Consider the following 115,343-nt stretch of genomic DNA (forward strand, 5'->3'; position numbering starts at 1 on the left):
ACGTCTTCAGCAGCAATTGTTTGCTTGCGCACACGTGATTCAGCAAAAGCCACATCAGCTGGAATATTAGGATCCAAGCTATGACAAACCATTGTCATATCAAATAATTCGCTAATCTCATTCTTTGTATATGGATTTGTTGGAGTTGTAGATGATGGTAAAACATTCTTTTGTCCACAAACAACCATGATATCTGGAGCGTGGCCCCCACCTGCACCTTCTGTATGATACGAGTGAATTGTGCGTCCTTTGATAGCATTCAATGTATTATCAACAAATCCACCTTCATTTAATGAATCTGTATGAACAGCTAATTGAACATCATATTTATCCGCAGCAGATAACGCATGATCAATTGTTGATGCTGTAGCTCCCCAATCCTCATGAACTTTAATTCCACAAGCACCAGCCTCAATCTGTTCTCCAGTTGTTTCAAGAGTTACACCACTGCCTTTGGCATATACCCCAACATTTACTGGCAAACCCTCAAATGCTTCAAGTGATTGCTCAATATTATATTTACCAGGTGAACATGTAGCTGAACGTGTACCATTAGCTGGGCCCGTACCACCACCAAATAACGTTGTAATGCCATTATCCAATGCCATATCTGCAATTTCTGGTGTAATATAGTGACAGTGCGTATCGATGCCACCAGCAGTAGCAATCAAGCCTTGACCATTGTATGCTTCAGTACTTGCACCAATTATAAAATCAATATCATCCATGGTGTCAGGATTACCACCTTTACCAATGCCAATGATCTTACCATCACGAATACCAATATCTGCTTTATAAATTCCTGTATAGTCAATAATAATAACGCCACCAATAACCATATCAGCAACTTTAGGATCTGTTTTACGTAGTGCAGTACCACTCACTCCCATGCCATCCCGTAAAACTTTACCGCCACCAAATAAACTTTCTTGGCCATAAACTGTATAATCTTTTTCAATCTTAGCATATAAATCTGTATCGCCTAAACGGACGCTATCGCCAGTTGTTGGGCCGAACATTTGCGAATAAGTTTTTCGATCCATTTCAAAACTCATGTGTCCAATCCCTCTTTCTATTTCTTTTCATTTTCTTTTGCTAGTTCAAGATTTTCTTTACGCCGTGTATACAATGAGTCGGCATCTTCTTTAGGAGCTTTATCACCATCTAAGAAACCATCAACTTTATCATTAAAGCCAAAGATTCGCCGTTTGCCCCCAAAATCAACTAAATTAACTTCTTTAACATCGCCAGCTTCAAAACGTATAGCTGTACCTGCAGGAATATCTAAACGTTTTCCCCAAGCCTTATTGCGATCAAATTCTAATGCTTCATTCGCTTCATAAAAGTGGAAATGCGAACCAACTTGAACGGCCCGATCCCCAGTATTTTTTACTTTTAATGTAATTGCGGGGTAATTTGCATTGCATTTAATTTTACCTTCACCTAAAACAAATTCTCCTGGAACCATTTATCTCACCTCTATTGAATTGGGTTATGAAGAGTAATCAACTTAGTACCATCTGTAAAAGTAGCTTCCACTTGAATCATTGGAATCATTTCAGGTACACCTTCCATCACGTCTTCACGAGTTAAAACTTGACCACCTAAATTGACAACTTCTTTCATTGACTTGCCATCACGTGCAGCTTCGACAACTGCATTAGTAATCAAAGCAACACTTTCTGGATGATTTAACTTTAAACCACGATCTTTACGTTGCTGCGCAACCATTGCTGCAACTGTGATCGTCATTTTTTCAAGTTCACGCGTTGTTAAATGCATTGTAGCACCTTCTTTTGAGAATTTTTTATCGCATCCTTGCGACGGTTATATTTTTATCACAGTTGTCATTCAAAATGGGAAAAATTCGGCTAAATGCAAAATAATTGAGCGTTTTCGCAAAAACCATTGCTTTTAAATGACAATTCCGTAATAATACAAACGTGTATTTGCGAATTGTTAACAATTTAATATATTATTTAGCTAAATTTTTGTAGATACACTTAAAGTACTTATAAAAGGGATGATTTATGTGTTAACCCATATTTTGAATATTGGAAGTAGCATGGGAAATGTAACATATATGTTTCTGTCTACGATTCTTGTTTTTGTAATGACTCCTGGTTTAGCCTTTTTTTATGGCGGACTAGTTCAAGAGAAAAATTCATTAACAATGATGCTTCAAGTGTTCATTGCAATTGGCGTTGTTGGGTTACTATGGATTTTTGGAGGCTTTAGTTTAGTTTTTGGAAAAGATTTAGGTGGATTCATTGGAAATCCTGCACAATTTTTTGCTTTTCATAACTTACTTTTTGATATTAACCATCATTATGGAGCCTATATTCCATTCATTTTATTCTTTATGTACCAACTAATGTTTGCTATTATTACTCTTCCATTAATGACTGGAGCTGCTGCTGATCGCTTAACAATTGGCGGTTGGATCAAATTTTTGATTTGTTGGATGATTTTAGTTTACTTCCCAGTTGCTCATTGGATTTGGGGCGATGGTTTCCTAGAAAAAATGGGTTTTGTTGATTTTGCTGGTGGGACTGTCATTCACGTTGCAGCTGCCTTTAGTGGATTAGCTGCCATTTTATATCTTGGAAAGCGAGTCGAACATAATAAAGCCAAACAAAAACCTTTCAATATGGGACTAGTTGGTATTGGTGCTGCGTTACTTTTATTTGGTTGGTTTGGTTTTAACGCTGGCGGAACTTTAAATGCAAGTGATAAAGCCGCCATTATCATTACTAATACAGCAGTAGCATCAATTGCTGCAATGATTTTATGGACAATTATTGCTTATTTCCATGACGGTCATAAGTTTTCGTTTACAGAACCCCTAGTTGGTGCTGTTGCCGGCTTAGCAACAATTACTCCTGCATCTGGATACGTTAATCCAACCAGTGCCTTGATTATTGGATTTTTAGCCGCAATTGTTTGTTTCTTCTGCGTTCAATTTGCTGATAAGATGGGCTGGGATGATGCATTAGATGTTTGGGGAGTTCATGGAATGGGTGGACTACTTGGAACCATTTCAATTGGAGTTTTTGCAGATCCACTCATCAATGGCATTCACGCTGGTTGGCATCAATTTTGGATTCAATTATTCGGTGTAGTACTCGTTGCGATTTATGTCATGGTATTAACATTTATTATTCTATTTATCCTTGATCGCATCACCTCAATTCGAACAACTAAAGAACAACAAATTAAAGGTTTAGATAAAACATTACTTAATCAAACTTACGATGGTTCTAATCAGGAGGAATAGATATGCTTGGAGTAATTTTGTTATATGTTGGAATGGTTTTGATGAGCAATGGCTTTTATCGAATTGAAGGAATTAAAGATAAGTCAATTGCTGTAATGAATATTTTCACTGGTGGATTAGGATTAATTTTAAATATTATTGCAATTGGATATGGTGCGTGTGTTAATAAAGGTCCTGAATGGTTCTATGCAAGTGCAATGGGCTTACTTTTTGCCTTCACATATCTTTATGTTGCAATTAATACCATTTTTGATTTGGATCAACGTTTATACGGTTGGTATAGTTTATTTGTAGCCATTAATACAATTCCTGCTGGAATTTTATGCTTCTTTAACTATGGTGGTAACTGGCTTTACGGAATCATCTGGTGGGCATGGGGAATCTTGTGGTTGACTGGATTTATTGAAAATAACTTACATAAAAACTTAGGAAAATTTGTTGGTTATTTAGGAATTGTTGAAGGAATTTTAACTGCTTGGATTCCTGGATTTTTGATGCTTGTTGGAAAGTGGTAAAAATCATCTAAAAAGTACCAGAACAATCACAAGTGTTCTGGTACTTTATTTTGTTATTTTATTCAGCTTTTATTAAAGGAACCGACTCAATTTAGTCAATTATAATGCATGATCCAATAAACAGTCGACTGAAATATGATATAAATCGCTTAAAGAAACTAAGCTTTCCAAATCTGGGTAACTGACGTCGCGTTCCCAATTAGAAACTGTTTGCCGAGATACATGTAAGATATCAGCAACTTCTTTTTGTGTAAAACAAAGATTTTCCCGCTTTTCTTCTAAGTTTTTACCTAATTCCATAAGATATTCCTCCTCCAATCAATTAAACATAAATAATTCACATTTTCATTTGATAACAAATCTAGTAGTTTATTCTTTTCAGCGACTAAATTTATTGTCCTTCAATAAAAACCTTCCCCTTATATTTATGTATTTTAGCACATTTGAACGTTTTTATAAATAAATACTAATAAAGATTGTAAGATAAATCGTATACATATTGCACAACTTTCTTACTAATCTACAAAATATTATATATTTTTTTAATAAGCATTTAATTAAAAAGCCGATTTAATCACTTTTTACAAAGAAGAAAGTTATTTAAATAAATTGATGACTAAAAACTTGGTATTTATTTATATTTATTAAAATGATCTAATATTTAATTTCTTTTTAAGTACATAGCGAATTCCAAAGCCAGCTGCAGCAAAAATAAAGTCAACAATTGGAGTAAATGGACGGTTTAATTCTTTTGGAATTTTCACAATTAATGAAAATGCAAGCAACCACAAGACCATTAGTCCTACAAAAGCAAGAATGCCGCGCCAAATTCGGTGCTTAGCCTTTGGATCACCCATAAACTTATAAAATCCGGCCAATCCTAAACCTGCAACAATTGCAGTTGAGAAAAGCGTAATCCATCCTGCATCTGCACTCGTTGTTTTGGAAAATAATCCCATGAAACCATACATGACACAGAAAAGAGCAAACATTAACAATCCATTATCTAATGCCATTTCCCAGAATTTTGGTGGTTGTTGTTCTTTCAATCTCTTTGGTCCATTTATAATATCATCTGCTTTTTTATTCACTGGACCATAGAGTTTACTTGCAGTAAAACCTTGTTTTTGTTTAACTTTCAGTTCTTCATAAACATCTTCTAATGCAGTTGCTTTTTTTTCAGGATCTAATCCTAAATCATCCAATGCTTTGTTTAACTTAATCATATATTCAGCGTTACGTTTAGTTAAATCTGAAAAATGATTACTAATTTCTACAATGCGTGCTTGCTTTTCTTTTTCACGCACTTGTGCTTGTTTCTTTGCTGCTTGTTGATTTTTTTGACGAATATCTTCTGCCACTTTTTCATTTCCTCCCATTAATTATTGGATTTAAACATTGAATCTAAATTCAATAATGTCACCATCTTGAACCACATAATCTTTACCTTCAAGTCGCATTCTACCAGCTTCTTTAACTGCTTGCATGCTGCCATACTTGTTTAAATCATCAAACGAAACTGTTTCTGCCCGAATGAACCCTCGTTCAAAGTCAGAGTGGATTACTCCAGCAACTTGTGGAGCTTTCATCCCATGTTTAAAAGTCCATGCACGGGTTTCTTTACCACCAGCTGTAAAGAAGGTTTCTAATCCCAATAATTTGTATGATGCTCGAATCAAGCGATTTAAGCCTGGTTCTTTAACTCCTTCCATTTCAAGGAACTCAGCTTTTTCATCATCATCCATTTCGGCAATTTCTTCCTCTGTATTTGCAGCTACCCCAATTACTTCTGCAGAAGGATCATTTTCTTTCAAATAATCTTTAATTAGTTGCATATACTTATTAGCTTCTGGATCTGCCATGTCTTCTTCAGCAATATTAGCCACATATAATACTGGTTTAGAAGTCAATAAGAATAATCCCTTAACAATTTTTTGTTCTTCATCATTAAATTCAATTGAACGTACTGGTTTGCCCTCTTCTAAAACAGGCTTAATTTTTTGCAAAACTGCAAATTCAGCTTGTGCATCTTTATCCCGTCCAGTTTTAGCAACCTTTTCAACACGAGTATACCGCTTGTTAATTGAATCTAAATCAGCGAGAATTAATTCTAAATTAATTGTATTAATATCATCAATTGGATCAACTTTACCAGAAACATGGGTAATGTTGTCATCATCAAATGCACGTACAACATGCACAATTGCATCCACTTGGCGAATATTTTCTAAAAATTTGTTTCCTAATCCTTCACCTTTACTAGCGCCTTTTACAATTCCGGCAATATCTGTAAATTCAAAAGTTGTGTGGACAATTTTTTTAGCAGGAATAATTTCATCAATTCGTGCTAACCGCTCATCAGGAACTTCAACCATCCCTACATTAGGATCAATTGTCGCAAATGGATAGTTTGCCATTTCTGCGCCTGCTTTTGTAATTGCATTAAATAAAGTTGATTTACCCACGTTAGGTAATCCAACAATTCCAGCTGTTAATGCCATCTTTTCAACTCACTCTTTCTAGTTTGCTTTTTCAATTATTTTCTTTGCTTTGCGTTCAAATTCACGGCGTGGCAACATTACTAAATGCCCACAACCAGTACATTCAATTTTTATATCCATGCCCATACGAATGATTTTCCACCGATTAGTTCCACATGGATGAGGCTTTTTCATCTCAACAATGTCATTTAAGTCATAGTCTTTCATTTTTTCACCTCAATTAATTGATTAATCAATGTTAATGTTTAAAACTTCTAAAATACGATTGAAATCATCATTTGATAAATAATTAATTTCAATTTTTCCCTTACCCGTTTTTTCATTCGTTTTAATTGCTACTTTTGTACCAAATTTTTCTTGTAAACGATCTTGACTTTGGCGTAAATATGGTGAAAGTTTCTTCTTTTTATCTTTTTTAGTCTTTTTCTTGCCATTCATCTCATTTACAATTTGTTCTAGTTGTCTTACAGTATAGTTTTCTTTAACCGTTTGCTTAGCAAGTTCAACTACCTTAGTTTTATCCTTTAATGCTAGTAATGTCCGGGCTTGTCCCATTGATAGCTTACCATTTTGAAGCATTTGCTTAACTTCATGAGGAAGATCAAGTAATCGTAAATAATTAGCAATATATGGCCGTGACTTACCTAATCGTTCTGAAAGTTCAGATTGAGTAATCTTTAAATTATCCATTAAAGTGCCATATGCTTGAGCTTCTTCTAAGGGACTTAAATCTTCTCGTTGTAAGTTTTCAAGCACTGCAATTTCCATCATTTGTTCATCATCAATTGGACGAATAATTGCTGGAATCTTGTCTTTACCAGCTAACTTAGATGCCCGAAAACGCCGTTCACCAGCAATAATTTCAAATCCCATCACACTTGATTTTCGAACAATAATGGGTTGAAAGACACCATTTTTTTTGATTGACTCTGATAAATCATGTAAATTTTCTTCATCAAAGGTTTTACGCGGTTGATATGGATTAGGACGAATCTCACTTAATTGAAGTTCTTCAACTTTTTCATCAATTTCTTTTTCTTCAGTAAAATCGGCGAATAATGCATTGATTCCCCGACCAAGTCCTTTTTTATTTTTACTCATGAGCCGCTAAAACCTCCTTGGCAAGTGCCATATATTCTTTTGCTCCCCGTGATGATGGATCATAATCAATAATTGACATTCCATGACTTGGGGCTTCTGATAAACGTACATTTCGCGGAATAATTGTTTGGTAAACTTTGTCCTTGAAGAAGCGCTTAACTTCTTCAACAACTTCATTTCCTAAATTAGTACGTGCATCCAACATTGTAAGTAATACCCCTTCAATCTTCAAATTAGGATTAAAGTGTTTTTGTACAAGTTGAATTGTATTTAATAACTGACTAAGTCCTTCCAAAGCATAGTATTCACTTTGAACTGGAATTAAAATCGCATCACATGTAGTAAAAGCATTAATTGTCAACATTCCTAATGATGGTGGACAATCAATTAAAATGTAGTCATATGTATCTTTAATTAGTTTTACTGCATCTGCTAACCGTTTTTCACGTGCCATTTGTGAAGTTAATTCGATTTCCGCCCCAGATAATTGGATCGTTGCAGGCACAATATCTAAATTTTTTCGACTAGTGTGAATGATTACATCTGTGATTGGAGTTTCATTAACTAAAACATCATAGACATCCGCTTTAATATCTGCTTTACGAATTCCTAAACCACTAGTTGCATTTCCTTGGGCATCAGCATCAATTAAAAGAACTTTTTGTCCTAATTCTGATAAACATGCTCCTAAGTTAATACTTGTTGTTGTCTTTCCGACTCCACCCTTTTGATTGGCAAGCGCGATTACGCGACCCATCTAAAACACTTCTTTCTTTTAGTTTTCCTTATTTAATGGTATTTCAATGATAATTTTACGTGTTTGCTCTGTTGTTTCTTCTTCAACATTAATTTCCATTCCAGTTTGTTTGACCATTTTAATTGATTCATTAATAGTATTAATTGCAAGTCTTGCATCTTTGGCAATTCCTTTAATTTGAGGTTTATTTTTTGGTTTCATCCGAGGAACTACTAAGCGTGCCACCTGCTTTTCAGTTTCTTTAACTGATAAATGGTTATTAATGACTTTTTTGAGCATTTTGGCTTGAAGTTGCTTATCTTCAATGCGCACTAAAGCCCGTCCATGACGTTCCGTAATTTGCCGATTTAAAATCGCTTGTTGAACTGGGCGCGAAAGCTTTAATAATCTAATTTTATTAGCAATGAATGATTGACTCTTTCCCAATTGCTCTGCAAGTTGAGCTTGCGTCATTCGATTAAGATCAATTAGGCGTTGATAGGCTTCAGCTTCTTCAATTGAAGTTAATTCTTCACGTTGTAAATTTTCAATCACTGCCATTGAGGCTGTTTCTTGATCACTCATTTCTTTTACAATCGCTGGAATTTCTTCCCATCCTAAATACTTAACTGCACGAAAACGACGTTCACCTGCAATGATTTCATATTTGTCATCTTTATACTTACGCACAATAATCGGCTGGAGCAAGCCATGTTCTTTGATCGTTTCAGCTAACTCTGTAATTTTTTGTGAACTGAAAATTTGACGTGGCTGAAAAGTATTGGGAATGATTTTGCTGACCTTAATTTTTTCTACTTGATTTTCAAATTGTTCTTGTTTTTCCTGAGTTTGATCTTTTTTCTTATTATTGTTGTTCCAAAATAAAAATGCCATCAATTTCCCTCCCTTTCACGTCTACTGAATTGGTTTGCGATTAGGTGTACCCGCTTTACGTGGATATTGTTTAGGGGTATTTTTAACCTTCTTTATAATGATAAGATGACGTTGATCATTAGTTTGAGGTAAGGTAGTTTCAATATTTGCCTCAAATTTACCACCTAAAACTGTAATTGCCTTTTGTGAATCAGCTAATTCTGCAGCTGATTTTTGTGCTTTTAACGCAACAAATTTACCGCCTACTTTAACTAATGGTAAGCATAATTCTGACAAAACACTCATACGTGCAACTGCACGCGCAGTCACATAGTCAAAACTTTCGCGAAAAGCACTTTTCTTTCCCGCAAATTCTTCAGCACGCGCATGATATAATGAAACATCTTGCAAGTCTAATTGCTCAACTAAATTTTCTAAAAATTTAATTCGTTTATTCAATGAATCTACAATTGTAATTTTCAATTGTGGAAAAACGATTTTCAGTGGAATTGAAGGAAAACCAGCTCCCGCTCCCACATCGCATAACGTAAGCGGTTGAGTTTGCAATTCTTTAATTTTTAATGCTGGTAACAATGAATCATAAAAGTGTTTTAAGTACACTTCATTTTTCTTTGTAATTGCAGTTAAATTAATGTGCTCATTAGTTTTAACTAAAAGATCATAATACATTTCAAACTGATGCATTTGATCATCAGTTAAATTAATTCCATTTGTTTTTAATTGCTCTTTAAACTCTTCTGGCGTCATGATAATTCCTTTCATCGTTTTTCGTGAAACACTACTTTTTTTATGTTTCACACTACTGATAAGTGTAATTTATTTACTCATTAAAAGCAAGATGATTTGACAGATGTTAAATGCTTTTAATAAACTTTTTGGCGAATTATTTTCTACTTCGATATAATAATAAAAAATAATAGAAAAGGAACTTTAGTATGATTGAATATTTCGATGAACCTAGTCAAAACCAATATCCTCAAATTAAGCTTAATTTGGAATATTCTCAAAATAAAAATTTACATATAATTATTCCCACTCAAGCAAAATCAAAATTTAACCCTTTACTATTTTTTATAGGACAAAACAATCATTTGGCTGCGCTTAGTTCATTATCCACATTTGGATTTACAATTGCGATTTTACCTGAAAATCAACTTAGTGGAACTATTCAACAACAAGTTAAAGAGGTGAAATCTGCTTTCCGCTTTGTATTATTACATGCTAATCAACTTAAAATTGATACTAACCGCTATTTTATTTGGGGTGAAAAACAAGGGGCATTGTTAGCATCATTAAGTGTTTTAACTGCTAACTTAGCTGAGTGGAATAATGAAGATCCACGAGTACTTCCTTTGCGTTTTAAAGCTGGGATTGCATATGGATTAACAGAAACTGAAGTACTTATAAAAAACGTTTCTCACTATAAATGTGCTCCCTTATTAATTTTTAATGGCACTGATGATCCTGCAACTTCTCTTTCTCAATTACAAGATTTTGCTGACCAATTAATGCAATTAAATCATCAAGTTCAAATTGCATTACTCAAAAACACCATTAATGGTACAGACGCATTTTATACTCCATATATGCTAACTTCACTAGTAAAAAAACTTAAAAATTTATTGTAAAAGGAGCTTTAAAAAATTTTTTGCAACTTTTTTTGAACTTTTTTGTTTTTTTTCAGTTGACGAATAAAAAAATAAAGCATATAATATAATCATTGATGAAGGAACTTATGTGAGCTTCCATCTCCCCCTAGATTCGGCTCACATACCTATACAAGTTCTATTCATCATCACTTACTCCTTTTTTCTCTGCACATTACCTTGTAATGCGCAGAGTTTTTTTATGTTTAAAATTTATTTTTCAATTCTAAAATCATGTTCAATTCAACTATTTAAATCATTACTCTCAAAAAAATTCCATTTTTTTAAATCGTAATTGAATCAATATCTACACTTGTAATTCAAGTTTTCATTTTAAATTCTAAATCGTAATTAAAGAAACGAGTATAAAACCTACTTGACATGCGATTTTAGGCCCTTTATCATCTAAAAAGTAATCATTACGAATTTCAATAAAGGAGCAGTACCGTGAAAAAATTTTTACATAAATTTGGCCTGCTTTTAGGAGTCGTCCTAATCGCATTTGGCCTTGGGGCTTGTAGCAAAAAAAATTCTTCAAGCAGCCAAAAGAAACTAACGAAAATCAATGTCGTTACTACTACTAATTTTTATGGTCAAATTGCTAAAGAAGTTCTCGGTGATCATGGAAAAGTCACTTCAATCATTAACAGTCCAAACGTTGATCCGCATGATTTTACACCAACAACCGCCACTGCTAAAACTGTTTCTAAAGCTAATTTAGTTATTTATAATGGTGTTGGCTATGATAGTTGGGTTAAAAAATTAAATGCCAAAAAATATCTTTCTGTAGGCAAAGTTGTAAAAGCCAAAGATGGTGATAATGAACACATTTGGTATAATCCTAAAAACATGGAGCTGCTTGTTGATGCCTTAGTTAAACAATATAGTTCCATGTTGCCTCAATATAAAGAAGATTTTAAAAAGAATGCATCAGCTTATAAAAAGAAACTTAATACTTTAACTACTAAGATTAATGAAATTAAAAAATTAAAACACAATAATAATGTTGCCGTCAGTGAGCCCGTATTCAACTATGCTTTGCAAGCAATGGGATTCAACATTACTGATGAACATTTTGCCATGGCAATTGAGGAAGGTTCTGATCCTTCATACACGGATATTCGTGATTTACAAAATAGCATTAAAAATCACAAAATTTCCTTTTTTGTATTCAACAAACAAAGTGATAGCAAAGTTGTTGATAATTTAGTTGATCTTTGTAAAAAAGAAAATGTACCTGTAGTCGAAGTAACTGAAACAATGCCAGCTAATGATTCATATATTAAATGGTTTAGTCAAGAATTAAACCAAGTTTTAAAAATTGTTAAACAGGAGGCCTAACTTTATATGAAATCAATTTTAGATGTTGATGGATTAACGATTAAAATTCCTGATAAAACTTTATTTAAAGACTTAAATTTTTCAATTCCACAAAATCAATTAACCTGTATTACTGGTGAAAATGGAGTTGGAAAATCAACTTTAGTCAAGCATTTACTGCAAGATCTTGATCACAATTACACCGAACATACTCATTTTAAAATCACCCGTGATCAAGTTCAGTATGTTCCTCAATTAAGAAATATTGATGATGAATATCCTCTTCAAATTCGCGATTTTGTTTCTTTAGGTTTTAAGCATCGAATTCTACCATGGAATTCCAAGTCAATGAATGTTAAACTTGATGGGATTTTAAATGATACCAAATTAATGGATATTCAAAAGCGCCCTTTAGGTAGAGCTTCTGGAGGCGAAAAGCAACGCGCTTACCTCGCACAAGCATTATGTTCAGATCCAGAATTATTAATCCTAGATGAAGCAACTGCAAGTTTAGATCGAAATGCTAAGCACTTTTTACTAAAACTACTTAAAGACATCATAAAAAAAAGAGAGTTAACAGTGCTCTTTATTACTCATGATCCTGAATTAATCGATACTTATGCGGATTATGAACTTAATTTAGCTAACCAAACTTGTCATATGATCAAGAAAGGAGCAGCTTAATTTGTTTCAATATGCTTTTATGCGGTACGCTTTTACCGCTGGAATTTTTATTGCGTTAATTTGTAGTGTAATTGGAGTTTTCGTAATTGCACGCCAAACTTCTTTTTTCACTCATACTCTATCTGAAATTGGTTTTTCTGGTGCTAGTTTTGGAGTTTTTGCTGGAATCTCACCATTTGCTGGAATGCTTCTATTCACTTGTTGTAGTGCCTTATTCATCGGATTATCAGGAGAAAAAGTTTCCCGGCGTGAATCATCAATTAGTGTCTTTTCAGGACTTTTCTTAGGTCTTGGAATTTTATTTCTTTCGCTTTCTGATAAACAAGCCAATTATGCTACAAGTATTCTTTTTGGAAGTATTGTTGGAATTGATGCTAACGAATTAAAAGATTTAGTTTGCTTAAGTATCTTCTTACTAATCTTAATTTTCTTTACTTTTAGAAAATTAGCTTACAGTTCATTTGATGCTCAAGGAGCTGAATATAACCAACGTTTTAATAAGTTAATTTCAATTTTATTTCTATTAATGCTTGCTTTAACTGTTAGCATTACCGCTCAAATCATTGGTGCGTTATTAATTTTTGTTTTATTGACAATTCCTGCTTCAGCATCTAAATATTATGTTCATTCATTATGGAAAATGATTGGTTTAACCTTCATTTTTGCTTTAACAGGTGTATGGCTTGGATTATATTTGAGTTATTTAACTGATTGGCCAGTAAGTTTCTTTATTACTGCAATCGAAGCTTTGATTTATGGCAGTGCGATTCTAAAACAGCGCATCGCTGAAAGACATAAATAGTTTGCTTAACCTCAGTAACAATATTCGTTTATTGAGGTTATTTTTTAATAATTTTGCCTCTTTACGTCTCATTAAATGATGTTATAATGAATTTTAACAGGGGTAGGATAATATACGTTAAGGGCCATTGGAACGGAATGTGAACTTTGGCAGAAGCCTTTAGGTGCGAATATTATCCGCATTCACCAAAATACTCAATCGGTGTATGTCTCTCCTTGTGTATTATGGGAGGCTATTTTTATGTCAAAATTTTCTTGGAAAAGTCCAAAATTAACAGTACGGACAATTGCTTTAGCGGCCTTATTAGCTGCGATTCAACTGATTTTATCGAAAATGTCAGTTGGAGATTCTCATGTTGTAAAGATTAGTTTTGGATTTATCGGAACTGCTTTGATCGGATATTTTATGGGGCCATGGCTTGGTGGAGTTATCATGGTCATAAATGATATTATTGGCAATACCATCTTTAATTCTGGAACTGTCTTTTTTCCTGGATTTACTTTTTCTGCATTTATTAGTGGAATAATTGCAGGAATGTTCTTACATCAACAAAAAGTTACATGGAAACGAATTTTCACCTATTCCTTTTTCCAAATTTTAATCTCAAATGTATTTTTCAATACTTTGTGGGTCTATTGCATTAATATGGTATCTAGCCATCCAATGTCAGTAGGTCCTTACTTAATAACACGAATGTCAAAAGAGATCATTTCATTTCCGATTGAAGCAACAATTTTATTAATCATCTTAACTGCTATTAGTCGAAACAAAATATTGAAAACATATGTTAATTGAAAAATAAGGGTTGGCAATCGCCGATCCTTATTTTTCAATGGACTTTGTACTATGATGTACCCATCCAATATTAACTGCAACTAATGCAGCTGTTGACAAAAATACTCCACCATAACCAAAGAATCCTGAAACTGTAGATCCAATTAGTGGTCCAAAGATGTTCCCCATAAATTGAGCAGATTGATTATAACTAAAAATTCTTCCAGAATATTCATTTGACGAATACTTCGCTAATAGTGTTTGAACTTGAGGTAACAATGCTGCATCAGAAATCCCTACTAAAAAGCGTAATGCTGCTAGTTGCCAAATATTAGTTACAAAAGCTTGTGGAATATATACAAACATTGCAAAAATCAAACCGCCCATTAAAATCTTTTGTGTACCAATTTTATCGCCCCACGTTCCAAATAATGGAGCAGCAAATAAAGTCGCTATTCCTGGTAATGCAGCAACAATTCCACTCATCATATCAACATTATTAGCTCCATGTAAAAGTTGTTGTACATATAAACTAATTACCGGTGAAATTGAATTATTTCCTGCTTGAATGATTAAAGTAGTTACAAACATTCCAATTACAACATGCGGATACTGTAACTTACCTAACAACTGTCGTAATGGCAATGTTTTTTCTTTAGATACAGGAGTAAAGTTATCTTCATGAACAAATAACAAAGTTAAAACAAAAACAATTGCATAAGCCGTTCCTGTTAGAAAGAAGGTTACGCGGTATCCAAACGCACCAGCAATTGCACCACCAAATAATGGTCCTAAAAGCATCCCAGCAGTTGTTCCCGTTGAAAGAGTGCTTAAAGCTTTCCCACTATGTTTACTTGGAACTTGCGATGCAATTAACGCTGCTGTATTTGCAACAAAGCCGGCAAAAAATCCTTGAAGTAAACGTAAAACGGCTAATTGCCAAACAGCTTGAACGGTTCCCATTGAAGTCATCATTACTCCCATTCCAGCAGCTGAAATTAACATTACTTTCTTTCTGCCATACTGATCAGCAAATTTCCCCCAAATTGGAGCCATCCATGAAGAAACTAAGAAAGTTGCAGAAAAAACAATTCCACTCCATAAATTTAATTCCATTCGATTAAAATGGCCAAGTGTTTTAATATACAATGACATGAATGGCATAATTAATTGAAATCCCATGCCAACAATAAAATTACCAAACCATAGTACTCGTAAATTTCGTTTCCACTCTGGAGTTGAGCTCATTTAATTCACCTCCTAACAAATTGTAAGTAAAATTCAATAACTAACAATTATACTCTCTTTTTATAAAAATGCTAGTATCATGATTTACTTCAAAACTTGATTAACACGTTGCTTTAGATGCGGTAGAACATCGGTTTCAAACCATGGATTATTTTTCATCCATAATTTATTGCGGGGAGAAGGATGTACAAGCGGAAAATATTGTGGTAAGTAATCTTGGTAATCTTTAACAATGTCAGTTAGTCGCATTGAACTGGGAACATTTAGATAATGTTTAATAGAGTAAGATCCTACCAAAATCGTTAATTTGATTTGTGGCATCTTTGCAATTAATTGTGGATGCCATTTATCCGCAAAACCTTTTCGTGGAGGTAAATCACCGCCCTTACCTTTTCCTGGAAAGTAAAAATCCATTGGTAAAACTGCAATTTTGCCAGAATTATAAAACTGTTGTCGATCAATTCCCATCCATTCACGTAAATGATCTCCACTAACATCATCCCAAACTCGTTGACGCTGTTCTGCTACTTTTCCAGGAGCTTGGCCGACAATTAAAATTTCAGCAGAAGATGCCGCATAGTATAATGGATCAATTCCATTTTGAGTATATGTTTGATTCATTGGATCATCTTTAATTTCTTGTGTAATTTTTTTAAATTTTGCTTCCATTTTCATTTTTTCAACTCCATTTAATCAGTTTACTACAATTAAATTATAAGAAATTAGCCACACTTACTTAGCGAAATTTCATCTAAATTCCAAAGATGTAACATAATTGTAAATTGTGAATTCTCTGTGAAGATTAATTAACCCTATAATATCGCACTTCATAGACTCTTAATAAGTTCTTAAATATTCAATCATAAATTTGACGTAATATGTAAAGATCTTTAAAATAAAAGTTGGATGTATTTTGTTACATACTAAACTATTTTTGTAATTTACATAGCACTTTTTTGTAATATTAATCATTTATAATTCATTACAGGAAAAGTTTAGTTGTATTGGTTTAAAATATATAGGAGTGAATTTATTTGAAAAATACAGCGAAAAAAATCGTTGCCGGTACAGTTGGTGCAGCAGGTTTATTCATAGCCTCTGCAGCTTCTGTAAATGCAGATTCAGTTCATCATGTTGTTAAAGACGATACAGTATGGGCTTTATCAGAAAAATATGGTGTATCAATCAAGTCAATTCAAGAATTGAATAATCTTGATAAGAACACTAGCATGATCTATGTTGGCCAAGATTTAAAAATTCCTGGCAAAGAATCTCAATCAACTAACAATGGTACATATGTTGTTAAAGAAGGAGATTCATTGTGGTCAATTGCACAACAATATGGTACTACTGTAGATCACTTACGTAGCGTAAATGGTTTAACTTCAGATACAATTTACGTTGGTCAAACATTAAAATTAGACGGTACAGCTACACCAGTTAAAGGTAGTGCTTCAACTACTAAGACTAAGAAGGCTCAAGCTACTTCTTCAGTAAAAACAAACCAAGCTTCAGCTGCTTCCTCAGCACAAAAAGCAGCTCCTGCTTCAACAAGCACTGCTACTCAAAGCTCAAGTGCTCAAGCACAAAGCTCAAGCACTCAAGCTCCAGTTGCTTCAAAAGCTTCAAGTGCAAGTACTGCTTCAACTAGCGCAGTATCATCAAGTACACCAGCTACTTCAAGTTCAGCTGTAAGTACTTCACAAATTGCTTCAAGTTCATCACAAACTTCAACTAGTGTAGTATCATCAAGTACTTCTTCTGTATCATCAAGCACACCAGTTGCTTCAAGCTCAAATAGTACTTCATCAAGCGTTGCTTCATCTGCATCAAGTTCAAGCACTCAAGCATCATCAAGTTCAAAGCAAGCAGTTATTGCTGCTAACCATATCACATATACAGTACAATCTGGTGATAGCTTATATTCAATTGCTCAAACTTATGGTGTTACGGTAGAATCATTACGTGAAGCTAACCCTAATGTTACTACACCAATGGCTGGTCAAAGTTTGATTATCAACAATCCAACTAAAGATCCTGCTGCTGAAACTTCATCAAAGGCTGCTGAATCAAGCCGTCAAGCTTCAATTGCAAGTAGCCAAGCAGCTGCTTCATCACAAGCTGCTGCTCAAAGTTCAAGCATTGCTGCAGCTCAACAAAGTTCAAGTACTGCTTCAACAAATAATAATTACAGTACAACAAATACTAATACTACAAACAACACAAGTAACAATACACAAAATACACAAAATGCAACAGCATCATCAGCAAGTTCAGCAGCTGCTTCATCAACAACTGCTTCTGCTTCAAATGTTAATGGTAGTGCAATCGTAGCTTATGCTGAATCATTTATCGGCGTACCTTATGTATATGGTGGAACTACACCAAGTGGTTTTGACTGCTCTGGTTTCGTTCAATACGTATACAACCACTTTGGAATTAGCTTACCACGGACAACAACACAACAAGAAAACTGTGGTACACAAATTCCTGTTAGCCAAGCACAACCTGGTGACTTATACTTCTGGGGTAGCAAAGGTTCAACATACCACGTTGCAATCGCAATTGGTAATGGTCAATACATTGCTGCACCTGAACCAGGTCAAACTGTTTCAATTGGAAGCACACAATACTTCCAACCATCATTTGCTGTTCGTTTATAATTTAAAAGATAAAATAAACAAAATAAGACTAGATTAAATTCTAGTCTTATTTTTTGTATAAAAAAAGCTCCTAAAAGGAGCTTTTACTTTTATATAATTACATTTTCAAAATCATAAATCCATTTTGAGCAATTTTATTATCATCACGCATTAAATTTTGACTCAATATGATTTGAGCACTCTTAGGAATAACCACCTTAATACTACCATATCCAAAATTAAATAAACTGTATAACTTTTGATCATCATACTCTCGGGTTAAAGTAAAGTAACGATATTTATTACTACTTTGTCCCCAATCAATTGATCCTTGATTTAAAATATCTGCAAAATCACGGCGCATTGCAATTGCATCTTTCATAAATTCAAACATTTTTGAAGATTGCTGTTCTTTTTTCCACTTCATTGGATTTAAGTTTTGTGGGAATTGATCCCCACTTAAACCAACTTCTGTACCATACATGAATGCAGGTACCCCAATTTGAAGAAATGTGAATGCAATAATTGCACGGGCTAAATCTTCTTCTCCCATACATTTACTTAATAAGCGCGGAGAATCAAAATTTTCTAATTCATTGATTAACGCTTGATTTGTATGGGTAGTATTTTTCATTAACATGTTATTCAACCGTGAAATCATATCAGTTACATTAATTGAATGTTCAACAAAAAAGTCATTAATAACTGCCTGGTATAATGTATTATTTGCACTGTCAATTAAATCATTTGCTAAATCTTGATGTGGCAAATGTTGATATTTTCCTAAAACTAGAAATTCTGCTTTAATACTGTGCATTTGCTTTGTGAATAAATTTAAAAATGTACGGTCAATCTCATCGCCATTTAAGATCTCCCATCCATCAATATCAAAGGTTTCTACCCAATACCGAGCTGTTTCAGAAAGATATTGTTGAACTGTTGGATTTTGTAAGTTCAATTTTGGCATATGGATATTATTATCAATGTTTAAATATCCCGCTTGAGAATCTTCATCTTCTAATGGAACTTTTACTGGAAATTGTCGTACTTTAAACCAGCTTGCAAATCGTGATTGTGCTCCAAATTGTTGAACATCTTGCCATTGTAGGGACATGTCACTCATTCGATCAAGCGGTAATTGAACCATAACTTTAATTCCATGGTGGTGAGCTTTTCTCACCATTTCACGAAATTCTTCTTTTGATCCAAAAATGTAGCTAATATCATATAAATCAATTGGATCATATTTTGTATTGGAATAAGAAGCAAATATAGGTGAAATTTTAATTCCATTAACTCCAAGTTCTTCTAAATAATCTAAATGATCAATAATTCCGCGTAAATCGCCACCATAAAAATTAGTAGTAGTTGATTGATCTAGGTCCCATCTTGCAGAATTTAATGGATCATTTTTTTCATTTCCATTTGCAAAACGATCAACCATGATTTGATACCATACTGTTTTTTGTGCCCATTGCGGATTTGAGTGCAATAAAAACATGTTTTGATAATATGGTGTGTAAAAAGGAGTCGCTGTTTCTAAAAAATCAGCCATATATAATCGTACATTAACTGCGTCATACAACAACTCACCATCATGATCACCAATTAAATGAAATAAATATTGCATTCTTTCGCGTACTTTTACAGGAATGATTGCTTCCCAATAATCATATAACTCTGTTTTTAAAATTAATTTCATTGCATCTACATTCGGCCGTGCAATGTCAATTGTATCAATATCAGCATTTTTTTGTGCCCTAATTTTTTCAATGTTACCATAAATAATTTCAACTTGATTAACATCAGCATGTTTAGTGCGTAAACGTACCTTAAATTGGTTTTTACCAGCTAAATATGCCATTTCGCTTTCTGGACGATGGTAAATTGCTGACTTTTCCATCATACTTTCCTCGCTTTACTTGATAATTTTTAAATTTGTTGGTTGAACGGCTTTAAGTTCTGGATGTTTTTGTAAGTGAGCAATGATTAAACGAGGCATTTCGGTTTCATCTTGTTTAACAATTTTATCTGCATTAAACATCTCATAGTTGCCACCACCAACACCACGATATTGATTCATTGCAATTCTTAATCGATCATTATCCTGAACAGCTTTATTATGATACTGCAATTGAGTTAACCGATGTCCTTTAGGTTGACGCAAATCAAACTCATAGTCAATTCCAGAGTAAAAATCATAATTATATAGCTGCATCTTAGGATATGAGAAGTCCTTTGAAACACCTAAACTACCATCTTTATGAAGTTCAAAGAATGATGCACAACGTTCAAGTGCTTCTTTTAATTCTTTTCCACTAATTTCTTCAACTACTAATGTATTGGGATAAACATAACTATTCATGACATTTCGAATTGTGACTTCATGCCCTAATCCTGTAACCTCATCATTGAACAAAGCTGTGCTTGCAATATCCACTCCCATTGCATCCATCTCAACTTCATTCACTAATTGTAAGTATGGATGTCCATTTAAACGTGCTTGCATTGGATCATGAATGATCATGTCACCATCAATAGTAGTAATAGTTTGATCAAGCCACGTTTCAACATCTTCATGCCAATCAGAAGTCAAGGCATTCATCCAAAGTTCCTCATCAGCATCCTTTACTTCAATTAATTCTGCTTGCGCATCTTTAACATGATTGTCAGCATCTAATTCAAGAGTAATGCAACCAATTTGTTCTGCTCTAAATCCTGGTTGAGTTGTTGGAATTCCATTAACAACTTCTGCAATTTTACGGTGTTGGTGGCCAGTAACCAAAGCATCAATACCTGGTACTGCAGTTAATAGTTGATAACCTTCGTTTTCACCAGTTAATTTTTCAGTTGGCTCGCCTGTTTGTAAATCGCGTTCAAAACCGCCATGATAAGCAACTATTACTACATCAGCTTTTTCCTTTAATTCAGGTACATACTTTTGCGCAGTTTCAAAGGCTGATTCAAACTTCCATCCTTCAATATGTTTAGGTTGTTCCCAATGAGGAATATATTGAGTAGTTAATCCCAATATCGCAATTTTAACGCCATTTTTCTCAAAAATTTTATAAGGTGCATCAATAATATGACTTGCTGGCCCTTCTTGCATATTAGCATTCAAAATTGGATAATTGCGATCAGCTAAAGTTGGATTTAAATAATCAGGACCATAGTTAAATTCATGATTACCTAAAATACCTACATCAGCTTGTAAGTGATTAATCATTTTTACGAGGTCTAAATTGTAATGTTTTTGATCGCGAGTTTGATATGCATAATCAGTCATTGGAGATCCTTCAACAAAATCGCCATCATCAATATAAAAGAAAATATCACCATTTTCTTCAGTTTCTTTTCTCATTTGGTTGATGATTGATCCTGCTTTTAAATATCCAAGTGGATGATAATCTTCGCGTGAACTAAAATTGGTTGGATAAATATATCCATGAACATCACTTGTTGAAACGATCTTGATTTTCATAAATAATAACACCTCTGTTATAAATTTCTCACCATGAATTATTGTACCTTTTTCACATCGTAAAAATAAAGCATATATACTAAAAAATTGTATAAAAAAGCTAACTGAATCAACAGTTAGCCCAAAATAAACTACATTCACCGTAATTTTATTTAAACCGCCATACGTTAGCAATAATCTCGTTTCACTGCACATTTTTATTCAGACCGCTGCGTACTAGCAGTACTCTCATTTATTTTTAGGTAATTATACCCTACTTACTAATATAAAGAATGTTAATGTACATTTACATATCTCTTAATTAACTTCACAAACTTAACTTGATTAGCATTCAAAACCACTTTTACTTGATGATTTTTTTGATAACGAATAATATTTCCAAATTGATCAAAATCTAAGTTTGTCCGCTCATATTTTTTATCTTTCATAACCAATAATTTAGTAATATATTTAAGTTGTTCATTGGTGAATAAAGTTTCTAAATTACCCTTTTGATCAATTTTAATTCCACTAAGATCTAAAGTTATTCCTTGAAGTTTTAAATTAATGGTATTACTATAATGTTCTGCATCAATTAACATACATAATGCATCAATTTCATCTTTAGAAAATGGAATTAAACCATCTTGTAATTTCATGCTGTTATCCCCTCTAATTTTATTAAACTATCTCATTAATTTTTTATTACTCTGTTACATTATACGTTATTTCAAATACTCATACATAACTGAATTACTGACTTAATTAAAATTCCACAAAAATAGATCATGAGTTAATCATGATCTATTTAAGCGTTTCGAATGCTATTTAAATGTTTTGATGATGTTCTTATTTTTCTTCTTCAATTTGATTCCAACGTTTTTGCAATACATATGCAATGGCTTTAGGTTCACGATCACGTGTGAAGACTCCTTTACGATTACCGTTAACCCGAATTAAGCCAGCGGGAGTTGCAAAATCAGCAAAATTCCAGAGAAGTTCACCCATAACATAATCAAATTCATCAAACACTTCAAAGTTTGCTTTATAATAATCAACTTGATATCCTTCAGAGTAAGGTTCCCGGTACATTGAGTTCATGCCACTCATTGTATCGGCACCAAATTCAGTAAAGACAAGTGGCTTGTCTGGATATAATTTATGCCATTCTTTAATTTCATTTCTTAAGTCATCTTTAGCTTTATTCAAATCGTTAAAGTCAACATACCAGCCATAGTAACGATTCAAACCAATTACATCAAAAAGATCAGTAACTTTGTCTACATCTGGAGTTGAAACTAAAATCTTTGGTGCAATTAATGGCAACTTTTGCCAATCATGTTCACGCGTAAAATCAGTAATTTCTTTAAAGTATTCATGAGCTCCATCTTGTTGAGTAGCCGCTTCATTAGCTACTGACCACATAATTACAGAAGGATGATTTTGATCACGTGTAATGGTTTCTTGGATTACTTGCTTATGTGCTGGCATAGTTTTCATATTTTTCCAAGTATTGATTTGAGTTTCGCCACCCGCCATTGCATTTTGGAAATCTGAATAAATTCCAACTGCTGGGACCTCATCAATGACCATAATTCCATCTTTATCAGCCATTTGCATTTCTTCTTCAGAATATGGATAATGTGATGAACGAAAGGCATTTGCACCGATCCATTTCAATACTTGATGATCATGGTTAATGACTGCGCGATTCATTCCTTTACCAATAATTTGGAAATCTTCATGTCGTCCAAATCCTTTCAAATAAACTGGTTCGCTATTAACTAAAATTTTGCAATCTTTAATTTCAACTGTACGCACTCCAAAATCTTGAGTGTATGTATCGATTAATTGGTTATTTTCATCCCAAAGGCTAACTTTAAGTTGATACATGTATGCATTGCCAACATTCCACAAATGTGTGTCTGAAATAACTAAAGGTTCTGCATCTGCAAGCTTTTCACTGCGTGTATTTTCAACCATTTTGCCATCTTGATTAATAATTTCCAAGGAAATATTGTCATAATTACCACTAATTTCAATTTCTGGTTTAACAGTTGTTTCTTTTAAATCAGTATCATATTTAACCACAATTTCATCAATATGAGCTTGAAGAGAAGTTGTATAAATTTTTACTGGACGATGAATACCGGCATAATTATAAAAATCAAAATATCCAGTAGTTTCATATTCACCATTAGCTTTCTTGGTTGTTTCACCACCTGGAAGGGTCTTGTTACTTAAAAGATTACATAAGCGCACTTTTAAGTTGTTTTCTCCTACTCTAATATAATCATCAATTTCAAATTCAAATGGAGTAAAGCCACCTGTATGTTGAGCAACCTCTTTTCCGTTAATGTATACTTGCGCTTCATGCGTAGCTGAACCAAAACGCATCACATTACGTTGCGTTTTTTGAAGTGCAGAAATATTAAAGGTTGTCTCATACCAAAAATAACCATCATGATTGCGAATTTCATCATCAATCACTTGATCATTAAATGAAGCTGGTACGGCCATTGTGATTGGATTTGATAATGGTTTATCAACATCAATTTCTTCGCCATTTTTTTCAATTTTAAAATTCCAAAAACCGCTTAAGTCTGAGACAGTTCTAGTTGCATTCATTTTAGGATATAACATCATCAAAGCCTTCTTTCCCGTGTTGGCTTCATTCTACATCAACCTGCTTTTATTGTTAAATGAAATGTCCAATAAATTTGTATGAAAAAAGATTAAAAATATAATGTAATTTTCCCTTACAATGTTGAATTTACCCTTTCAAATTAGTATGATAAAGGATGGATAGGGAGTTAATGAGGACGGCCAAAATTATTCAACTAGATTAGATACTAATATGAGTAAAGGATGATTTTTTGAAAACCGAAATGATCGATCTTGTCATTCCATGGGTCAATGGTGAGGATCCAAAATGGCAAGCCAAGGCTAAAAAATATATGCCAAATAAAGATTTTACAGGTGAGCGTTTCCGCGATTGGGGAACTCTTAAATACTTATTTAGGACTGTAGATGCTTACTTACCTTGGATTCATAAAATTTATTTAATTACAGATGATCAAGTTCCAAGTTGGCTGGATACAAATAACGAAAAAGTTAAAGTAGTGGATCATCGCGATTTTATTCCAGCAGAATACTTACCAACTTTTAATTCTAATGCGATTTTGATGAATGCATATCGGATTCCTGGATTAGCAGAGCAATTCATGATCATTGAAGATGATATGTTATTCACAAAATCCGTTAATCCAGATGATTTCTTTAAAGATGGCAAAGTGCGTGACTTTTTGATTGAATCACCAATTTCTCCACATGAAGAGTTTTCATATATCTTAATGAATACAATGGTGTTGATTAATCAAAAATTTGATAAGCGTGAAACTTTAAAAAAACTTGCTGGTAAATATTTTAATCCTATTTATGGGATGCCATTAGTACGCACAATGGGAAGTTTCTTTTATCGTAATTTTACGGGATTTTATAACCGTCACTGCGTACAGCCTTATTTAAAAAGCGTTTATCGCCATGTAGTTGAAGATGTTTATCCTGTTGAGTGCAAAGAAACCATGTCTCATCATGTTCGCAATCGTAATGACATTACTGAGTGGATCGTTCGTTACTATAACTTATTAGAGGGGAACTTTATTCCAACCTCACCTAATCGTTATGCTTATTTTGAAATTAATGATCTTGAAGGAATTCGCCATGCAGTTAATTCTGAAAAGAAAGTTTCAATTTGCATGAATGATACTGATGTTGAAGATTTCAGTTCAACAATGAATGCACTTACTGGAATTTTAAATAATAAGTTTGACTTTAAGAGTCAATTTGAAAAATAAAGGTTACGGCAAATGCCGTAACCTTTATTTTGTAATTTCTTCAAGTTGCTTAACTGCGTTTTTAACAAAATAGCCTTCACGTAATTTTTGAGCTAATTTTACTGTGTTAGCTTTCATTTCTTGATATTGTTGCGTTGAAAGTTGATCTAGTACTGTATCAATATCATTTAAACTATCAACCGTAATTCCTACATTATACTTTTCAACAAATTGTGCTAAAGCTGCTTTTTTCCAAATAATCACTGGTAATCCTGAACTTAAATACAATGATGTTTTATGGGGATTATTATATTTTAAATATTCACCAAACATTCCATTGCATTCATCCACTGCATCGCCATCCCAAATTAAACCAAAACTTTGATCTAAATATTGAGGAAGTTCTTCTGGAGTGTGTTGTCCTTGATAATCAATACTTGATGGATAATTCTCGGCTGGATTAGGACCAAAAAGTTTTAATTGATGTTTTAAATTCATTTTTTGTAAAAAGTCTGCTTTGCCTGCCCGCAAATTTCCAGCAAATGCCAAAGTATAATCTCCATCTTTAATCTCTGTGTTAATCGAACATGGGTTATCATAATCAAAAATTTCCAAATCAACGATCGGAGTAGCAATTTGATGAGTCTTCATCCACTTTGTCATTGATGGGTTATGTGAAATAATTCCATCAGCTACATTTAACATATAACGTTCATTCGCTAAAAACTTCTCATCATGTTGAAAGAAACGCACAGATTCTAAATCATGAATTAACAAATATAGCTTAGCATCTGTAAGTTCCTTAATTTTAGTAATCAATTTCTTCATAATGTAAGGCGAATATGTAGGATATTGAAGAACAATTTCTCCTTCTGGATATTGCTTTATAATTTTAGCAATATCCAAATTAGCAAATTTCATTTTTTTGAATTTAGACAAAATCGATTGATCTTCGGTTGTAATTCCTAAATTCAAATCAACTTTTTCAAATTGTTCTTCCATTAAATAATGCTCAACATCTTTTTTAGCCTTTGGACCAGCATCATTATTATTTAATGGCTGATATTTTACTTGGAAAATATACTTTTTCACGTTTTCTAAGTTCTCCTTTAACTTAATTGCTTTAATAAGTATAGAACACCTTAATCGTTTTTGACAATCTCTTTTGTAAAAAGGTACAGCAAAAACATTTAAAATATGCATGGATGCAAATTAAAAAAAAGAAGTTGCAACCTTTGTTACAACTTCTTTGGTGTAAGGAAATTATTTAGAATTTAATATATTACTTTTCAACGTGATTTTTAAATGTAAACGACTAACTACTTAGATCTCAAAATATGCCTAAGCATATTTGACTTTTTCTTCCATGATGGTTCCTCCGTTCTATGGGGGACAATTGTTACAAATCCATTTGATAAACTCTTATATTTATCAACAATTATAGTATAACATGTTAGTTTTATTCAGTATATTTTTTATATTTCAGAAATATCATTCTTAATTGTTCCTTAATTAACTCTGGTTTTTTATAAAATTTCTTTTAAATCTCCATAAAAACACCTACACCATATGGCTTTAATTTAATTTCAAATTCCTCATTTTCATCCGTTAAAATATTTTTAACCCGCTGTTTTACATGCACAATTTGAGAATGAGAACTAAAGTTAATTGCAAAATAGTACTTTACTCCATCTAATACTCGAATTTGGATAGAAGTTTCTTTATTAACTTTACGTAAAGCACTGTAATGTGTAAGCATTAAATCTTTAGTAACATAATCATAAAATTTTTCTAGAAAATCAGCTCCTGTTCTTGCTCCGATATAGTAAGCAACTCCATTTTCTAAATGATTTTCAGTAACTGCAGGAGTGTTTTTATAAAAATCAGCTTTATATTGAGCTAGTGAAGTTGCCCCTCCTAATTCAAATAAATCACAGTAATCTTTAACATCATACAAGTAATCATTAAATTGAATTTGATTGCGTTGTTTTGGATAAAGGGTATCGGTTTCCCTAAAGTCAATTCCATAAGTTTCTTGCAGCGCTTCTGGCCATCCGTTCATATGAGATAAGAAGTTTTCATCAACCATTCCAGTAATGTATGTTCCTACTAAATAACCACCACTTTTAACATAAGAACGTAATTTATTACCAAACTCTTCACTCATCATAAAGTGCATTGGATCAATCACAAGTGTATATTTTTCTAAATCATCATCAACACTTACAAGTTCAACTGGGATATCATGTTCCCAGAAATAACGATAGTGATTTTGAATTGTTTCCCAGTACTTCTTACTTTCCTTAGCATATGTCCGGGCATCATCTAGTGCCCACATATTATCATAATCAAATACAATTCCTACTCTAGCATTTTCATATGTACTATTCAAAAGTGGCTTGACTTTTTCTAGATCTTTTCCGACTTGTTGTACATCCCGATAAACCCGAGTGTTAGCTCCTTGTTGGTTAGAAATAACTGCTCCATGGAACATTTCAGAAGCTCCGCGAGATTCATGCAATTGGAAATAATTGATTGAATTAGCTCCATGTGCAATTTCTTGCATACTACTCATTTCATGCATTCCAGGACGTTTTGCGCGGTTAACAGGATGCCAATTAACTTTAGAAGGTGTATTTTCCATAATTAAGTAGTTTTGATGTTTCAAACTACGCATCATATCATTCATTAAGGCAGTTTTCATTCCAAGTTCACGGGTTGATTCATAGTCATTTGCCCAATTTGGATATGAGTCCCAACTAACAACATCAACATGTTTAGCGAATTTCCAGTAATCCAATTCATAAAATACATGAGAATCATTTGGATTACCACCCATGAAATTGGTTGTTAGTGGAATATTTGGCGTAATTTCGCGTAATGGCTGTGCTTCATTTTCAAAGAAATCAATTGTTTGTTCGGTTACAAACCGTTTCCAATCTAAATTCAAGCTGGTAACATTTTCGTCTCCTAAAACACTTGGCGAATGCACTTGGTCCCAACTTGTGTATTCATGACTCCAAAAAGCACTCCAATATGCTTGATTTAAATTATCTAAAGTTTTATATTTCTTTTTCATCCATTCGCGAAATGCTTGTTGACATAGATCACAATAACATTCGCCACCATATTCATTTGAAACATGCCAAAGGACTAAACTTTTTCTTTTGCCATAACGCTCCGCTAATTTGCGATTAATAATTTGCGTTTTTTCACGATAAATTGGTGAAGTATAACAATGATTGTGTCTTTCACCAAACAAATGGCGTTGCCCCTTTTGATTAACACGTAAAACCTCAGGATATTTTTCTGCCATCCAGCGTGGTCTAGCACCACTTGGAGTTGCTAAAATTACATGTCCATTTTGAGCTTCAATTTTGTCAAAAATGCGATCTAACCATTCAAACTCAAAATGCCCTTCTTCGGGTTCTAACTTATCCCAGGCAAAAACTCCTAAAGTCAGTGAATTAATCTTAGCGTTTTGAAATAATCTGAAATCTTCTTCGATTACTAATGGATAATCAAGCCATTGGTCTGGGTTATAGTCCCCACCATGCAAAAATTCATTAACGTTTAATTCCACCATCTTAAAGCCTCCCTATAAAAGTTGATTACAAGACTATTATAATTCAGCTGACATTTATTGAAAACGCTTTACAAGACATTTTGACCAATTTCATAAAAAATAATAATTAGCGAACAATCCGTTATTATATTCGATCTTATTTCATCTCCCGCAACTTATGGTTATAATTAAATCAGAAATCCTTATTAATAATTATTGTTGATATATCAGCATTCGATAATGTTTAATCACTAAAACTATATCTTAATAATCATAAAAAAGTTCTTTAAAAAAACACGAAAACCAGGCATCAAAACCTGGTTTAATCATATTGACTATTTTTTGTCAAAAGTATACCCTATCAAGTATAGGGTATTATCTCTAACGTATCCTATAACTAACTTACTTACGCTTAGCCTGTGAACACGTTACTCCCACTCATGTGTTTGCAGGCTTTGTTATTTGATACCGTAAAAAATTATATCATAATTTTAGCTAAATATGTGGAACTTTCATTATCCTTAAAATTACATCGCTTTTTATTGATATAATTTAATTTTTATCACTTATTTATAATAAAAAATGAACATCATCTCATTGGACTTAATCATTAATTTCAACCGGTTTTAATCCTAGTGATTTCCTAATTAAATCAGAGATTGCTTGGCATTCTTGCGTTGAAACAACTTGAAAATCAAGACCATCAATCGTTTCGCTTGCTCCTTGAACATAAGTGCTCTTTATATTTTTAGTAGCACCACGATAGTTTAATGCAAGAATTCGCATGTCATTAAAAGTTAAATCGGTTTTAACTTGACTTGAAATTGAATCAAGAAAACTTTTATTTAAAATGGTAAGTGGTGAAATTGATTTCTTTAACAAAGCTGTAATCACAAGCCGTTGCCGTTCTTGTCGTCCATAATCGCCTAAAGGATCTTGATGACGCATCCGTGCAAAGTTCAATGCGGTTTTACCATTCATATGTTCTGCTTGTCCTTTAACAAAATTCGAACCACCATAACTAAAAGTCAATGGTGAAGTTACGGTTACTCCACCAACATCATTAATCGCTTTCTCTAGTCCTCCCATATTGATCAACACATAAAAATCAATTGGAATATTAAATTGATCTTCAACAGTATTAACTGCTTCACGCACTCCACCATATGTATATGCTGAATTGATTTTAGCCGGTGAATATTGCGGATAGTCAGGAAAATTAACTTCCATATCACGCGGAATACTTACAATGGTAGTTTTATGAGTTTGAGGATTTAAAGTCATAACCATCATTGTATCAGTTCTTCCTTTATAATTTCGTCCTAAAGCACCAGTATCAGTTCCCAGTAATAGAATTGAAACTGGTTTATGTGCCTCTAAAATTGCTGATGGATTACGCGTATCGTTAGCATTTGATTGGACATACATTTTACTCGTTGCATTTTTCAAATTACCAAATGCCATAATTCCTAAACCACATATTAAAAGTAATAGGATAACTAAAATTATTAGAAGTATTTTCCTAACCGGATGTTTCTTTTTAAATTCTAAATGCTCAGTTCTTTTTAAATTTTCATCAGCCATGCTAAGACTTCTTTCATCACTTTTTCTTCATTATAAAACTAAATTAATTTTAATCGATTAATTAACACTTGCAAATGATCAACGCCCAGATTCTTTGTATTTTCTAGCTATCAATTGAAACTTATTTTAGATACTTTTACGCTATGTATTGTTAAGAAACTTTTTTGGAGGAAGCGTTTCTCATGATAATGAATGATTTTAAGGCTAAATATGGTAAATATGCTGTTTTATTTGGTGGAAGCGATGGTTTAGGAAAACAAACTGCTAAAAAATTAGCTGATAGGGGACTAAGTGTCGTTTGCATTGGCCGAAATAAAGATAAGATGGCACGGTTTGAAAAAGAATTTAAATCAACTTACTCAACTGATTTTATTCCTGTAATTGCAGATCTTTCTGAGGAAAATGCTGCAATTAATATTTTTGATACTACTGATCGTTTAGATGTTGGTTTTGTTAGTTACATTGCTTGTTTACACAAATTTGGTAAGGTACAAGATATTGCTTGGGAAGATTATAAACGGATGTTAAATGTTAATATTAATAACTTTACTCAAGCAATGAAACATTATATGAGAATTTTTGTAGAACAAGGCCATGGTGGAATTTTAAACTATTCTAGTTTAACTGCTGTTACAAGTTCACCTTATAACGTTGAATATGGTGCCGGTAAAGCATATATGAAATCATTTACTCAAGCAATGGCATATGAAGGAGAAAAAGAAAATGTTGATGTAATGGTAGCTACATTAGGTGCCACCACAACACCAACCGAATTAAGAAATCAACCAGGTGGCGAAATGGGTTCTCAAATTCAAGCAATGGCGATGACGCCTGAAGAAACTGTTGATGAAATTTTCGAACATTTTGGTAAAACTCATTCTTACTATGTTGGTAAACATCCCCAAGAACAAGTTAGAAAGTGGAAAACTGAAATGACTGAAGATGAGGTTGCTGAATATATGGGTAAATTTTATGAATAAAAACTAAAAAAAAGCCAGTCGTTTGACTGGCTTTTTAATATTTTTGCTAAAAAATAAATAAGTCTGTTATCCCTGTGCAACAATTGTTTCATTGTTTTACTTTGACAGTATATCAAATCACTTGATAGCAGACAACATTTTCGACAAAAATGTTGCTTAAAAAAGTAAATTTATCAGTTTAAATTTAACAAAATTAATTAAATATTTTATAGAATTTAACATACATTAAAATTTAGTTTCATCTTAATTATTTGGTTTACTGCGATTTTAGTTGCTGTTAAACTTAATTTAACCACAAAAAAGTTAAGCTTTTTCGCCTTATTTCAACACGGCACTTTAACTCTAACTTACTTATTACAATACATATTCCCTAGAAGTTGCATCCCCAAGCGCAACTTCTTTTTATTTTGTATCCGAAAGACTTCAAGAATTTGATATAATTAAGCTATAAAAGGAAAATCAACACTTTTGAATGGAGCTGATCGTAATGACAAAAGAAAAAATCATTTTAGATTGTGATCCTGGCCATGATGATGCTCTTGCTTTGGCAATGGCAGTTGCGAGTGAACAAATTGACTTACTAGCAGTAACTACATCAGCCGGCAATCAAACTCCGGATAAAACTTTAAATAATGCAATGAGGATGTTAACTCTTTTAAAGGCTTCCAATATCCCAGTTGCAAGTGGTAATAAACGCCCATTGATGCGTCAACTCAAAATCGCAGACTATGTTCATGGGGAAACAGGACTGGATGGCGCTGATTTGCCTGAACCAAATTTTGCGCCTCAAAAAATTCCTGCAATTGAACTAATTGCAAAAACATTGCAAGCTCAAAAAGAACCAATTACTTTAGTCGTAACTGGTCCAATGACAAATATTGCTTTATTTTTACGTGTTTATCCTGAATTAAAATCAAAAATTAAGCAAATCGTTTTTATGGGTGGCGCTGCTGGAACAGGAAATGTAATGCCTACAACTGAATTTAACATGGCAGTTGATCCTGAAGCCGCTAAAATTGTCATTAATGAAAATATCCCAATGGTAATGGCAGGATTAAATGTTACTTTAAAAGCTCAACTCCTCAATCAAGATGTTGAAGATATTGGTAAAATCAATAATCCTGTAGCCCAAGCCATTTATGGTCAAATGAAATTTTATGGTATTTTTTATGGCCAAGATAAATTTGGATTAGAAGGCACGCCAGTACATGATCCATGTACAATTGCATGGTTACTTCACCCCGAGTACTTTGAAACGCACGAATGTTATATTGATGTAGAAACTCATGGACAATTAACTGCCGGTGAAACCATTGTAGATGAAGTAGGGTTAACTGGTAAGGAAAAGAATGCCCAAGTTCTTATGGATATTGAACGCGAAAATTTCGCAGCATTAGTCAAGAAGTTATTACATAATTTTGATTAACTTCACAAATAACCCCATAGTTGGATGTAATTCCACTATGGGGTTATTATTTTATAAAGCTTTTTTACGATGATGTTTCATCAAAAAGTATACTGGAATTCCTAAAATTCCAAAACCACCTAATACTAAAATCGCTTCCCAATCATAAACAATTTCACTATAAAGAACAAAAATTGCTCCAATAATTGCAATTAATGGAATCACTGGGAAAAGAGGCACTTCATATGGTGTTTCGACTTTGCGGTGTCGAATAATAAAAACTCCAATAAAACTCATTAAATAAAATAGATAAATACTAAAAATACAAATCCGCGATAATTTACCTGGATCAAAAAATATAATCATAGTAATTGCAATCATTGAAATTAAAGCAATTGCCAAAATTGGCGATTGCGATTTTGTACTATACTGCATTAAATGTTTTGAAAATGGCAACTGATTGTCATTCGCCATTGATAAAACTACCCGTGAAAAGGTAATCATTTTCCCATTTAAGCATGCCAAAATTGTCAAAATAATTCCAATATTAAAAATTTTACCGCCAATCTTGCCAAAAATATAATGACCAAAAAACGGAGCCGTTTCTTTCCCTAAATCTAAGATTAATTCAGGTGGTAAAACTTGCAGGAAAACTACCGTAATCAATACATAAGAGACTAAAACAGTTAATGCTCCTTTAATCAAAGTTTGGGGAATAACCTCACTTGGATTTTGAACTTCACGTCCCATATTAGCAATTGCTGACCACCCATCATATGCGAACAAACATGAAATTACTGCCACCCCAAAACGGTGATCAAATAAGTTTTGTCCGCTAGATGATGTTACTACAATTTGCGATTTCCCATGTAAAAGTCCGCCAACTACAATCGCAATTATCAAAATAATCTTGATAATAGTTAGTTCCATTTGAACCCGCACACCATAGCGTAATGAAATACTGTTAGCTGCAAAAGTAAGCACTACAATTCCAATTGCTAAGTACGAAAAATATTTTAATGGCAGTCCCATAAAATCCACTAACATGATTGCCAAATACATTCCTAACGTTGCAATGGTTGCTGGGCCATAAATAATTACTTGAACCCATCCTGACATGAAGGCTGCAAACTTACCATAAATTTGTTTTAAATATGTATAAATACCGCCAGTTGTATACTTTGAACCTAGTTCAGAAATAGTTAAACTTGCTGTTAAAGTAATCAAGCCACCCAAAATCCAGGCCATCAATGCCCAAAATGGCGATCCCGCAAATTTTAAAACATCGGCTTGTTTAAAAAAAATTCCCGATCCCATCACTGATCCGGTTAATAATAAAAACGAAGCCTTTTGATTAAAAGTACGAGTCGGTTCTATTACGTATTGCTTATTTTGTTCTTCCAAATTTAAATTCCTCTCCACGAAAAATCTTTCGAATAAAAAAGCCGACCATCTTAGGTCAGCTTAATATTAACGATTATTTGTGTATTTTCATTATATCAACCTGCAATTTGTTATTCAACTAACATGAAGAATAGCTTTTAAACCACCTGTTTCATAGGTCGCTTTTTTTAGCCAAAACTCCTAATTTTCCTTCAAATGGAAGTCCCCATACTTTCACAAAGGCAACCGATTTACCAAGTACCTAATGAATCATAAACAAACTTTTACGTTGGTTGGTCTTTTAATTCTTTGATTAAATTTTTGACCGCGCATTCTCCCATTGCAATTGCCAGTTGAGCCGTTGTAGGGCAAAGACGCCTCTCATTATCAAAGCTACATCTCCAATAATATAAACTGTTGGATCATTAACATGAACTCGTCCACGTTAACCAGAGTTTTTAATTACATCACTTTCCCTCACTCCTGTAGTCCAAATAATTGTATTTGCAACCAATGATTTTTCATTTCTATCATTATCTACATATCTAACTTCGTTTGGTAAAACTTCATTGATACTACATTGGAGAAAAAGATGAATATCCTTTCATCAATAAACTTCCTACCATAATTAGATAATTTTGAAGAAAACATTGGCAAGAATACAGATAAGTAGTCGATACAATAAATTTGAATTTTATCTGGAGAAGTATGGGCTATCTTATCACACTTCTTTTGCATATCATGCAATGAAGCTAATCAGCTCCTAAAATCACAATTTCTTTCATTATAATCATTTCTTTCTTAAAAAGTTGTAATATTAGTTCGCTTGCACTAATACGAATGTACATCCCATTTAACTGGTGTTATGAAACAAAATAAAGGTAAAACAAATTAAACTTATTCGTATTATCGTTATATATCGCTAGTCATTAAAATTCAAATAATTGATTCAAAATTTTTATTCCGTAGAATCACTCGTTACTCCATGACTTGTTTTGATCCATTGATTATTTCCAGTTAATTTTCTATAGAAAGCAATTATAATTGCAGGGAAAAGAATCAAATTATAGATTACCATTCCTGCACATAAAAGTAACAATTTTAAATTAACTCTTTTAGAATCAACTGTATACTTCACTCCCATGTAGTATGCCAAAAATAAGTTAATTGCAATTAAAAATAATAATAATCCCCAAAACTTTTTAATATGAATGACTGCATAGACTAAAGCAATCATGTTAGCAGTTCCTACAACTACTGTTAAAAATGGTAAAAACATAAAAAACATCATCTCAAATTTTGCCCAAAATTTGAGTGTTTTACTTTTAACAATATTCCTTAAATATTTACCAGTACAATCAATTCCCCCTTGGCACCACCGTGAACGTTGTCTTATAAAAGGTTTAATTTTATCGACTGCTTCTTGGTATACTACAATATCGCCTCCATACTTTGTTTTCTTATCTTGAAGTAAAAATTTAGTACTAAATTCAAAATCTTCTAACAATGCATTTCCCCATGGTGCCACTTCATTTTCAACTGAAGATAAGCGAATAAACTGTCCATTACCTGAAGCAGCAGCGTTATCCAATCTGTTGCGCACGCCTTGAATCCAATCATTAATAGTTGTAAATTCAATGTCTTGCATGCGTTGTAACCAATTGGTAACATTATGCATTTTAACTTTTACTTGCAGTAAAGCTAGATCAGGATCTTCATCAAATTCAATTAAAACCTTTTTTAAGTCCTCTTCATGCATAATTGCATCGGCATCTAAAACACCAATAACAACATTTTTTGTTGAGGATGTAATGCCATTACGAATATAATTTAATCCATAATTTAATGCATCACCTTTTCCAGTTTGTGCATCGGGTAACACTCTTTGAAAAAGTTTGATTTTATCTTCACAATTATTTTTTGTAATAAAATCCTTAATTAACTGTGCGGTTCCATCAACTGAACCATCATCAATCACTCCTAATTTAACTTGCGGTAAATTTTGAGTATTTTGAATAAAATTCGATAATGTTCGTTGAACCGTCGGCGCTTCATCTAGCATTGGCATTAATATATACAACTCTAAATCTTTAGAGAGAGCTACATCTATTTTTGCCCCTTTTATCCCTCTAATTGAGCTTAATACCAAAATAATTACCCAAACAGAGTAGTAAACTATCCCAACAAATGACGTTAATAATATGATATTAACCAGATCTTCCACAATATTTCCTCCCACAACAAAACAAGCACAATTATTCAATTATGCAGTCCTGTTAAATATATTTAGTGTTTTAACACCCATATTCCCACTGTTTTGAATATCCCATTACAATATTGATAAAATAACAACTAATTTTTGCCCAAATGTAATTAGTTATTATCTCCCTACTTATCTTTATTGTTTTTATTAGGGTTCTTCAAAAACTTTTTGCACATAAATATGCACACTATCAGCACTTACAATCTTAATAAAAAATTAATTTCTTTAATATTCAGTTAAACTTTATCAAAAATGTCATTTTTTGTAAATGATATATCTAGATTACAAGTAATTTATCAAAACAAAAAAGCTTGATTTCTATTTACATAAAAATCAAGCTTTCCTCACTTAAATATTTATTTTTTATATATTATGCATCCGACTTAAAAATGCCTGTGTACGCTCATTTTGCGGATTTTCAAAAATTTCTTGAGGAGTTCCTTCCTCAACAATATAACCATCAGCCATAAAAACAACTTTGTCAGCTACTTCTTTAGCAAAGCCCATCTCATGAGTCACAATTACCATTGTCATCCCATCATCAGCTAATTTTTTCATAACATTTAATACATCATCAACCATTTCTGGATCAAGTGCTGAAGTTGGTTCATCAAAAAGCATTACATTTGGATTCATTGCTAATGCTCGTGCAATTGCAATCCGCTGCTTTTGTCCACCAGACAATAACTGTGGATATGCATCAAATTTATCTTCTAAGTTAACCATTTCTAATAATTTTTGGGCCTGTTCACGTGCTTCATCAGCACTTTTATTTTTTAACATTGTCGGTGCTAACATAATATTTTCGCCAACAGTTAAGTTGTTAAATAAGTTAAAGTGTTGAAACACCATTCCAATATTTTCTCGTACTTTATTAATATCAACTTTTGGATCTGAAATATCATAATTATCAATAATGATTTGCCCTTGACTTGCAGTTTCCAAACGATTTAAACATCTTAGGAAAGTACTTTTTCCTGATCCTGATGGGCCAATTAACACAACGACTTGACCATCTTCAACATCAAAGTTGATATCTTTTAAAACTTGGTTTTTACCAAAATTTTTAGCAACATTTTTAGCGGTGATTTTTAAGTTTGACATTAGACCTTCAACCTCCGTTCAATCCACTTGGAAATCAATGTGAAAATTGTAATTAGAATTAAGTACATTACAGCAATGATTAGCCATATCTTAAATCCTTCAAGATTACGTGCAATGATAATCTTACCGGTTTGCGTTAATTCAACAATTCCAATTACTGATAAGATTGAGGTATCCTTTAATGTAATAATGAATTGGTTAATAAATGATGGCACCATCATCTTAATTCCTTGTGGCAATACAACTTTACGCATTGCTTTACCAAATGGGAGCCCTAAACTTCTTGCTGCTTCCATTTGACCCTTATCAACAGATTCAATTCCACCTTTTACAAAGGCTGCAATATAGGCACCTTCATTTAAAGTTAAAGTAATGATCCCGGCAACAAATGCTGGAATTTTATGTCCTGTTAAACTTGGAATCCCATTATAAATAAATAATGCTAATACTAGTAATGGTAAACCACGAAAAATGTAAATTAAGCTCGTCGAAATCCAATTTAAAAACTTAACTGGTAATACTCCAAGTAAGCCCACTAAAATTCCAAAGACGGTTGCACAAATGATTGACACAATCGTTAATTTTAATGTTTCTCCCAAACCTTGAAGTAATGCCTTTTGATTTTGCTTAATTAACCCTAAAAATCCTTGATCTTTTTTCTCGTATAGATTTGATTTACTCTTAGTATACTTATCAATAATTTTTTGATATGTACCATTTTTCTTGATCTTAGCCAAACCTGCATTGAACTTCGCCATTAATTCTTGGTTAGTCCCTTTTTTAACCGCAAATCCATAATCGCCAATTGCGGTTGGTTTAGTCACAATTTTCAAACCAATTCCATTTTGAATTCCATACTTCAAAACAGCATCATCATCAAAGCAAGCTGCGGAATTTCCATTTTTGACATCGTTATATACGTTATCTGAATCATCAAATGTAACTACTTGGAAACCATACTTATCTTTGATTGAGTTAGCATAATCAGCACCTGAAGTTCCTGTCTTAACAGCAACTTTCTTTCCTTTTAATTGAGATAACTTAGTAATTTTACTATCTTTAGCAACTGCCATTACAATCCCAGATGAATAGTATGGATTAGAAAAATCAAATTTTTGCTTCCGTTCATCTGTAATTGTCATCCCGGCTATCATCCCATTTACCTGACCTGCTGAAACTGATTGAATTGCAGCATTAAAACCAATCGGTTTAAATTTAACTTTAAACCCTTCTTCTTTAGCAATTGCCTTCATAATATCAATATCAATTCCCGTTAATTGGTTATCGTCATTTGTATAAACGAAGGGAGGAAATGTAACATCAGTTGCAATTGTGTAAGTCTTTTCTCCAGCTGCATGAACTGAATTATTACTAAAAAAATTGCCTCCAAATACAATTCCCATTGTCATTGTAATTAATATAATTAAATTTCGCACTCTTTTCATTACATTAGTCCTTTCTAGTGTGATTACAAGAGACTAATTAAATTATATCATAGTGTGTTATTAAATGTAACATTAAATATTAAATATAGATTAAAAACATTAAAAAAAGATTATGGATAAAGTGCCATAATCTTTAAAAATTACCAACTAGCTTTCTTAACTCCCGGAATCTTCCCTTCCAGTGCTAATTTTCTAAAATTAATACGTGACATTTTAAATTTACGCATATAAGCACGTGGACGTCCATCCAACTCATCCCGATTGCGTAATCTGACTGGGCTTGAGTTTCGCGGAAGTTTAGCAAGTGCAGCATAGTCACCTTTCGCTTTTAACTCTCGCCGTTTTAAACGATAACGCTCAACTAATTCACGTTGCCGTTTATCTTTTGTAATTTTAGATTTTTTCGCCAAAACAACACTTCCTTTCAATTTTTAAATCGTAATCATTACTATTTAATTTAACAATACATTTTCCTGGATGTCAATAAAAATATAATAATCACATTAAATTATTTTAAGTTATATTTTATAACATGAAAATCACAACATTAAAAAACGAAACAATGCTCATAAACATCGTTTCGTTTAATTGGTCTAATTATGATTTTCGTTATCAAAATCGACAACCGCACCTCTTAAATTAGCATCGGCAGTATACTTGCAAGTTTCAATTACTGGTGTTAAGGTTGCAATTTCAACTTTATCTTGAATTTCTTTAATTTTAACATTAATCATTGGAATTAAATTTTGATTTTGCGAAATTGCGCCGCCAATAATAATTTTTTCTGGATCAATTGTATGTTGCAGATTATATATTGCAGTTGCAAGCTGCGTAATCATTTGATCAACTAATTTTATAGCTAATGTTTCACCGGCTTGTGCCTTATCAAATACGTCTTTGCCAGTGACGCTTTCGCCAGATATTTCATTATATCGTGTCGCTAATGTAACAGGTGAGCATGCTTGACTTAAAGTTGTATTCTGATTCATTAATTGAAATCCAAATTCACCACCATACAAATGACTTCCATGATAAATTTGCTTATTAATGATAATCGCTCCACCAACACCTGTACCAATCACTAAAAATACTAAATTAGAGTTATCTTTTCCCGCACCATCAGCAACTTCTGCTAGTGCGGCACAATTAGCATCATTTTCAATGCTAACTGGTAATTTAAATGTGTCTTCAAAAAGAGAGACAATCTCAAAATTATGAATGTATGGCAAAGCACTTGCACCTTCAATTACACCTGTTTTCTTATTGATAGCTCCAGGTGAACTGACCGCCACTCCTTGAATATTATATTTAGCTTTGAATTCATCAATGTTTGCTTTCAAAACTTCCATAAAATCATCCAAGTTATCTGGTGTTGGTGCTTTTTTCTTATCACGTAACTTTTGACCATCCCAGTACGCAAACTTGATTGTAGTTCCACCAATGTCGATTACTCCTAAACTCATGAATTCCTCCTAAAAAATCCCAAGTGTTAAAATTTTCTCTTTCTCAAGTTTGCCAATCTCATAATTGATTATATTATTTTTTAATATTTAACGTCAAAGCTACTTAAAACTATACATTTGTAAAAAAACAAGACTGTATAACCAGTCTTGCTTATTTTTAATGATAAAAATCAAATTTTCCTTTCGCCATGAGTTCTTTAACTCCACCAGTTTCGTATAATGAAAGATTATCAATCATTTTCTTAGTAACTGAGCCGATATAGCCTTTAACTGGAATTCCTAGACCCACGCCAAATGATTTGGCCATTCCAATTGAGGCAACCGTTCCACGATTTTTATAAACAAACTTCTCAGTTGGTTCACCTTTAATTAAGTGTAAAATATTTTTGGCAGCACATGTTCCCATTTGCAAGGCAATTTGGGCAGTGGTTGGATAGGGTCTTTCAGCACCATCTGGGAAAAAGGCAGCGACATCGCCTACAATATAAACATTTTCATCATTTGGTGCACTCATATCTTGATTAACACGTACTCGTCCACGGCGTTGTTGGTAACCTGATTCTGCAATCACGTCACTTCCACTGACACCGGTAGTCCAAATAATCGTTTTAGCACCTAACTTACCTTTATTGCCATCTTTGTCAGTATAATGAACCTCATTTTTAGCAACTTCATCAATTCCACATTGCACATAAAAATGAATGTTCCATTTTTTAAGCCACTTCATTCCATATGATGACATTTTAGGCTTAAACATTGGTAAAAATACAGGTGAGTGATCAATACAATAAAGTTCAATTTTATCAGCTGAAGTATCTGCAATTTTGGCATATTCAGCCTTCATTTCATACAATGATCCGAGTAATTCCACTCCGGTAAAGCCTGCACCACATACGATAATTTTTAAATGAGATGGATCATGATCTTTAGTATATTCATGCATTTCATTTAAAATATGTTGGTGAATTGTAAGTGCCGCATCAATGCTATCCATTTGAAGTGCATTTGTATTTGCTCCTTTAATTCCAAAGGTTTCAGAGTGAAATCCTAAAGAAATGATCGCATAATCATATGTAATTGGATCATGATCCTCAAAAATAACTTGTTTGTTTTCATGATCAACTTTAGATACAGTTGCTTGAATAAAAGTTGTTTTTTTTGAATTTACTACATCTTTAATTGGAAAAATAATTTTATCTTTAGGTAAAGCTCCTGTGGCAACTTCTTCTAAACTAATAATTTCACAGTGATAATCATTGCGATCAATTAAAGTGATATGAAGATCTTCTTTTGATGCTTGAAGTTTATGTAAAGCTTTTAAACCACCATAACCTGCTCCTAAAATCACAATTTCTTTCATCACAATAGCCCCTTTCTAAAATAGTCCGATTAAAAAGGTTATAAATTGTACTAATGACCCTAAACCTAAAATTTTGACTGCTGCTAAAAAAGTACTTGATTTGATTTGTTTTTCAGTAAAGAGCTTGCATTGTTGGTACACAAATGGAATTAAAATTAAAGTTAATAATAACGTCCATGGTGCAAAATGCAAAACAACTGCTAAAATCAAAGCAATAAATGCTAATACATTAAGCAAATTAAATGTGAAGATTGCATTCTTTTTGCCGACACTAATTGGGAAGGTTTTTCTACCACATTTTTTATCATAATCAATATCACAAATATTGTTTGCTAGCATCATATTAGCAATCCAGAAAACATTTGGTAATGAAATTAAAATGCTTGGCCAAATTCCATTCCATGTCCATTGGAAACTTTGATAAGTATTAATATATACCGCTGCAAAGGTAATCAAAAATCCCATGATAATCCCTGATAAAATTTCTCCCATGGGAGTATTTTGAAAGAATTTAGAATATGTTAATCCCACTATTAATCCAATAATTCCTAATACTAAAAGTGGCCATGCAGTTTGTTGAACTAACCATAATCCTAAACCAACTACAATCACTAACATTACAATCACTACTTTTTTAACTTGGTGTTTTGTTAAGTTAAAATTATGAACTGGATTGATTTGTAAAAGCTCATCTGCATGTTCTTGATTAGCAACGGTATAGTCATCTAAATTATCTAAAACATTTACAATCAAGTGTAAAGTAACTGCTACAATTGCATAAATAATCATTTTACTAATTGAAACTTCATGATAGTAATAATCACTAAATACTGCACCGATTAAAACGGGAAATAAACTTGCAGTAAGGGTATTCCAACTAATCAAATTCACTACGGCGGTAAATGTCAATTTACTTTCTTTCATCCAAGTCACTTCTCCCTTGTAATTTATCAAATAGTTTAGTAATTGCATTGGTCAATTGGGCATTGCCAAAACATTTAAGTTCTGCTTGCGTTTTTTGAATATATTTATTAGCAAAAGTAGTTGCTTTTTCAATTCCTTGATGTTTTTGAATTAACTCAACGATCTTTTGCTCATCAGCTGAAGTGAGATTGCTTTTTTTATTCAAAATTGGTAAAAACTCATTTTCATGGTCTTTAAATGCTAAGATCAATGGCAATGTGTAAATTCCTTCTGATAAATCCTTTAACACAGGTTTATGAGCAGTTTGAATGCTTGCAGTATAGTCCAAAATATCATCATGAATTTGAAAAACAATGCCAATATGATATCCAATTTTGCGTGCTAGCTTACATTTAACTTCACTTTGACCACCTAAAACAGTGCCTTCATAGCAAGCTAAGCCAAAAATCGCTGCGGTCTTGCCATAAATTGAATCTAAATACGCTAACATATCCATACGCAAATCAAAGCGAATCGCTTTTTGATTTAGCTCTCCCCGCAAAATACGATACATGGTTTCTACATTTAATTTAATTAAATTCATATCTTGGAGCTCATTTACTAATAATTTAAAAAACAGTGTAAATAAATAGTCTCCTGAATATACTGCAACATCTTTGCCAAATTTTGCTTGAATACTTGCGACTCCTCTACGAAGCGGCGAATCATCAATAATGTCATCATGAATAAGTGTGGCCATATGAAGCAATTCAATTGACGTTGCTGCCGCTTGATCTTTAAGTGTCACTTTATTATTACCGGTTCTTTTAAACAAGTAAAATAAAGTTGGTCGAATTAATTTTCCTTTAGAATTGGCAAATTCAGTTAAGTAATGTTTTAATGGGATATCATATTCAGTCACTAAACGCTCAATATTTTGTTGAGTTAATTTTAGATCTAAATTGATTCCTGCAAAGTTGTTATTAGCCAATTCATCACCCTCTTTTTTCTTTTAAAATTCAAATCCTGCATCCATTTGCATTAATTGTTGGTAATGCGAATTAGTTTTCATCAATTCGGTTGGTGTGCCTTTTAAAGTAAAGTTGCCATCTTCAATAAAGACCACTTGATCAACTGCATTGACTCCTTGTAAATGATGCGTTACCCAAATAATGGTATTATGTTTTAACGTTTCAAAAAAAGTATTTAAAATTGCTTGTTCTGTGATTGGATCCAGTCCAACAGTTGGTTCATCTAGTAAAACGATTGGTGGATTCTTTAATAAAATCCGTGCAAGCGCAATACGTTGCCGTTCTCCACCTGAAAAGCGCATGCCCGCTTCTTCAACATTAGTACGAATCCCTTGAGGTAATCCTTTAACTAAATCTGCAAGTTGCACTTTAGCAAGAACTTCCCATACATCAGCCTCACTTGTCTGTTCATTTCCCATTCTAACGTTATTTAAAATTGATGTATTGAATAAATATGGCTCCTGATCAATTACACCAATGTAATTACTAATTTGAGCAGTTAAATCCGCTGTTTGCACACCATTTAAAGTAACTTCTCCAGCAGTAGGCACTAAATCTCCTCGAATTAAGTTTAACAGTGTACTTTTTCCTGAACCACTGCGTCCTAAAATTGCAATTTTTTCGTGAGCTTGAATGTCTAAATTAATATCATTTAAAACTTGCTTTTGGGCATACTTAAAACTTAAATGACTGATCTTAAGTTCATACGGAGCATGTAAAGTGAGCGTTGCATCTTCTTGCACATTATCAACTGCAGGTAACTGATTTAACCTTTGCGTTGATTCTTTATACATCACACTTTGTTCAGCGGCTGCTGAAAGGGGACGAAATGCATCCATTAAAGGTAAAACAGCTAAAACAAAAGCTGCAATCCAGTTAGTTTGTCCGTTATTTCCCGAGAAATGATTTGCTGCCCAGTAAGTTGTAATTAACATAATTACCATTACAGCACCTTGAAAAACTACATTTCGAATACTATTAATATGACTAATTTGGTTCTTTACTGCCGTAACTTTCTTTTGTGCATTCCGATGATAGTCAATGTAATCTTGACTGCGTTGACTAAAAATCCAATCTGAAACTCCTAAAACATTGTCAGTTAAATCATTATATAGTTGAGTAGTTTCTGTTTTTCGTTGGAGTTGCTTAGCACCATTGATAAGCATTGAGCACAGCGGGAATAATACTAAAAGTACTAACATTACTAATGCCATCATCAGTGCAAACCACCAAGAAAAAAATCCTAAACAAATAATAACAATGCCATAAACTAGCCATGCCACCACAGTTGGAAAAATAGTCGTTAAATATAAATTTTCTAAATGATCAATATCATCTGTTAGCATTCCAAGTAAATCACCTGTTTTTTGATGATTTTTCAAAAAGATTGCATCATTTTCAAGTGATTGATAAAGTTTTAGTCTTAAACTTGAAACCATCTTTAATACCCAATTATGACTCGTTAAACGCTCGGCATAACGGAAGGTGGGACGACCAATTCCAAATGCACGGGTTAAAACAATTGGCACATAAATCATTAAAATATTTTCTGGCATTGTAGCTGCCTTACTAATCAAGTATCCAGAAGTAAACATTAGTCCACAAGCACAGACAATCGTGAAAACACCTAAAATCAATGCAAGAATCATTGCCCCTTTATATTTTTTCAAAAATGGTTTAACCCATTGATCTTTTGTTCTTGTTTTCATTTATCCTGCACCTTCTTTAACATTTGTACTAATGCTCCTTTTTGCGCAATTAATTCAGGTAATGTTCCTTGTTCAGTAATTTGTCCATCTTTAAGTACAATAATATAATCCATTTGTTTGAGCCAATGTAATCGATGAGTCGCAAAGAATACAAGGTGTTGATCCATAATTGGAAGCATTTTTTCTTTCAACTCTAATTCCGTTTCAATATCAAGGTGAGCAGTCGGTTCATCCAATAACATGATATGTCTTGAATGATCTAAAAAGGCGCGTGCAAGTGCAATCCGTTGTGCTTGACCACCACTTAAAGCCCGTGCACCTTCACCAATTAATGTATCTAATCCTTCTGGAAGTTCTTGAATCAAATCATCTAATCCGACAACCTTAATGGCCCGATTAATTTCTTCATCCGTTGCATTGGGAGTATAAAAACTAATGTTTTCTTTTAATGAACGTTGAAAAATATATGGTTTTTGTGGAATATACAATAATTGTTTTTGCCAATCGAGCTGATCAAAAGAATCGATTTTATGCCCATTAATTATAATTTCACCCTTAACAGGAGGCAAAAAACCACTTAAAGTATTAATTAGTGTACTTTTTCCTGAACCACTTAAACCAACAATCCCAATTTTTTGGAATCCATGTACTGAAAATGAAATGTTTTGTAGTGCAGGCATTTCATCATAATCTACTTGTAAATTTGAAATTGTGAGAACAGCTTGACTATTCCATTCTTCAATTTTACTTACTTGAACTTGGGGTGTTGGCATTTTTAAAATTTCAGTAATTGCTTGAAAAGCATTTTTTCCATCCAAAGTTGCGTGATAGTCGCTTCCAAAATTTTGAATTGGTAAAAAATACTCTGGCGATAAAATTAAAATTGCAAGGGCATAAAACAATGCAATTTGCCCATTCATCAACCGAAAGCCAAGACAAACTGCAATAATTGCAATCGACAATGTTGTAAAAAAGTCCAATGCAAAACTTGAAGTCAAGGCAACGACCAATGTTTTCATCGTTGATTTTCTAAAACGTTCACTTGTAGCGTAAATGCTATGTTCATATTCACGATTAATCCCAAGTTGCTTCAAGGTCTTTAATCCCCGAATAGAATCGGTAAAATAATTAGCAAGTTGTTGAAAATTAGCGTATTGCTGGTTTGCCTTACTTTTAGCGGCTTGTCCTAAAATAATCATGAACAAAATAATCAATGGAAAGGCAATTAATAAGATTACACCACTAATCCAATTTAAAACAAAAGTTACAATTAAGACAGCAAAAGGAATGATCATCATGTCGATTGCTTTTGCTAAAACTAATTGCAAATATTTTTCGACCTGATCAATTCCTTCCATTGCCATGGTTACAACATTTCCGGTCCCTTTTTGGCGAATTAAAACCGGACCGAGTTGAAAGACTTTATTTAAAAGTTTTTCACGCAAACAAGTTGCTTGATTACGTGCATAGGTAATTAAAAACTTATCTCGCCAAGCATCACAAATATAGCGAAGTAAAAAAGCAGTTCCAAAAACAACTAATGCTAAAAGGTCACTTTGAAACGAATGTCCTTGCCATAACCTTGTAATTGCCCATGAAAGTGATAAACCTTGAGTAATAATACAAAGTGCTTGTAATGTTGAATTAATTACAAGCAAAGTCATAATTTTACGGATTCCAGGAAGTTTTAAAAGTTCCTTATCAAACATTAATATCCTCCATTTTGACGGACTTCTTTAAGTGAAATTCGTTTCCGGAAAATATAGTAAGCCCAAATTGTATATGCAATGATAAATGGCAAGATTGAAATTGCGGTAATACTCATAATCTTCAATGTATATGGACCAGATGAAGCAGTCGCAATCATCAAACTATGATGTGGATTATTAGCAACAATTAACCGTGGGAATAATCCACAAAAGACTAATGCAACTAACGCAATCAATGAAAAACCAGTTGATAAAAATGCGCCAAGTTCTTTTTGTTTGAAAGTGCAAGCATGTCCAATAATACTCAAAACCACAATTACAACTAATAAGAAACTGACGATTACAGGATGAACTTTAAAGAAGTCTGTATTAACAGCTAAAAGAATTCCAAAAATAATTAAACCGACATACAATATCCAATAAAGTAATTGACTGTAATTTCTTGCACGTTCCCGAATATCACCCGTTGTTTTCAATGCAATGTAGTTTAATCCGTGTAAGTAGCAAAGTAACATGAGGGCAATTCCCCCTACAATTGAAAACCAGTTAATATAATCAAAGAAATTACCATAGATGTTACCTGCTGCAGTAATTGGCATTCCCTTAATCATTGTCATGAACATTACTCCAAATAAGAATGGAACAATGGCACTTCCAATTGTTAAGGTCCAATCCCAAATTGGCTTGAATTTTGCTGGCATCTTGCTTCTAAATTCAAAGGAAACACCACGCACAATCAAGCCTGCAAGGATTAATAATAAAATAATGTAGTATCCACTAAATAAAGTTGAGTACCAAAATGGAAATGAGGCAAACATTGCTCCTCCTGCTGTGATCAACCAAACTTCATTGCCATCCCAAACCGGACCAATCGTAGCGATTAATTGCGACTTTTCGTCCTCATCATGTGCTAAAGTTTGAATTGCCATTCCAGTTCCTAAATCAAAGCCATCAAGGAAAAAGAAACCACAAAATAAAATTCCAATTAAAACAAACCAAAGTAATTGTAATGCACTCATTTAAAATGCCTCCTTATCAAACGGATCATAGGCTTTTGGACTTACAATTTCATCGACTGATTCAGGTCCTTTTTTCAATTGTTGAACCACAAGATAAATCATTGTAATGCTAAGTGCAGTAAATAAAACAAAGTATACAATGTTAGATGTTAACACTGAAGCAACGGTTGAAGTTGGCGAAACACTTTCATAGGTTGTGAATAACCCATAAACTGTCCACGGTTGCCGTCCTTCTTCTGTGATTAACCACCCTGCTGTATTTACTAAAAATGGTGAAAATGTTAGTAATCCTAAGATCCAAAGCATCCACCGCCGCTTGAATAACTTCGGTTCATCGCCTTTACCCCGAAGCATAATTAAACCAATAATTGAGGCTAACAGTAAAATTGCACTAAATCCGGCCATTAATCTAAATGAATAGAAAAGCAAGTTTACTGGCGGATAGTAATTATTTTGTTTACCATATTTCTTTTCAAGGTGTTTGTTGATATTATTCATTCCTTCAACTGAACCAGAGGCTTTATGATATGATAAAATACTTAACATGTATGGAATTTCAAGTGAAAAATCATTTTTATGCTCTTTTTCATCTGCCCAACCAATTACACTCCATGGTGCGGGACTACCAGTATCTTTATATACAGACTCCATGGCAGCAAATTTCATTGGTTGTTCTGTTAACAATTGACGCATTTGAACGTCACCGGTTCCCATCGTACCAAGGGCACCAATCATTGTAATAATTAACCCTAGACGAATTGATTTTTTATAAAATTTATTTTCAGGTTTAGCTTTCTTTTTACGTAAAACTTGAAATGCTGACATTCCAGCAACTAAAATTCCGCCCATTAAAAATGCAGCACACATTACATGTGAAAATTCTAGCCAAACTTGTGGATTAGTAAGTAAAGCACCAAAATCAGTCATTTGAGCATGTCCATCCTTAATGGTGTAACCTACTGGATGTTGCATAAATGCATTTGCAGTTAAAATCCAAAATGCAGATAAAACTGAACCTAAAACAGTAAACCACATAAATAATACATGGAGGCCTTTTTTAACTTTTTTCCAAGTAAACATCCACAAACCTAAAAAGGTTGATTCCATAAAGAAAGCAAACAATGCTTCAAAGGCTAATGGCGCACCAAAAATATCTCCAACAAACCGTGAATATTGTGACCAGTTCATCCCAAATTGAAACTCTTGAATAATTCCTGTAACAACACCGACCGCAAAACTTAGAAGAAAAATATTCCCCCAAAATTTCGCCATTCTTTTATAAGTTTCATCTTTTTTGATAACATAAATTGTTTCCATAATTGCCACTGCAATTCCCATTCCGATTGAAAATGGAACAAAGAAAAAGTGGAAAATTGTGGTCATCGCAAATTGAAACCTTGATAATCCAACAACTGTCATATCGATTCCCTCTTTTATTTTATGTACACAAGAGATTGTGATATGGAACGCAATCTCATTGTTAAATTCAAAGTAACGAGATAACAAATGTAATTTTGCTATCTTCTAATATGTTAATGCTATCCCTTAGAACTACCATTCATTACATCGCCATAAATTGGTGTTGGCATTCCAAAACCACCACAAACTGGCAATAATTCACCTGTAATATAGCGAGCTTCATCACTTGCTAAAAAGGCCACTGCATTGGCAATGTCTTTTGGTTCAACAATTTCACCCATTGGAACATTCTTCAAAAATGTATCTAAAAATTCTTGAGACATGTTTTGCATTGCACCATCTGTTTTTACTAATCCTGGTAAAACAGCATTGCAACGTACTTTTTGACGTGCATATTGAGTTGCAATGTTACGTGTTAGTGAATTGATTGCTGCTTTTGAAGTTGTGTATGCAAGGCGGGAAACATCTGGAGTAGTGCCCGCAATTGAAGAGATGTTAACGATGTTACCTCCATTTTCTTGCTTAACCATTTGTTCAGCTGCATAACGTGAACTGTAGTAAACACTTGCAATATCTTCTTGAACAATATCAAAAAACTTGTCTGGATCACCAGTTGTTAAAGTTTTATCATGAATAACATCTGTAGTTCCAAAGTTATTTACTAAAATATCCAAATGTCCTGCATCTTTAACAACTTCATCGATCATTGGTTTATATGTATCAGAATCCATTGCATTATAAATTACTGAACGATACCGGTCGTTTTGTGAATGTAAATCAGAAGTTAACTTCCGATTCTTCTCACTATCACGTACGGCCATATAAACAGTCGCACCATCTTCAACAAATTTTTGCGTAATTGCAAACCCAATACCCCGACTTGATGCAGTTACAATTGCTACTTTTCCAGTTAAATTTGCCATAATTATTTCTCCTAACTGTTTAAATTTATTGTTCACAATATAGTTATATACCTATAGTCTTAATAGTTCAACTGATTTACATAGTATATATAAAATTAATTTAATAAAAAAGATTCAGTAAAAATTACTGAATCTTTTACATTTATTCCACTAAATCCAAGTCTTTAAACCCTTGATTTTTCTTTTTTAAATAGCAATAAACTGGCACTCCAATTAACGTTGCAACAATTCCAACTAAGGTGATTCCAAATTGAGTAAATAAAGTATTTACTAAAATGAACATTCCACCTAAAGTCGCAATCATTGGAATCCATGGATATAAAGGCACCTTATATGGTCTGTTCAAGTTTGGTTGGGTTCTTCTTAAAAAAATAACCGCAATAAATGCCATTACATAGAATACCCAAATAACAAAAATAAGCATATCAGTGATTTGATCAAATGAACCTGAAAGCATCATTAAAACCGTAATCACATACTGGATTAAACCTGCAACAAAGGGAACACCTGCTTTATTAAGTTTAGCAAAAGCATTGCTAAATGGTAACTTGCTTTGTTTTCCCATAATATAAGGAATTCGCATTCCTGTCATGGTATAGCCGTTAATTGTGCCATAAACCGAAATTAAAATTCCGATCGTGACAAGCTTACCTCCAATACCACCAAAAATGTGTTTAGCGGCAAGTGAAGCTGCATTTAAGTTACCAGAAATTGAACTAATTGGTAATACCCAGAAAAAAACAGCGTTAACAAGCATGTATACAATCATAATAATTGTTAGTCCAATCGCAATTGCTTTAGGAAGATCTTTACGCGGATTTTTCATTTCCCCGGCAATATTTCCAACATGAATCCAGCCATCATAAGCAAACATGGTTGCCAGTAAAGCATTGCCTAATGAAGTTGCAAATGAGTGATGTACGCCTGCTTCAACTGGAAATAAAGAAAAATTCGTTCCGCCAGAATGCATAAAACCGAGTAAAACAATTGCAGCTAATGGAAGTAATTTAATTACTAAGGCAACAGATTGAACCCAACCACCTAATTTGGCACTAATAAAGTTCAACAACGAAATTGATAATGCTACAGCCATTCCAATTGGGATGATCCATTTGTTATCTATCCCTAATAAATTACATGTTTGTGTCCCAAATACAACTGCTAAAGCCGCAATTGCAGCTGGAAAGTAAATGATTGCCTGTGCCCATCCAGCTAAAAAACCCCAAAATTCGCCATATGAATGTTCAATGTAACGGGTCAAACCGCCAGTTTCTGGAAAGGCAGCTGCTAATTCAGCACCCGTCAACCCTGCACAAATTGTAATGACACCGCCAATCAGCCATGCTAACATTGACAAACTCACCGAACCAGTTGCTTCAGTTACCGCTGAGGCTTTAAAAAACACACCTGAACCAATCACGGTTCCGGCTACTGTTGATAGTGCTGCTGTAAATCCAATTGTTTTCTTCAAACCGTCATTACTCATTTTTTCACTTCCATTCTATTTTCCAAAAATTGTAAACTATTTTTCCTATTATACAGTCTTTTGGACGGAGAGAAAATAGCTTGGAAGATAAATTGTTCTAAAAAATAAAACTCACTAGTCATTATAACTAGTAAGTCTTATCTTTATTATTCTTCTAATTCAATTTCTGATTCATTTCTACATCTTTATTTTCACGCATTAAAATGTAAAATAGTAAGAATAATGCCATAAATGCAGCGGCATACAATACCGTATTACTTGCTACCCAACCAAATTTTGCTACTAAAATTCCAATTAAGGCAGTTGCAAGGGTTTCACCAAAAATGTATTGGAAAAATCCCATAAATCCAGTCGATGATCCAACCGCAAATTTTGGAACGGCTTCATTAACCATCAATCCAACTAAAGTTAATGGAGCGTAAATCAAGCTTCCCATAATAAGCAAAATAATTACAATCAATGTATGATTTTGACTGAAGAAATATGTTGTTAAACATGCAATTAAACCAACTACACATCCAATACAAACAATTGCACGATGATTTTTTAACAAATCAGAAATTGCCCCAATTAAAATGACTCCTGGTACAGCGGCTAATTCAAAAATACCCACAAGCCATTTTGAAAAGTCTGGACTAAATCCTTTTTCAACTAGGTAACTTGGAATCCAACTCATAATTCCATAACGAACTAAATATAAGAACATTGAAGTTAACGTGATTGCCCACACCATCTTATTATTTAAAATATACTTTAAGAAAATTTGCGTTAAGCTTAAGTTCGAAACTTCCTTGTCGTTTTCTTCTCCATTATCAAGTTGAACAGTATCACCAGTATATTCTGCGATACTTGGCAAGCCAACCGTGGTTGGCCGATCACTTCCAACTAATAAAATAAAAATTCCAATAATAATTGCAACAGCAGATGCAGTATAGAAAACTGCACTAATTGAGCCAGTAAATAAGAATGTGGCTAACTGAACAATGGCAACACATACAAAGGCACCGGCATTATGTGCTGATGACCAAATTGAATAGATTGCACCACGTCGCTTCTTTCCCCACCATAATTGAACAGTTTTTTGACAAGCAGCGGCTCCCATTCCTTGTGCAATTGACATTACTAACATTAAAAACATCATTATGTAAAAGTTCTTAGTTGATCCTAAGAAAATGTTCAAAATTGCAGAAAAGAACAAGCCGGCTGCTAAATAATGATTTGGATTACTTTTATCGCTCAGTGCACCCATAAATAGTTTTGAAATTCCATATCCAATACCAAAACATGATAGAATCAATCCAATTTGAGCAGTTGAAAATCCATATTCTGCCATGATTGAAGTTTGTTCAGTTGTGAAAATTAACCGAATAATATAATATCCTATATACCCTATACAAATTGACAATAATACCCCTGTTTGTCGTAACATGTATGTTGACTTAATTTTATCAGCTGGAACTTTCTTTTCAGAATCTGGTGCTGGTTTAAAAAATGAAAACATAGCATCAACTTCCCCTCGTTAAATACTACATCCCGGGATATTTTTATTTTACCAATATCAGAAAACGTTTTCAATGTGGTTGTTAAATTTTTTTACAATAATCAAAAAAGCACTAAAACAAAGTCATTCAACTTTATTTTAGTGCTATATCAACTATGACGTTACATAGTTTTAGCAAATATACATTTTTAATTTCAATAATTATAGGGAAAATAACTTATTCTTTGGGATTATCTACATAAATTACTTTTCTTTACTTATTTACTTTAGCCAATGTGTATTTCTTTTTACCTTTACGTACAACTACATACTTACCATCGATGGCTTGACTTGGATCAATTTCATAATCTAAATCACGAATGCGATCCCCATTAACTGTAATTGCACCATTTTGAACATCTTCTCGTGCTTGGCGTTTAGATGGTTCAATCTTATTATCGACTAACCAATCAATAATATTAGCTTTGCTGCTTGAAATTTCTACTGAAGGCATTTTTCCGAAGACTTGTTGAATTTCTTCACCATTTAAATCTTTGATACTACCATTAAATAGTGTTTCAGAAATTTTTTCAGCTTCTTCCATTGCTTCTTTGCCATGTACAAATTCAGTAACTGCACGCGCTAATGCACGTTGAGCTTCACGTTTTTCTGGTTGAGTTTCTACTTTTTGAGCTAACTCTTCAATTTCTTCGTGACTTAAAAATGTGAAGTACTTCAAGTATTTAACTACATCACGATCATCTTGATTTAACCAGAATTGGTAAAATTCATATGGTGAAGTCTTCTTGGCATCTAACCAAATTGCTCCTCCAGCTGTTTTACCAAACTTTGTTCCATCGGCCTTAAGCATCAATGGGATTGTTAATCCATATACTTTTGCATCTTGCCCTTCTTTTTTATGAATCAAGTCAACACCAGCTGTTATGTTGCCCCATTGATCGGCACCACCGACTTGTAATTGAATGTCATTTTCTTTGTACAAGTGTAAGAAGTCCACTGATTGTAAAATTTGATATGTGAATTCAGTAAAGGAAATTCCGTTTTCTAACCGACTAGCCACGATATCTTTTTTGATCATCGTGTTCACACCAAATTCTTTCCCATAATCACGTAAAAAGTCTAATAAATTAATTTTTGATAGCCAGTCATAGTTATTTACAAATGAAATATGACCACTTCCACCAAACAAGCGGGTAACTTGTTCGGTTAAACTTTTCACGTTATGTTGAACTTGTTCCATTGTTTGTAATTGCCGTTCAGTCTTACGACCACTTGGATCACCAATTGAACCTGTTCCACCACCAATTAAAATATATGGATGGTAGCCGGCTAATTCAAACCGTTTCAACACAATAAATGGAATTAAGTGTCCAATGTGCAAACTATCTCCAGTCGGATCTGTTCCACAGTATAAAGAAATCTTCTTTTCTTTTAATAATTCACGCAAACCTTCTTCATCAGTTTCTTGGTTGATTGCGCCACGCCATTTTAAGTCTTCTAAGATGTCCATATAAAATACCTCCAGTTTTTATAACCCTCAATTATAACCCGAGATGAAAAAAGTCCCTAGACAATCACTTGTCTAGGGACGAATTTTATCTCCGTGGTACCACCCAACTTCGTATGGTTACCACGATTAATTTAATAACCATACCTCTAATGCTATATAACGCTAGCTAGCATGCATCATATTTGAAAACGTAATTCGAATCACACCACATGTTAATTCACAACAACCATTAACTCTCTGAAATGTTGGATGCTCTCTACTTCATTTTCAATGCTAATATTAATATTTACCTATATTAAAAAATAAGTGGCAAAAAAAGTCAAGGAATTATTTTAATTTTTTTACAAAATTTCTTTGCCAATTATTGTTGCTTAATATCTTCTTGAGCTTCAGTATACCATTGGTCTTTTTTCAGTTTATCAATAATTAATGGAATAATTGTCAATACAACTGTGATTATTAACATAATAATCGCATTCATTAAAGGTTGACCTACCAATGAAATAATTCCAATCAATAAAATACCAAACAAGAACATTACTGTCATTATCCAAGCTAAGCCATTTCCATTTTTACCAATTCGGTAAGGACGATCCATATCTGCTTTTGAATAACGTAATTTGATGAATGAAACACCAATAAATAAATAGATAATGCAATATAATAACGTTGTTGTATTAACTAATGTTAAAAATACAGTATTGATATTTGGCAATGCATACATCAAAGCAAATAATGAAATACAAATTGATTGAGTCAAAACAACATTTTTAGAAACGCCATATTTATTTTCTCTTTGAAAATGCCATTTTGCTGGTACTAAACCTTCTTTTGCAACTTGAATAATAGTTTGTGATGGTCCAGTTACCCATGCAGAAAGTTGTAAAATAACTCCAATAAAGGCTAAACCACTAAAAATGTTAGCAATAATTGTTGGCCAACCCAAAATATGACAGAACAAAAGAATTGGTTGAGTAATGTTTGTTAATTCTGTACTACCTTTCGGTACAACATCCGCTACAAAAAACGCATTAACAATATTCAAAAAGATTAGCCCAATTAAAGCAACGATTAAACCACGAGCAAAATTCTTAGTTGCATCCTTAATACGTGGAACATAAACACCAGCAGTTTCGATCCCTGTGAAAATAAAGGCAATTGCACCTACATATTTAAGTGAACTTGTATCTGTAGGCAACAATTTCATTGGAGAAAATGTTCCTAACACTGTTCCTGGTTGAATACCAACTTTAATAAATGAAAATACTCCCATTACAACCATTACAGCAACTGGAATATAAACACCTAACCAAACTCCAATACTACCACCAATTTTAGCCATATCAAACTTAAGATTTAAAATTGTAATAATCCAATAAATTACTAAAATACAGCCTAACGTAAACCAGTGATTATTTCCTAAAGTTGTATTACCAATCGTATTACCTAAAAGTGGTCCTAAAGTTGAAGCTACCATTACCATTCCAGGAAACATTTGAACCCAAAGTAACCAAGCAGTAACAAAGCCCCATTTTTGTCCTAGAGCTGTTTTTACCCATAATTGTGGGCCACCCGCATCTTGTAGCATTGTTGAAAGTTCCCCTGACATTAGTGAAACGGGTAAAGCAAAGAACAAAACTGCAAAAATCATCCAGAATAACATTTGCCAACTTGCTGCAGCTAAAGTTGGAATACTACGCACAGTAGCAACCATGGCCATAACAATACCAACAAACGTTACAAAACCAATTTTATTACTTTCTTTTGACATTTTAACAACCTCTTTTACACTTATATAGCCCAAAAGAATTCAACTTTCGGGCTATATAAAATTCAAACTTTATAATTATTTACTTTAGTAAACGTGTTAGTTTTTCTTTCATGGCAGATTTTATTTTACCTGCATATTCTTCAAAATTGTCCTTATCATACATTAAAGGTGTAAGTACACATGCACGAAGAATTGTTATTTTACCTGCGCGTTTCCATTCTTGATCATCAAATCCCATACTTTCTACATACTTCAATGGACTATCTCCATAGTCTGGAATTGAAAAGTCTGTATGAGATGTAATGAAATCATTATTATAAATTGGACCATCATTAAATGAAGCTTCATCATAAAAGTCATGATTGAATTCATTCATCTTCTTAAGATCTGTATTTCCTTTTATATTAAATGTCCAATCTACCATGTTAAAATCAGGACTAGTTAATGGATGTACTTCAACTTCTTGGCCATTAATATTGAAACTTAGATCACTTAAAAAGTCATAGAAACGATGTGATGCTTCTACTGATCTACCAATTAATTTACCATAACCAGCAACATTAAGTGGTAATACATGATGAGCTGCCCAAACAGCTGCTGCAGTTGCACCTGCCTTTGAGCCTTCAAGAATGTATGCTCCTAACATAGATGGTGCTTTTGAGCCTTTTTCAAATACGTATGTTGCAAAGTATGAAATAATGTTACGTAATCGAATGTCACGAATAGCTATTCCGCCAGCAGAATAAGGAATATATCCCATCTTATGCGGATCAACGGTTACTGATTCAGCTTCTTCAATTGCCTTAAAAGAATTATAAACTTCTTCACTAATATATTCTTTGTCTTCTTGAAATACTCCATAGTCTTGATGAACTTTTTGCAAATCCTTATAAGGAATAAAGTTACCATCTTCATCAATAAATAATGTACGTGCATAACCACCATATGCTGCATCAACATGAAGATAGAAATAAATTCCTTCCTTCATTAACTTCTTGCGTAATTCAACAATTTGGTCAACTGGATCTACAGCTCCTTCTTCAGTAGAACCTACAACACCTACAACACCTAAAATTGGAGTCTTTTCTGCTACTAATGATCGAATAGTCTTTTCTAACTCATTAACTTCCATTCTATAGTTGTGATCTACTGGAATAGGAACGATTTGATCCAAGCCAATTCCAATAATATCAGCAGCTTTTAACCATGAATAATGTTTAGTTTGAGGCACAATCCATTTACCTAACTGTTTTAAGTTTTCTCCTCCACGAGCAGAATGTGCCTTTACTTCATCAATTTCTTCATCAGATAATTTTTCAAGTAAATCCAATATATCATCAGTTGGCATATTTAAAAGTTCCCATTCAGACTTACCATCAACTAATTCTGGTTTTACTTGTTTAATTGCTAATGGAATACTCTTAAGATTACGTGCATACCATAATCCTTCAAGGTTAGCAATAGAACCATCTGCTGCAATATGTCCCCAACCTTTTTTAAAACCAAACATATGAGCAAATTCATGTCCTACTTCTTCTTCCATTTGAGAAGTACCTGGTGAAGATTCGTATGCAACATTATTCCCATTCCATAGCATTGCATATGTATATGCTAAAATTGCTGGCATCAATGTTTCTGAATTCATATGACCCCAATAACGAGGTGAATGCCAAGGAACTGAATTACTCCGTAGACGAGTAGAAACTTCGTCTAATACTCCTTTCATCCGTTCAACTGTTTCTTTAAATTCAGCTGAATCCTTTTCTTTTTCACTGATTAATGGTTTATCTTGTGGCATATAATTTTTACGCCATCCAAGATGTTCATCAATTAAATCAGTAAGTACAGACTTAAATAGATCCCCATTTTCCGACTTTTCACCGATAAATAAGGCATCTATATTGATATCTTTATTACTCATAATAAGATACCTCCCTATAATTAAAATAATGTAGATAATCCCTTACTACACTTTCATTGTCCGCCTTTATTATGAAAATGTTAAATAATTAAATTTTATCAAAAACTATTTATGAATAAAAATTCGTTATTTAACTTGAGTTTTTTAATTTAATTTTTAATTATACCTCAATAAAACGTTATCATATAGCTATTCTATATTTTATTTAAAATCAACTATTTCATTTTATTTTTTAAATAAACAAAGATTCTTGTCATTATCTCTATGATTAATTTCTCCCTGATCCAACATTCTATTATTAAAAAGCACTAAAACAAAGTCATTCAACTTTATTTTAGTGCTATATCATCTATGCTTACTATCATAGATTTATTATTTTAATCATTACTTTTTGCTCCACGTGCTTTTAAGCTCCATAAAATAGAAACCGTATCCACCAACTCTTGGCACAACGCACCTAAAATAGCTGGTAGAATTCCTGTACATGCAATTAACATTAATACTATACAAATAATAATTCCAATTAAAACGGATTGTCTCGAAATTTTCATAGTATCACGTGCAATTACTATTGATTTCGCAACTTTTAAAAGATCATCCTTTAAAATTACAACGTCTGCCGCCTCACTTGCTGCCGTTGATCCATGTGCCCCCATTGCAATTCCTACATCTGCTGTCGCAAGTGCAGGAGCATCGTTTACACCATCTCCTACCATCACTACAGGCCGTAAATTACTAGGAATCGCTTTAATTATATCGATCTTATCTGAAGGCAATAATTCAAATTTAGTTTTAGTAATTCCCACTTTATTTGCGATCTCTATAGCAATATTTTCTTTATCTCCTGTCAACATTTCTAAATTATTAATATTTAATTTTTTTAATAGAGTCATTGTTTTAGCAGCTTCTGGACGAACTATATCTTTAAAAGTAATATATCCAGCTAACTGATTATTTATTGATATGTATACACACGTTTCATTTATTTTATGTAAGGATGATCCCCTCTTACTATCTACATAACTTAGTTTTCCTACCTTAATTAAATCTTGTTCATATTCTCCTTCAATACCATTTCCAACATTTTCCTTTAAATTAGTCATTTGAAGTAATTTTACTTGCTTTTTTTTGGCATAATCTATAATTGATCGTGCCAAAATATGATTGGAATTTTGTTCTGTAGATACTATAAATCTCAAAATATCTGTTTTTGAATATTTAGAATTCAAACTGACAATTTCATTAATTTTCAAACTTCCTTGAGTAATTGTACCTGTTTTATCAAAAGTTACAGTCTTAGTCATTGCTAATTTTTCAAGTACATTCCCTGATTTTACAACGATACCATTACGAGATGCTCTACTCATTCCCGCAACCATTGCTACAGGTGCTGCTAAAATTAAAGGACAAGGAGAGGCTACTACTAATACTTCAGCAAAACGAACTGGATCTTTACTTATAGCCCATGCTATTCCAGCAATGACGTAAGCAATAATTGTAAATGGTAAAGCATACTTATCTGCCATTCTTACAAAATTAGATGGTTCATTCTCGGCTTGTTTAACTAGTTTTATTAATTTTTGATATTGACTATCTTGTGCTAGCTTTTCTGCCTTTATTTTAATTAACGTATCACCATTAAGAGAACCTGACATTACATTATCATTAACTTGCTTTTCAATTGGTTTAGACTCTCCAGTAAGTGAAGATTCATTGACATATCCACTTCCTTCAATTACACGTCCATCAACCGGTACTAGTTCTCCTGGTTTTACAATTAAAATATCTCCAATTTTAACCTCATCTACATTTATGTCAGATATATTATTGCCTACAATACGATGAGCCTTATCAGGTGAATTATTTAACAATGCCTTCAACTCTTTATTAGCTTTTCCAGTTGCATAATCTTCTAAAGAATCGCCTCCAACAAGCATTATTAGAACAATCATCGCAGCCCAATATTCACCAACTAGTAAAGTAGCAATAATGGCTGTAATAGCTAGTAAGTCTACCCCATATTTACCAGACTTTAAAGTTTTAATCATTCCTATAAACATTGAGCAAGAAACCAATATTCCTACAATATTAATAATTACTTTAGCAACTAATACATTATTAAATACAAATTGTGCTATTAATGCCATTAGTGCAACACTTAAAATTATCCATAGCTTAGTTACGTTTTTCATACCTTCACTCCATAATCCATTTTTCTAATGGTCAAACTTTATTGCACATTGAGAAAATAACCATAATTAAGATACTATAATATTTACATTGCAAATGCAATAATCTCAATATTTTCTATAAACAGAAAAATTATAATGCTATTAATTATTGATATGCTCCTAGTAACAAATATGCCATTTAACACATTTACAATCCAAATTTGATAATTATAAATCAATAGATAAAATAAGCATTCTAATGATTAAAAATCATTGAATGCTTATTCTCCCCTAACTTATATTACAGTCTTTTTAGACATAAAAATATATTATTTATTATCTTCTTTAGCATGTTTCTTCTTTTCATGCTTTTCACGTTTCTTTTTGATCCCTAACTGTGATAAGTACCCTCCAATTGCATGAATTGGAACATAATCACTATCAGTAACAACTTTATGTTGTTTTTTATCATTACTCATACTTATCTCTCCTTCCCTAAAACATATAATAACACTCCTGACAATTAGTCCCAATTTATAACATTTAATACGGTATTTATTTTATGAGATCCTATCACTTACAAAATTCAAAAAAGTAATTTTTCATACAGTAAATTGTCTTCAAATCTATACATTTATGCCTACCTATTAAATTTTAATCAATCGTTAAATTTTCAATTCCATGTTGAAATTCTGGATAACGCTTTTTTAACGCTTCTATAATTTGACGATCAGAATAATCAAATTCACTTTTTAAATTCTCATAACAAGAAACATATACAAAGTATTTCATTAATTTTAAGGGACTTATATTAGAACATATACGAAACCGTTCTGGAACGTAAATAGAACACAAATCTTTGTTAAAAACTTTTAAAACAGAATAACACTTCATTGCACATGCATAATTATTTTGAAATAGTCGCGTGTTCATTGTAATATGCAACTCATGGTCATGATTGTTAATCTTTATTTTTAAATAATTAATTTCAGAAAGACGATGATGATCGATGTGATGAACCATTATCCAGCTGCCACTATGATGATAATTTCCTGAAAGTGGCATTAAAATAAATTGATGACCTAAAAGTGGTAGTTGACGAGTGGAACTTTCAAATCCATAATTCATCAAATAAAATCCCTTTAAAATGCTGTCATCAACAATGTGATCTTTAAAACTTTTCTTAAACTTTGCAATTAGTTGATTAGTAGTATATTGAGATAAAACCAATCTCCCATTTGTCTTTATAATGATCGACTTACATCCCCTAACTTGAATATCTAACAATGCTAAAGTTTGTTCTAAATCAATTTGAGTCAGTCGATCCATTTCAAGCGAGTAGTTAACACTAGATACCGTTTTATTTTGCATATTAATATACGTCGTATTTAATGTCATAAAATTTCTCCTTTAAAATATTTTTTATAGAGGTTTACTTAAACTGCACGTAACATGCTTCATAAACAACTTTAACTATTTCAATTCTTTTACTTGAATCTTATTACTTTTACTTCAACGTTTATTTCAATTAATCCTTTCTATATGATTTAATCATTAAATTGCAATTTGATGATTATGAATGAAAGGAACTTCAATGATAATTATCATTAATTACAAAAAAAATGAAAGATACATCTAAAACACTAGTAAGTGATGCATTTAAAGAAATATTAGATAATGAAGTTGTTATCTATGCAGTATTAAAGAGCCTCCACATCAATAAATACGCAAATAATTCACAAATTTGCTACGAAGATTTGCTTTCAGAGGCACGTTTTTTATATTTAGAAGCATATGAAACTAATCATAAGACTGGTAAAGCACGATTTAATTACTTTTACACTAAAATTTATTGGGGATTACTCAATAAAATAAAAAGAGAAAATTACATCAGTGATAAAGTCCAATTATCTGAAAACATTCCAGATTTTGATTGTAATCAAATTGATAAAACAGATTTACAAGAGTTAATTGAACAAAAAGAACTTCTAGATAAAATTCGTAAAGTGTGTAATCACAATGAGTGGTTCTTTATAAAAAAGCGATTTGAAGGGATTTCAGTTAAAGAGATTGCGATTTTGTGTGGTGTTAATCGAAGAACCGTTTATGAATGGCGCAAACGTTTAAAGAAGAAAATTGCATTGATTTTGAAAAAATAACCTCACATATTTCAAAGCTGATTTGTATATATAAATGTAAGGCGCGCGACTTACAAATATCATTTTCAAACTTGACAGTATCTAACGATACTTAACCAAGTTTTAGAAATATGGAGGAATATATTATGGATAAAAAATGGAATAAAACGTCAATCAGCATTAAGCATAATACAGCTGAAAATAAAACTCGTAAGCGTTCATTCAACAATTTGAATGCCAGTGCAACTGATGAAAAAATTTCTCAATTTGCACAAGTTGTTGAAGCATTAACTGGCGAAAAAGTTATGGACATTGTCGTAACTCATGCTGATACATTAACAGTTTAATATAGAGGAGGATCTGTATGAAAAAATTAGATTTAGGATTTAGATCATCAACTAGACGAACAACTCATCACCTTCAATTAAGCTACGTTCAAAAAGAACTTTCACCTGAAGAAGTTCGTAAATATATGGAACAAATCTCAACTTTGGGAGTCTTCTCTGATAAATATGGAGATTTAATTTATGCAACTCCTGTTTCAGCAAGTTATATTGATACAGAAGAGAAAGTTTTATTTGATGATTCGAAAAATTAATAACTAATTAAAGACAGGCTATGCTTTATCCTAAGCATAGCCTGTTTTCTTAGAGTCCATAAATTTGAGCATCTTCTCTTGCATCCAATAATGCGCGCATTGTATAAAAGTCGTCTGGAGTTGTAACTTTAATATTTTCTTGCGGACCATCAACTAAGTATAATTCATGTCCATAATGTTGCATCATAGAACATGAATCAATAAAATCATGCCGATTTTCTTGAATTGCTTTTTCATGAGCATCCAGAATGTCGCATAAATAGAAACATTGTGGTGCACGTGCTAATCTAGATTTTGAGCGATCAGGCACATCCACAATTTTTTCATTATCATTAACAATTAACACTGTTTCCTTAACTTTAACACTTGTAATTGCAGAACCATGTTTCTTTACAGAATAAATATCATCATGAAGTGTTTTTTGTCTAATTAAAGGCCGAACACCATCATGAATTAAAACAATATCCTCCTTGCGACTGCCAATTTCTTCAGCAGCTTTTAATCCATTAAAAATAGAATCTTGTCCTGTTTCCCCACCCGGAACAATTTTCTTAACTTTAGTAATGTTAAACTTCGTAATTAAATTCTTAAGATGATCAATCCAATCTTCAACGCATGCAATTACAATTGCATCAATTTCTGGACTGCTTTCAAAAATTTCTAAAGTATGAATGATAATTGGCTTATCATGAAGACGTAAAAATTGCTTGGGTAAATCCTTACTTCTCATTCGTGTTCCTACGCCACCTGCAAATATTACTGCTGTATTCATTGGGATTCCTCCTTAGTTCAAATAGTACTCAATTAATCTTCTATACATTTCTACTAAATTAACAGTAGGTTGCCATACTCCTCCTAATTTTTTTAACTTTTGATTACTTAACCATAGTTTTACATTAGGGGCATATCCCATATTTTCTTCAGGAATGTCAATTACTAATTGACTTTTTCCATTACTAAAATTATTAATAACTAACTGTGCCATTTCATAAATAGTCATGTGGTTTTCTTCATTAGAAACATTATATGATTCTCCGGCTTTTCCATATAACATCATTACCAACAAAGCCTTTATTACATCTGTTGTATATATGTAATTTCCTTCAGACTTTCCGTTTGTATGGAGAACAATATCTTGATTATTAATGACGCTTTTAGCAAATTGAGCAAATACCCGATTATCAGAAGGAAGTACACCTGCTCCAAATGTTTGTGCTAACCGGGCAGACATAACGTTTAGTCCATATTCTTTTGAATATTCTTTACACAAAACTTCACATAAACGTTTGCTTTCTGGATAACCAGATCTAATATCACTTAAATTTAGAGAGCCTAGATTATCTTCTGTTATTTTTCCATCTTGATTAAGTTGTCCATATATTTCCATTGAGGAAAGATAAATCATAGCATCAACATTATTTTTAACAGCTAAATCAAGCATTTCGCGAGTCCCTTCAACTGAAATCTCAATCGTTTCAACTGGAGATGTAATCATTATTTTTGATTGAGTTATTGATGCTCCATGTAAAATATAATCAATGTGATTTAAGTCAATTTTACCCGTTCCAAGCTCATGAACAATGAATTCAAGATCATCATTTCCTTGATATTCTTTAAATATTTTTTCTGCTTTTGCTAAATTTCTAACTAAACCAATTACTTTAATATTTAATTTTTGCGTTTTATTGATATAGAGCAAAAATTTAATAAACAATGAACCAATTAATCCGGTTGCACCGCTTACCAAAAACGTCTTATTACTAAATTTATTAAAGGGAATATTGCTACTTAAAATTTCTTCAAAATCTTTTTCTAGTATCTTTTCCATAATTACTTTCCTTGCTCAATAAATGACTTAATTAACTTGTTAAACATCTCTTTAGTATTAACTTGTGGAGTCCATCCTGCATCAATTAATTTTTGACTAGATAACTCCATTTGTAATTCAGGTACAAATCCACGCTCTTCAACATCACTACTATCTATAACTATTTTAGTATCTCCCACAATATCAGCAATAATTTTAGCCATTTCAGCAATTGAAATTGTTATTTTAGAATTCGAAACATTAAAAGTATCAGAGTGATCAATGTTACATAATACATGCAAAATAGCATTAATCATATCACTGATATATACATAACTGCGAATCTTTTTGCCTTCAGTTTTCATAATAATTTGATGAGTAGTTAATGCTTGACGCGTAAATTCAGCAAAAACTCTTTGATCATTTACAGTAACTCCTGCTCCAATCACTTGAGTAGGGCGTAGCGTAATTGTTGTAAAATCATATTCTTTGCCATAAGAAAGAACAAGTAATTCCGTCAATCTCTTAGCTTCTGGATAACTACTTCTTGTTGAATCTAAAGAAATCTTTCCATAAAAGTCTTCTTTAATTCTTCCATCATCTAATGAGGCTTGTCCATAAACTTCCATTGAAGATAGATAAATAAACTTATCTACACGTTTGTTTTTAGCAAAATTAAGTAATTTTCTTGTTCCCTCAAAAATTGAGTCAATCATTTTTAATGGACTATGATCCATGTCAGCTGAGCTAGTGTTAGCAGATGCATGTACCACATAATCTATTTTTTGAGGAAAATCATCTTCTTTAATTTTTTCATTAATATCTAAATATTTTAGATTAAAATTTGAAAAATTAGACCACTTCAAAAATATCTTCTGTGCTTTTTCTATATTTCTAGCTGTTGCAATAACATTGATATTAGCATCTCTTTTAACATTCATTTCCATTAAAGAATAAACTAACATCTTTCCAATTAATCCAGTTGATCCAGTAATTAGAATAGTTTTATTTTTTAATTTATCAATGTTTTTTAAATAATTTGCTGTAATTGCAACGCTATTAAGAAATTCTTTTGTTTCGAATGATGAACTAACTTTCATTATTTTTAACCTCGTTTAAAATTTATGCCTTATACCCTATTTCTTTCATAAACTTATGGAGTGATTCTTTCCATGTTGGAAATTCAAATCCAGTTTCTTTAGACAATTTCATAACCGTTCTCAACGGACGTTGAGCGACTGTTGGATAATCTTTAGTTTCAATTGGAAGAACTTTAACATCTTCATCTTTTAAAATTTCAGAAGCAAATTCATACCATGAAGCTTCTTCATCATCTGAACATTGATAAATACCATATGGACAATGGTTATCTGTTAAGTATAATAGAAATTCAGCTAATGTCTTAGCCCATGTAGGACGACCAACTTGATCACTTACAACTGTGATAGTATCATGTGTTTTAGCTAATTTAAGCATTGTGTAAATAAAGTTATTTCCTGCTTTAGCATATACCCATGATGTACGTATAATATAATATTTATCAAGTAAACTTTGAACAATTTTTTCGCCTAAAAGCTTAGTACGTCCATATTCATTTACTGGACCGGTTGGATCTGTTGAATCATATTCTCCAGCTACCCGATCACCTGAAAATACATAGTCTGTACTTACATAGTACATTACAGTACCATATTTTTTGCAAGCCTCTGCAATATTACGTGTCCCCTCAACATTAACTAATTCATCTAATTCCTTCGCTTCTTTTTCAGCTTTATCAACTGCTGTATATGCTGCACAATGATATACTCGTTCAGGATGATTTTTAGCAAAATATTGATTGACAGCTTTTTTATCTGTAATGTCTAGTTGAGAAGCATCTAACGCATCTACTTTTTCATCTCTTACTTTAAATAATTTTTGAAGTTCTGTTCCTAATTGTCCCGTAGCGCCTGTTATTAATACTGTCACTTTTTATCCTCCATTCTAAAAAAGAGGAACATTTCTTAATCGTTCCTCTCTGCCCATTAATCATTAGCCTTGGTAATCAAATCTATTAAATTTAGCTTTTTCAATTAAAGGACGCCACCAATTTTCATTGGCAAGATACCAGTCAATTGTTTCAACGATTCCTGTATCAAATGTATATTTAGGTTTCCATCCTAATTCTGATTCAATCTTAGTTGGATCCATTGCATAACGCTTGTCATTTCCTAGACGATCTTTAACATATTCAATTCGGTCTTCACAGTTTAATCTCTTAGCAATAATTTCTACAATTTGATTGTTTGTTCTTTCATTATGTCCACCAATGTTATATACTTCACCAGATTTACCTTTGTGTAGTACTAAATCGATTGCTTGACAGTGATCATACACATGAAGCCAATCACGTATATTTTTACCATCACCATAAACAGGTAATGATAGTCCATCTAATCCGTGTTGAATCATCAATGGAATTAATTTTTCTGGGAATTGATAAGGTCCATAGTTATTTGAACATCGTGTAATATTTACGTTCATTCCATATGTTTCATAGTATGAACGTACTAAAAGATCAGCTGATGTTTTACTTGCTGAGTATGGTGAATTAGGTGCTAATGGAGTTTCTTCTGTAAAGTAGCCCTCATCACCAAGTGTGCCATAAACTTCATCAGTTGAGATTTGTAAATATTTTTCAAGATTCTTGCGTTTAGCAATATCTAAAAGATTTAATGTACCTTGAATATTTGAGTCAATAAATATTCCTGGATTAACAATTGAGCGGTCAACATGACTTTCAGCAGCAAAATTGATGATTGTATCAATTGTATAAGTATCAACTAGATATTCTACTAATTCACGATTTGTAATGTTACCATGAACAAAAATATGATTAGGATTATCTTTTAAATCATCTAAGTTATGAATATTACCAGCATATGTAAGTAAATCAAGATTAATAATTTTATAATCTGGATATTTTTCTAACATGTAGTGTACAAAATTTGCGCCAATAAAACCTGCTCCACCAGTTACTAAAATATTTTTCATAATCAATTAATCCTTTCTATATACAAAATTTAAATCAGCATCTTTTAATTGAGGGTGATGTTGATCTTTTTCTGATAAAATAAGATGTTTTTTTGGCATTGGCCAATCAATATTCAAATCTGGATCATCAAATGCGATTCCACCATCAGCTTCTGGATTATAATAGCCATCAACTTTATAAGCAACATTACAATTTGGTGTTAAAGTTACAAAACCATGTGCAAATCCTTTTGGAACTAATAATTGGCGATGATTATATTCGCTTAAAATGAAACCTTGCCATTGTTTATATGTAGGAGAACCCTTACGAATATCAACAATTACATCATAAATAACACCTGTAATTGCACGTAATAATTTTGTTTGTGCATATGGTGCACGTTGATAATGAAGTCCTCTTAATACACCTGGTTCCGTAGACAATGATTGATTATCTTGAGTAAATTCAATATTAATTCCTGCATCTTCAAATTTATTTTTTGTGTATGATTCTGTAAAAAAACCACGATGATCACCAAAAACATCTGTTTCAATAATCTTTGCATCCATTAACTTAGTATCGATTACATTAACCATAAAATCTTCCTCCTAAATTCCATCAGCAATTCGTTTTAAATATTGTCCATATTCATTTTTTAACATTGGTTGGGCTAACTTAAGCAATTGTTCTTTTGAAATCCAGCCCATCCGATATGCCACTTCTTCTAAAGCAGCAACTTTTAAATTTTGACGTTTTTCAATTGTAGCAATAAAGTTAGATGCTTCTAAAAGTGACTCATGAGTACCTGTGTCTAACCATGCAAATCCACGTCCCATAACTTCTACAGTTAATTTATTAACACTTAAGTATTCTTTATTTATGTCTGTAATTTCTAACTCACCACGTGCCGATGGTTGAATTTGAGAAGCGATATCAACAACATGATTATCATAAAAGTATAACCCTGTCACTGCATAGTTACTTTTAGGATTTTTAGGCTTTTCTTCAATCGAAATTGCCTGCATTTGTTCATCAAATTCTACAACACCAAATCTTTCAGGATCATTTACATGATATCCAAACACTGTAGCACCATCAATTAATTGGGCATTTTTTTGTAATTTTTCCGATAATCCACTTCCATAGTAGATATTGTCCCCTAAAATTAAGCATACTGAATCATTTCCAATAAACTCTTTACCGATAATAAATGCTTCAGCTAATCCTTTTGGTTCTTCTTGAACCTTATAAGATAAACTAATTCCTAAGTCGGAACCATCTCCCAATAATTTTTTAAACATATCTAAATATTCTGGTGTTGAAATAATTAAAATTTCACGAATACCAGATAGCATTAACGTTGATAGTGGATAATAAATCATTGGCTTATCATAAACCGGTACCAATTGTTTAGAAATTCCACGAGTAATTGGGTATAACCGTGTTCCAGATCCTCCTGCTAAGATTATTCCTTTCATCTTACATAAACCCCTCCTTAAATACTTATAAATGACTCATTTTTAATAAATTTATCCTTAATTAAAATATCAAGATAAGCATATAGTATTTTTAAGTATTATAACTATCTTTTTTTATAATTTTTTTGGCGTCTTTAATTCCTTTATGATTAGCTTTATGTTTACTTTTACTATCATTTTCATAAAAAATTGAAATATATCTCTTAAGTAATGATGTAATAACAAATCTTTTTACGAATTTAAAGGACTTATTTTCGTGTAAAAATAAAATTCCATTTCTAAAGAAGTAATAATTTCTAAAGATAGAATGATTAGTAGGATGAATAGTTTTACCTAGAAATTTTCTTTTCATTGAATTTCCGATTTGATGGTTAATTTTAATATCAGCTGTTGTATACACATGATACCCAGCTTTAATAACATCCAAATCAAATTGAAAATCAACCCAATCAATAAAATAATCCGCCCTATTTCCTCCTACTTCTTTAAAAACATGGGTGTCTAATAAAATACCTGAACTAATAGGAAGCGTATTATATATGTTACCTTTTATTTGTGTTTTAATTTTCAAATTTCCGCTATTATCCAAAATCCTTGTTGATAATAATTGTCTACTTTTAACATCAAAAACATTAGGCGCTAAAACTGCCAACTGGGAGTCAGTATTTTTAATTTCATGCCATTTATTAACCATTTTTTTAAAATATTCTTGAGACAACGTACTATCTTGATCTAATAAAAATGCTAATTTAATATTTTGCTTAATTAAAACATCAATTCCTACATTTTGAGCATAAGCAATTCCTTTATTTTCACCAAGATTTCTGTAAATTATATTTTTGCTTTCTATCTCTGGTAACTTAGTACCGTTATTTACAATAACTATCATTGCATTTTCATCTTGTGTGAATTTCTGAATTTTGGGATTAAATTCCTCAATATCAGGATTATATGCAACTATTACAATCCCATACATACTTAGCTTCTCTCCTCATCATTTCCTTAAAATTTTTCTTATTATCTTTTTCTCAGTCTTAGTTCCAATAAAACAAATTAATAAAGTTAATAATACAATTATTGAAACAACCATAGCATAAATTAAGAATACAAATAAATTTATTGGAGTAAAATGAATTAACGATAATATCTGATGTTCTATAATAAGTAATACTCCAAATAATATCAAGTAACTCCAATATTTAATGTAGAATTTCGTAATCTTAGTTTCAAATGCTCCTTTAAATAAAATTAATGGATCCCACCAAGAATTAACTAAAATATTACCTGAAATGGTACCAATCAAAACTCCAGCAATTCCTAAAGACGTATATTTTACTAAAATTAGACTTAAAACAAAGTTCACGAAAGCTTCAACAATTGATTTATATCTATATCCCCAAAATAAACCATAGGAATTAATTAAAAAAAGGGCCGGTCTAAATTGAGCAAAAACAAAGTTAATGACTATTATAAGCACTGTGAAAATTGATAAATGGAATTTTGATCCTACCCATAAACTGATAAATGGCTGAAATATCCCATACATTACTAATCCACAAAAGAAAACAAATAAGGCATTAAAATACGTAAAACTATCAAATAAATCAATTTGTTTTTCTTTATTATTTTTTTCAACTGCTCCCAAATTTCCAAAACTTGCAATTACTGAATTTAATACTTGTGTTAAAACTGATGTAATTCCTGTCATCACAAGAGCATAGTTAGAATACATTCCAGCAAAACGCAATCCCATGAACTTAGAAATCAAAATATTGTCTGTCCCATTTACCACAATTGCTCCAACCTTACTTGCAATTGTCCCAATTACATTTTGCTTTAGTTCTTTAATCATTTCATGTGATGGCTTTTTTCTTGAATGTAAATCCAAAAAAGGGTATCTTTTCTTAGTCTTAATAGTAATAGAGATATTTGCTAACAAATTGGTAACAATCAACGTTACCAGATACCCTGTGTAACTTTGAAATACAAATAAGAAAAAAATTTGTCCTGCATAACGAATCACTGAGTAAACTAATTGATTTTGAGAATCAATATACCCCAATTGATCTGCAATAATCAATGAGCGATTATATGTAAAGAAATATGATACCACTGTACTTAATAGATATAATATAAAATAATATCTAATATGAGCAATTGAACTATTTTCCTTAACTAAATATGGAACAAAGTAAGTTACGATTAACCCTAAAGTTAAAATTACAATTCCAATAATATTATAAACTTTTCGAAATAACGTCATAATTGCTGAAATTGTCTCTTCATCGTTTTCAGCAAGAGGTTTATATAATGAAAAACTAAATGATACTCCAATTCCCAATTCAGCAAAAGCTAAAAATGTCAGGATGTTGCTAAATAAACCATTAGCACCTAAATATTGAGCACCTAACGTTTTAACAAAAATTCCTTGAACAATAAATTGTCCTATAAGCTTAATAATTTGTGCTATAAAGGCTATGGTAGCATTTTTTATTGTTGCTTCTTTCCTTGATATCATTTAATAAATCACCTTTTATTATCTACTAAATATAAATATTATTTTAAATATTAAAGTTGATCGCATTCCTAGTCTAGTTAAATTGTATTTTTTTAAGAATGATATTCTTTGAAGAAAACTCATATCGCTATAACTCTGATACTTATCTATAAATTGAGTCATTTTATTAGTTTCTTCATTAATTAAATATAATTTATAAAATTCCCTAGCTTGTAAAACACTATCTGAAAAAGAATTACTAATAGTATTAAACATCTTAATGAATCCCGTGTTCAATACTTTTTGAAATAAGCTCATTCCCTTTCCTGCACCAACCGTATTATTTGCATGTTGTCGATATAATACTAATGTTTTATTTTCATGAATAATTTTTCCAAATGTCGCTGCAATCAATACAAGCCACCAATCATGCATTATAATTTGAGAATTATCAATTTGAGAAGCTATTCCTCCTACAGCATTTTCAAATTTATTTTTTAATGCCTTATTAACCATCATGGTACATCCTGGGATATTATTCATTTGAAAGTGATCATACTTTGTTATGTCTGTTGCAATTAACTTTTCAAAATTACTATAATTGCTAACTTCTTCATCATTATTATCAATGCATTTTAAATTTGAATATATTAACAACGGCAATGAATTGTCATAACTATTAATAGAGGTTATTAATCTTTCAATTTTATCAGGTTTCCATATATCGTCTTGATCACAAAACAAATAATAATCTGCATCAATTTTATCAAAAAGTTTCAAAAAAGCATCTTTTGGTCCAAATTTTCCATTTTCAATGGAAAATTTTATTCTACTATCATTCTTACTTATTTCATTTAAAATGGAAATGGTACCATCTGTTGAACCATCATCATGTATATATAAAGTCCAATTTTCATAGGTTTGCTTTTGAATAGATTCAATTTGCTTTTTGATAAACTTTTCTCCATTAAAAGTTGACATTAAAATTGCTACTCTTATTGTAATCACCTCTTTTACTTAAATTTAATAATATAAGGTATACTTGATAAGAAAGTATGCCCCCACATTAAGTTGTAATATAAACCTATTACTAGTAATACAAAGAAAATTCCTATATATATAATTACTTTATTATCTTTACTTAATTGATTTGTTTTAGGAATAATCATACAAATCAATATTATAAAGAATATTGCACAGCCTCTAGGATATCTAGCGTAGTCAATTGCTAAATAAGTAAATGGTAATATCAATGCTGAAGATAAAATTCCGCTATATAAAGTAATTATTGAATCATTAACTTTTTGTTTTGATTCATTTTGTGTTGCCTTTATTAACCAATATGCCATTATAATCACACCCCAAGTAACTATAAAAACTGCGACTAAAGTTCTTATACTTCCTCCCGTCACATATTGAGTCGTAATTTTTTCTTGTAAATTAAGTCGTCCTCCTGTTAAAGCAGCAATTTCGCCAATGATTTTAGTTATTCTTCCTCGTCCAACAATAACAAATAGTGTATATAACATAGTTGAATAAATAAAAATATTCTTTAAATGTATTTCTTTTTTCTGCATCAATATTCTTAAAGGAATAATACTTAAAAATAAATATCCTAAAGATTGAAACTGTGCTGCAATCAATATTATAAAAGTAGATATAATAATATTTCTTAAATTCACTTTTTTTATAAAAGAAATTCCCAATACTACTAACGCAATAGTCATAAAACTTCTAACTTGTACAGCATCTGTAAAAAACAATGTATATCCATAAAAAAAAGAAAATAGACAAATATCTTTTGTGAAACGACTTACTCCGATAAATAAAATTATAGAAATTAGCAATGAAAAAAATAATCTGAATTGTTCATAAGACATTCCCATTTTGTAACACATATAGCCTAAATTAGTATATCCTTTTTCAAAATACATTGCTGATAATCCTAGTGTTCCAACTTGATTGTAATTTATCTTATAAACGAGATAATCATTAATTTGATATCCAGCAGTTCCACATAAATATCCTAAAAAAAGTAATCCTAATAAGCCAATTATTCTATTATCTTTTTTATACAGTTGATAAGTAAACAAAAATAATTCTATAAGTACATATAGCATATTTCCACCACCAATTATAAGGTGTTAAATATTACCCTATATTTCATTTGAAGAGTTTTCCTTAGCGAACTTGCTTTCATTTTTGGATTCATTAATAAATTAGCTTTAAAAGTACCATTTCTTGTATACCCTGCAACATTTTTTAAAAATTTCAAATCAGATTTTGCTATTTTATGAGAATAGCCGTTCAATAATTCTATTGCTCTATTAGAGAAACCATTTTTAGGAGCTTTTTTATATTTTTTATATCTATCAATTATAGTAGGATTAAACTGATTTGAATTTTTATCATATCCAGTTGCATTACCTTCATGTCTTCGATATAAAATATGAGGAGTTAGATCATATACAGAGTTACCTAAAAGATTAGCTAGTTCAATTACATATGCATCATGAGTTAACTCTAATACTGGCCTGTATTCTTGAATTAATTTTAATAACCTCTCATTCATTACCATTGTTGCTCCAACTCCTATACCATCAAAATATGATTCAGGATTTTTCTTTAAAGGAACTATGTCTTCTTGATACATATACCCTAATTTTTCTAATTTATTATTTACTAAAAATAAGTTAGAGTGATAAAGCATAGGTACAGTATTAAATTTCCTAAGCATATCTACTGCAGTAATTAACTTATCTTCTAACCACACATCATCTTGATCAGCAAATGCATAATAGGTATTCGCTTGTGGCTTAACACTAAACATCAAATCAAAGAAACTCTTACGCCAACCTTCATTCTCACCCAACATTACTTTGATATTTGAATGATTGTCTTCATAATGTTTTAAAATCGTTTTAGTTCCATCAGTAGAACCATCATCACGGACTACAATTTCTACATCTACATCTTTTTGAGATAAAACACTATTTAAAAGCTGTTCTAGATATTCTACACCATTATATGTTGATAAAAGAACTATTACTTTTTTCATTTAATCACCCTTCAAAAAACTGTTCTCTCATTGACTTTTCATATGGAATTTCAGTATCTACTAGTAATGTGTTATGTTTTGCTACTTGATCTTCCTTAGGTGGAAGTTTCATATAGTCACCAAAAACCGCTGTTAAATATTCATCATATCCTATTGGTATTGGGAATAATTCATCTTCAAATTTAACTTCCAAACTGCTTTCAAACCAACTTGCGTTTACGTATCTAAACAATGCTTTAAAACCACAACTTAGTTCAACCACTTCTCGACTTTCCTTATCATCTAATGCAACCATTTTCTTTTGTGCCCATGACCATACTTTATACTTAGCTTTTTTGCTTGGAACAGCCTTTAATAGGATATATGATGGAATTTTCAAAAAAGTTCCTTGATGATCAGGAACACGATCTGCATTATATAGGGAATAAAGCATCGAATAAATAATTTGCTTAGTTTGTTTTATTTTTCCAATTGGACGATAATCAAGTGGAAGAATATCAATAGCAATTGAATGTTGAATATCTTCATTGACACTATGTTTATTAATAAATGTAGTATTAGGATCTTTTAATTCAATTCCTGTTAGATGCTGATTAATTTTTTCATTAGATCTTTGCATGACCAATCCCAACTCACTAAACCATTCTGAATGAGCAGACAAAGTCTCGAAATCTTCGCGTAGCATCATGACATCAACATCATCATCCCAAGGTACAAAACCTTTATTTCTTAAAGCACCAATTAAAGTTCCACCAATTAAAAAGAATCTTAAATGATGTTTATAACATACTTTTTTCAGCTTTTTTAAAATTTCGAGTTCTTTTAACTGTAATGCTCTAATTTGCTCAGGTGTTGCATCTTGTACATTATTAAATCTCATATTTTCCTCCTATTATCTTGCACCATCACCTGTGAAAATTACCTTGATAGTATCTAGGACAATCTTGGCATCTTCTTTTAAACTTAAATTTTCCATATAATGTTTGTCTAATTTATATTTTTCTTCTGGTGTTACGTCATATCCGCCATGAACTTGAGCATAGCCACTTAATCCGGGAAGAACACGTAATCGTTGTTCGAAATCTTCGATTTCGTTACTAAATTTTTCAGTTAATTCAGGTCTTTCTGGTCGTGGACCAATCATACTCATATCGCCTTTAACGACATTCCATAATTGTGGCAACTCATCAATCCGAGTTTTACGAATAAATTTTCCAACTTTAGTTACTCGAGCATCATTTTTTGCTGCCCAAACTGCACCACTTTTATTTTCTGCACCATCATACATTGAACGAATTTTAGTTACTTTAAATCGTTTGCCCATGTAACCAACACGTTCTTGAGTATAAAACATCTTTCCAGGAGTTTCTGCTTTCACTAACAAACCAAAAGCCAAAACAACTGGAGTAGTTGCAACCATTAAACCACCAGCAGAAACTATATCTAATAACCGCTTTAATGGTAAATATTCACTTTTAATGGGTTCTTTTAACTTATCTTCATACGAATAATTAGTTGGAACTGGTTTGATGCTTTTTTGCTTGCGTTCTAATTCTTTGCGTTGAATTGGTCGCATCCGTTTATTTTTAATTTTTGAAATTCCACGAGGTACATTTTTGTCTTTCATTTTCCCATCCCTTAATTCACGTATTTCCAGTATTTTTTTAATCCTGATTCAATATCATAAATTGGCCGATATCCTAACTGAGAAAGACGATCAATATCGGCATAAGAATACTTAATGTCACCTTTACGCTCTGGCTTGTGCTCAATTTGTAAAATTTTCCCCGTAATGTTTTCATATGCTTGAATCATGTCATTGACACTAGTTTGCAACCCAGAAGCGATATTGTATACGCCATGCACTTTTTGTGCATCCCGTGTTAGTAAAAGTAAAGCATCAATTACATCATCAATATATACAAAATCGCGAACTTGATTGCCATCGCCGTATAAAGTAAAAATCTTATTTTCTTGAATACATTCAGTAATAATAGAAATTACTCCTGAATAAGGTGAAGAGGGATTTTGCTTTGGTCCATAAATATTAAAAAAACGTACTGCGACTGTTGGTATTCCATATAAATCACCATAATCAATCACATAACGTTCTGACGCAAACTTATCAATTGCATATGGTGTCAATGGTTTAATCAAAGACGTTTCGCTTTTAGGTAATTGTGGATCATCACCATAAACAGCGGCTGAAGAAGCAAATAAAATTTTCTTAACTGGTAAATTATGTTTACGAATAGTTTCCATTAAGAAAACATTTGCTTCTTGATTAACTTGATGAGTTTCATATGGTCGTGCTACTGAATCCGCCACACTTGCAATTCCTGCAAATAAATAAATATAATCAAACTTATTATTTACCAATAATTCTTCCATGAATTTTTTATTTGTAATTGATTCTTCATAAAAATCAACTGCATCTGAATCTGGAATATTTTCAATTAACCCCATTGATAAGTCATCAACAATTGTAATGTGATCTCCTTGAGCAACTAATCGATCAGCAAGATTAGACCCTATAAATCCTGCTCCTCCAGTGATTAAAATATTACTCATGTAATATACACCCTTCCTTTCCTACCTCTTTTTGCCCCAACTAAAAAGATTTTTTAAAATACTTTGCTTTGTATTGATTTCTTTAATTCCGTTCATTTGAATATCATCACCATTTAAAATAGCCTTACCATTCTCCCAATATTTAACTGCTATTTCATGGTTATCTTCTTCTAATTCATTAAATGCACTTTTCATCTCACTTTGTCGTCCTTTTAACGCATGCACATCAGATGAAAAAGTCGTTCCCAAATTAGCATTGATAATTTTAGTCGTAAAGTCTGTAGTTTTTTCTCCAAAAACATCTACATAGCTGCTCGCAGTTAACTGAGTTAAACATCCTGCAGTAACCATTTCAAATAAAAGTTGTGGATTACGCTGAATCCCTTGATTCCTTTCTGGATGGACAATTACTGGTGTAATTCCTTGTATTTGTAGTTCAGGTAAAATATTTTGCATGAAATATTCCGGAACATGAGTATGTGGCAATTCAAGCATCATGTAACGTTCATCAGCATCGGCAAACAAAATATCATCGTTATCAATTGCATCAAGTAATTTGTCAGTTAAATGTACTTCTTGTCCTGGAAAAACATTTAACTCAATTCCTGCATCAGTTAAAGCTTTTTGAAATAAATTGGTTTTATGAATTACATCTTTTTTATGATTAACATACTTACCATCCATGTGATGTGGCGTTAATAACATGTGAGTAACACCATTTTCAACTGATTGTCTTGCTAATTCTAATGATGTTTGTAAATCGGGTGAACCATCATCAACACCAGGTAAGATATGCGAATGTAAATCTACTAATGTCACTTTTGTTTAGCTTCTTTCTGAGTATCCTTACCATAGTAGTTACCATAATAACCACCGTAGTATCCACCATAATATCCAGTCGCATCTTCCGCTTTAAAGCGGTTCATAATTACACCTAAAATATTGGCATCAACTTGCTTCAATAATTTAACTGCACGGGTAACCGCATCTTTTGTGGCAATCCCTTGAGGTACAACTAATGCCACTCCATCTGCTTTAGTCGCAACAATTTGTCCATCTGTTACGGTATCAACTGGGGGAGCATCTAAAATAATAAAATCATATTTTTCTCGTAAAAAGTTTAGTAATTTACTAAAACGTTCTGATCCCAATAATTCAGCTGGGTTAGGAGGAATGGGACCACTTGTTAATACATCTAGATTATTAATCCCAGTTTTATCGATCATTTCTGAAATATTAACTGAATTAGCAGTTGAAGTAATAATATTTGACAAACCATACCGATTCGATGTCTTAAATGTTTGATGTACTGTTGGCCGACGTAAATCCGCATCAATCAAAAGAACCTTTCTATCTTCTTCCGCCCATGATACTGCCAAGTTGGCACTAACTGTTGATTTTCCTTCAGATGGTAATGCTGACATAACCGCTAAAACTTTGAATTTTGGATCTAAAAATGAAAATTTTAAGTTAGTCCGAATTGTTCGGTATTGTTCTGAAATTCCAGATTGTGGATCATTTTTAGTAATCAACGCTACCCCATATTTCATACTATCTTCATCAAGCTTAGTTTTTTTATGTGTAAGTCTATCCCAAAATGCCATTTACTAAACCCTCCGTTTGCGACTTCTTTTTTCTGTTATTCGACTTGCTGAAAGCATCTTTTTAACTTTACTTGCAGGTATTTCACTAATAATTCCTAGATCGTTTAATCCAAGTTCTTCAGTAATAAATGACTCATCAGTTACTGTCCGATCTAACCCGTTAAGTACAAATGCTAAAATTAGACCTAAAATTAATCCTGCTAAAAGCCCCGCTAAAGTATTTAACGTAATTTTTGGAGATACAGGATTGGGATTCACTGTAGCCTTTGATAAAATCGAAACGTTATTTACACTCATAATTCCCTTTATTTTACGTTTAAACACATTTGAAACTGTATTAGCAATTGCTGCAGATAAGTTAGGATTATCGGTTTTTACGGTTACTGTAAAAACTTGTGAATTCTGTTGATTACTAATTTCGATACTATTTTTTATTGAATCTGTATTAACATCGTACCCTTTTTGCACTAATTCTTTACTTGCCGTATTTAAAATTGTTGGACTTGTAATAATGTCCTTATATGTGCTGATCATTTGCACATCAGCTTGAATTTGTGCCTGTGCATTCACTTGGTTTTCATTCTTTTGATTAACCAAGATATTTGTACTAGAACTATACTTAGGCGAAATAATGAAAACAGAAGTAAATAAAGTTAAAACTGTACAAATTACTGTTGTCCAAATAATTACTCCTCTTCGTTTTCTTAAAATCCTTAAAATTTCGCTAATATCGCTAAATTTAAATGTTTTTTCGCGGTCTGCCGCTTCATTCATTGAACTTTCCTCCTATTTTAGTTATTTTAATTTTTTATATGTATCCTTTACTAAAGTTGTGAGATTTTCTTGGCCATTTGAATCATTACTCATTAATACAATTCCTCGTTGACCATCTGTACTAATTGCCACAGATGTACGGTATCCAACGATTCCGCCAGAACCATAGTACATATCTCCTTGCTTAATTAATTGTCCCGTAAAGTGTTGGCTACTTGTTACAAAGTGAGTATTATCTCCATAATCTTTAATTAATATTTGAACTAACTTTAAAAATCCATCTGGAGTTGCCATAATTTGATTTTTACCCATTTGTGAGTTCATTTCTTGAGTTAAAGTTTCATCTGAAACTTTTGTTGTACCATTATATGGTGGAGCTAACTGTTGATCATCCACACTTGAGACAAACTTCACATCTTCTAAATTATTAGGCTTAAGAAAATTTTTCTTGATATATTCTTGATAAGAACTATCTGCAACTTGTGCAACAATTCCTTCTAATAACACGTAGTTAATTTCTTGATAACTATATGTTTCACTTTGGATACTAATTGCATTATTAATATTCCAACTTAAAACGTTACTTAACTGACTTGTGGGAGTTGAATTATTACCTAATCCTGATGTCATTCCAAGTAATGATTGAATCGTTACATCACTCGAAACGCTTAGTGAACTGTAATATTGATTGACTGGAGTATCTAATCTCAATTTTCCCTGATCAACTAACTTTAAAATTGCCGCAGCCGTCACTGCATTTTCTAAGTCTGCAACTTGATAATACTTATTTTCCGAAGTATTTTTGCCGACTTTAATATTTTCAGACAATTTTCCATCTTTTAAAACTGCATATTCACCCATGAAATTTTGCTGCTTTAACATTTTTGTAATTTCATCGGTATTAATCTTTTCTTCTTTTGAAGTTGTTTCAGTTTTTAAAGAACTCGAAGTCAATTGATTGCTTTGCTCTCCTGTAACTTGCTGATATAATACATGTGCCATGCTATTCGTATTATACTTTGCAAGTGCGTATCCTCCACCGCCAAGTACCAATATTGATCCTATGACCCAACCGATCGTCTTATTATTTGGCACCTAGTGTCACATCCTTTTGATATATTAAATTTTTTATAAGCATTCCAATAAATCATTCTATCATATAAACCTCTATCATTCGGCAAATTTTTACATATTTTAGATTTTCCTAATATTCCCACAAGATTTATTTATTAATTGTCAAACTTTCTTTCAAAATGAGTGACTTACATATTTTTCTATAACAAAAAGAAAAATACTGTTATAATTAAAACTAGCTTAAATTTAGAGGTTTAAACAATGACAGATTTTTTTGAGAAATTTACAGTGGCTAACTTGATGGATTTACGTGCAAAGTTCATTTCTAAGGTGCACGCTAAATATCCACAGTTGCCTTCAATTATATTTTTAATTTGCTTTGCAATTTATCTTAGTGGTATGTTCATCAAGGGAACAACCATGCCTGGATATTTAATTTCGCAGCGATTGATCTTTTTGATCATCGCAATTCCAACTTTTTTTGTAATTTTAAAGATTTTACTTTTTGATGATCATTCATTAATTGAACTAACTGCATTTGGCTTACTTGAGTGCGTTTTATTCAACATTGGTTACCACGCTGGTGATTTTAGTTTATTTTACTTTGTTCCATTTATCTATGGTGCTAAAAATGTTGATTATCGCTCTATTTTAAAAGTATTTATCGCTATTAACCTTATCGGAATTGGAATTTCAATGATTTTAGCATTAACTGGTGTAATTCGTAATTATGAAGGAGTGCGTTCCTTATATTCTCCTGTTACGCGTTATGCTTTAGGAGCGGTTTATCCAACTGATTTTGCTGCACGTGGCTTTTGTATTTTAATGGCATATGCAGCTTTGAGACGGTTTAAATTCAGTTTACCTGAATACATCTCATTTGTTGCGGTTACTATTTGGTTTTACATCATCACTGATACTCGCTTGGACTTAATGTTGATGCTTTTATTGCTTTTGATGATTATTTTCTATAATAAAGAAGCTAAGTTATTATCAAACATTCCTAATCAGTTAATGACTTTACTAATGTACATATATATGGGGGTAATCTTTTTACTTGGATTTGCCTATCATCCAGAAAACAAGTTTTTAGAAATTATCAATCACTTGCTTTCAGGACGCTTAACTTTTGAGGCATTAACGGTTCAAAAATACAATGTTCAACTTTTTGGACAATTTATCAATCAACCTGGAGGTGGTGCATTCTACATTGATTCAGTTTTCTTTAGAACTTTATTTATGTATGGAATCGCTGTTTTCTTCATGTTCTTGCTTTTAATCATTGCAATGAATAAAAAAATTCTCAGTAAAAAAGCATTTTGCTTGGAACTTTGTTTCATTTTATTCTTCTTGAGTGGTGCAATTGATCAACACTTCTGGGACAGTTCATATAACTTCTCCTTACTTGCACTTTATGCAAACATTTTGCCATTTGCTGATGGGATTCAAGAAAATAATAAATTTTAATCATTCAAAATATGCTATGACAAAGTCATGGCATATTTTTATATAAAAAAAACGATGGATTAAAAATCCATCGCAACTCATTTTATAGAAGTAATCCCCATGTTGCATTAGTTATAAATTATGGTATAATAATTAATTACTAAAAACAATTACTTCTACATGCCGATCATGAAACCGAAATAAAACTATGAAAAGGTAGTTTGATAGATTATGTAGATCTAGTAGTCCTACTTCAACATCACTTTCAACACGGATATCATCACTAAAATAGATGCCAAACATAACACCATTCTTATAATTCCATCCGTAAGTATTATATCACTCATGACATATTTTATAAATAAAATACCCTTTATGATATTTAAAATTAAATAATATTCAGTCAATTATTGAATAACTTATTTCAAATTAGAGGAGAAATATATGCTTAAAGAAATTGGAAATCTCATTCGTAAACAGCGTAAATCTTTAGGCTATAGTATTGAGCAGTTGGCTGAGTATTCAGGAACATCATTTAGTACCATTTCTCGAATTGAATTAGGTAAATTAAATGACATTCATCTTTCAACTTTTACCCGTATTTTAAAAGCATTAAATCTTGAATTTAACATCAATAATGCTAAAAATAAAACCACTCCTGAAACTCGCAAACTGCTAAAACATCTCAAAAATCTCCCTCAAGAAAAACAAACTGAAATATCATCACTATTATTAAAATTAATTAACCTTAAATAATCACTATCAGAAGATCTTGGTATTTTTATATCAAGATCTTTTTATTTAAGTCCGTGCAATAACTCTCTTTTTTGAAATTAAAAAAATTGATAAGATATTTAGTGAAGATGTAATTTATATCACCATGATCAATCATTAATATTACGCTAAATAAATCTTTAACATAAGAGTCTAGTAATGAAGGATGAACAAGCAAAAAAATTAATTAATTGAGTCAATTTATAAAATTCGAACGGAACACACTACTCAAGTTACTCAAGAACAACAGTGGTTAAAAGATCATATCGAATCCGAAAATTACGAACAATTGCAGGGGGGGTTATCAATAATTGCTTTACACATCCTTTCTCCCCTTAAAGAAGATGATCTAACAGGAATTGAACTTGCTGAACGTTTGCATATTACTCGTGGAGGGGTTAGTCGAGCTGCATACAAATTGAATGAATTTCAGTTGATTACACTAGTACACCAAGCTGATAACCATAAAAATGTTTATTATCACCTAACTTCTGAAGGTAAAGAAATTGCAGAGATTCATGATCTCATGCACCAAGAATTAAAAAAAGTTAGTGAGAATCATTATTCAAATGAGGAAATTGCTACTATCTAACGCTTTTTAGATGAATTTAGCCAATTAAAAATATAGTTATGGTTGACTTATAGTCAACTCTAAAGTTTATACTTAACTTATATTAATAATTTGGAGGAAATTGAAATGACAAAAGAATTAGCAAACAAAGTTGCAATCGTAACCGCTGCTAGTCGCGGAATCGGTTTAGCAATTACCAAACAATTAGTTGCTGATGGTGCCATTGTTTATATGGCCGTTCGTGATAGTGAAAAGAATCGTAAACTAACCACTGAATTACATGAACAAAATCCTAACTTCCGTTCAGTGATTTATAATGCATTTGACTTTGATACTTACAAACCAATGATTGAAGAAGTTGTTAAAGACGCAGGACACTTAGATATTTTAGTAAACAACTTTGGAACTACTAATGTTAAAGAAGACACTACTCTAGTTGATGGCAATAGCGAAGCTTTCTTTAACATTGTTGATAAAAACCTTGCAAGTGTATATTACACTTCAAAATATGCAGTTAAAGCCATGAAAGAACGTGGAAATGGCGGTAATGTGATCAACATTTCATCAGTTGCTGGAACTACTCCAGATATTAGTCGCTTAGCATATGGAGTTTCAAAAGCAGCGATCAATTCATTAACCCAACAAATTGCGGTTGAATATGCGCGTGATGGTATTCGGGCTAATGCTGTTTTACCAGGTTTTGTAGGCACAGATGCAGCTATGCAAAACATGTCTCAAAGTTTCTTAGATGGTTTCTTGAAAAACGTACCATTAAATGCCATTGTTAAACCAGAAGATATTGCTAACATGGTATCATTCTTAGTTAGCGATAAAGCACGCTATGTAACTGGTGAATTAATTCCAGTTGCTGGTGGTTTTGGCTTACCAACTCCAATTTATGGCGATGCTGTTAGTGGTCAAACTAAGATGGGCTAAACTCATTCCATAATAAAAATAGCGAAATTCAATTAAAAAATTGGATTTCGCTATTTTTTATACTTTATTTAGTGTGACTTTCATTTTGTTTTGCGCGCATGATAAATAAAATTGATGCCAAATGATTACAATGTAATTTTAATAATAACACTGGCATCATTCTCATTCCATGACAATCACTCACTTTAACTGTTGCAAGTGCTTCAGCAAAAATGGGTTCTTTGATCATTTCTTTTAACCGTTTCATTCGAACACTGTATTTTAGTGGATTATCAGTTGCAAAGGTTTCATGTACCATGATGATATTCAAATGCATTAATACATAAACTGCAAAAGCTTTTTGGAATGCCACATTTTGATTGACAATACTTCTTTGAGAGCTCATTAACGCATTTAAATAATCATTACTTTTATGATCAAAAGTTGACATAACTGACTTCGTATCATTTGAGTAATGATAACAAACTTCCATGAAAAATTGAATTGAATTTGCACAAAGCAAGTACTTAATCATAAAGTCACCATCTTCGGCAACACGTAAAGTGGTATTAAACCGTAAGTTATTTTCTTCAATAATTTTTCGTTTAAAAAATTTGCTCCAAACAGTCATGTACTGGGTTGGATTTTCAATCATCATCACTTTCGCTTTTTCACTTTCACTTGCTTGGTATAACTGATCATTAGTGATTTTCTTGCTGTTATTCCCCACTTCAAAGCTCAAGCAAGTTAAATCTGCTAACTTCTCATTTTCAAATACATTGGCTGTATTTGGCAATAAATAGTCATCTGCATCCACAAACATTATATATTCACCTTGTGCTTCTAAAAGCCCCGTATTTCGCGCAATCGAAACACCTTGGTTTTCTTGATGAATTACTTGTACTTGCGGATTATTAGCAGCTAAACTATCAGCAAGTTGCGCTGAACCATCGGTTGAACCATCATCAACTAAAATTATTTCATAATCAGCAAATGACTGTTTCAAAATGGAACCAACACACCGTTCTAAATGATCCTTACAATTATACACTGGTACAATCACACTTAACTTCATTTTTGAATCTCCTAGTATGCAGTATTTGGTACAAAAATGACTTTGATTGTCTTAAACATAATTTCTAAATCTAAATGGAAACTACGGCGTTTAATATAATCTAAATCAATATTTACCATTTCATCAAAGCCAACGCTATTCCGAACAGTCACTTGCCATAATCCCGTACATCCGGGACGTACATATAAGCGTTGCATATCATAATCAGTATATTGTGCAACTTCGCGTGGCAATGGTGGACGTGGCCCCACAATACTCATTTGACCTAATAATACATTTAACAATTGCGGAAATTCATCAATACTTGTTTTCCGAATAAATTTACCAACCCGTGTAATTCGTGGGTCGTTTTTCATCTTAAACATCGCACCCTTAACTTCATTGTGCTTTGTGAGTTTTTCGATTTCCTTATCGGCATTAACCTTCATCGAACGAAACTTATACATTTTAAATGGCTTCCCATCTTTTCCAATCCGTTCTTGATTATAAAAAACTGGACCACCATCATCTGCTTTGATCGCAATTGCAGTAATTAAAAATACTGGACTTAAAATCACCAACCCACAAGCACTTGCCACGACATCAAATAATCGTTTGCAAGTTCTGTAGAAGTGATGTTTATTAATTTCATTTCGATCAAGGATAATTTTTTCATTCTTATTCATCTAGCGCACCTTCAAAATCCGAATAACTAAATTATTCTCGTCCTTTGACCTTTCGTTTCAAAAAGTTTCCAATTTTCTTTACCCAATGCTGGTTCCCCATAAACATTACTGGTAATTCAGTATAGTTAATATTGTTGTGTTCCACCCATACATCTAACAACAATTCACTGATATAACCAAAAATTCGTTGTTCGCTCTTGCTGTAATTTGAAATATCGATTCGATTTTCAACTTCATTCAAGACCTTCATTAACCAGTCTGTGTATTCATCGAATAAATTGCTTTTCGCAATTAAAATGTTAAACATATGGCCTTTCTTTTCTTCCATATGCTTATTGAATTCCGGTAAATATTCCGGAAAAAGATCTTTCATCACTTCACGAGTCACTTCTAATCCTTCAATATGATGAGAGTGCTCATAATGTGACCATAAAGTTTCAATATAGTAATTGCGCTTTTTAGGCAATACCATATCATACTTACTCATTAATTTTTCTAAAGTTTCATGTGTCAAAACATCTTTCCACTTGGCATCAACACTTTTGAAAAAGTCTGAATGTCCATTAGTGAAGAGTCTGCGGTAATGAACCAATCCCTTGACATCTGCCTGACGGTTTTTTGCGCCCCAATATTGTGCAGTTAATTCACAATATGAAGCATTTTTGTCAGAAATATTATCTCCGGTATTATCACGCATATAGCCTGCAAAATTTTCGGGATTAAATCCGACTTGTACAGGAATGTACATCTTATCTTTAGGCATTCGCGCCTTTTTATGACTTACTACATATATTTCTGATTTCAAAAGAAAAGCTCCTTACTAAAAAGAATGTCATATCTAAGATATTTTAATACATTATTGAAAAACTAGCAACTTGACATCGACGCGATAGTTTTATTTTACCATTTTTCGCCATGTATTTTGTTAAAATAATGTGAAAAATAGAATTAAAAATAAAAGACTGTGATTTCTCACAGTCTTTTATTATCCTTTACGTTTAAACATTCCTAGAATCATATTTAAACTGGTTGGTTTTAAAATTAAAATCATTACTGCATAAATGACCATTCCAACGATAACTTCAATTGCTAATGTCACAATGCTTGTATGCAACTTAATGTTCATAATATAAACAGGAATAAACATTGCTACTCCTGCAATTAAATATTTATACACATTTTGGAACATTACTGCAAACTCAACTTCTTTACGAACAACCCATAATTGATAACCAGTAACAACTGCTTCCGAAGCAACGGTTGCCCACATTGCACCATTTAAGCCCCATAAATGAATTGCAATAAAGTTAGCAAATAAGTTAAAGACCGCTCCAGCAACTACTGAAGTGGTAAATTCCTTAACATGATCGGTTGGGACTAAAAACTGTTTCCCAATTGTATTACTCCATGCAATCAACAAAATAACGATTGATTCAATCATCATTGCAGGACCTACTGGACCGAATCCTTTACCATAGAAAAATGGTGCTAAATTAGTAGCAACTGCAGCCACCCCAAACATCATCGCCACTGCTAAAATCGATAACATATCAAATGATTTATAAAGCATGGATTGCACACCTTTTTTGTCTCCCTTAGCAAATGCGGCTGACATATGCGGTAACATTACTGTTCCAAGTGAAGTTGCCAATGTTAATACCATTTTAACCAAGTTATCTGAGTTTTGATAAAAACCTGAATATTTCGTTCCCATCATTGCCCCTAACATCGTTTTATTTAATTGCAAATAAACTGATGTAGCAATTGTCGGAATAAATAATGCAATCGTTGGCCGCAAATGATGCCAAATATGCAATGTTTTCAATTTAATCGGCACAAGCATTTTGCGTAAATGTGGCCATAAAGTTAAGTTTCCAATGAAATTTGAAATTGCAACGATAAAAATATACAATCCAACATCATTAGGATCTTTGACCAACGTGAAAATTAATACTAATGAGAACAAGCGCACAAAAGTATTTCGAATCACAGTTCGTTTAAAATCTTCTAGTCCCATGTATAACCACGATACATCCAATGCAGCGGCAATCACATTAATTGATTGAATCCACAAAAAATATGTATAGTGTTGATACACATTCAAGAAAATTACAAACAGAAAGTATGAAAACGTCGTCGTGAAAAATTTCAAACATTGAATTTCCCAAAATGTCTTTGACATTTTCTCACGATCCTCACGAATATATGCGATTTCACGTTGTCCATATAACGCAATTCCCAAATCAGCCGCTAGCACAAAATACTGAATAATTGAGTTAGTATACGCATTATATCCAACTCCTGCTGGATGTAAAACCCGACTAATATAAGGCGCTGTAATCAATGGCACAATCAACGCTAAAACTTGATAACCGGCGTTATACAAGTAGTTTTTTAATACTTTCATATTTTTATCACCATTACTGCACCTAAATTAAGTGCTTTGCTTTTTATTTACCAAATTCTTTTTCAACAGTAATCAAAGCTGCACCAATTACTTGGTCCATGTTGTAATAGCGGTATTGACCTAAACGGCCGCCAAAAATAACATTACCGGCTTCTTTTTCAGCTAATTCAACATATTGTTTGTATAAGCTATTGTTTTTAGCATCATTCACTGGATAGTAAGGTTCATCACCACGATGCCATGTTGCTGGATATTCACGTGTGATGATTGTCTTATTTTTGTCACCTTTACCAAATTCAAAGTGTTTGTGTTCAATAATTCGAGTATAAGGTGTTTCTTTGTCTGTATAGTTAACAACTGCATTTCCTTGATAGTTATCTACATCAAGTTCTTCAGTTTCAAAGCGTAAACTCCGATATTCAAGTTCACCTAACTTGTAATCGAAGTATTGGTCAATCATTCCAGTAAAGACGATCTTATCATAATCTTTTTCGTATTGATCTTTTTGATCAAAGAAATCAACTCCAGTTTCAACTGAGATGTGATCATCCGCTAACATTTTTTCAACAATTTGAGTATAACCACCAATTGGAATTCCTTGATATGTATCGTTAAAGTAGTTGTTATCATATGTAAAACGTACTGGTAAACGTTTAATGATAAATGGAGGCAATTCAGTTGCATCGCGACCCCATTGTTTTTCGGTATATTCCTTTACAAGTTTCTTGTAAATATCAGTACCAACTAATGAAATTGCTTGTTCTTCTAAGTTTTCTGGTTTTTTACCTTTCAAAACAGCACGTTGTTCATTAATTTTGTCTTCTGCTTCTTGTGGTGTAATTACGCCCCATAATTTATTGAATGTATTCATGTTGAATGGCATGTTGTAAATTTCACCATGATAGTTAGCAATTGGGCTATTTGTGTAACGGTTAAATTCAGCAAATTGATTTACATATTCCCAAATTTCTTTTTTAGATGTATGGAAAATATGGGCACCATATTGGTGAACTTGAATCCCATCAACTTCTTTTGTATAGATATTCCCTGCAATATGATCGCGTTTTTCAATTACATGAACATCATGGCCGCGTTTAGCAGCTTCATGTGCAAAAGTTGCACCGAATAAACCGGCACCAACTACTAAATATTTTGTCATTTTGTAAATTTCTCCTTATTAATATAAAATGATATTTTTTCACTCATTCCCATTTTAATAATTATTTACCATGCATTATTGATTGTCAAGCGCAAGAAAAGATGCCTAAGCAATAAAAAAAGGATTGTGACTTTTAACACAATTCTTTTTTCTCACTGTAATTTTTCGTTAAGTTTTACTCTGTCTTTTCGTTATCATTTTCAATTGGAACTAATTGTAAATTTCCATGTGGTTCTACCATTGGCATTGTTAATTTCTTTTTTGAACGTGCATATAAAATCCATCCTACAATTCCAAAGAATACCGGACCAAACGCAGTCCAAAAAGCTGTTGAATAATCATGAGTAAGTAATGGTTCAATACATGTAAAGATAATTCCAACAGCTACGACTAGCCAAACCATGATTGATACTGCCCACACCGCTCCTTTTTTCTTATAAAAAACAAATGGTCGTTCAATGCCCTTCTTCATTTTAAAGAATGGAAATGCTCCGATTAAGAAAAGATATGGCGCAGCTGAAGAAACATTCATCATGTCCATTAATACCGTGTAAAATTGGCTAGCTGCATCTCCACCAAACGCAATGAAAAGCATAATGGCTGAAACTAAGATTGCTTGAAGCCACATTGCATTGGCAGGCATTTTCTTTTGATTTAATTTAGTCAATTTTTTAGGAAGTAAGCGGGCATCGCTTCCTAAAATAAATGACTTGATTGGAGAATAAACCATTACAAAGGCTGCTCCAATTCCAGTTAATACGTCTGTTAATCCTGCAAAATGGGAAAAGGCTTGCCCAACTGCTGTAGCTGCCGTTGCAGATAAGCCAAACGCTTTTCCCACTTCGATCCCTAAGTTATTAATCAATACATATTCACAGTTCGCTAGGTTAACATTACTTTTTCCTAAAATACTTGTCCAGTTAGTTGAAAAACCACACATCACAATCATGAATATATACAAAAATGTCATTAAGATCATTGCTGTAATTAAAGCTTTTGGAAATGTTTTTTCTGGTTTATCGACTGAGTCAATCACTCCTGAAGTGGTTTCCAAACCTGCATACGCAAAGATCGCATAAACTAGGAACGAAATAATTTCAATTGGACTGTCAAAATTACTGTTAGGTGAAACCGTTAAACTATTGATTTCTGTAATGCCTTCAGCTAACACTCCATGATGAGCAACTAATACAATAATACTGAATAAACTAAAAAGAATTGAAATTGCAAATGCAAAAATTCCTCCGACTGTTGCTACCTTAGCAATCTTGTCGACACCATGACTTGCAATTAAAGTTACTAATAAGATAAAGGCAATTCCTAACAAACCTACGACTTGAGTTGAAGATAGATCTGCAAAATGCCATGTTTGGGTTTCATCTTTCCCAAAAAGCATTGTTGAAACTGAAACGATAAAGAATTGTGTTGATGATACTAACCAAACCATCCATGATGCTAACCAAATAAAAGTCCCAATAAATGCAACCTTTTCATTGGTAGATCCTTTTAACCATGAATAAATTCCGCCACTCGCTTCTTTAAACGAAGCCCCATATTCCGCAAACATTAATGCAGAAGGCAAGAAGAAAGCAAGCGCAGCAATTACATACCAAATAACACTTGAATACCCCATCTGATAAAATGCTGTAATTGAATTACTAAATCCAAAAATAGCTGAAAAAATCATTAAAACTAAACTGCCATATTTTATCTTTTTACTCTGGCTCGATTGATCATCCATAAAAATCATTTCCTTCCTTGATGTTAGATACATTATAACACTCGTTTAATATTTTTCTAATGATTTTCTAATCACAAAAAGCAAAGTATCTTTTCCTCACGTTAATTGAAAAATAGTTTTTACATATGGTATCTTTAAAATGAGTGTTCATTTTAGCACTAACATTAAAAAGAATAAGAGGAAAGTATATGCAGGCTGTTTTAATTCTCGCACATAAGAATTTCGATCATGTTGCTGCTTTATCAAAAATGTTGCAACGCAAGTTTGAAATTTATATTCATTTTGATAAAAAAATGAAGTTAAATACTTCTCAAACCAAATGGTTAGATCAAAATAAGATCAACTATATCCAAGAAATTGATGTTCATTGGGGCAGTTGGAGCATTGGTGAAGCTGCTCGTAGATTAATGCGCCTTGCAATGCAAAATCCCCAAATTACATATGTACACTTAATTTCCGGTCAAGATTGGCCCGTCATGAATCTTGATGATTTATATGAATTTTATAAAAATAACGATCAAATTTACTGTCGTTTCGCTAAAGCTAGTAAGAAAAAATTAGCTGGTGAAACTACTTTATGGTGGCAAAAATATTACTTTAATTATGACACTGTTAATCGCCGAACAATTTTTGGTAAATTTTATCACCGGGCATTATTATATGGTCAACGTTTCTTCCGTGTTAATAAATTTAAACGCTTAGGAATTGATGAAACCATTTATCATGGTGCTAACTGGTGTGATTTACCACGTGACGCCGTTGAATATTGTCTTCAATATATGGATAGTCATCCTAATTTTGTTAAAATGCTTGAAACTGGATGTTTTTCAGATGAATTTTGGGTACAAACCATTCTTTGCAATGAACCTCACTTTAAAAAACGGGTTACTGGCGATTTTCATCGCTTTGTTAAGTGGAAAAAACAACATGATAGTTTCCCAGCAGTATTAGATGATAGTGATTACGATGCTATCATTGCTGATCATGAAGCTCAATTTGCTCGTAAATTTGATCCACAATATTCTGAAAACCTAATTCAAAAATTAAATCGATATTATCAAAATTAACAAGGTGTAACAAAAACGTTTAAAACAAGCGCAGCATAAAAAGAGACTGTAAATAAACAGCCTCTTTTTTAATTGAATTAATGAATACAATGCACCATACAAATTAGCATCGTTTTTAAATTCAGTGGTCATAATTTGTGGCGATGTTAATGTATTTTTGAGCATTTCATCTTTATCAAGTAGTTTTTTAATAGTTTCAATCACAATCGGCTGAGTACTAATATTGCATATTTTTCTAAGTCAACTACTATTTGGATGTTTAAAATTAAGCATGCCACCTAATAACAATATTTTTCAAAAACTGGCCAAACTTGAGGATCATGAGCATTAATATATTCAAATGCTTTTTTACCATCAGTAAATTCAGTTTGATGTTTGAGTTGTTAATTTCTTCAATCAACTCAACTGCAGAAGCTGCACTTCCATACATTCCATGCCAATCATGCTTTGTGACATTTGCTTTCATAAAACTCACTTCGCCTGCTTGAAAATGACTTCCACGTAAAAGTTACCCATTGATGATAATTCCACCATCGATACCTGTTCCTAAAATCAAGACTGCGCTATTTGCAATTCCTTCAAACTCATCTTGGTAAGTATCACATACAGCCTTAATTTTTTTGCATGAAGTCAATTAAATTTTCACTTTTTGAATCTACTTTTGCTCTTTTTAAAATCGTTCCTTTTACACCCATCAATGCAAGTTTTACATGGGTTCCACCAATATCAATTACTAAATATTATTTCATAGTTTTTCCTCAATCTAATTTTGACTTATTGACAGAATAATATACTACCCTAGTTGTCAAACAAAATTAAGTATCTTGTTGAATCAACCGGATGATAGCGATATCATAATGATGAATTCATTTATAAGGAGGCCATCGTATGGTTAGTGAAGCCATCCAAAAACAAGTAATTCAGATGCGTGAACTTTGTAAGACAAGCGACGAGCGTCGAGATGCTGGTTTACCTGATAAAATTCCAGAAGTTGAACGTTTTGATGATTTAAGTTATGGTCCTGATCGTAAATGGAATTTACTAGACGTTTATTTACCTAAAAATCGAACTAAAAAAGTGCCTATTATTGTCCACATCCATGGCGGTGGCTGGTGTTATGGTACTAAAGAAACTTATCAATTTTATGGTTTGAACTTAGCCAAGCGTGGATTTGGTTTCATTAATTTTAATTATCCACTTGCACCTGATGTGCATTTCCCTACTCAACTTGATTGTGTTGATCAAGTTTTTCATTGGCTTGAAGCAAATGGATCTCAGTATGATTTAGATACGGAAAATGTTTTTCTTTCCGGAGACAGTGCTGGTGGGCAAATGGCAGAACAATACTTAACCATTTTATTTAATGCACATTATCGCGAACAGTTTGGTTATTCACTTCCCGCAGTTAATGTTAAAGCAGCGACATTAAATTGTGGTGCTTACTTCATTACATTGCCACATATGATTGAAGGACCAACCTCTGCGTATTTTACTCCTGAAATTATGCGCAATGATCGCGAAAGATTAGAAACAGAAAAATTCATGACAACAAATTTACCGCCAATTTTCATTATGACTGCCAACCATGACTTTTTGCATGATAGTGCAGTTCGTTTAGATGGTTATTTAATGGCTAAAAATATTAATCATGAATTTCATATCTATGGTGATGAAAAGCATCCACTAGAACATGTTTTCCATTTGAACCAACGCGATCCTATCGCTGAACAATGTAATGTCGATGAAATTGCCTTTTACCGCAAATATATTAACTAAACATGACAATGATTTAAATCAGAAGATGAAGTGCATTTCATCTTCTGATTTTTTAAATAAAATAAAAAGGTACTAATAGAAAAATATCTATTAGTACCAAAACGAATTTAATTTTTAGTCCTTTTCAATTTACAATATACCTTATTAAATCCAATTCCCATCAAAACTAACATAAATGGCAAGAACTGAATTAAATATCGACTACGTCCACTTTCAAAAATCAAGAGGAATAGCATAAATCCAAGCACTGTTAATTTCATTAACTCTGTAATAACATTCTTTTCAAAGGCTGCACATAACATCAAAATTAATCCAATACACCAAATGAATTGAATAAAGACTAACAAATTAGGATTATACCAGTGAGCCACATTGTCTTTTTGAACATATAATTGACGTGGTAATTGGCTTTGAGTTTTAGCATCCTTCTTAAAAGGAATTAAGAAAATTCCTTCATGTCCCCAAGCAAATGAACCTGAACTCAAGTTTGTAGATTGTTTTTTTATCAAGAAACGTTCATATCCTAAAACTCCCATTTTATCAAACCGTTTTTTCCACAGTTGAAGTTCCTTTTGATTTCTTTTTTGAGGATTTTTAATTGAATTTGCAAAGTTAACATCATCAAGCGAATAGCCACCATTTCCTTGAATTCCCATTGCAGCAAAATGAGACATTGGCATTGCCATTTTTTTATCAATTTTAACTAAAGTTTGATGTTTAGCTTGAAAATTATTATATGTGCCCCAAATCAAAACAAAGGATAAACCAAATGATACAATGTATGCAATCAGATGTTTCCAACTTATTTTGTTTAAATTAAAAATGATAATAATTGCTAATGCAATATAAAATATAATCAAGGAAGGTTTGATGAGTAAGTCAGCTACTGCAATCACTCCACCTAATACACTGATTACACATCTTGTTTTAACTGACTTTCCTTTCCATAAAGCAAGCAATAATAATTCTAATGCCGATAAGAAAAAGGCAATAACATCAGTATAGATAATACAAATCCATGGAGTTATTCCCATGAAAATGATACTAGCAGAGACGGAAACGTTTTTTACAATTTTTGAATTAACAACTTTTTTTGTAAAAATATTAATACATAAAATGGCTACATCTACTAACACAATGTTTAGCATTCCCATTGCTACTATAAAATCTTTAAACTCTGGTTTTCCTAAAAATAACCAAACATTATGTTCTAGTAATAGTAACGGAACAGTATTACTATAATTAGAAAAATATTGATATGTATTAACCCATACTTGTTTAAAATTTTCTGTTGCCGTTAAAGCCAAAATTCCAGGATCCCACATGCTGATTCCTGAACACGTCAAAACAATATATCCTTGCCATAATATCAGTGCAACTATTAAGATTACTTTTAATATTTTGGCACCTTTAATTGGTTTCCAAGCAATTGTTTTTAACTTTTTTCTCGAAAAAAATCCAATGATACCAATTAAAACTAGTACATCAATTAATAACATTCCTAAGTGACCAACATTTAATATTCCTAAAAAGAGTTCATTAATTGCGCCTAAAATTCCAATTATTATGAGTGGTATATAAAATATATTAATCATATAATCCAAGCTTTTATTATATGATTTCATATGTTATAAACACTCCTTTCCTCAAATAAAATCATCAGTTATTTCACAATATAAAAAATTTCGCACTTCTAATATTATATACCATAGTTAATCAATAAAGTTATCTAGATGTAAAAATTTAAATAACTGTTTAAAAGCGGACTTAAAGCAAACTAATCCAACTAAAATGATCCAACTAAGAATACTTAATATTGAAATTAATATTGACGAAATTCCAGTTTGATATTTAACACCTACAGTTCCTTTTCCTACATTTTTTAATAGCACTGTACCACGTTTAGATTTTTCCACTGGAATCTGTTTTCCTGCCACAAAAGCCTTTAAATTTTCATTATAAAGAACTGGCAAATCTAATTTTTGACTATTTTGTTTTACTTTAAAAATCAATTCATTAGGCTTAGATTGGGGATTTAATTTGACTTTATGCTCATCCACAAGTGCCACGTGTTTAGTGATTTCAGTGATATTCTTTTGAGCTGCAGGGAGTAAATAATCACACAATGCTGCTGTTTTAGCCTGTTGATCAAAATTTGTTGGCAAATTACTTTCGACAACATAACTGCGTGCAAATTTAGTCGTTGGAATTTGATTTACTTTCATCCAACTTAACAAAATTAATAGAATAGTTATTGCCAACCCCACCCATTGTTGAACTTCAGTATGATTAATTTTTTGACTAAATTTAACATATAATTCTGCGGCAATAAATGGAACCACACTAGTTGTAATTAATAAAAAACGCATTGGAAATTGAATTACATCAATTTGTGGCATAATATCAGATAATGTTTTCCATGGAAAAGCCGAAGAACTCATAATAAGAGTTAATATTCCTAAAATTTCTAAATATCGATTTAAAGAAGTTAATCTCTTGAAATTAATTAACCCTAAAATCAAAATGATCAATGCCATCAATCCAATTGCATAAACTCCACCAGCATGAACCGATACAAATGAATTATTCAATGAACTATCAATGATCTGACTTAATGAATCTCCATAGCACATTGATTTAATTATTCCAATTTCGCCTAATGAATGTTTTTGTTGAATTAATGGAAAAAGTGTAATTGACGCCGCCATGAGTGCCAAAACTGCTGAAAGCGCAAAGGTTTTAAACTTTTTAAAACGATGATTTGTCCAACACAATGTCACAATATATGTAAGTACCAGAAATGTCACAATAGTTACAGAACTTAAAACGTGCGTCATAAAAATTAAAGCAACACCAATTGCCAAGTATGGCCAATCTTGATATTTTCCCTTAATAATTTGGTAAAAACCATAAATTACTAAAGGTACAAATGACATTACAATAAACTCGCCTACATCCATGCGCGCATATAAGTTATAAGTGCGACAATTTGCAAAAGCCCATACGCTTGCACTAATTAGTGATGCAAAGCGGTTACGGAACAACTTATAACTCACAAAGTACATTAATCCCATTCCTATAAGAGTATAAAAATAAACTCCTCCATAAAAAGCATTTACTAAATTTATCCACTGTCCAATCAGTGCAAATGGTAATAATGTAACTTGAGGATAAAATATTCCATAAGGTTCCCCAATTTTAAAATATGAATATGTAAAGATTTTCGGAAAAAGATTCCCATGTTTAATATTTTGAATCATTTCATATATTCGTTGAATATGGAATTGCAAATCATCACCATTAAAAATGGTATACCGACTTGCAAACGGATAAATGAAAATTCCTCCCAAAATCGCTAAAATAAGCAAATCTACAATTATTAAATTATAATTTAATTTTCTTTTAGTCCGCTCCATTTAATCCTTCTCCCAATTAAGTAAGTGCTTTAGTTATATTAAATGTAATTTCTAAAACCGATTAAATCAGTTCATCGTCATAGATTACAAAACAACTTTAATTGTAACATAAATTAATTTTGTTCAAAAAATCATCTTAAAAACTCATAAAAAAATGGCAAGATCCAGTCTCCTTAAAACTGAATCTTGCCAAAAATCATTTTTATTTTTCTTCATTTCGAACAACTGGAGTATAATCATCTTCTTCAATAATAAAGCGTGGACGATGTTTAACTTCAGTGAAGATTTTTCCAATGTATTCACCAATTACACTGATACAAATTAATTGAATTCCACCTAAAAGCCAAATTGAAATCATTAATGAACTCCAACCAACAATTGTATGCCCAGTTAATTTACGAATAATTGAATAAAGTACTAATACAATGCTAATGCCGACAATAATGAATCCTAAAAGCATAATCAAGCGAATTGGAGTAGTTGAAAATGAAGTAATTCCATCTGCAGCAAATTTAAGCATTTTCTTCAATGGATATTTAGATTCGCCTGCAAACCGTTCTTTTCTTGCATAGTAAACTTTAGTTGAAGGAAAACCAACTAGTGGAACCATTCCACGTAAGAACAGATTTTCTTCTTTAAAGTTTAATAAATTCACAGTTGCTCGCTTACTCATTAAGCGAAAATCAGCGGAATTTGGTACCATATTGACTCCTAATTTTTGCATTAAACCATAAAACATCATTGCAGTTTTACGTTTAAATGGTGTATCAGTATCGCGATTATTGCGTACACCATAAACCACATCATAACCATTGTGATACTTATCAACCATTTTAGGAATTGCATAAATATCATCTTGCAAGTCTGCATCAATTGTTACGATCATGTCAGAATATTCAACTGCAGTTGTCATCCCCGCAATCAATGCATTTTGGTGACCAAAGTTTTTACTAAATTTGATCCCCGTTATGTAATCATGCTCCTTTTCAAATTTTTGGATTAATTTCCATGTCTTATCCTTGCTACCATCATCAACAAAAAGAATTTTACTTTGTGGATCGATCTTGCCATCATCAATCATTGAAACTAGGACACCACCAAGTTCTTTAACCGTTTCTGGCAAAACCTCTTCTTCATTAAAGCAAGGAACAACAATTGTTAAAAAATTATCTTTTTTCATCTAAAAACTGCTCCTAAAACTACAATATCTAATAAATAAGTTTAATATATTTAATGCCTATAAGTAAATGAATTTGATGCTTTTTTAACATTACTCATTAAATATCTAATATATTGTTCCATGATTGAAAATACCCTTTGCTAAAATTAAAAGTTCTCCCCTTCAAATGCGAATCGATTAAAAAAAACTTTAAAGTAATGCAAAGATTAGATTAAACCTGTAAACATCAGTACTTTTCTTCGTTACAATAGAAAATGAATCATTTTTTAGAAGGGATACAATAATGGAACAAAAAAAGAGATTTAAGATGTATAAGGCAGGTAAAAGTTGGGTCTTTGCTCCAATTGTGTTTTTTGGATTAACCGCCGGAGCAACTACCAATGCTGCAGCAGATACTGTTAGCTCAGATGTAAGTTCAGCAAGTCAACAAGTACAACAAGCTGACTCATCATCTCAAAGTCTTCAATCTTCACAAGTAACTTTACAATCATCAAGTAGCTCAAGTAACACTTCACTTTCATCAACAATCAGTACAAGTGAACCATTGAGTTCTCAATCAAGTAAGGCGACTATTTCAAGTTCACAAGTAAGTACAAAACAAGCAGTTTCTTCAAATCAAAATAGTGTGGCTTCCAGTTCAAGTCAAACTGCTTCAAGTAAACAAGAATCATCCATTGAAGAATCAAAACAAGCAAGTACTCAATCCTCAACAGCGAGTCAAGCAACTTCAAATGTTTCACATGAAACTACAAGTAGCTCAAAAAAACAAAGTTCAAGTGAAACTACAGTTGATTCTTCAAGTCAAAGTCAAAATGATGCCAAAGAATCATCTTCAATGGTATCGTCAAGCTCAAGTACTAGTCGTCCGGAAGAAAGTAGTATGCAATCAAGCTCAACTTCAAATTCAAGTATGGGTAGTACTTCATCAAGCAGCGCGGAAAGTTCAAGTGAAACTCCTCAAGTTGGTGAAATTGATGGTAGCATTGAATTAAATAATCAATCTGATTTAAAAGATAATAACAATGCAACCATTTCAAACATAAAAGATGATGCCGTTACTAATTCAACCAATACAGATGAAAAGTCAACTCAAGCTGCTCCGCTTGAAATGACAACATTTTCATCCGGAACAGCTTATATTGATATTAGTAAAAATCAAGGTTATGTAAAAGCTGATACAATTGATATTTCAAGCTGGCAACCAAATATTACGGTTGAACAATTTAAGACATTAAAAAAATATGGAATTAAGAACGTAATTATTAAAACTTCACAATACAGTAATTACATCAATCCATATGCTAAACAACAAATTGCTAATGCTCAAGCAGCTGGTTTAAATGTCGCTGTTTATCACTACGCTGGATTTGCTAACCCTGCTCAAGCTGTACAAGAAGCTGATTACTGGGTAAGCGTCCTTCAACAATTAGGAGTATCAAAAGATACTGCTGTGATTTGCGACTTAGAATCTGATTACACTAAAAATAGTCAAGTAGCTGAATCTTTGAAAGCCTTTTGGAATGAGCTTGCAAAGAAGGGTTACACTAATCAAGTACTATATACATTTGTTTCTTATGCCAACCAATATCCTCAAATTTTATCAACAATTTCAAAAGATAAAATCTGGATGGCACAATATCCATATTCACCAACAAGTTATTGGAACCAACAATACGGTGCATGGCAGTTTAGTGATAATGGACATTGTCCAGGAATTGATTATGCTTTAGATTTAAGTTACTGCTATAATCCTAATATTTTTGCTAAAGCCTCTGATCCACTCAATGGTCAAAAATATATTGACGGACATTGGCAATATTATAAGGATGGCAAAGCTGTCAAAAATCAATATGTCTGGATTGCCGATCAAAACAAAACTTGCTATTACGATGCAAATGGTTATATGGTATATGGCCAACAATGTATCAATGGTCACTGGCAATACTTTGACACTGTCACTGGTGCCCAAGCTAAAAACAAATATGTTTACATTAAAGATCAAAATAAGACTTGTTATTATGATAACAATGGAAACATGGTATATAGTCAACAATGCATCAACGGTCACTGGCAATACTTTGATCCCGTAACGGGGGCTCAGGCTAAAAATCAATGGGTTTACATCAAAGATGAACAAAAAAATGTTTTCTATGATGGTAATGGAAACATGGTTTACGGCCAAGTTAAGATGGGAAATAATTGGAAGTACTTTGATCCTGTAACGGGTGCCCAAGCAATTAATAAATATGTTTACATTAAAGATCAAAACAAGACTTGTTACTACAATAGCAATGGTGACATGGTTTACGGTGAACAAAATATTAATGGTCACTGGCAATACTTTGACACTGTCACTGGTGCCCAAGCTAAAAACAAATATGTTTACATCAAAAACAAAAATAAAACTTGTTACTATGACAACAATGGAAACATGGTATATGGTCAACAATGCATCAATGGTCACTGGCAATACTTTGATCCCGTAACGGGGGCTCAGGCTAAAAATCAATGGGTTTATCTTGAAGATGAACAAAAAAATGTTTTCTATGATGGTAATGGAAACATGGTTTACGGCCAAGTTAAGATGGGAAATAATTGGAAGTACTTTGATCCTGTAACAGGTGCTCAAGCAATTAATAAATATGTTTATATTAAGGATCAAAACAAAACTTGCTACTATAATAGCAATGGTGACATGGTATATGGCCAACAAAAGATCAATGGCCACTGGCAATACTTTGACACTGTCACTGGTGCCCAAGCTAAAGATCAGTATGTTTACATTAAGGATCAAAATAAAACTTGTTACTATGATGCTGATGGGAACATGGTTTATGGCCAACAAAAGATCAATGGCCACTGGCAATACTTTGATCCCGTAACGGGGGCTCAAGCTAAAAATAAATATATTGAAGATCAAGGTAAAACTTACTATTATGACAAAAACGGAAATATGGCTTATGGCCAGCAATGCATTAATGGTCATTGGCAATACTTTGATCCATCTACAGGAGCACAAGTTAAAGGGCAATTTGTATGGATTGCCGATCAAAATAAAGAAGTTTACTATGATGAAAATGGTAACATGCTTTATGGTTGGCAAGAAATTGATGGCAAAAAGTATTACTTCGATCCAGTTACTGGTGCTAAAGCAACTAACACAACATTAACAATCGATGGTAAAAAATATACCTTTGATGAAAATGGAAATGTAGTTACCGAAAATAATGAAGACACCGCAACTAGTGGTAAATAATTAAAAAGGTACTAATAGAGCTAAGCTTTCTCTATTAGTACCTTTTTCTTTTGCTTAAATAACGATAAAAAATAAGTGACTTTAATCAGCCACTTATTTAATCCTTTCTTATGTTGTTAATTGTGCCACTGCCTTTTTTATGAAATATCCTGCACGTAATTTTTGTGCCATTGATACAGCATTTTGTTGCATTTGAGCATATTTTTCATCTGATAAACTCGGTAAAATCGTTTCTAGTTCATGTAAATCATTAACGCTTAACCCTACATTATATTTACTTACAAATTCACTCATTGCTGATTGTTTCCAAACAATTACTGGAATTCCTGAGCTCAAATACAAAGAAGTTTTATGAGGATTATTATATTTTAAATATTCACCATACATCCCATTACATTCATCTAATCGATTACCATCCCATACTAATCCAAAACTTTCTTTTAAATGTAGTGGTAATTCTTCTGGTGAAAAAGTTCCCTTATAATTTACATTTTGTGGATAATGTAGATGTTTATGTGGACCATATAAATTAATTGACTGCTTTAAATCCCATTTATCAAGAAATGCTGCCTTGACTAAATTCCCCGCAAAAGCAATTCCTTGATGATTATCTCGCTGTCTATTTAAAGGTACTGCGGTGTAGTAATCAAAAATTTCTAATGAGATGATTGGTACTTTAACTCCCATTTGAATCAATGCTCTTTTCATATGATCATTATGTACAATAATTCCGTTCGTTCCATTAAAAAAATCAACTTCAAATTTTTGAAAACCATATCGATCCTTAAAAATGCGTAATGACTCTAAATCATGAACAATAACATAAAAATGGGCAATATTTTTTTGTGTTAGCTTTAATAAGCGTCGCATGCATACTTTTGAATAAATTGGGTATTGAAAAATAACGGTTGCATCTTTCCCACGCAATTTTTTTAAAGCTTGAGGAATATCATTCCAAATCATTTTTTGCTTTCTTAGATGTAAAAATGAATGACTAAAATCAAATGATTGTAAGTCTTGATATCCCATTTGACGCAAATAATAATTAATATCAGTCCGAGCTTTAGGACCTGCATTATTTTTACTTAAATCTAAACCTGTGATTATATATTTACTCATATCATAAACTTCCCGAATATTTTTACTGGAAATATTATATCAAAAATGACACTGAAGTTTTATTATTACAATTTAAACAAAAAAGAGGCCCAAGCCTCTTTTAATATATTAATTTCTAAATTGGTCTGATTGACGGTATACATAGAAGTATGGTTTCCCTGATACTTGCCAGTACCATTGATAACCAAATTCTTGAATAGCTGTTCCAGTTTGACCTTGAGTATAGTAGCAAGTTGAGATACATTGTGCATTACTTCCACCTTGTGTAATTACAAGTGTATGTCCTGCTGAACCTGAACTTTGACCACGTTTCCCCCAGATAATCACATCACCACGTTGTGGAGTATAGCTACCATTTTCAGTTACTAAATAGTAACCATTAGATTGTAAATAACCATGCATACTATCAGTATTGTATAAGTATGCGTATGAACCAGCACCAGCATCACGGATTGCTTGAACCATTGAACCTGAACAATCGGCTGTTCCATCAGCCCCATTTCGTGAACCAGACATTGAATATGTGATTTTACCTTTACGATCTTCAAACCAATTAATTACGCGTTGGTTAAAGTCAACACAATGTCCTTGAGCATCAAATTTATAACTCTTGCCATTGATTGTACGCGTTGTATTCTTAATTTGAGCACCCGTTACTGTATCAAAGTAATAGTTATAACGATCTGTCACTAACCAACCATAGTGCATTGTACCATCTGAGTTGTAGTAACATGTCTTATTTTGTCCATATGAACTTAAGTTTTGCCATCCAGTCAAGCGTGCACCTGTTACTTTGTCAAATAAGTACCAGTTTCCACCAATTTTTTGTTGACCATATACCATATTTCCTTCAGAATCGTAGTAACATGTTTTCTTTTGATCTGGAATCCAAATAAAGGCATACTTAGCTTGCTTACCAGTTACGGGATCGAAGAATTGCCAGTGGCCATTAAGTCTTTGTTGACCGTATACCATATTTCCATAGTTATCGTAATAGCATGTCTTCTTTTCTTCATCAATCCAAACATATTTATTTTTAGCTTGAGCACCGGTAACTTTGTCAAAGTATTGCCAGTGACCATTGATACATTTTTGACCATAGACCATATTTCCGTTGTTGTCATAGTAACATGTCTTATCTTGGTCTTTAATGTAAACCCACTTGTTTTTAGCTTGAGCACCAGTTACGGGATCAAAGTATTGCCAGTGACCATTGATGCATTGTTGACCATAAACCATGTTTCCATCAGCATCATAGTAACATGTCTTATCTTGGTCTTTAATGTAAACCCACTTATTCTTTGCTTGAGCACCAGTTACAGTATCAAAGTATTGCCAGTGACCATTAAGTCTTTGTTGACCGTATACCATGTCACCATTGCTGTTATAGTAACATGTCTTGTTTTGGTCCTTAATATAAACATACTTATTAATTGCTTGGGCACCAGTGACTTCGTCAAAGTATTTCCAGTTATTTCCCATCTTAACTTGACCATATACCATGTTTCCATTAGCATCATAGAAAACATTTTTTTGGTCATCTTCAAGGTAAACCCATTTATTTTTAGCTTGGGCACCCGTTACAGTGTCAAAGTATTGCCAGTGACCATTAATTTTTTGTTGACCATATACCATGTTTCCTTTATTAGGATCATAGTAAACTGTTTTTTGTTGTTCTTCTAACCATTGATAGCCAAATTGCATCGCACCAGTAACTTTATCAAAGTAATACCAGTTATTGTCAATTTTTTGTTGGCCATATACCATTTGACCTAAATCATTATAGTAAACAATCTTATCTTCAGATTCAATTTCTTGGAAACCAGTTAAGTTTTGTCCATTTTCACGTAAATACCAGTAACCATTTTCATATACTTGAACTACATCTGGATTTGATGCAATTGAATCTGCTGATTTTTCTGATACAGCTTTTTCATTTACCGCTGTAATTTTATCACTTGAAGAAGATGATGAACTGCTTACTTTTGAAGATGAGCTTTCAGTTATTTCGTTTTTTGATGCTGTACTACTTGATGATTCAGTAGGAGTAGTACTTGAGGTTGATGAAGAAACTGAAGTCTTCGTTTCATCTTCTGCTTTTGAAGATTGAATTGCTGATGGAGATGAACTTTGAGCTTCCTTTACATCATCTTGAGCTGAAGTTTTGGTTGAATCATTCGTTTGGCTTGAAGCACTAGAATCAACTGTTGATGAAGAAGATGATGAAACTGTACTACTTGAGTTAGCATTAGAAACACTTGATGATTCTTTTGATGTGCTTGAAGTAGTAGTTGTTTCACTTGAAGAAACTTCACTTACAGCTGATGAGCTTACTTGAGAGCTTTTCAATGTAACTGCGGTACTTTGAGAACTAGAATTTTCGCTTACACTTGAAGATACATTTGAAGATGATGAACTTGTTGAACTTAAATTCACATCATCTGCATGTACAGTTGTTCCCAAACTTAAACCAAGTAAACATGTTGCCGTTGTAATTGCGCCAAATACCCAGTTTTTGCCGCTTTTATACATTTTATAACGTGTTTTTTTGTCAAACATTCGATTAATCTAATCCCTTCCTATTTTTTACCTTGTAAGTATAACATATGCCTTAAAAAAATTATTTTACTATCCGATTACAAAAAAGCTTTGCGAAAACGTTTTATTTTACTAAATAAATCTATTTTAATTCTATTTATATATATTGATATAGTTGATATAATCGCAAAAAAAGACCATTACCTGCATTTATATCTTGCTAAATCCATTTTTAAATAAATAGATCTTGTAATAAAAGCAGTAATGATCTTTAAAATAATTATATTTATTTTTTTAATAATTCTTAACTGAATATAGACTTATTTAACCTTTGCCAAGAAGTATTTTTTCTTGCCACGTCGAATAACAACATATTTACCATCAAATGCAGTTGTTGGATCTAATTCATAATCTAAGTCACGAATCCGTTCTCCATTGACATAGATTGCTCCATTTTTAACATCTTCACGTGCTTGGCGTCTTGAAGGTTCAATTCCATTATCAACTAACCAAATTACAATGTTAGCTTTTTCATTTGAAACTTCCACAGAAGGCATTTTCCCGAAAACTTGTTTAACTTGGCTTGCAGTTAATTCTTTAATATCTCCGCTAAATAAAATTTGTGAAATTTTTTCAGCTTCTTCCATTGCTTCTTTGCCATGTACAAATTCAGTAACTGCACGCGCTAATGCACGTTGAGCTTCACGTTTTTCTGGTTGAGTTTCTACTTTTTGAGCTAACTCTTCAATTTCTTCGTGACTTAAAAATGTGAAGTACTTCAAGTATTTAACTACATCACGATCATCTTGATTTAACCAGAATTGGTAAAATTCATATGGTGAAGTCTTCTTGGCATCTAACCAAATTGCTCCTCCAGCTGTTTTACCAAACTTTGTTCCATCGGCCTTAAGCATCAATGGGATTGTTAATCCATATACTTTTGCATCTTGCCCTTCTTTTTTATGAATCAAGTCAACACCAGCTGTTATGTTGCCCCATTGATCGGCACCACCGACTTGTAATTGAATGTCATTTTCTTTGTACAAGTGTAAGAAGTCCACTGATTGTAAAATTTGATATGTGAATTCAGTAAAGGAAATTCCGTTTTCTAACCGACTAGCCACGATATCTTTTTTGATCATCGTGTTCACACCAAATTCTTTCCCATAATCACGTAAAAAGTCTAATAAATTAATTTTTGATAGCCAGTCATAGTTATTTACAAATGAAATATGACCACTTCCACCAAACAAGCGGGTAACTTGTTCGGTTAAACTTTTCACGTTATGTTGAACTTGTTCCATTGTTTGTAATTGCCGTTCAGTCTTACGACCACTTGGATCACCAATTGAACCTGTTCCACCACCAATTAAAATATATGGATGGTAGCCGGCTAATTCAAACCGTTTCAACACAATAAATGGAATTAAGTGTCCAATGTGCAAACTATCTCCAGTCGGATCTGTTCCACAGTATAAAGAAATCTTCTTTTCTTTTAATAATTCACGCAAACCTTCTTCATCAGTTTCTTGGTTGATTGCGCCACGCCATTTTAAGTCTTCTAAGATGTCCATTGTGATTCCTCCTAATCTTGTTGCATCTAAACAAAAAGTCCCTGGAATAAAATTCCAGGGACGAATTTCTCGTGGTACCACCCAACTTCGCATAAAGCCTTTAACTAGATAACGCTAGTTTCGTTTGCATCACTTTATGAAAGTGTAATTCAATCTTCACCGCGGATTAGCTTCCAGCAACCGCTAACTTCCTTGACCGTTGGATGAGACCTACTATGTTTTCCGATGCATTTTATTTCGCTTTTAATTAAACCATGATTTACCAGAATGGTCAATTATTCGGCTATTAATTTTGCCCCAACAGCAAATATGATAAAATTAATTTATAAAGTTAAAGGAGGCTTTTATCATGGCTGTAAACATTTATGATTCAGTAAATCAAGTGGCAAATGAATTACCACAAACTCAAGAATTCATGGCAGTTCAAAATGCCTTTGCTGCATTGAAAAGTGATGCAGTTGCATTTGACATGTACGAAAAATTTACTGGTCTTCAAAGTAAATTACAAAATGCTCAAATGAGTGGAGAACAACCTAACGAAGAAGATATGAAACATCTTCAAGAACTTGCTCAAAAAATGGGTAACATGGATGCCATCACTAATTTAATGAAGGCAGAACAATCATTAAACCAATTATTAAATGACATCAACTCAATTATTTTAAAACCAATCAATGATATTTACGAAAAGAAATAATCCATTGATTTTTGATATTTAATTCGGAACAGTCTTGGTTGACTGTTCCTTTTTTAATCTGATTATAGTAATATTGATTCTGATATTATTATTTCGAGGTTAATTTTATGGAAAAGGAAAAAATTATGGCAACAATCAGCGAAAGTACAATTAATAGTACTAATGCTGGTTCAAAAGCCAAAGATGATATTATTAAAATTTCTCAAGGGGCTGGATTTAAGCAATTAATTTTAACTAACCCTCGTTCACATGTTGATAAATTAAAATTTTTAGCTAAATCATATACTGGTGCGTTAAAATCAACTTACCAAACTAATGCAGATTTAATTATCTTCCAGTATGCAGGTTATTTTAATTTCACTACAGATATTTCATTGCGTCAATTTAGAAAATACAATCGTTCTACTCCAATTTATTTATTGATTCACGATGTCTCATATCTACGTTCTCAACTAGATAAAGATTGGCAACGTGAATTTAAACTTTTTAATGCTGCTGATGGATTGATTGTACATAATGACAAAATGAAAACGTGGCTTGGCGAACATGGGATTTCAGTTCCGATGATTACTCTTGAAATTTTCGATTATTTAACAAATCAAGCTGAAAATGATAATGAGTTTAATAAACACGTGGTTTTTGCAGGTAACTTAGCAAAATCTACTTTTTTAAGTAAACTCGCTATCAATACTCCCGTTGATTTATTTGGACCAAAACCACTTGAAAACTATCCTACTAATATTACCTATAAAGGTATTAAAAAACCTGATGAACTAGCTAAATATTTAGATCAAAGTTTTGGATTAGTATGGGATGGCGATAGTATTCATGAATGCAGTGGTAAACTAGGTAATTATGAACGCTTTAATAATCCACATAAAGTTTCACTTTACTTAAGTGCCGGATTACCTGTAATCGTTTGGAAACAAGCAGCGATGGCTGATTTTGTAACTAACCATAACGTTGGAATCGTAATTGATGACTTAGCTCACTTAGACGAAGCAATTAACCAACTTTCTGAAGACGATTATGCTAAAATGAAAAAAAATGTCCACCTTATTTCACAAAAATTAAGAACTGGACAGTATACTTTGGAGGCTTTAAATAAAGTCGAAATTTAATTTAAGGAGCTAATTTCGATGATAGGAAAAGTAATGGTTACGGTCACAGAGCCGCAAGAAAATTATGGTGGTCCTAAAGCACGCAATGATATTAATCAACTCGCAGCTACTTTAGGCTATACAATTAAAAATGTGGTCAATCCACCTTCTATCACTAAAAAGTTATTATTTTTAAATCACTTTTTAACTGGAAAAACTAAAAAAATGTTTCAATACAATGATGTTGACACCATTGTATTTCAGTATGCTGCATATTGTAATTTCACCACAAATATTGCCATTAAAGCACTAAAAAAATATAATCCACACGCTCGTTTCGTCCTTTTTATTCATGATATTGCAGCTTTACGTTATGGATTCAAAAGAGATTTGAAACGTGAAATTAAGTTATTTAATCAAGCTGATGTATTAATTGTGCATAATTCTAGAATGGCTAAATGGTTACTTCAAAATAAAGTCAATGTTCCAATGGTTAATTTAGAAATTTTTGATTATTTAAGTCATACTACTTTAAAATCTAAGACTTCAACTGATCATTCAGTAGTATTTGCTGGGAATTTAGCAAAATCAAGTTTTTTAACAAAGGCTGCTTTGCATACTAAATTTACACTTTATGGACCTAATCCAAGTGATTCTTACCCAGCTAATCTCACGTATAAAGGTCAAATGAAACCAGATGAACTGCCTCTTCATTTAAACCAACGTTTTGGTTTAGTATGGGATGGCGATAGTTTGCATGAATGTAGTGGTAAAATGGGCCATTATCAAATGTATAATGATCCTCATAAGGTTTCTTTATACTTAAGTTCTGGAATTCCAGTAATCATCTGGAGTCAAGCAGCAATGGCTGATTTTATCAAAAAACATGATGTTGGTTTAGTAGTTGATGATTTGACTCAACTTGATTCCATTTTAGCATCACTTTCACAAACAGATTATCAACGCATGAAAACAAACACAATAAAACTAGCTTCAAAATTACGTCAAGGATACTTCACCAAAAAAGCATTAAAAGCAGCGGAATTAATTCCTATTAAAAATAAAGCGAAATTGTGATTCAAATCACAATTTCGCTTTATTTTTGTTTACCATTTACTAGCAAAATATATCCAATACCTGAAACTAACATTAATAAACAATACCAACTATATGGCACAATTGCCATTGGTGAGATTCCTGCTAACCCCGCAGCCACAAGCAGTTGACCACCATACGGAATTAATCCATTAAATGCACATGAAAAGGTCACAAGATCACTTGCAATGCGCACTGGCGCAATGTCAAAACGTTCACCAATATCTTTAGCTAATGGTCCTGCAGTAATAATTGAAACTGTGTTATTGGTTGTAATGATATCAAGTAAACTAACAAGTGCTGCAATGGCAAATTCTCCACCTTTAGTCGTTTTAATCCTTTTAGTTAATACATTGATAATCCAATCAATTCCACCTAAATAATCCATTAAGGCAACTAAACCACCTACTAAAATCGCAATTAAAGCCATATCTTCCATGCTTTTCATCCCATTATGAACTACTGTCATTGACTTTACTAATGAAAAATCGCCATGTAACACTCCAATTGTTACTCCACTTAAAATTCCAATCGTTAGCACTAAAATAACATTCATCCCAGTAAACGAAAGTACAATAACTAAAATGTAAGGTAATAAATTAACAACATTGTATGGATGACTGCCACTTAATTGGGCTCCTTGTCCAATAGGTTGCATTGTTAAAAGAACCAAAGTTGCTATCACTGCCGGCAAAATCATCATGATATTTGTTTTAAATTTTTGCATCATTGAAACATCTTGCGTTCGGACTGCAGCAATTACTGATGCTGAAATCATTGATAAATTATCTCCAAACATAGCACTTCCAATGACCGTACCGCAAAATAAAGCCATGTTGCCATTTACTTTCAATGCAAGTGAAACTGCAATTGGCATTAATGCTGCCACGGTTCCCATTGAAGTTCCCATTGCAAAACTAATAATACAACCGATGATGAATAATCCTGGCAAAATTAATTTCACTGGCAAAATATCCAATCCTAAATTTGTCACTGCATCAACTGCATGCATTCCCTTAGAAACACCGTAAAAGCCACCTGCAAGCAAAAAAACAATTACCATTAAAATCAAACCATCATCGCCACCGCCAACACAATATTTAGTGACGCGTTGAGCAAAAGTGATTTTATCAATTTCACCTTTTTTATGCATCATTAACGCAACGCCAGATGCAATAAAAATCCCAATCATTAAGGGCATATTATTGAAATTCTGCGTTGTTATCCCCGTAATAATGTAAAGTACTAAAAATGTTAATAAAGGGACTAATCCCCAAAAACTGCCTTTATTTCGTTGTTCCATATGTAACCCTTCTAAATCATAATAATTCCAGTATACCGCAATTGAAGCCACAAAAAAACAAAGCCTGTCAGTAATGAGTTCATGTTCATTACTACCAGACTTTGCGAAAAGGAAGTATATTTAGGATATTATTTTAGGATTGTAATTTCATTTTTTTCTAATCTCAAGAGGGATAGAAACTAGAAAAAATATTTATGAATTACTATGTCTATTATATTAAAGTTAACCTATGAAAAAACTGTGAAAGCTTTGCAATGAAAGCTTAAATATTTCTTGCAAGTTAATTTCATAAATTTGTTTTTTAGCGATTATCCGCACTTCCTACTGAAACATCATATTGTAATTCGTGAATTCCATCTTCTAAAAATGTAGCTGCAGTTGGATGTTCTTTAGGATTGTATAAAACTTTCGATGCTTCTAATTCAATATCAACTGAACTTAACTTTTTATCATCTTTAAGTCTTTCTGCTAATCTTTCCTTAACTTCATCACGAAATTTTCGTTTACCATCCATACTTAACGTTGATAAAACTCCCCATGTTGGCGGAATATGATCAATATTATAAACGAATTCATGTCCTGTTTTAATTTCATCAATAACTTCTGACACAATTCTCATCAAACGCCGTTGCTCTTTTCCAGATAAAAGTCCACTAACTGCATTCCAATATTTAATGCGATAAACATAAAGATATAGTGGAAAATCATAATCACGTGCTAAAGTTGAGAAAACATCAAAGTGATCTTTAAAAATTGAAACTGTACGTAAATTCGTTTCCGCATCAAGCGTACTTATCGATAACATTTGCGTTTTCAACTGTGCATTTTCAGACTCAAGTTTACGAATTTGCTTAGTTACAAAGTAAAAACTAATACATAAAAGAGTTGGCATTACGCTCCAGAAAAACGCTCCGGTATTAAAGCGATCATAGGTTAAAAATTCATATGAACTTCCTAAAATTACCACGAAAATGAACACTAAGTTAGTTGCTAATGCTGGAATTAATCCAACAAAATATGTTAATGCTAATAAGAATAAGGAAATTACGCTACTAACTAAATTCCCAAATAAATTATCACGCGCAAACATGTCAAAACAAATGATCAAAACAACTTCTAAAACTAATGCAAGTAAAGCTAAATCAGTTGTGATCGTGGCATTATATCGCCGTTCATCCTTCTTATCATTTTGTTTTTTCATTTATCTGCGCTCCTTCCCATTAAAGTTCTTCCGTACAAACAAGATAATGATTGCAATGACTACTGCGATCAATAAAATTCCCATAATTACATATGCCATAAACATTGGGTTGGCTTTAATCCGCTTAGTAATTGAAATCTTTTGTTCATTATTAACTTTCTTCTTAAAGCGGTAAGTGTATTGTTGACCATTATCATCAATTACAGCAGCATCACCTTTTAAGGTGGAAGCATGTGCTTGCGTGTCAATTTGGCTTGATGCAATTTGAACATCTTTTGAAGAAGCCCCTGAAACGACTAAGGCTGCATTATTCTTATTATATGGATTAAAGAGTAATTGAACTGCCCCAATTTGCTTACCATAACCAGATTCAATGCTAAGTTTTTCATTTGAAACAAAGCGCGTAAAGTTCTTATTAAATTTAAAGAATAAGTGTGAATTTAACTTCTTAATTAATGGAGTATCTTGAGGAGCTCCAATTACAATTAAGTTATGATTCTTCATTTCTGAATCTGACATTTCTTCCTTGTAGAATGTGATGCTACCAACATTACTTTCAGCATAATTTCCAATTAAACTAAAGACATTTGTCAATGCTTTAAAGTAATCATCATTCATCTTCTTTGGAATTTGTACTGCAATGTTATTAAAGGACTTATCACTAATGAAGCATGATGGATAGTTGCTAAAAAGTAAGTCCGTCTTTTCAGCAGAATCAATGTAAGCATTTGAGTTACTTTCAATATATGCCCATGGTGTTTGACTATTACTATCACTATTCTTCATATTTAAATCAAATGCTACTTTGACTGTACAGTTATTGTTTAAATCAGTGTTATTTGGAATCTTAACTTTTAAATGATCCCCATCTGCTTTAGCACTTGATAATGATTGACTGCCGATTGGCTTCCCATTAACATAAACTGTTACTAAAGATGTCTTGAAATCTAAGTTATCTGAGTAACGGAAGTTTAAATTAATATAACTTCCCTTAGAATTAGTTTGATCATATGGCAAGTTTACAAAGAAAACTTGCTCTTGATGCCCTTCACCAGTCATCTTGGTGCTGTTACTCATCAATGGAAAATTAACATTATCTTGATTAATTGAACTAAATGTTTGGGTGCTTTCAGTAATTGTTTTACTGTTAGTTGTAGTTTGTTGCATTAGTTCTTGGTTAGCAATGTATTGTCCAGTTTTAATCAATGCATCATCATCTTTAGCAGTTACGACTAAAACTTTCTTCTTATTTCCATTAAAAAAGCGCATATAGGCATCTTTATTATTAACTTCACTTGCATTAATTTGTTTCTTATATTCATTTGGCAAATTACCATATTTTGCAATCACAATTTGGTATGGTTGGCTTGCATAGTATTTATTTTTCAAGCTATTCAATTCAATTTTACTATTATCACCAGAAACCACCCGACTTGCTCCTGCTAGTGCATATGTTGCTGTGGTTAGTTCTGCATTTGACGGATTTTGAGGTACTAAAATCACACTTTGATCATTTTTAACCGTGTCTTCTCCAGTGAAATGACTATAAAATGAACTAATTTGATCATTTGGTTGGTTAATCGAATATGAGAAGT

102 protein-coding genes, 1 riboswitch and 1 other annotated feature (2 of these 104 cut by a window edge) are annotated in these 115,343 nt (G+C 32.3%); of the genes, 24 read left to right on the forward strand and 78 right to left on the reverse strand.

The features are described from left to right. The 3 genes in view from ureC to ACWCL1_RS00560 are tightly spaced (at most 17 nt apart) and all read right to left on the reverse strand, a layout consistent with a single transcriptional unit that may run on beyond the window. Window positions 1-1,055, reverse strand: partial view of an urease subunit alpha gene (ureC, locus tag ACWCL1_RS00550; protein WP_454544978.1) — the 5' portion only. It extends 667 nt beyond the left edge of the window; 1,055 of the gene's 1,722 nt are visible here — the first part of the coding sequence; its start codon is at window positions 1,053-1,055; its stop codon lies beyond the left edge, outside the window. Window positions 1,056-1,072: 17 nt separating this feature from the next. Next, a complete protein-coding gene (locus tag ACWCL1_RS00555) occupies window positions 1,073-1,468 on the reverse strand; it encodes an urease subunit beta (RefSeq protein ID WP_454544979.1) in 396 nt (131 codons plus the stop codon). A gap of 11 nt (window positions 1,469-1,479) precedes the next feature. Further along, window positions 1,480-1,782, reverse strand: a complete 303-nt coding sequence (locus ACWCL1_RS00560) for an urease subunit gamma (protein WP_454544980.1) — start codon at window positions 1,780-1,782, stop codon at window positions 1,480-1,482. A 283-nt stretch (window positions 1,783-2,065) separates the two neighbouring features. Between ACWCL1_RS00560 and ACWCL1_RS00565 the strand changes: the two genes are divergently transcribed. Together ACWCL1_RS00565 and ACWCL1_RS00570 are read left to right on the forward strand one after the other, a co-directional pair. Then, window positions 2,066-3,277 carry an ammonium transporter gene (locus ACWCL1_RS00565; protein WP_454545238.1) on the forward strand — a complete coding sequence of 404 codons (1,212 nt, stop codon included), beginning with the start codon at window positions 2,066-2,068 and terminating at the stop codon, window positions 3,275-3,277. A 2-nt stretch (window positions 3,278-3,279) separates the two neighbouring features. Beyond that, entirely contained in the window at window positions 3,280-3,792 is a 513-nt protein-coding gene (locus ACWCL1_RS00570; protein WP_454544981.1) for an AmiS/UreI family transporter, read from the forward strand. Window positions 3,793-3,891: 99 nt separating this feature from the next. On the opposite strand, the gene ACWCL1_RS00575 is transcribed toward ACWCL1_RS00570, so the two are convergent. From ACWCL1_RS00575 to rsmG, 8 genes are all read right to left on the reverse strand, one after another. Further along, window positions 3,892-4,092 (reverse strand): helix-turn-helix domain-containing protein, encoded by a 201-nt coding sequence (locus ACWCL1_RS00575; RefSeq protein WP_454544982.1) that lies wholly within the window; start codon window positions 4,090-4,092, stop codon window positions 3,892-3,894. A 344-nt stretch (window positions 4,093-4,436) separates the two neighbouring features. Continuing rightward, window positions 4,437-5,153, reverse strand: a complete 717-nt coding sequence (locus tag ACWCL1_RS00580; RefSeq protein WP_454544983.1) for a DUF1129 family protein — start codon at window positions 5,151-5,153, stop codon at window positions 4,437-4,439. A 30-nt stretch (window positions 5,154-5,183) separates the two neighbouring features. Then, window positions 5,184-6,293 carry a redox-regulated ATPase YchF gene (gene ychF / locus ACWCL1_RS00585; protein ID WP_454544984.1) on the reverse strand — a complete coding sequence of 370 codons (1,110 nt, stop codon included), beginning with the start codon at window positions 6,291-6,293 and terminating at the stop codon, window positions 5,184-5,186. Between the two features lie 18 nt (window positions 6,294-6,311). Further along, on the reverse strand, window positions 6,312-6,500 hold the full coding sequence (locus tag ACWCL1_RS00590) for a DUF951 domain-containing protein (RefSeq protein WP_454544985.1): 189 nt from the start codon (window positions 6,498-6,500) through the stop codon (window positions 6,312-6,314). A gap of 21 nt (window positions 6,501-6,521) precedes the next feature. Then, window positions 6,522-7,394, reverse strand: a complete 873-nt coding sequence (locus tag ACWCL1_RS00595) for a ParB/RepB/Spo0J family partition protein (protein ID WP_454544986.1) — start codon at window positions 7,392-7,394, stop codon at window positions 6,522-6,524. Beyond that, window positions 7,387-8,151 carry a ParA family protein gene (locus tag ACWCL1_RS00600; protein ID WP_454544987.1) on the reverse strand — a complete coding sequence of 255 codons (765 nt, stop codon included), beginning with the start codon at window positions 8,149-8,151 and terminating at the stop codon, window positions 7,387-7,389. Before ACWCL1_RS00600 ends, ACWCL1_RS00595 begins: the two co-directional genes overlap by 8 nt. Window positions 8,152-8,169: 18 nt before the next feature. Then, a complete protein-coding gene (noc, locus tag ACWCL1_RS00605) occupies window positions 8,170-9,024 on the reverse strand; it encodes a nucleoid occlusion protein (protein WP_454544988.1) in 855 nt (284 codons plus the stop codon). Window positions 9,025-9,045: 21 nt separating this feature from the next. After that, a complete protein-coding gene (gene rsmG / locus ACWCL1_RS00610; RefSeq protein WP_454545239.1) occupies window positions 9,046-9,771 on the reverse strand; it encodes a 16S rRNA (guanine(527)-N(7))-methyltransferase RsmG in 726 nt (241 codons plus the stop codon). Between the two features lie 188 nt (window positions 9,772-9,959). Here rsmG and ACWCL1_RS00615 point away from each other — a divergent pair, with 188 nt between their 5' ends. From ACWCL1_RS00615 to ACWCL1_RS00635, 5 genes are all read left to right on the forward strand, one after another. Beyond that, window positions 9,960-10,652 carry a hypothetical protein gene (locus ACWCL1_RS00615; protein WP_454544989.1) on the forward strand — a complete coding sequence of 231 codons (693 nt, stop codon included), beginning with the start codon at window positions 9,960-9,962 and terminating at the stop codon, window positions 10,650-10,652. Between the two features lie 465 nt (window positions 10,653-11,117). Continuing rightward, entirely contained in the window at window positions 11,118-12,011 is an 894-nt protein-coding gene (locus tag ACWCL1_RS00620) for a metal ABC transporter solute-binding protein, Zn/Mn family (RefSeq protein ID WP_454544990.1), read from the forward strand. Window positions 12,012-12,017: 6 nt separating this feature from the next. Continuing rightward, on the forward strand, window positions 12,018-12,674 hold the full coding sequence (locus ACWCL1_RS00625) for a metal ABC transporter ATP-binding protein (protein WP_454544991.1): 657 nt from the start codon (window positions 12,018-12,020) through the stop codon (window positions 12,672-12,674). 1 nt (window position 12,675) lies between these two features. Next, window positions 12,676-13,476: a metal ABC transporter permease gene (locus tag ACWCL1_RS00630; protein WP_454544992.1), complete on the forward strand. Its 801-nt coding sequence runs from the start codon at window positions 12,676-12,678 to the stop codon at window positions 13,474-13,476. Window positions 13,477-13,572: 96 nt separating this feature from the next. Continuing rightward, window positions 13,573-13,666: riboswitch (THF riboswitch) on the forward strand. Window positions 13,667-13,716: 50 nt separating this feature from the next. Beyond that, on the forward strand, window positions 13,717-14,271 hold the full coding sequence (locus ACWCL1_RS00635; RefSeq protein ID WP_454544993.1) for a folate family ECF transporter S component: 555 nt from the start codon (window positions 13,717-13,719) through the stop codon (window positions 14,269-14,271). A gap of 27 nt (window positions 14,272-14,298) precedes the next feature. On the opposite strand, the gene ACWCL1_RS00640 is transcribed toward ACWCL1_RS00635, so the two are convergent. Beyond that, on the reverse strand, window positions 14,299-15,498 hold the full coding sequence (locus tag ACWCL1_RS00640; protein ID WP_454544994.1) for a multidrug efflux MFS transporter: 1,200 nt from the start codon (window positions 15,496-15,498) through the stop codon (window positions 14,299-14,301). An 84-nt stretch (window positions 15,499-15,582) separates the two neighbouring features. After that, window positions 15,583-16,167, reverse strand: a complete 585-nt coding sequence (locus ACWCL1_RS00645) for a uracil-DNA glycosylase family protein (protein ID WP_454545240.1) — start codon at window positions 16,165-16,167, stop codon at window positions 15,583-15,585. A 365-nt stretch (window positions 16,168-16,532) separates the two neighbouring features. On the opposite strand from ACWCL1_RS00645, the gene ACWCL1_RS00650 reads away from it, so the two are divergent. Continuing rightward, complete coding sequence (locus ACWCL1_RS00650; RefSeq protein WP_454544995.1) at window positions 16,533-18,161, forward strand: LysM peptidoglycan-binding domain-containing protein; 1,629 nt, start codon at window positions 16,533-16,535, stop codon at window positions 18,159-18,161. A 97-nt stretch (window positions 18,162-18,258) separates the two neighbouring features. On the opposite strand, the gene ACWCL1_RS00655 is transcribed toward ACWCL1_RS00650, so the two are convergent. The 4 genes from ACWCL1_RS00655 to uidA all read right to left on the reverse strand — a co-directional run bounded on the left by ACWCL1_RS00655 (window position 18,259) and on the right by uidA (window position 24,243). After that, complete coding sequence (locus tag ACWCL1_RS00655) at window positions 18,259-20,043, reverse strand: alpha amylase N-terminal ig-like domain-containing protein (RefSeq protein ID WP_454544996.1); 1,785 nt, start codon at window positions 20,041-20,043, stop codon at window positions 18,259-18,261. Window positions 20,044-20,058: 15 nt separating this feature from the next. Further along, on the reverse strand, window positions 20,059-21,621 hold the full coding sequence (locus tag ACWCL1_RS00660; RefSeq protein WP_454544997.1) for a bifunctional metallophosphatase/5'-nucleotidase: 1,563 nt from the start codon (window positions 21,619-21,621) through the stop codon (window positions 20,059-20,061). A gap of 275 nt (window positions 21,622-21,896) precedes the next feature. Continuing rightward, window positions 21,897-22,259 carry a hypothetical protein gene (locus ACWCL1_RS00665; RefSeq protein ID WP_454544998.1) on the reverse strand — a complete coding sequence of 121 codons (363 nt, stop codon included), beginning with the start codon at window positions 22,257-22,259 and terminating at the stop codon, window positions 21,897-21,899. Window positions 22,260-22,449: 190 nt separating this feature from the next. Next, a complete protein-coding gene (uidA, locus tag ACWCL1_RS00670) occupies window positions 22,450-24,243 on the reverse strand; it encodes a beta-glucuronidase (protein ID WP_454544999.1) in 1,794 nt (597 codons plus the stop codon). A gap of 233 nt (window positions 24,244-24,476) precedes the next feature. Between uidA and ACWCL1_RS00675 the strand changes: the two genes are divergently transcribed. Continuing rightward, the gene (locus ACWCL1_RS00675; protein WP_454545000.1) at window positions 24,477-25,457 is read left to right on the forward strand and encodes a stealth family protein; all 981 of its coding nucleotides are present in this window, start codon (window positions 24,477-24,479) and stop codon (window positions 25,455-25,457) included. 24 nt (window positions 25,458-25,481) lie between these two features. On the opposite strand, the gene ACWCL1_RS00680 is transcribed toward ACWCL1_RS00675, so the two are convergent. The 3 genes from ACWCL1_RS00680 to ACWCL1_RS00690 form a co-directional block, all read right to left on the reverse strand. After that, complete coding sequence (locus tag ACWCL1_RS00680; RefSeq protein ID WP_454545001.1) at window positions 25,482-26,528, reverse strand: sugar transferase; 1,047 nt, start codon at window positions 26,526-26,528, stop codon at window positions 25,482-25,484. A gap of 448 nt (window positions 26,529-26,976) precedes the next feature. After that, entirely contained in the window at window positions 26,977-29,022 is a 2,046-nt protein-coding gene (locus ACWCL1_RS00685; RefSeq protein WP_454545002.1) for a beta-galactosidase, read from the reverse strand. Window positions 29,023-29,604: 582 nt separating this feature from the next. Then, a complete protein-coding gene (locus tag ACWCL1_RS00690; protein ID WP_454545003.1) occupies window positions 29,605-30,585 on the reverse strand; it encodes an LCP family protein in 981 nt (326 codons plus the stop codon). 182 nt (window positions 30,586-30,767) lie between these two features. Between ACWCL1_RS00690 and ACWCL1_RS00695 the strand changes: the two genes are divergently transcribed. Continuing rightward, the gene (locus tag ACWCL1_RS00695; RefSeq protein ID WP_454545004.1) at window positions 30,768-31,565 is read left to right on the forward strand and encodes a 7beta-hydroxysteroid dehydrogenase; all 798 of its coding nucleotides are present in this window, start codon (window positions 30,768-30,770) and stop codon (window positions 31,563-31,565) included. Window positions 31,566-32,052: 487 nt separating this feature from the next. Next, on the forward strand, window positions 32,053-32,991 hold the full coding sequence (gene rihA, locus ACWCL1_RS00700) for a pyrimidine-specific ribonucleoside hydrolase RihA (protein ID WP_454545005.1): 939 nt from the start codon (window positions 32,053-32,055) through the stop codon (window positions 32,989-32,991). Between the two features lie 51 nt (window positions 32,992-33,042). Here rihA and ACWCL1_RS00705 read toward each other — a convergent pair whose 3' ends face one another. The 22 genes from ACWCL1_RS00705 to ACWCL1_RS00810 form a co-directional block, all read right to left on the reverse strand. Then, complete coding sequence (locus ACWCL1_RS00705) at window positions 33,043-34,374, reverse strand: APC family permease (protein ID WP_454545006.1); 1,332 nt, start codon at window positions 34,372-34,374, stop codon at window positions 33,043-33,045. Window positions 34,375-35,311: 937 nt separating this feature from the next. Then, window positions 35,312-36,577 (reverse strand): glycosyltransferase family 2 protein, encoded by a 1,266-nt coding sequence (locus tag ACWCL1_RS00710; RefSeq protein WP_454545007.1) that lies wholly within the window; start codon window positions 36,575-36,577, stop codon window positions 35,312-35,314. Between the two features lie 402 nt (window positions 36,578-36,979). Beyond that, on the reverse strand, window positions 36,980-37,720 hold the full coding sequence (locus ACWCL1_RS00715) for an amino acid ABC transporter ATP-binding protein (protein ID WP_454545008.1): 741 nt from the start codon (window positions 37,718-37,720) through the stop codon (window positions 36,980-36,982). Further along, window positions 37,720-39,123 (reverse strand): amino acid ABC transporter substrate-binding protein/permease, encoded by a 1,404-nt coding sequence (locus tag ACWCL1_RS00720; RefSeq protein WP_454545241.1) that lies wholly within the window; start codon window positions 39,121-39,123, stop codon window positions 37,720-37,722. The genes ACWCL1_RS00715 and ACWCL1_RS00720 overlap by 1 nt, the downstream gene beginning before the upstream one ends. A 182-nt stretch (window positions 39,124-39,305) precedes the next feature. Continuing rightward, window positions 39,306-39,575 (reverse strand): 30S ribosomal protein S14, encoded by a 270-nt coding sequence (rpsN, locus tag ACWCL1_RS00725; RefSeq protein WP_454545009.1) that lies wholly within the window; start codon window positions 39,573-39,575, stop codon window positions 39,306-39,308. A gap of 183 nt (window positions 39,576-39,758) precedes the next feature. Continuing rightward, complete coding sequence (locus ACWCL1_RS00730; protein ID WP_454545010.1) at window positions 39,759-40,628, reverse strand: ROK family protein; 870 nt, start codon at window positions 40,626-40,628, stop codon at window positions 39,759-39,761. Between the two features lie 157 nt (window positions 40,629-40,785). Then, window positions 40,786-41,988 (reverse strand): NAD(P)/FAD-dependent oxidoreductase, encoded by a 1,203-nt coding sequence (locus tag ACWCL1_RS00735; RefSeq protein WP_454545011.1) that lies wholly within the window; start codon window positions 41,986-41,988, stop codon window positions 40,786-40,788. Window positions 41,989-42,003: 15 nt separating this feature from the next. Further along, window positions 42,004-42,912, reverse strand: a complete 909-nt coding sequence (locus ACWCL1_RS00740) for a UbiA family prenyltransferase (protein ID WP_454545012.1) — start codon at window positions 42,910-42,912, stop codon at window positions 42,004-42,006. After that, entirely contained in the window at window positions 42,899-43,882 is a 984-nt protein-coding gene (locus ACWCL1_RS00745) for a polyprenyl synthetase family protein (RefSeq protein WP_454545013.1), read from the reverse strand. Before ACWCL1_RS00745 ends, ACWCL1_RS00740 begins: the two co-directional genes overlap by 14 nt. A 21-nt stretch (window positions 43,883-43,903) precedes the next feature. Continuing rightward, window positions 43,904-45,631, reverse strand: coding sequence for a thiol reductant ABC exporter subunit CydC (cydC, locus tag ACWCL1_RS00750; protein ID WP_454545014.1), 1,728 nt, complete (start codon window positions 45,629-45,631; stop codon window positions 43,904-43,906). Continuing rightward, window positions 45,628-47,340 carry a thiol reductant ABC exporter subunit CydD gene (gene cydD / locus ACWCL1_RS00755; protein ID WP_454545015.1) on the reverse strand — a complete coding sequence of 571 codons (1,713 nt, stop codon included), beginning with the start codon at window positions 47,338-47,340 and terminating at the stop codon, window positions 45,628-45,630. The genes cydC and cydD overlap by 4 nt, the downstream gene beginning before the upstream one ends. Then, window positions 47,340-48,359 carry a cytochrome d ubiquinol oxidase subunit II gene (gene cydB, locus ACWCL1_RS00760; RefSeq protein WP_454545016.1) on the reverse strand — a complete coding sequence of 340 codons (1,020 nt, stop codon included), beginning with the start codon at window positions 48,357-48,359 and terminating at the stop codon, window positions 47,340-47,342. The genes cydD and cydB overlap by 1 nt, the downstream gene beginning before the upstream one ends. After that, a complete protein-coding gene (locus ACWCL1_RS00765) occupies window positions 48,360-49,778 on the reverse strand; it encodes a cytochrome ubiquinol oxidase subunit I (RefSeq protein ID WP_454545017.1) in 1,419 nt (472 codons plus the stop codon). A gap of 119 nt (window positions 49,779-49,897) precedes the next feature. Then, entirely contained in the window at window positions 49,898-50,701 is an 804-nt protein-coding gene (gene hdhA, locus ACWCL1_RS00770) for a 7alpha-hydroxysteroid dehydrogenase (RefSeq protein ID WP_454545018.1), read from the reverse strand. 142 nt (window positions 50,702-50,843) lie between these two features. Next, window positions 50,844-52,187, reverse strand: coding sequence for an APC family permease (locus ACWCL1_RS00775; RefSeq protein ID WP_454545019.1), 1,344 nt, complete (start codon window positions 52,185-52,187; stop codon window positions 50,844-50,846). A gap of 154 nt (window positions 52,188-52,341) precedes the next feature. Next, entirely contained in the window at window positions 52,342-53,688 is a 1,347-nt protein-coding gene (locus ACWCL1_RS00780) for an MFS transporter (RefSeq protein WP_454545020.1), read from the reverse strand. Between the two features lie 253 nt (window positions 53,689-53,941). Further along, on the reverse strand, window positions 53,942-55,198 hold the full coding sequence (tyrS, locus tag ACWCL1_RS00785) for a tyrosine--tRNA ligase (protein ID WP_454545021.1): 1,257 nt from the start codon (window positions 55,196-55,198) through the stop codon (window positions 53,942-53,944). 71 nt (window positions 55,199-55,269) lie between these two features. Continuing rightward, window positions 55,270-55,474: a binding site (T-box leader), on the reverse strand. Between the two features lie 85 nt (window positions 55,475-55,559). After that, window positions 55,560-56,969, reverse strand: coding sequence for a tyrosine-tyramine antiporter (gene tyrP, locus ACWCL1_RS00790; protein ID WP_454545022.1), 1,410 nt, complete (start codon window positions 56,967-56,969; stop codon window positions 55,560-55,562). 79 nt (window positions 56,970-57,048) lie between these two features. Continuing rightward, the gene (tdc, locus tag ACWCL1_RS00795; protein ID WP_454545023.1) at window positions 57,049-58,890 is read right to left on the reverse strand and encodes a tyrosine decarboxylase; all 1,842 of its coding nucleotides are present in this window, start codon (window positions 58,888-58,890) and stop codon (window positions 57,049-57,051) included. 377 nt (window positions 58,891-59,267) lie between these two features. After that, complete coding sequence (locus tag ACWCL1_RS00800) at window positions 59,268-61,082, reverse strand: heavy metal translocating P-type ATPase (RefSeq protein WP_454545024.1); 1,815 nt, start codon at window positions 61,080-61,082, stop codon at window positions 59,268-59,270. A gap of 308 nt (window positions 61,083-61,390) precedes the next feature. Then, complete coding sequence (locus ACWCL1_RS00805; protein ID WP_454545025.1) at window positions 61,391-61,540, reverse strand: hypothetical protein; 150 nt, start codon at window positions 61,538-61,540, stop codon at window positions 61,391-61,393. 175 nt (window positions 61,541-61,715) lie between these two features. Then, a complete protein-coding gene (locus ACWCL1_RS00810; protein WP_454545026.1) occupies window positions 61,716-62,459 on the reverse strand; it encodes a hypothetical protein in 744 nt (247 codons plus the stop codon). A 224-nt stretch (window positions 62,460-62,683) separates the two neighbouring features. Here ACWCL1_RS00810 and ACWCL1_RS00815 point away from each other — a divergent pair, with 224 nt between their 5' ends. The 3 genes from ACWCL1_RS00815 to ACWCL1_RS00825 all read left to right on the forward strand — a co-directional run bounded on the left by ACWCL1_RS00815 (window position 62,684) and on the right by ACWCL1_RS00825 (window position 63,797). Further along, window positions 62,684-63,220, forward strand: coding sequence for a helix-turn-helix domain-containing protein (locus tag ACWCL1_RS00815; protein ID WP_454545027.1), 537 nt, complete (start codon window positions 62,684-62,686; stop codon window positions 63,218-63,220). Window positions 63,221-63,345: 125 nt separating this feature from the next. Continuing rightward, window positions 63,346-63,546, forward strand: a complete 201-nt coding sequence (locus tag ACWCL1_RS00820) for a DUF1659 domain-containing protein (protein ID WP_454545028.1) — start codon at window positions 63,346-63,348, stop codon at window positions 63,544-63,546. A gap of 17 nt (window positions 63,547-63,563) precedes the next feature. After that, a complete protein-coding gene (locus ACWCL1_RS00825; RefSeq protein WP_454545029.1) occupies window positions 63,564-63,797 on the forward strand; it encodes a DUF2922 domain-containing protein in 234 nt (77 codons plus the stop codon). A 49-nt stretch (window positions 63,798-63,846) separates the two neighbouring features. Here the strand turns inward: ACWCL1_RS00825 and ispD are convergent, their stop codons facing one another. The 19 genes from ispD to ACWCL1_RS00920 all read right to left on the reverse strand — a co-directional run bounded on the left by ispD (window position 63,847) and on the right by ACWCL1_RS00920 (window position 81,694). Continuing rightward, window positions 63,847-64,569, reverse strand: coding sequence for a 2-C-methyl-D-erythritol 4-phosphate cytidylyltransferase (ispD, locus tag ACWCL1_RS00830; protein WP_454545030.1), 723 nt, complete (start codon window positions 64,567-64,569; stop codon window positions 63,847-63,849). Between the two features lie 12 nt (window positions 64,570-64,581). Then, window positions 64,582-65,625, reverse strand: a complete 1,044-nt coding sequence (locus tag ACWCL1_RS00835) for an NAD-dependent epimerase/dehydratase family protein (protein ID WP_454545031.1) — start codon at window positions 65,623-65,625, stop codon at window positions 64,582-64,584. A 2-nt stretch (window positions 65,626-65,627) separates the two neighbouring features. Continuing rightward, window positions 65,628-66,704: an NAD-dependent epimerase/dehydratase family protein gene (locus ACWCL1_RS00840; RefSeq protein ID WP_454545032.1), complete on the reverse strand. Its 1,077-nt coding sequence runs from the start codon at window positions 66,702-66,704 to the stop codon at window positions 65,628-65,630. A 22-nt stretch (window positions 66,705-66,726) separates the two neighbouring features. Continuing rightward, complete coding sequence (gene rfbD / locus ACWCL1_RS00845; protein ID WP_454545033.1) at window positions 66,727-67,572, reverse strand: dTDP-4-dehydrorhamnose reductase; 846 nt, start codon at window positions 67,570-67,572, stop codon at window positions 66,727-66,729. Between the two features lie 63 nt (window positions 67,573-67,635). Continuing rightward, window positions 67,636-68,637, reverse strand: coding sequence for a dTDP-glucose 4,6-dehydratase (gene rfbB, locus ACWCL1_RS00850; RefSeq protein ID WP_454545034.1), 1,002 nt, complete (start codon window positions 68,635-68,637; stop codon window positions 67,636-67,638). A gap of 6 nt (window positions 68,638-68,643) precedes the next feature. Further along, complete coding sequence (gene rfbC, locus ACWCL1_RS00855) at window positions 68,644-69,213, reverse strand: dTDP-4-dehydrorhamnose 3,5-epimerase (RefSeq protein ID WP_454545035.1); 570 nt, start codon at window positions 69,211-69,213, stop codon at window positions 68,644-68,646. Window positions 69,214-69,225: 12 nt separating this feature from the next. Then, window positions 69,226-70,095, reverse strand: coding sequence for a glucose-1-phosphate thymidylyltransferase RfbA (rfbA, locus tag ACWCL1_RS00860; RefSeq protein ID WP_454545036.1), 870 nt, complete (start codon window positions 70,093-70,095; stop codon window positions 69,226-69,228). Between the two features lie 91 nt (window positions 70,096-70,186). Further along, on the reverse strand, window positions 70,187-71,071 hold the full coding sequence (locus ACWCL1_RS00865) for a hypothetical protein (RefSeq protein ID WP_454545037.1): 885 nt from the start codon (window positions 71,069-71,071) through the stop codon (window positions 70,187-70,189). Window positions 71,072-71,089: 18 nt separating this feature from the next. Further along, the gene (locus ACWCL1_RS00870) at window positions 71,090-72,613 is read right to left on the reverse strand and encodes a lipopolysaccharide biosynthesis protein (RefSeq protein ID WP_454545038.1); all 1,524 of its coding nucleotides are present in this window, start codon (window positions 72,611-72,613) and stop codon (window positions 71,090-71,092) included. A gap of 18 nt (window positions 72,614-72,631) precedes the next feature. Next, on the reverse strand, window positions 72,632-73,573 hold the full coding sequence (locus ACWCL1_RS00875) for a glycosyltransferase family 2 protein (RefSeq protein ID WP_454545039.1): 942 nt from the start codon (window positions 73,571-73,573) through the stop codon (window positions 72,632-72,634). 32 nt (window positions 73,574-73,605) lie between these two features. Further along, window positions 73,606-74,712, reverse strand: a complete 1,107-nt coding sequence (locus ACWCL1_RS00880) for an EpsG family protein (RefSeq protein ID WP_454545040.1) — start codon at window positions 74,710-74,712, stop codon at window positions 73,606-73,608. A 14-nt stretch (window positions 74,713-74,726) separates the two neighbouring features. Then, window positions 74,727-75,650, reverse strand: a complete 924-nt coding sequence (locus tag ACWCL1_RS00885; RefSeq protein WP_454545041.1) for a glycosyltransferase — start codon at window positions 75,648-75,650, stop codon at window positions 74,727-74,729. A gap of 4 nt (window positions 75,651-75,654) precedes the next feature. After that, on the reverse strand, window positions 75,655-76,530 hold the full coding sequence (locus ACWCL1_RS00890; protein ID WP_454545042.1) for a LicD family protein: 876 nt from the start codon (window positions 76,528-76,530) through the stop codon (window positions 75,655-75,657). A 12-nt stretch (window positions 76,531-76,542) separates the two neighbouring features. Next, window positions 76,543-77,226 carry a sugar transferase gene (locus tag ACWCL1_RS00895; protein ID WP_454545242.1) on the reverse strand — a complete coding sequence of 228 codons (684 nt, stop codon included), beginning with the start codon at window positions 77,224-77,226 and terminating at the stop codon, window positions 76,543-76,545. Between the two features lie 62 nt (window positions 77,227-77,288). Continuing rightward, window positions 77,289-78,221, reverse strand: coding sequence for an NAD-dependent epimerase/dehydratase family protein (locus ACWCL1_RS00900; RefSeq protein ID WP_454545043.1), 933 nt, complete (start codon window positions 78,219-78,221; stop codon window positions 77,289-77,291). Window positions 78,222-78,242: 21 nt separating this feature from the next. Beyond that, window positions 78,243-79,040 (reverse strand): tyrosine-protein phosphatase, encoded by a 798-nt coding sequence (locus ACWCL1_RS00905; protein WP_454545044.1) that lies wholly within the window; start codon window positions 79,038-79,040, stop codon window positions 78,243-78,245. Further along, the gene (locus tag ACWCL1_RS00910) at window positions 79,037-79,825 is read right to left on the reverse strand and encodes a CpsD/CapB family tyrosine-protein kinase (RefSeq protein ID WP_454545045.1); all 789 of its coding nucleotides are present in this window, start codon (window positions 79,823-79,825) and stop codon (window positions 79,037-79,039) included. The genes ACWCL1_RS00905 and ACWCL1_RS00910 overlap by 4 nt, the downstream gene beginning before the upstream one ends. Before the next feature lie 3 nt (window positions 79,826-79,828). Then, a complete protein-coding gene (locus ACWCL1_RS00915; RefSeq protein ID WP_454545046.1) occupies window positions 79,829-80,599 on the reverse strand; it encodes a YveK family protein in 771 nt (256 codons plus the stop codon). 21 nt (window positions 80,600-80,620) lie between these two features. Beyond that, complete coding sequence (locus ACWCL1_RS00920; protein WP_454545047.1) at window positions 80,621-81,694, reverse strand: serine hydrolase domain-containing protein; 1,074 nt, start codon at window positions 81,692-81,694, stop codon at window positions 80,621-80,623. Between the two features lie 240 nt (window positions 81,695-81,934). Here ACWCL1_RS00920 and ACWCL1_RS00925 point away from each other — a divergent pair, with 240 nt between their 5' ends. The 4 genes from ACWCL1_RS00925 to hdhA (ACWCL1_RS00940) all read left to right on the forward strand — a co-directional run bounded on the left by ACWCL1_RS00925 (window position 81,935) and on the right by hdhA (ACWCL1_RS00940) (window position 85,400). Beyond that, window positions 81,935-83,140 (forward strand): hypothetical protein, encoded by a 1,206-nt coding sequence (locus tag ACWCL1_RS00925; RefSeq protein WP_454545048.1) that lies wholly within the window; start codon window positions 81,935-81,937, stop codon window positions 83,138-83,140. A gap of 423 nt (window positions 83,141-83,563) precedes the next feature. Further along, a complete protein-coding gene (locus ACWCL1_RS00930) occupies window positions 83,564-83,875 on the forward strand; it encodes a helix-turn-helix domain-containing protein (protein WP_454545049.1) in 312 nt (103 codons plus the stop codon). A 307-nt stretch (window positions 83,876-84,182) separates the two neighbouring features. Continuing rightward, entirely contained in the window at window positions 84,183-84,485 is a 303-nt protein-coding gene (locus ACWCL1_RS00935) for a hypothetical protein (protein ID WP_454545050.1), read from the forward strand. 105 nt (window positions 84,486-84,590) lie between these two features. Beyond that, window positions 84,591-85,400 carry a 7alpha-hydroxysteroid dehydrogenase gene (gene hdhA, locus ACWCL1_RS00940; protein WP_454545051.1) on the forward strand — a complete coding sequence of 270 codons (810 nt, stop codon included), beginning with the start codon at window positions 84,591-84,593 and terminating at the stop codon, window positions 85,398-85,400. 64 nt (window positions 85,401-85,464) lie between these two features. Here hdhA (ACWCL1_RS00940) and ACWCL1_RS00945 read toward each other — a convergent pair whose 3' ends face one another. From ACWCL1_RS00945 to yjeM, 6 genes are all read right to left on the reverse strand, one after another. Then, window positions 85,465-86,454: a glycosyltransferase family 2 protein gene (locus tag ACWCL1_RS00945; RefSeq protein WP_454545052.1), complete on the reverse strand. Its 990-nt coding sequence runs from the start codon at window positions 86,452-86,454 to the stop codon at window positions 85,465-85,467. Between the two features lie 11 nt (window positions 86,455-86,465). Continuing rightward, window positions 86,466-87,119: a sugar transferase gene (locus ACWCL1_RS00950; RefSeq protein ID WP_454545053.1), complete on the reverse strand. Its 654-nt coding sequence runs from the start codon at window positions 87,117-87,119 to the stop codon at window positions 86,466-86,468. A 31-nt stretch (window positions 87,120-87,150) separates the two neighbouring features. Further along, entirely contained in the window at window positions 87,151-87,924 is a 774-nt protein-coding gene (locus ACWCL1_RS00955; RefSeq protein WP_454545054.1) for a DUF4422 domain-containing protein, read from the reverse strand. Between the two features lie 180 nt (window positions 87,925-88,104). Next, on the reverse strand, window positions 88,105-89,526 hold the full coding sequence (locus ACWCL1_RS00960) for a flippase (RefSeq protein ID WP_454545055.1): 1,422 nt from the start codon (window positions 89,524-89,526) through the stop codon (window positions 88,105-88,107). Between the two features lie 43 nt (window positions 89,527-89,569). Continuing rightward, window positions 89,570-90,685, reverse strand: coding sequence for a UDP-galactopyranose mutase (gene glf / locus ACWCL1_RS00965; RefSeq protein WP_454545056.1), 1,116 nt, complete (start codon window positions 90,683-90,685; stop codon window positions 89,570-89,572). A 175-nt stretch (window positions 90,686-90,860) separates the two neighbouring features. Next, the gene (gene yjeM, locus ACWCL1_RS00970) at window positions 90,861-92,426 is read right to left on the reverse strand and encodes a glutamate/gamma-aminobutyrate family transporter YjeM (protein WP_454545057.1); all 1,566 of its coding nucleotides are present in this window, start codon (window positions 92,424-92,426) and stop codon (window positions 90,861-90,863) included. Window positions 92,427-92,614: 188 nt separating this feature from the next. On the opposite strand from yjeM, the gene ACWCL1_RS00975 reads away from it, so the two are divergent. After that, the gene (locus ACWCL1_RS00975; protein WP_454545058.1) at window positions 92,615-93,493 is read left to right on the forward strand and encodes a beta-1,6-N-acetylglucosaminyltransferase; all 879 of its coding nucleotides are present in this window, start codon (window positions 92,615-92,617) and stop codon (window positions 93,491-93,493) included. A gap of 265 nt (window positions 93,494-93,758) precedes the next feature. Here ACWCL1_RS00975 and ACWCL1_RS00980 read toward each other — a convergent pair whose 3' ends face one another. Further along, window positions 93,759-93,959 carry a hypothetical protein gene (locus ACWCL1_RS00980; RefSeq protein ID WP_454545059.1) on the reverse strand — a complete coding sequence of 67 codons (201 nt, stop codon included), beginning with the start codon at window positions 93,957-93,959 and terminating at the stop codon, window positions 93,759-93,761. Between the two features lie 42 nt (window positions 93,960-94,001). Further along, on the reverse strand, window positions 94,002-94,127 hold the full coding sequence (locus ACWCL1_RS00985) for a hypothetical protein (protein WP_454545060.1): 126 nt from the start codon (window positions 94,125-94,127) through the stop codon (window positions 94,002-94,004). 254 nt (window positions 94,128-94,381) lie between these two features. Between ACWCL1_RS00985 and ACWCL1_RS00990 the strand changes: the two genes are divergently transcribed. Then, window positions 94,382-95,269: an alpha/beta hydrolase gene (locus tag ACWCL1_RS00990; RefSeq protein WP_454545061.1), complete on the forward strand. Its 888-nt coding sequence runs from the start codon at window positions 94,382-94,384 to the stop codon at window positions 95,267-95,269. A gap of 107 nt (window positions 95,270-95,376) precedes the next feature. Here the strand turns inward: ACWCL1_RS00990 and ACWCL1_RS00995 are convergent, their stop codons facing one another. The 3 genes from ACWCL1_RS00995 to ACWCL1_RS01005 all read right to left on the reverse strand — a co-directional run bounded on the left by ACWCL1_RS00995 (window position 95,377) and on the right by ACWCL1_RS01005 (window position 99,865). Then, window positions 95,377-96,894 carry a hypothetical protein gene (locus tag ACWCL1_RS00995; protein ID WP_454545062.1) on the reverse strand — a complete coding sequence of 506 codons (1,518 nt, stop codon included), beginning with the start codon at window positions 96,892-96,894 and terminating at the stop codon, window positions 95,377-95,379. Window positions 96,895-96,981: 87 nt separating this feature from the next. Next, window positions 96,982-98,685, reverse strand: coding sequence for a hypothetical protein (locus ACWCL1_RS01000; RefSeq protein WP_454545063.1), 1,704 nt, complete (start codon window positions 98,683-98,685; stop codon window positions 96,982-96,984). A gap of 202 nt (window positions 98,686-98,887) precedes the next feature. Then, window positions 98,888-99,865, reverse strand: coding sequence for a glycosyltransferase family 2 protein (locus ACWCL1_RS01005; RefSeq protein ID WP_454545064.1), 978 nt, complete (start codon window positions 99,863-99,865; stop codon window positions 98,888-98,890). 283 nt (window positions 99,866-100,148) lie between these two features. Between ACWCL1_RS01005 and ACWCL1_RS01010 the strand changes: the two genes are divergently transcribed. After that, window positions 100,149-103,121: a GH25 family lysozyme gene (locus tag ACWCL1_RS01010; protein ID WP_454545065.1), complete on the forward strand. Its 2,973-nt coding sequence runs from the start codon at window positions 100,149-100,151 to the stop codon at window positions 103,119-103,121. Window positions 103,122-103,229: 108 nt separating this feature from the next. On the opposite strand, the gene ACWCL1_RS01015 is transcribed toward ACWCL1_RS01010, so the two are convergent. The 3 genes from ACWCL1_RS01015 to tyrS (ACWCL1_RS01025) all read right to left on the reverse strand — a co-directional run bounded on the left by ACWCL1_RS01015 (window position 103,230) and on the right by tyrS (ACWCL1_RS01025) (window position 108,352). Continuing rightward, window positions 103,230-104,240 carry a hypothetical protein gene (locus ACWCL1_RS01015; RefSeq protein ID WP_454545066.1) on the reverse strand — a complete coding sequence of 337 codons (1,011 nt, stop codon included), beginning with the start codon at window positions 104,238-104,240 and terminating at the stop codon, window positions 103,230-103,232. Between the two features lie 108 nt (window positions 104,241-104,348). Beyond that, window positions 104,349-106,799, reverse strand: a complete 2,451-nt coding sequence (locus ACWCL1_RS01020; protein WP_454545067.1) for a peptidoglycan amidohydrolase family protein — start codon at window positions 106,797-106,799, stop codon at window positions 104,349-104,351. Window positions 106,800-107,098: 299 nt separating this feature from the next. Next, window positions 107,099-108,352, reverse strand: coding sequence for a tyrosine--tRNA ligase (gene tyrS / locus ACWCL1_RS01025; protein ID WP_454545068.1), 1,254 nt, complete (start codon window positions 108,350-108,352; stop codon window positions 107,099-107,101). Window positions 108,353-108,701: 349 nt separating this feature from the next. On the opposite strand from tyrS (ACWCL1_RS01025), the gene ACWCL1_RS01030 reads away from it, so the two are divergent. The 3 genes from ACWCL1_RS01030 (at window position 108,702) to ACWCL1_RS01040 (ending at window position 111,226) form a co-directional block, all read left to right on the forward strand. Further along, window positions 108,702-109,049: a YlbF family regulator gene (locus ACWCL1_RS01030; protein WP_454545069.1), complete on the forward strand. Its 348-nt coding sequence runs from the start codon at window positions 108,702-108,704 to the stop codon at window positions 109,047-109,049. Between the two features lie 107 nt (window positions 109,050-109,156). Next, window positions 109,157-110,170, forward strand: coding sequence for a sugar transferase (locus ACWCL1_RS01035; RefSeq protein WP_454545070.1), 1,014 nt, complete (start codon window positions 109,157-109,159; stop codon window positions 110,168-110,170). Between the two features lie 18 nt (window positions 110,171-110,188). Further along, window positions 110,189-111,226 (forward strand): hypothetical protein, encoded by a 1,038-nt coding sequence (locus ACWCL1_RS01040; protein WP_454545071.1) that lies wholly within the window; start codon window positions 110,189-110,191, stop codon window positions 111,224-111,226. A gap of 19 nt (window positions 111,227-111,245) precedes the next feature. Here ACWCL1_RS01040 and ACWCL1_RS01045 read toward each other — a convergent pair whose 3' ends face one another. The 3 genes from ACWCL1_RS01045 to ACWCL1_RS01055 form a co-directional block, all read right to left on the reverse strand. Next, complete coding sequence (locus ACWCL1_RS01045; RefSeq protein WP_454545072.1) at window positions 111,246-112,547, reverse strand: Na+/H+ antiporter NhaC family protein; 1,302 nt, start codon at window positions 112,545-112,547, stop codon at window positions 111,246-111,248. 301 nt (window positions 112,548-112,848) lie between these two features. After that, a complete protein-coding gene (locus ACWCL1_RS01050; protein WP_454545073.1) occupies window positions 112,849-113,748 on the reverse strand; it encodes a hypothetical protein in 900 nt (299 codons plus the stop codon). Beyond that, window positions 113,749-115,343, reverse strand: the 3' portion of a protein-coding gene (locus ACWCL1_RS01055; protein ID WP_454545074.1) for a cellulose biosynthesis cyclic di-GMP-binding regulatory protein BcsB. 532 nt of this gene lie beyond the right edge of the window; only the last 1,595 of its 2,127 coding nucleotides appear in the window; its start codon lies off the right edge, out of view — the gene reads right to left on this strand; the stop codon is at window positions 113,749-113,751.

Source organism: Ligilactobacillus sp. LYQ135, from assembly GCF_053711055.1.

What these genes read in the sequence shown, in the direction of transcription:
- ACWCL1_RS00555 (WP_454544979.1), bottom strand. Translation starts at nt 1,468, where the DNA reads ATGGTTCCAGGAGAATTTGTTTTAGGTGAAGGTAAAATTAAATGCAAT.
- ACWCL1_RS00560 (WP_454544980.1), bottom strand. Translation starts at nt 1,782, where the DNA reads ATGCATTTAACAACGCGTGAACTTGAAAAAATGACGATCACAGTTGCA.
- ACWCL1_RS00565 (WP_454545238.1), top strand. Translation starts at nt 2,066, where the DNA reads ATGGGAAATGTAACATATATGTTTCTGTCTACGATTCTTGTTTTTGTA.
- ACWCL1_RS00570 (WP_454544981.1), top strand. Translation starts at nt 3,280, where the DNA reads ATGCTTGGAGTAATTTTGTTATATGTTGGAATGGTTTTGATGAGCAAT.
- ACWCL1_RS00575 (WP_454544982.1), bottom strand. Translation starts at nt 4,092, where the DNA reads ATGGAATTAGGTAAAAACTTAGAAGAAAAGCGGGAAAATCTTTGTTTT.
- ychF (WP_454544984.1), bottom strand. Translation starts at nt 6,293, where the DNA reads ATGGCATTAACAGCTGGAATTGTTGGATTACCTAACGTGGGTAAATCA.
- ACWCL1_RS00590 (WP_454544985.1), bottom strand. Translation starts at nt 6,500, where the DNA reads ATGAAAGACTATGACTTAAATGACATTGTTGAGATGAAAAAGCCTCAT.
- ACWCL1_RS00595 (WP_454544986.1), bottom strand. Translation starts at nt 7,394, where the DNA reads ATGAGTAAAAATAAAAAAGGACTTGGTCGGGGAATCAATGCATTATTC.
- ACWCL1_RS00600 (WP_454544987.1), bottom strand. Translation starts at nt 8,151, where the DNA reads ATGGGTCGCGTAATCGCGCTTGCCAATCAAAAGGGTGGAGTCGGAAAG.
- noc (WP_454544988.1), bottom strand. Translation starts at nt 9,024, where the DNA reads ATGGCATTTTTATTTTGGAACAACAATAATAAGAAAAAAGATCAAACT.
- rsmG (WP_454545239.1), bottom strand. Translation starts at nt 9,771, where the DNA reads ATGACGCCAGAAGAGTTTAAAGAGCAATTAAAAACAAATGGAATTAAT.
- ACWCL1_RS00615 (WP_454544989.1), top strand. Translation starts at nt 9,960, where the DNA reads ATGATTGAATATTTCGATGAACCTAGTCAAAACCAATATCCTCAAATT.
- ACWCL1_RS00625 (WP_454544991.1), top strand. Translation starts at nt 12,018, where the DNA reads ATGAAATCAATTTTAGATGTTGATGGATTAACGATTAAAATTCCTGAT.
- ACWCL1_RS00635 (WP_454544993.1), top strand. Translation starts at nt 13,717, where the DNA reads ATGTCAAAATTTTCTTGGAAAAGTCCAAAATTAACAGTACGGACAATT.
- ACWCL1_RS00640 (WP_454544994.1), bottom strand. Translation starts at nt 15,498, where the DNA reads ATGAGCTCAACTCCAGAGTGGAAACGAAATTTACGAGTACTATGGTTT.
- ACWCL1_RS00645 (WP_454545240.1), bottom strand. Translation starts at nt 16,167, where the DNA reads ATGGAAGCAAAATTTAAAAAAATTACACAAGAAATTAAAGATGATCCA.
- ACWCL1_RS00655 (WP_454544996.1), bottom strand. Translation starts at nt 20,043, where the DNA reads ATGGAAAAGTCAGCAATTTACCATCGTCCAGAAAGCGAAATGGCATAT.
- ACWCL1_RS00660 (WP_454544997.1), bottom strand. Translation starts at nt 21,621, where the DNA reads ATGAAAATCAAGATCGTTTCAACAAGTGATGTTCATGGATATATTTAT.
- ACWCL1_RS00665 (WP_454544998.1), bottom strand. Translation starts at nt 22,259, where the DNA reads ATGAAATTACAAGATGGTTTAATTCCATTTTCTAAAGATGAAATTGAT.
- uidA (WP_454544999.1), bottom strand. Translation starts at nt 24,243, where the DNA reads ATGTTATATCCTAAAATGAATGCAACTAGAACTGTCTCAGACTTAAGC.
- ACWCL1_RS00685 (WP_454545002.1), bottom strand. Translation starts at nt 29,022, where the DNA reads ATGGTGGAATTAAACGTTAATGAATTTTTGCATGGTGGGGACTATAAC.
- ACWCL1_RS00690 (WP_454545003.1), bottom strand. Translation starts at nt 30,585, where the DNA reads ATGGCTGATGAAAATTTAAAAAGAACTGAGCATTTAGAATTTAAAAAG.
- ACWCL1_RS00695 (WP_454545004.1), top strand. Translation starts at nt 30,768, where the DNA reads ATGATAATGAATGATTTTAAGGCTAAATATGGTAAATATGCTGTTTTA.
- rihA (WP_454545005.1), top strand. Translation starts at nt 32,053, where the DNA reads ATGACAAAAGAAAAAATCATTTTAGATTGTGATCCTGGCCATGATGAT.
- ACWCL1_RS00715 (WP_454545008.1), bottom strand. Translation starts at nt 37,720, where the DNA reads ATGTCAAACTTAAAAATCACCGCTAAAAATGTTGCTAAAAATTTTGGT.
- ACWCL1_RS00720 (WP_454545241.1), bottom strand. Translation starts at nt 39,123, where the DNA reads ATGGGAATTGTATTTGGAGGCAATTTTTTTAGTAATAATTCAGTTCAT.
- ACWCL1_RS00730 (WP_454545010.1), bottom strand. Translation starts at nt 40,628, where the DNA reads ATGAGTTTAGGAGTAATCGACATTGGTGGAACTACAATCAAGTTTGCG.
- ACWCL1_RS00735 (WP_454545011.1), bottom strand. Translation starts at nt 41,988, where the DNA reads ATGAAAGAAATTGTGATTTTAGGAGCAGGTTATGGTGGTTTAAAAGCT.
- ACWCL1_RS00740 (WP_454545012.1), bottom strand. Translation starts at nt 42,912, where the DNA reads ATGAAAGAAAGTAAATTGACATTTACCGCCGTAGTGAATTTGATTAGT.
- cydC (WP_454545014.1), bottom strand. Translation starts at nt 45,631, where the DNA reads ATGAAAACAAGAACAAAAGATCAATGGGTTAAACCATTTTTGAAAAAA.
- cydD (WP_454545015.1), bottom strand. Translation starts at nt 47,340, where the DNA reads ATGTTTGATAAGGAACTTTTAAAACTTCCTGGAATCCGTAAAATTATG.
- cydB (WP_454545016.1), bottom strand. Translation starts at nt 48,359, where the DNA reads ATGAGTGCATTACAATTACTTTGGTTTGTTTTAATTGGAATTTTATTT.
- ACWCL1_RS00765 (WP_454545017.1), bottom strand. Translation starts at nt 49,778, where the DNA reads ATGACAGTTGTTGGATTATCAAGGTTTCAATTTGCGATGACCACAATT.
- hdhA (WP_454545018.1), bottom strand. Translation starts at nt 50,701, where the DNA reads ATGGCAAATTTAACTGGAAAAGTAGCAATTGTAACTGCATCAAGTCGG.
- ACWCL1_RS00775 (WP_454545019.1), bottom strand. Translation starts at nt 52,187, where the DNA reads ATGAGTAATGACGGTTTGAAGAAAACAATTGGATTTACAGCAGCACTA.
- ACWCL1_RS00780 (WP_454545020.1), bottom strand. Translation starts at nt 53,688, where the DNA reads ATGTTTTCATTTTTTAAACCAGCACCAGATTCTGAAAAGAAAGTTCCA.
- tyrS (WP_454545021.1), bottom strand. Translation starts at nt 55,198, where the DNA reads ATGGACATCTTAGAAGACTTAAAATGGCGTGGCGCAATCAACCAAGAA.
- tyrP (WP_454545022.1), bottom strand. Translation starts at nt 56,969, where the DNA reads ATGTCAAAAGAAAGTAATAAAATTGGTTTTGTAACGTTTGTTGGTATT.
- tdc (WP_454545023.1), bottom strand. Translation starts at nt 58,890, where the DNA reads ATGAGTAATAAAGATATCAATATAGATGCCTTATTTATCGGTGAAAAG.
- ACWCL1_RS00800 (WP_454545024.1), bottom strand. Translation starts at nt 61,082, where the DNA reads ATGAAAAACGTAACTAAGCTATGGATAATTTTAAGTGTTGCACTAATG.
- ACWCL1_RS00805 (WP_454545025.1), bottom strand. Translation starts at nt 61,540, where the DNA reads ATGAGTAATGATAAAAAACAACATAAAGTTGTTACTGATAGTGATTAT.
- ACWCL1_RS00810 (WP_454545026.1), bottom strand. Translation starts at nt 62,459, where the DNA reads ATGACATTAAATACGACGTATATTAATATGCAAAATAAAACGGTATCT.
- ACWCL1_RS00815 (WP_454545027.1), top strand. Translation starts at nt 62,684, where the DNA reads ATGAAAGATACATCTAAAACACTAGTAAGTGATGCATTTAAAGAAATA.
- ACWCL1_RS00820 (WP_454545028.1), top strand. Translation starts at nt 63,346, where the DNA reads ATGGATAAAAAATGGAATAAAACGTCAATCAGCATTAAGCATAATACA.
- ACWCL1_RS00825 (WP_454545029.1), top strand. Translation starts at nt 63,564, where the DNA reads ATGAAAAAATTAGATTTAGGATTTAGATCATCAACTAGACGAACAACT.
- ispD (WP_454545030.1), bottom strand. Translation starts at nt 64,569, where the DNA reads ATGAATACAGCAGTAATATTTGCAGGTGGCGTAGGAACACGAATGAGA.
- ACWCL1_RS00835 (WP_454545031.1), bottom strand. Translation starts at nt 65,625, where the DNA reads ATGGAAAAGATACTAGAAAAAGATTTTGAAGAAATTTTAAGTAGCAAT.
- ACWCL1_RS00840 (WP_454545032.1), bottom strand. Translation starts at nt 66,704, where the DNA reads ATGAAAGTTAGTTCATCATTCGAAACAAAAGAATTTCTTAATAGCGTT.
- rfbB (WP_454545034.1), bottom strand. Translation starts at nt 68,637, where the DNA reads ATGAAAAATATTTTAGTAACTGGTGGAGCAGGTTTTATTGGCGCAAAT.
- rfbC (WP_454545035.1), bottom strand. Translation starts at nt 69,213, where the DNA reads ATGGTTAATGTAATCGATACTAAGTTAATGGATGCAAAGATTATTGAA.
- rfbA (WP_454545036.1), bottom strand. Translation starts at nt 70,095, where the DNA reads ATGAAAGGAATAATCTTAGCAGGAGGATCTGGAACACGGTTATACCCA.
- ACWCL1_RS00865 (WP_454545037.1), bottom strand. Translation starts at nt 71,071, where the DNA reads ATGTATGGGATTGTAATAGTTGCATATAATCCTGATATTGAGGAATTT.
- ACWCL1_RS00870 (WP_454545038.1), bottom strand. Translation starts at nt 72,613, where the DNA reads ATGATATCAAGGAAAGAAGCAACAATAAAAAATGCTACCATAGCCTTT.
- ACWCL1_RS00875 (WP_454545039.1), bottom strand. Translation starts at nt 73,573, where the DNA reads ATGTCAACTTTTAATGGAGAAAAGTTTATCAAAAAGCAAATTGAATCT.
- ACWCL1_RS00880 (WP_454545040.1), bottom strand. Translation starts at nt 74,712, where the DNA reads ATGCTATATGTACTTATAGAATTATTTTTGTTTACTTATCAACTGTAT.
- ACWCL1_RS00885 (WP_454545041.1), bottom strand. Translation starts at nt 75,650, where the DNA reads ATGAAAAAAGTAATAGTTCTTTTATCAACATATAATGGTGTAGAATAT.
- ACWCL1_RS00890 (WP_454545042.1), bottom strand. Translation starts at nt 76,530, where the DNA reads ATGAGATTTAATAATGTACAAGATGCAACACCTGAGCAAATTAGAGCA.
- ACWCL1_RS00895 (WP_454545242.1), bottom strand. Translation starts at nt 77,226, where the DNA reads ATGCGACCAATTCAACGCAAAGAATTAGAACGCAAGCAAAAAAGCATC.
- ACWCL1_RS00900 (WP_454545043.1), bottom strand. Translation starts at nt 78,221, where the DNA reads ATGAGTAATATTTTAATCACTGGAGGAGCAGGATTTATAGGGTCTAAT.
- ACWCL1_RS00910 (WP_454545045.1), bottom strand. Translation starts at nt 79,825, where the DNA reads ATGGCATTTTGGGATAGACTTACACATAAAAAAACTAAGCTTGATGAA.
- ACWCL1_RS00915 (WP_454545046.1), bottom strand. Translation starts at nt 80,599, where the DNA reads ATGAATGAAGCGGCAGACCGCGAAAAAACATTTAAATTTAGCGATATT.
- ACWCL1_RS00925 (WP_454545048.1), top strand. Translation starts at nt 81,935, where the DNA reads ATGACAGATTTTTTTGAGAAATTTACAGTGGCTAACTTGATGGATTTA.
- ACWCL1_RS00930 (WP_454545049.1), top strand. Translation starts at nt 83,564, where the DNA reads ATGCTTAAAGAAATTGGAAATCTCATTCGTAAACAGCGTAAATCTTTA.
- hdhA (WP_454545051.1), top strand. Translation starts at nt 84,591, where the DNA reads ATGACAAAAGAATTAGCAAACAAAGTTGCAATCGTAACCGCTGCTAGT.
- ACWCL1_RS00945 (WP_454545052.1), bottom strand. Translation starts at nt 86,454, where the DNA reads ATGAAGTTAAGTGTGATTGTACCAGTGTATAATTGTAAGGATCATTTA.
- ACWCL1_RS00950 (WP_454545053.1), bottom strand. Translation starts at nt 87,119, where the DNA reads ATGAATAAGAATGAAAAAATTATCCTTGATCGAAATGAAATTAATAAA.
- ACWCL1_RS00960 (WP_454545055.1), bottom strand. Translation starts at nt 89,526, where the DNA reads ATGAAAGTATTAAAAAACTACTTGTATAACGCCGGTTATCAAGTTTTA.
- glf (WP_454545056.1), bottom strand. Translation starts at nt 90,685, where the DNA reads ATGACAAAATATTTAGTAGTTGGTGCCGGTTTATTCGGTGCAACTTTT.
- yjeM (WP_454545057.1), bottom strand. Translation starts at nt 92,426, where the DNA reads ATGGATGATCAATCGAGCCAGAGTAAAAAGATAAAATATGGCAGTTTA.
- ACWCL1_RS00975 (WP_454545058.1), top strand. Translation starts at nt 92,615, where the DNA reads ATGCAGGCTGTTTTAATTCTCGCACATAAGAATTTCGATCATGTTGCT.
- ACWCL1_RS00980 (WP_454545059.1), bottom strand. Translation starts at nt 93,959, where the DNA reads ATGAAAGCAAATGTCACAAAGCATGATTGGCATGGAATGTATGGAAGT.
- ACWCL1_RS00990 (WP_454545061.1), top strand. Translation starts at nt 94,382, where the DNA reads ATGGTTAGTGAAGCCATCCAAAAACAAGTAATTCAGATGCGTGAACTT.
- ACWCL1_RS00995 (WP_454545062.1), bottom strand. Translation starts at nt 96,894, where the DNA reads ATGAAATCATATAATAAAAGCTTGGATTATATGATTAATATATTTTAT.
- ACWCL1_RS01000 (WP_454545063.1), bottom strand. Translation starts at nt 98,685, where the DNA reads ATGGAGCGGACTAAAAGAAAATTAAATTATAATTTAATAATTGTAGAT.
- ACWCL1_RS01005 (WP_454545064.1), bottom strand. Translation starts at nt 99,865, where the DNA reads ATGAAAAAAGATAATTTTTTAACAATTGTTGTTCCTTGCTTTAATGAA.
- ACWCL1_RS01010 (WP_454545065.1), top strand. Translation starts at nt 100,149, where the DNA reads ATGGAACAAAAAAAGAGATTTAAGATGTATAAGGCAGGTAAAAGTTGG.
- ACWCL1_RS01015 (WP_454545066.1), bottom strand. Translation starts at nt 104,240, where the DNA reads ATGAGTAAATATATAATCACAGGTTTAGATTTAAGTAAAAATAATGCA.
- ACWCL1_RS01020 (WP_454545067.1), bottom strand. Translation starts at nt 106,799, where the DNA reads ATGTTTGACAAAAAAACACGTTATAAAATGTATAAAAGCGGCAAAAAC.
- tyrS (WP_454545068.1), bottom strand. Translation starts at nt 108,352, where the DNA reads ATGGACATCTTAGAAGACTTAAAATGGCGTGGCGCAATCAACCAAGAA.
- ACWCL1_RS01030 (WP_454545069.1), top strand. Translation starts at nt 108,702, where the DNA reads ATGGCTGTAAACATTTATGATTCAGTAAATCAAGTGGCAAATGAATTA.
- ACWCL1_RS01035 (WP_454545070.1), top strand. Translation starts at nt 109,157, where the DNA reads ATGGAAAAGGAAAAAATTATGGCAACAATCAGCGAAAGTACAATTAAT.
- ACWCL1_RS01040 (WP_454545071.1), top strand. Translation starts at nt 110,189, where the DNA reads ATGATAGGAAAAGTAATGGTTACGGTCACAGAGCCGCAAGAAAATTAT.
- ACWCL1_RS01045 (WP_454545072.1), bottom strand. Translation starts at nt 112,547, where the DNA reads ATGGAACAACGAAATAAAGGCAGTTTTTGGGGATTAGTCCCTTTATTA.
- ACWCL1_RS01050 (WP_454545073.1), bottom strand. Translation starts at nt 113,748, where the DNA reads ATGAAAAAACAAAATGATAAGAAGGATGAACGGCGATATAATGCCACG.